The organism is Sphaerisporangium album, from assembly GCF_003323745.1.
Lineage (GTDB): Bacteria > Actinomycetota > Actinomycetes > Streptosporangiales > Streptosporangiaceae > Sphaerisporangium > Sphaerisporangium album.
Window position 1 is genome coordinate 222,709 of sequence record NZ_QOIL01000003.1, and the last position, 115,343, is coordinate 338,051.

At 71.3% G+C, this 115,343-nt stretch carries 104 protein-coding genes, 1 tRNA gene, 1 pseudogene and 1 riboswitch (2 of these 107 only partly in view); of the genes and pseudogenes, 42 read left to right on the forward strand and 64 right to left on the reverse strand.

Features of this window, described 5'->3' with window-relative positions; all coding sequences use genetic code 11:
- Positions 1-222: the 3' portion of a DUF4910 domain-containing protein gene (locus tag DQ384_RS40290; protein WP_147268671.1), read on the forward strand. It extends 2,037 nt beyond the left edge of the window; only the last 222 of its 2,259 coding nucleotides appear in the window; its start codon lies off the left edge, out of view; the stop codon is at positions 220-222.
- On the forward strand, positions 203-1,459 hold the full coding sequence (locus DQ384_RS06225) for an MFS transporter (RefSeq protein ID WP_181871059.1): 1,257 nt from the start codon (positions 203-205) through the stop codon (positions 1,457-1,459). Before DQ384_RS40290 ends, DQ384_RS06225 begins: the two co-directional genes overlap by 20 nt.
- Before the next feature lie 30 nt (positions 1,460-1,489).
- On the opposite strand, the gene DQ384_RS43570 is transcribed toward DQ384_RS06225, so the two are convergent.
- Positions 1,490-2,620: an alkaline phosphatase family protein gene (locus DQ384_RS43570; protein WP_114027728.1), complete on the reverse strand. Its 1,131-nt coding sequence runs from the start codon at positions 2,618-2,620 to the stop codon at positions 1,490-1,492.
- Between the two features lie 209 nt (positions 2,621-2,829).
- Positions 2,830-2,973 (reverse strand): hypothetical protein, encoded by a 144-nt coding sequence (locus DQ384_RS41050; protein ID WP_181871060.1) that lies wholly within the window; start codon positions 2,971-2,973, stop codon positions 2,830-2,832.
- Positions 2,974-3,433: 460 nt separating this feature from the next.
- Here DQ384_RS41050 and DQ384_RS41055 point away from each other — a divergent pair, with 460 nt between their 5' ends.
- From DQ384_RS41055 to DQ384_RS06250, 5 genes are all read left to right on the forward strand, one after another.
- Entirely contained in the window at positions 3,434-3,604 is a 171-nt protein-coding gene (locus DQ384_RS41055; protein ID WP_181871061.1) for a hypothetical protein, read from the forward strand.
- 218 nt (positions 3,605-3,822) lie between these two features.
- Positions 3,823-5,148, forward strand: coding sequence for an MFS transporter (locus tag DQ384_RS06235; protein ID WP_220182802.1), 1,326 nt, complete (start codon positions 3,823-3,825; stop codon positions 5,146-5,148).
- A 276-nt stretch (positions 5,149-5,424) separates the two neighbouring features.
- The gene (locus tag DQ384_RS06240) at positions 5,425-6,186 is read left to right on the forward strand and encodes a HalD/BesD family halogenase (RefSeq protein WP_114027730.1); all 762 of its coding nucleotides are present in this window, start codon (positions 5,425-5,427) and stop codon (positions 6,184-6,186) included.
- Positions 6,183-7,412 (forward strand): argininosuccinate synthase, encoded by a 1,230-nt coding sequence (locus tag DQ384_RS06245; RefSeq protein WP_114027731.1) that lies wholly within the window; start codon positions 6,183-6,185, stop codon positions 7,410-7,412. The genes DQ384_RS06240 and DQ384_RS06245 overlap by 4 nt, the downstream gene beginning before the upstream one ends.
- Positions 7,409-8,329 carry a methionyl-tRNA formyltransferase gene (locus DQ384_RS06250; protein ID WP_114027732.1) on the forward strand — a complete coding sequence of 307 codons (921 nt, stop codon included), beginning with the start codon at positions 7,409-7,411 and terminating at the stop codon, positions 8,327-8,329. The genes DQ384_RS06245 and DQ384_RS06250 overlap by 4 nt, the downstream gene beginning before the upstream one ends.
- A gap of 79 nt (positions 8,330-8,408) precedes the next feature.
- Here the strand turns inward: DQ384_RS06250 and DQ384_RS06255 are convergent, their stop codons facing one another.
- Positions 8,409-8,792, reverse strand: a complete 384-nt coding sequence (locus DQ384_RS06255) for a RidA family protein (protein ID WP_114028017.1) — start codon at positions 8,790-8,792, stop codon at positions 8,409-8,411.
- A gap of 258 nt (positions 8,793-9,050) precedes the next feature.
- Complete coding sequence (locus DQ384_RS06260; RefSeq protein WP_114027733.1) at positions 9,051-9,476, reverse strand: MarR family winged helix-turn-helix transcriptional regulator; 426 nt, start codon at positions 9,474-9,476, stop codon at positions 9,051-9,053.
- 91 nt (positions 9,477-9,567) lie between these two features.
- On the opposite strand from DQ384_RS06260, the gene DQ384_RS06265 reads away from it, so the two are divergent.
- Positions 9,568-10,299, forward strand: a complete 732-nt coding sequence (locus DQ384_RS06265) for an SDR family NAD(P)-dependent oxidoreductase (protein ID WP_114027734.1) — start codon at positions 9,568-9,570, stop codon at positions 10,297-10,299.
- A 39-nt stretch (positions 10,300-10,338) separates the two neighbouring features.
- On the opposite strand, the pseudogene DQ384_RS44085 reads toward DQ384_RS06265, so the two are convergent.
- From DQ384_RS44085 to DQ384_RS06320, 11 genes and pseudogenes are all read right to left on the reverse strand, one after another.
- A pseudogene (locus DQ384_RS44085) lies at positions 10,339-10,515 on the reverse strand (transposase); the annotation flags it as partial.
- 68 nt (positions 10,516-10,583) lie between these two features.
- Positions 10,584-11,528 (reverse strand): acyltransferase domain-containing protein, encoded by a 945-nt coding sequence (locus DQ384_RS06275; protein WP_114027735.1) that lies wholly within the window; start codon positions 11,526-11,528, stop codon positions 10,584-10,586.
- 175 nt (positions 11,529-11,703) lie between these two features.
- Positions 11,704-11,991, reverse strand: coding sequence for a hypothetical protein (locus DQ384_RS06280; protein ID WP_114027736.1), 288 nt, complete (start codon positions 11,989-11,991; stop codon positions 11,704-11,706).
- On the reverse strand, positions 11,988-12,383 hold the full coding sequence (locus DQ384_RS06285; RefSeq protein ID WP_114027737.1) for a hypothetical protein: 396 nt from the start codon (positions 12,381-12,383) through the stop codon (positions 11,988-11,990). Before DQ384_RS06285 ends, DQ384_RS06280 begins: the two co-directional genes overlap by 4 nt.
- Positions 12,380-12,673: a hypothetical protein gene (locus DQ384_RS06290; RefSeq protein ID WP_114027738.1), complete on the reverse strand. Its 294-nt coding sequence runs from the start codon at positions 12,671-12,673 to the stop codon at positions 12,380-12,382. Before DQ384_RS06290 ends, DQ384_RS06285 begins: the two co-directional genes overlap by 4 nt.
- Entirely contained in the window at positions 12,670-12,936 is a 267-nt protein-coding gene (locus DQ384_RS41060) for a hypothetical protein (protein ID WP_181871062.1), read from the reverse strand. The genes DQ384_RS06290 and DQ384_RS41060 overlap by 4 nt, the downstream gene beginning before the upstream one ends.
- 247 nt (positions 12,937-13,183) lie before the next feature.
- Positions 13,184-14,401, reverse strand: a complete 1,218-nt coding sequence (locus tag DQ384_RS06300; RefSeq protein WP_114027739.1) for a helix-turn-helix domain-containing protein — start codon at positions 14,399-14,401, stop codon at positions 13,184-13,186.
- Between the two features lie 180 nt (positions 14,402-14,581).
- Positions 14,582-15,823, reverse strand: a complete 1,242-nt coding sequence (locus DQ384_RS06305; protein WP_114027740.1) for a cytochrome P450 — start codon at positions 15,821-15,823, stop codon at positions 14,582-14,584.
- Positions 15,824-16,960, reverse strand: a complete 1,137-nt coding sequence (locus DQ384_RS06310; protein ID WP_147268672.1) for an acyl-CoA dehydrogenase family protein — start codon at positions 16,958-16,960, stop codon at positions 15,824-15,826.
- Positions 16,944-18,128, reverse strand: coding sequence for an acyl-CoA dehydrogenase family protein (locus DQ384_RS06315; RefSeq protein WP_114027742.1), 1,185 nt, complete (start codon positions 18,126-18,128; stop codon positions 16,944-16,946). The genes DQ384_RS06310 and DQ384_RS06315 overlap by 17 nt, the downstream gene beginning before the upstream one ends.
- The gene (locus DQ384_RS06320; RefSeq protein ID WP_181871063.1) at positions 18,125-21,460 is read right to left on the reverse strand and encodes a non-ribosomal peptide synthetase; all 3,336 of its coding nucleotides are present in this window, start codon (positions 21,458-21,460) and stop codon (positions 18,125-18,127) included. The genes DQ384_RS06315 and DQ384_RS06320 overlap by 4 nt, the downstream gene beginning before the upstream one ends.
- A 301-nt stretch (positions 21,461-21,761) precedes the next feature.
- Between DQ384_RS06320 and DQ384_RS06325 the strand changes: the two genes are divergently transcribed.
- The 13 genes from DQ384_RS06325 to DQ384_RS06385 all read left to right on the forward strand — a co-directional run bounded on the left by DQ384_RS06325 (position 21,762) and on the right by DQ384_RS06385 (position 37,575).
- Positions 21,762-24,158: a non-ribosomal peptide synthetase gene (locus DQ384_RS06325; RefSeq protein WP_114027744.1), complete on the forward strand. Its 2,397-nt coding sequence runs from the start codon at positions 21,762-21,764 to the stop codon at positions 24,156-24,158.
- A gap of 418 nt (positions 24,159-24,576) precedes the next feature.
- Positions 24,577-24,999: a hypothetical protein gene (locus tag DQ384_RS06330; RefSeq protein WP_220182803.1), complete on the forward strand. Its 423-nt coding sequence runs from the start codon at positions 24,577-24,579 to the stop codon at positions 24,997-24,999.
- Positions 24,996-26,012: a BtrH N-terminal domain-containing protein gene (locus tag DQ384_RS06335; RefSeq protein ID WP_114027746.1), complete on the forward strand. Its 1,017-nt coding sequence runs from the start codon at positions 24,996-24,998 to the stop codon at positions 26,010-26,012. The genes DQ384_RS06330 and DQ384_RS06335 overlap by 4 nt, the downstream gene beginning before the upstream one ends.
- Before the next feature lie 28 nt (positions 26,013-26,040).
- On the forward strand, positions 26,041-27,396 hold the full coding sequence (locus DQ384_RS06340) for a DegT/DnrJ/EryC1/StrS family aminotransferase (RefSeq protein WP_220182804.1): 1,356 nt from the start codon (positions 26,041-26,043) through the stop codon (positions 27,394-27,396).
- A 101-nt stretch (positions 27,397-27,497) separates the two neighbouring features.
- Positions 27,498-28,316, forward strand: coding sequence for a transketolase (locus DQ384_RS06345; RefSeq protein ID WP_114027748.1), 819 nt, complete (start codon positions 27,498-27,500; stop codon positions 28,314-28,316).
- Complete coding sequence (locus DQ384_RS06350; RefSeq protein ID WP_220182805.1) at positions 28,313-29,296, forward strand: transketolase family protein; 984 nt, start codon at positions 28,313-28,315, stop codon at positions 29,294-29,296. The genes DQ384_RS06345 and DQ384_RS06350 overlap by 4 nt, the downstream gene beginning before the upstream one ends.
- Positions 29,297-29,315: 19 nt before the next feature.
- The gene (locus DQ384_RS06355; RefSeq protein ID WP_114027749.1) at positions 29,316-29,480 is read left to right on the forward strand and encodes a lysine biosynthesis protein LysW; all 165 of its coding nucleotides are present in this window, start codon (positions 29,316-29,318) and stop codon (positions 29,478-29,480) included.
- Positions 29,477-30,346, forward strand: a complete 870-nt coding sequence (gene lysX, locus DQ384_RS06360) for a lysine biosynthesis protein LysX (protein WP_114027750.1) — start codon at positions 29,477-29,479, stop codon at positions 30,344-30,346. Before DQ384_RS06355 ends, lysX begins: the two co-directional genes overlap by 4 nt.
- Positions 30,334-31,377 (forward strand): N-acetyl-gamma-glutamyl-phosphate reductase, encoded by a 1,044-nt coding sequence (argC, locus tag DQ384_RS06365; protein ID WP_114027751.1) that lies wholly within the window; start codon positions 30,334-30,336, stop codon positions 31,375-31,377. Before lysX ends, argC begins: the two co-directional genes overlap by 13 nt.
- Positions 31,378-31,389: 12 nt before the next feature.
- On the forward strand, positions 31,390-32,244 hold the full coding sequence (locus DQ384_RS06370; protein ID WP_114027752.1) for a [LysW]-aminoadipate kinase: 855 nt from the start codon (positions 31,390-31,392) through the stop codon (positions 32,242-32,244).
- Positions 32,241-33,389: a M20/M25/M40 family metallo-hydrolase gene (locus tag DQ384_RS06375; protein WP_114027753.1), complete on the forward strand. Its 1,149-nt coding sequence runs from the start codon at positions 32,241-32,243 to the stop codon at positions 33,387-33,389. Before DQ384_RS06370 ends, DQ384_RS06375 begins: the two co-directional genes overlap by 4 nt.
- Complete coding sequence (locus DQ384_RS06380) at positions 33,386-36,685, forward strand: non-ribosomal peptide synthetase (protein ID WP_114027754.1); 3,300 nt, start codon at positions 33,386-33,388, stop codon at positions 36,683-36,685. Before DQ384_RS06375 ends, DQ384_RS06380 begins: the two co-directional genes overlap by 4 nt.
- Positions 36,682-37,575: a thioesterase domain-containing protein gene (locus DQ384_RS06385; protein WP_114027755.1), complete on the forward strand. Its 894-nt coding sequence runs from the start codon at positions 36,682-36,684 to the stop codon at positions 37,573-37,575. The genes DQ384_RS06380 and DQ384_RS06385 overlap by 4 nt, the downstream gene beginning before the upstream one ends.
- Positions 37,576-37,664: 89 nt before the next feature.
- On the opposite strand, the gene DQ384_RS06390 is transcribed toward DQ384_RS06385, so the two are convergent.
- Both DQ384_RS06390 and DQ384_RS06395 read right to left on the reverse strand, forming a co-directional pair.
- The gene (locus tag DQ384_RS06390) at positions 37,665-38,363 is read right to left on the reverse strand and encodes a response regulator (protein ID WP_114027756.1); all 699 of its coding nucleotides are present in this window, start codon (positions 38,361-38,363) and stop codon (positions 37,665-37,667) included.
- 410 nt (positions 38,364-38,773) lie between these two features.
- The gene (locus tag DQ384_RS06395; protein WP_114027757.1) at positions 38,774-39,133 is read right to left on the reverse strand and encodes a VOC family protein; all 360 of its coding nucleotides are present in this window, start codon (positions 39,131-39,133) and stop codon (positions 38,774-38,776) included.
- A gap of 1,981 nt (positions 39,134-41,114) precedes the next feature.
- Here DQ384_RS06395 and DQ384_RS06400 point away from each other — a divergent pair.
- Both DQ384_RS06400 and DQ384_RS06405 read left to right on the forward strand, forming a co-directional pair.
- Positions 41,115-41,864, forward strand: a complete 750-nt coding sequence (locus tag DQ384_RS06400) for a sulfotransferase-like domain-containing protein (protein ID WP_114027758.1) — start codon at positions 41,115-41,117, stop codon at positions 41,862-41,864.
- Positions 41,865-43,432: 1,568 nt separating this feature from the next.
- Complete coding sequence (locus DQ384_RS06405; RefSeq protein ID WP_181871064.1) at positions 43,433-47,716, forward strand: carbohydrate binding domain-containing protein; 4,284 nt, start codon at positions 43,433-43,435, stop codon at positions 47,714-47,716.
- Positions 47,717-47,796: 80 nt separating this feature from the next.
- Here the strand turns inward: DQ384_RS06405 and DQ384_RS06410 are convergent, their stop codons facing one another.
- Entirely contained in the window at positions 47,797-47,985 is a 189-nt protein-coding gene (locus tag DQ384_RS06410; protein WP_147268673.1) for a hypothetical protein, read from the reverse strand.
- A gap of 148 nt (positions 47,986-48,133) precedes the next feature.
- Here DQ384_RS06410 and DQ384_RS06415 point away from each other — a divergent pair, with 148 nt between their 5' ends.
- A complete protein-coding gene (locus DQ384_RS06415; RefSeq protein ID WP_114027761.1) occupies positions 48,134-49,162 on the forward strand; it encodes a LacI family DNA-binding transcriptional regulator in 1,029 nt (342 codons plus the stop codon).
- A 228-nt stretch (positions 49,163-49,390) separates the two neighbouring features.
- Positions 49,391-50,653, forward strand: coding sequence for an exonuclease domain-containing protein (locus DQ384_RS06420; protein ID WP_147268674.1), 1,263 nt, complete (start codon positions 49,391-49,393; stop codon positions 50,651-50,653).
- A gap of 94 nt (positions 50,654-50,747) precedes the next feature.
- Here the strand turns inward: DQ384_RS06420 and DQ384_RS06425 are convergent.
- The 4 genes from DQ384_RS06425 to DQ384_RS06440 all read right to left on the reverse strand — a co-directional run bounded on the left by DQ384_RS06425 (position 50,748) and on the right by DQ384_RS06440 (position 53,374).
- Positions 50,748-50,824, reverse strand: a tRNA-Lys gene (locus DQ384_RS06425).
- A 48-nt stretch (positions 50,825-50,872) separates the two neighbouring features.
- Positions 50,873-51,472: a hypothetical protein gene (locus DQ384_RS06430; protein WP_245966274.1), complete on the reverse strand. Its 600-nt coding sequence runs from the start codon at positions 51,470-51,472 to the stop codon at positions 50,873-50,875.
- A gap of 337 nt (positions 51,473-51,809) precedes the next feature.
- Positions 51,810-51,949: riboswitch (cyclic di-AMP (ydaO/yuaA leader) on the reverse strand.
- Positions 51,950-52,669: 720 nt separating this feature from the next.
- The gene (locus DQ384_RS06435) at positions 52,670-53,068 is read right to left on the reverse strand and encodes an OsmC family protein (protein WP_114027763.1); all 399 of its coding nucleotides are present in this window, start codon (positions 53,066-53,068) and stop codon (positions 52,670-52,672) included.
- Between the two features lie 30 nt (positions 53,069-53,098).
- Positions 53,099-53,374 carry a hypothetical protein gene (locus tag DQ384_RS06440; protein ID WP_114027764.1) on the reverse strand — a complete coding sequence of 92 codons (276 nt, stop codon included), beginning with the start codon at positions 53,372-53,374 and terminating at the stop codon, positions 53,099-53,101.
- A 204-nt stretch (positions 53,375-53,578) separates the two neighbouring features.
- Between DQ384_RS06440 and DQ384_RS06445 the strand changes: the two genes are divergently transcribed.
- Positions 53,579-53,956, forward strand: a complete 378-nt coding sequence (locus tag DQ384_RS06445; protein ID WP_114027765.1) for a phage holin family protein — start codon at positions 53,579-53,581, stop codon at positions 53,954-53,956.
- Between the two features lie 38 nt (positions 53,957-53,994).
- Here DQ384_RS06445 and DQ384_RS06450 read toward each other — a convergent pair whose 3' ends face one another.
- A complete protein-coding gene (locus DQ384_RS06450; protein WP_114027766.1) occupies positions 53,995-55,005 on the reverse strand; it encodes a LacI family DNA-binding transcriptional regulator in 1,011 nt (336 codons plus the stop codon).
- Positions 55,006-55,183: 178 nt separating this feature from the next.
- On the opposite strand from DQ384_RS06450, the gene DQ384_RS06455 reads away from it, so the two are divergent.
- Positions 55,184-56,083, forward strand: coding sequence for an amidohydrolase family protein (locus DQ384_RS06455; RefSeq protein WP_114027767.1), 900 nt, complete (start codon positions 55,184-55,186; stop codon positions 56,081-56,083).
- Positions 56,080-56,589 carry a cysteine dioxygenase gene (locus DQ384_RS06460; RefSeq protein WP_114027768.1) on the forward strand — a complete coding sequence of 170 codons (510 nt, stop codon included), beginning with the start codon at positions 56,080-56,082 and terminating at the stop codon, positions 56,587-56,589. Before DQ384_RS06455 ends, DQ384_RS06460 begins: the two co-directional genes overlap by 4 nt.
- A gap of 27 nt (positions 56,590-56,616) precedes the next feature.
- On the opposite strand, the gene DQ384_RS06465 is transcribed toward DQ384_RS06460, so the two are convergent.
- Both DQ384_RS06465 and DQ384_RS06470 read right to left on the reverse strand, forming a co-directional pair.
- On the reverse strand, positions 56,617-57,687 hold the full coding sequence (locus DQ384_RS06465; protein ID WP_245966275.1) for a glycerophosphodiester phosphodiesterase family protein: 1,071 nt from the start codon (positions 57,685-57,687) through the stop codon (positions 56,617-56,619).
- A gap of 63 nt (positions 57,688-57,750) precedes the next feature.
- A complete protein-coding gene (locus DQ384_RS06470) occupies positions 57,751-59,079 on the reverse strand; it encodes a CynX/NimT family MFS transporter (RefSeq protein WP_245966276.1) in 1,329 nt (442 codons plus the stop codon).
- A 224-nt stretch (positions 59,080-59,303) separates the two neighbouring features.
- Here DQ384_RS06470 and DQ384_RS06475 point away from each other — a divergent pair, with 224 nt between their 5' ends.
- Positions 59,304-60,338, forward strand: a complete 1,035-nt coding sequence (locus DQ384_RS06475) for a LacI family DNA-binding transcriptional regulator (RefSeq protein WP_425451419.1) — start codon at positions 59,304-59,306, stop codon at positions 60,336-60,338.
- An 81-nt stretch (positions 60,339-60,419) separates the two neighbouring features.
- On the opposite strand, the gene DQ384_RS06480 is transcribed toward DQ384_RS06475, so the two are convergent.
- A complete protein-coding gene (locus tag DQ384_RS06480; RefSeq protein WP_114027769.1) occupies positions 60,420-60,785 on the reverse strand; it encodes a hypothetical protein in 366 nt (121 codons plus the stop codon).
- Positions 60,786-60,858: 73 nt separating this feature from the next.
- Entirely contained in the window at positions 60,859-62,127 is a 1,269-nt protein-coding gene (locus tag DQ384_RS06485) for an MFS transporter (RefSeq protein ID WP_114027770.1), read from the reverse strand.
- A 115-nt stretch (positions 62,128-62,242) separates the two neighbouring features.
- Here DQ384_RS06485 and DQ384_RS06490 point away from each other — a divergent pair, with 115 nt between their 5' ends.
- Entirely contained in the window at positions 62,243-63,289 is a 1,047-nt protein-coding gene (locus DQ384_RS06490) for an ArsR/SmtB family transcription factor (protein ID WP_245966277.1), read from the forward strand.
- Here DQ384_RS06490 and DQ384_RS06495 read toward each other — a convergent pair.
- The 3 genes from DQ384_RS06495 to DQ384_RS06505 all read right to left on the reverse strand — a co-directional run bounded on the left by DQ384_RS06495 (position 63,252) and on the right by DQ384_RS06505 (position 66,379).
- The gene (locus DQ384_RS06495) at positions 63,252-64,136 is read right to left on the reverse strand and encodes a carbohydrate ABC transporter permease (protein WP_245966278.1); all 885 of its coding nucleotides are present in this window, start codon (positions 64,134-64,136) and stop codon (positions 63,252-63,254) included. The two genes, DQ384_RS06490 and DQ384_RS06495, sit on opposite strands and share 38 nt — an antisense overlap.
- Positions 64,133-65,020 carry a carbohydrate ABC transporter permease gene (locus DQ384_RS06500; protein ID WP_114027772.1) on the reverse strand — a complete coding sequence of 296 codons (888 nt, stop codon included), beginning with the start codon at positions 65,018-65,020 and terminating at the stop codon, positions 64,133-64,135. The genes DQ384_RS06495 and DQ384_RS06500 overlap by 4 nt, the downstream gene beginning before the upstream one ends.
- 66 nt (positions 65,021-65,086) lie before the next feature.
- Positions 65,087-66,379, reverse strand: coding sequence for an ABC transporter substrate-binding protein (locus DQ384_RS06505; RefSeq protein ID WP_114027773.1), 1,293 nt, complete (start codon positions 66,377-66,379; stop codon positions 65,087-65,089).
- 329 nt (positions 66,380-66,708) lie between these two features.
- On the opposite strand from DQ384_RS06505, the gene DQ384_RS06510 reads away from it, so the two are divergent.
- From DQ384_RS06510 to DQ384_RS06515, 3 genes are all read left to right on the forward strand, one after another.
- On the forward strand, positions 66,709-67,329 hold the full coding sequence (locus DQ384_RS06510; RefSeq protein ID WP_114027774.1) for a pentapeptide repeat-containing protein: 621 nt from the start codon (positions 66,709-66,711) through the stop codon (positions 67,327-67,329).
- 838 nt (positions 67,330-68,167) lie between these two features.
- Positions 68,168-68,311: a hypothetical protein gene (locus DQ384_RS41065; RefSeq protein WP_181871065.1), complete on the forward strand. Its 144-nt coding sequence runs from the start codon at positions 68,168-68,170 to the stop codon at positions 68,309-68,311.
- Between the two features lie 130 nt (positions 68,312-68,441).
- The gene (locus DQ384_RS06515; protein ID WP_245966279.1) at positions 68,442-70,493 is read left to right on the forward strand and encodes an ABC transporter ATP-binding protein; all 2,052 of its coding nucleotides are present in this window, start codon (positions 68,442-68,444) and stop codon (positions 70,491-70,493) included.
- 48 nt (positions 70,494-70,541) lie between these two features.
- Here the strand turns inward: DQ384_RS06515 and DQ384_RS06520 are convergent, their stop codons facing one another.
- The 6 genes from DQ384_RS06520 to DQ384_RS06545 form a co-directional block, all read right to left on the reverse strand.
- Entirely contained in the window at positions 70,542-70,985 is a 444-nt protein-coding gene (locus tag DQ384_RS06520) for a MerR family transcriptional regulator (RefSeq protein WP_114027775.1), read from the reverse strand.
- Positions 70,982-71,104: a hypothetical protein gene (locus DQ384_RS43575; RefSeq protein ID WP_281274014.1), complete on the reverse strand. Its 123-nt coding sequence runs from the start codon at positions 71,102-71,104 to the stop codon at positions 70,982-70,984. Before DQ384_RS43575 ends, DQ384_RS06520 begins: the two co-directional genes overlap by 4 nt.
- A 256-nt stretch (positions 71,105-71,360) precedes the next feature.
- A complete protein-coding gene (locus tag DQ384_RS06530; RefSeq protein ID WP_114027776.1) occupies positions 71,361-72,395 on the reverse strand; it encodes an alpha/beta hydrolase in 1,035 nt (344 codons plus the stop codon).
- A 412-nt stretch (positions 72,396-72,807) separates the two neighbouring features.
- Positions 72,808-73,461 (reverse strand): response regulator, encoded by a 654-nt coding sequence (locus DQ384_RS06535; RefSeq protein ID WP_181871066.1) that lies wholly within the window; start codon positions 73,459-73,461, stop codon positions 72,808-72,810.
- A 58-nt stretch (positions 73,462-73,519) separates the two neighbouring features.
- A complete protein-coding gene (locus DQ384_RS06540) occupies positions 73,520-75,748 on the reverse strand; it encodes an ATP-binding protein (RefSeq protein WP_114027778.1) in 2,229 nt (742 codons plus the stop codon).
- 158 nt (positions 75,749-75,906) lie between these two features.
- On the reverse strand, positions 75,907-76,563 hold the full coding sequence (locus DQ384_RS06545) for a TetR/AcrR family transcriptional regulator (RefSeq protein ID WP_114027779.1): 657 nt from the start codon (positions 76,561-76,563) through the stop codon (positions 75,907-75,909).
- Between the two features lie 71 nt (positions 76,564-76,634).
- Here DQ384_RS06545 and DQ384_RS06550 point away from each other — a divergent pair, with 71 nt between their 5' ends.
- Positions 76,635-77,951 (forward strand): GH1 family beta-glucosidase, encoded by a 1,317-nt coding sequence (locus DQ384_RS06550; protein ID WP_114027780.1) that lies wholly within the window; start codon positions 76,635-76,637, stop codon positions 77,949-77,951.
- A gap of 19 nt (positions 77,952-77,970) precedes the next feature.
- Here the strand turns inward: DQ384_RS06550 and DQ384_RS06555 are convergent, their stop codons facing one another.
- Positions 77,971-78,870, reverse strand: coding sequence for a coiled-coil domain-containing protein (locus DQ384_RS06555; protein ID WP_114027781.1), 900 nt, complete (start codon positions 78,868-78,870; stop codon positions 77,971-77,973).
- A gap of 384 nt (positions 78,871-79,254) precedes the next feature.
- Between DQ384_RS06555 and DQ384_RS06560 the strand changes: the two genes are divergently transcribed.
- Positions 79,255-80,691 carry an aldehyde dehydrogenase gene (locus DQ384_RS06560; RefSeq protein WP_114027782.1) on the forward strand — a complete coding sequence of 479 codons (1,437 nt, stop codon included), beginning with the start codon at positions 79,255-79,257 and terminating at the stop codon, positions 80,689-80,691.
- A gap of 148 nt (positions 80,692-80,839) precedes the next feature.
- On the opposite strand, the gene DQ384_RS06565 is transcribed toward DQ384_RS06560, so the two are convergent.
- From DQ384_RS06565 to DQ384_RS41070, 3 genes are read right to left on the reverse strand one after another with little or no spacing between them, the layout of a single operon-like run.
- Positions 80,840-81,967 carry an acetate/propionate family kinase gene (locus tag DQ384_RS06565; protein WP_114027783.1) on the reverse strand — a complete coding sequence of 376 codons (1,128 nt, stop codon included), beginning with the start codon at positions 81,965-81,967 and terminating at the stop codon, positions 80,840-80,842.
- Positions 81,964-82,737, reverse strand: a complete 774-nt coding sequence (locus DQ384_RS06570) for an alpha/beta hydrolase (protein ID WP_114027784.1) — start codon at positions 82,735-82,737, stop codon at positions 81,964-81,966. Before DQ384_RS06570 ends, DQ384_RS06565 begins: the two co-directional genes overlap by 4 nt.
- Complete coding sequence (locus tag DQ384_RS41070) at positions 82,704-83,165, reverse strand: hypothetical protein (RefSeq protein WP_181871067.1); 462 nt, start codon at positions 83,163-83,165, stop codon at positions 82,704-82,706. The genes DQ384_RS06570 and DQ384_RS41070 overlap by 34 nt, the downstream gene beginning before the upstream one ends.
- A gap of 62 nt (positions 83,166-83,227) precedes the next feature.
- Between DQ384_RS41070 and typA the strand changes: the two genes are divergently transcribed.
- Positions 83,228-85,081, forward strand: a complete 1,854-nt coding sequence (gene typA / locus DQ384_RS06580; RefSeq protein WP_114027786.1) for a translational GTPase TypA — start codon at positions 83,228-83,230, stop codon at positions 85,079-85,081.
- Between the two features lie 76 nt (positions 85,082-85,157).
- Here typA and DQ384_RS43935 read toward each other — a convergent pair whose 3' ends face one another.
- The 4 genes from DQ384_RS43935 to DQ384_RS06600 all read right to left on the reverse strand — a co-directional run bounded on the left by DQ384_RS43935 (position 85,158) and on the right by DQ384_RS06600 (position 88,612).
- Positions 85,158-86,405 carry a glycoside hydrolase family 16 protein gene (locus DQ384_RS43935; protein WP_114027787.1) on the reverse strand — a complete coding sequence of 416 codons (1,248 nt, stop codon included), beginning with the start codon at positions 86,403-86,405 and terminating at the stop codon, positions 85,158-85,160.
- Between the two features lie 143 nt (positions 86,406-86,548).
- On the reverse strand, positions 86,549-87,436 hold the full coding sequence (locus DQ384_RS06590; RefSeq protein WP_245966280.1) for a polysaccharide deacetylase family protein: 888 nt from the start codon (positions 87,434-87,436) through the stop codon (positions 86,549-86,551).
- A 30-nt stretch (positions 87,437-87,466) separates the two neighbouring features.
- The gene (locus DQ384_RS06595) at positions 87,467-87,772 is read right to left on the reverse strand and encodes a hypothetical protein (protein WP_114027788.1); all 306 of its coding nucleotides are present in this window, start codon (positions 87,770-87,772) and stop codon (positions 87,467-87,469) included.
- A 255-nt stretch (positions 87,773-88,027) separates the two neighbouring features.
- Complete coding sequence (locus DQ384_RS06600) at positions 88,028-88,612, reverse strand: helix-turn-helix domain-containing protein (RefSeq protein WP_114027789.1); 585 nt, start codon at positions 88,610-88,612, stop codon at positions 88,028-88,030.
- 84 nt (positions 88,613-88,696) lie between these two features.
- Here DQ384_RS06600 and DQ384_RS06605 point away from each other — a divergent pair, with 84 nt between their 5' ends.
- Positions 88,697-89,539, forward strand: a complete 843-nt coding sequence (locus DQ384_RS06605) for a DMT family transporter (RefSeq protein ID WP_114027790.1) — start codon at positions 88,697-88,699, stop codon at positions 89,537-89,539.
- Positions 89,540-89,613: 74 nt separating this feature from the next.
- Here the strand turns inward: DQ384_RS06605 and DQ384_RS06610 are convergent, their stop codons facing one another.
- Positions 89,614-90,207 carry a sigma-70 family RNA polymerase sigma factor gene (locus DQ384_RS06610; protein WP_114027791.1) on the reverse strand — a complete coding sequence of 198 codons (594 nt, stop codon included), beginning with the start codon at positions 90,205-90,207 and terminating at the stop codon, positions 89,614-89,616.
- 286 nt (positions 90,208-90,493) lie between these two features.
- On the opposite strand from DQ384_RS06610, the gene DQ384_RS06615 reads away from it, so the two are divergent.
- Complete coding sequence (locus DQ384_RS06615; protein WP_114027792.1) at positions 90,494-91,567, forward strand: PLP-dependent cysteine synthase family protein; 1,074 nt, start codon at positions 90,494-90,496, stop codon at positions 91,565-91,567.
- A 187-nt stretch (positions 91,568-91,754) separates the two neighbouring features.
- On the opposite strand, the gene ftsY is transcribed toward DQ384_RS06615, so the two are convergent.
- The 13 genes from ftsY to DQ384_RS06680 all read right to left on the reverse strand — a co-directional run bounded on the left by ftsY (position 91,755) and on the right by DQ384_RS06680 (position 106,676).
- A complete protein-coding gene (ftsY, locus tag DQ384_RS06620; protein ID WP_114027793.1) occupies positions 91,755-92,942 on the reverse strand; it encodes a signal recognition particle-docking protein FtsY in 1,188 nt (395 codons plus the stop codon).
- Between the two features lie 111 nt (positions 92,943-93,053).
- A complete protein-coding gene (gene smc, locus DQ384_RS06625; RefSeq protein WP_114027794.1) occupies positions 93,054-96,734 on the reverse strand; it encodes a chromosome segregation protein SMC in 3,681 nt (1,226 codons plus the stop codon).
- A 292-nt stretch (positions 96,735-97,026) separates the two neighbouring features.
- Positions 97,027-97,221: a hypothetical protein gene (locus tag DQ384_RS06630; RefSeq protein WP_114027795.1), complete on the reverse strand. Its 195-nt coding sequence runs from the start codon at positions 97,219-97,221 to the stop codon at positions 97,027-97,029.
- Between the two features lie 189 nt (positions 97,222-97,410).
- Entirely contained in the window at positions 97,411-97,701 is a 291-nt protein-coding gene (locus tag DQ384_RS06635; RefSeq protein WP_114027796.1) for an acylphosphatase, read from the reverse strand.
- Complete coding sequence (gene mutM / locus DQ384_RS06640) at positions 97,698-98,573, reverse strand: bifunctional DNA-formamidopyrimidine glycosylase/DNA-(apurinic or apyrimidinic site) lyase (RefSeq protein WP_114027797.1); 876 nt, start codon at positions 98,571-98,573, stop codon at positions 97,698-97,700. The genes DQ384_RS06635 and mutM overlap by 4 nt, the downstream gene beginning before the upstream one ends.
- A 3-nt stretch (positions 98,574-98,576) precedes the next feature.
- A complete protein-coding gene (gene rnc, locus DQ384_RS06645; protein ID WP_114028026.1) occupies positions 98,577-99,290 on the reverse strand; it encodes a ribonuclease III in 714 nt (237 codons plus the stop codon).
- 268 nt (positions 99,291-99,558) lie between these two features.
- A complete protein-coding gene (rpmF, locus tag DQ384_RS06650; protein WP_114027798.1) occupies positions 99,559-99,738 on the reverse strand; it encodes a 50S ribosomal protein L32 in 180 nt (59 codons plus the stop codon).
- 1 nt (position 99,739) lies between these two features.
- Complete coding sequence (locus DQ384_RS06655) at positions 99,740-100,321, reverse strand: YceD family protein (RefSeq protein WP_114027799.1); 582 nt, start codon at positions 100,319-100,321, stop codon at positions 99,740-99,742.
- A gap of 47 nt (positions 100,322-100,368) precedes the next feature.
- A complete protein-coding gene (gene coaD / locus DQ384_RS06660; protein WP_114027800.1) occupies positions 100,369-100,845 on the reverse strand; it encodes a pantetheine-phosphate adenylyltransferase in 477 nt (158 codons plus the stop codon).
- Between the two features lie 15 nt (positions 100,846-100,860).
- Positions 100,861-101,430 carry a 16S rRNA (guanine(966)-N(2))-methyltransferase RsmD gene (rsmD, locus tag DQ384_RS06665; protein WP_114027801.1) on the reverse strand — a complete coding sequence of 190 codons (570 nt, stop codon included), beginning with the start codon at positions 101,428-101,430 and terminating at the stop codon, positions 100,861-100,863.
- A gap of 403 nt (positions 101,431-101,833) precedes the next feature.
- On the reverse strand, positions 101,834-102,526 hold the full coding sequence (locus DQ384_RS06670) for a hemerythrin domain-containing protein (protein WP_220182806.1): 693 nt from the start codon (positions 102,524-102,526) through the stop codon (positions 101,834-101,836).
- Between the two features lie 289 nt (positions 102,527-102,815).
- Positions 102,816-105,008, reverse strand: coding sequence for an ATP-dependent DNA helicase RecG (recG, locus tag DQ384_RS06675; RefSeq protein WP_114027802.1), 2,193 nt, complete (start codon positions 105,006-105,008; stop codon positions 102,816-102,818).
- 78 nt (positions 105,009-105,086) lie between these two features.
- A complete protein-coding gene (locus tag DQ384_RS06680) occupies positions 105,087-106,676 on the reverse strand; it encodes a DAK2 domain-containing protein (RefSeq protein WP_114027803.1) in 1,590 nt (529 codons plus the stop codon).
- Positions 106,677-106,952: 276 nt separating this feature from the next.
- On the opposite strand from DQ384_RS06680, the gene rpmB reads away from it, so the two are divergent.
- Positions 106,953-107,138, forward strand: coding sequence for a 50S ribosomal protein L28 (gene rpmB, locus DQ384_RS06685; RefSeq protein ID WP_114028028.1), 186 nt, complete (start codon positions 106,953-106,955; stop codon positions 107,136-107,138).
- Positions 107,139-107,246: 108 nt separating this feature from the next.
- Positions 107,247-107,900 (forward strand): hypothetical protein, encoded by a 654-nt coding sequence (locus tag DQ384_RS06690; RefSeq protein WP_147268675.1) that lies wholly within the window; start codon positions 107,247-107,249, stop codon positions 107,898-107,900.
- A 28-nt stretch (positions 107,901-107,928) separates the two neighbouring features.
- On the opposite strand, the gene thiD is transcribed toward DQ384_RS06690, so the two are convergent.
- The 3 genes from thiD to DQ384_RS06705 all read right to left on the reverse strand — a co-directional run bounded on the left by thiD (position 107,929) and on the right by DQ384_RS06705 (position 111,270).
- On the reverse strand, positions 107,929-108,699 hold the full coding sequence (gene thiD, locus DQ384_RS06695) for a bifunctional hydroxymethylpyrimidine kinase/phosphomethylpyrimidine kinase (protein WP_181871068.1): 771 nt from the start codon (positions 108,697-108,699) through the stop codon (positions 107,929-107,931).
- Positions 108,700-108,756: 57 nt separating this feature from the next.
- On the reverse strand, positions 108,757-110,163 hold the full coding sequence (locus DQ384_RS06700) for a hypothetical protein (protein WP_114027806.1): 1,407 nt from the start codon (positions 110,161-110,163) through the stop codon (positions 108,757-108,759).
- A 132-nt stretch (positions 110,164-110,295) separates the two neighbouring features.
- A complete protein-coding gene (locus DQ384_RS06705; protein ID WP_114027807.1) occupies positions 110,296-111,270 on the reverse strand; it encodes a thiamine-phosphate kinase in 975 nt (324 codons plus the stop codon).
- A gap of 83 nt (positions 111,271-111,353) precedes the next feature.
- Here DQ384_RS06705 and DQ384_RS06710 point away from each other — a divergent pair, with 83 nt between their 5' ends.
- Both DQ384_RS06710 and DQ384_RS06715 read left to right on the forward strand, forming a co-directional pair.
- Positions 111,354-111,587 (forward strand): Lrp/AsnC ligand binding domain-containing protein, encoded by a 234-nt coding sequence (locus DQ384_RS06710; protein WP_114028029.1) that lies wholly within the window; start codon positions 111,354-111,356, stop codon positions 111,585-111,587.
- Between the two features lie 16 nt (positions 111,588-111,603).
- Entirely contained in the window at positions 111,604-112,062 is a 459-nt protein-coding gene (locus DQ384_RS06715) for a DUF3515 family protein (protein ID WP_114027808.1), read from the forward strand.
- Between the two features lie 3 nt (positions 112,063-112,065).
- Here the strand turns inward: DQ384_RS06715 and DQ384_RS06720 are convergent, their stop codons facing one another.
- The 3 genes in view from DQ384_RS06720 to DQ384_RS06730 are tightly spaced (at most 40 nt apart) and all read right to left on the reverse strand, a layout consistent with a single transcriptional unit that may run on beyond the window.
- Positions 112,066-113,181 carry a D-alanine--D-alanine ligase family protein gene (locus DQ384_RS06720; RefSeq protein WP_114027809.1) on the reverse strand — a complete coding sequence of 372 codons (1,116 nt, stop codon included), beginning with the start codon at positions 113,179-113,181 and terminating at the stop codon, positions 112,066-112,068.
- 40 nt (positions 113,182-113,221) lie between these two features.
- The gene (locus DQ384_RS06725; RefSeq protein WP_114027810.1) at positions 113,222-114,457 is read right to left on the reverse strand and encodes a trans-sulfuration enzyme family protein; all 1,236 of its coding nucleotides are present in this window, start codon (positions 114,455-114,457) and stop codon (positions 113,222-113,224) included.
- A 14-nt stretch (positions 114,458-114,471) separates the two neighbouring features.
- Positions 114,472-115,343, reverse strand: the 3' portion of a protein-coding gene (locus DQ384_RS06730; protein WP_114027811.1) for an NAD(P)H-dependent glycerol-3-phosphate dehydrogenase. It continues 136 nt past the right edge of the window; only the last 872 of its 1,008 coding nucleotides appear in the window; its start codon lies beyond the right edge, outside the window; it ends in the stop codon at positions 114,472-114,474.

The following is a 115,343-nucleotide window of genomic DNA, read 5'->3' on the forward strand; positions in this document are numbered from 1 at the left end:
GACCGCGAGGCCGTGGCCCGGTACGCCGGGCTCGCCACGGGCCTTCCCGTCGAGGACGGGTTCGCCGGACGTTTCCTCGACATTCTCGTGGAATCGGGGTGGGCCGCCGAAACGGCCACCGCCGGCGAAGAGAAAGCGGGGGCGGCCGGGCGGGGTGTGGGCGGGGTAACGGCGGGATCGGCCGCCGGGGATGGAGGCACCGGTGCGCCGGCTGATGCGTGACCCCAGGTTCGTCCTGCTCTTCGCCGGCCAGGCGATCAACATGTTCGGCGACCGCGCGCTGCTCGTCGTGCTGGCCATCTGGGTCAAGGAGCTGACCGGGTCGGACGCGCTGGCCGGCGTCACGTTCGTGCTGCTGTCGCTGCCGTCGCTGCTCGCGCCGCTCACCGGCCTGCTGGTCGACCGGTTCCCCCGGCGCCTCACGCTGATCGTCAACGACCTGGCCGCGACCGTCCTCGTGCTGTGCCTGCTGCTCGTGCGGGACGCGGGCGACCTGTGGATCGTGTTCGCCGTCACGCTCGGCTACGGCATCTCGAACCAGATCTTCAACGCCGCGCGCGGCGGCCTCGTCCACTCCATGGTGCCGAAGGAGCTGCTCGGCGACGCGAACGGCCTGTTCGGCTCGGTCGGGCAGGGCCTGCGCATCATCGGCCCGCTGCTCGGCACCGCCATCTTCGTGGCGGTCGGGCTCGGCGGGGTCGCGATACTCGACGCGGCCACGTTCGTCGTGTCGGCGATCATCCTCCTGATGCTCAGGACCACCCCCGACCTGGTGCGCGCCCGCGAGAAGGCGCCGGGGCGGCTGACGGGCGACCTCACGGCGGGCGTCCGGCACATCCTGCGCGACCGCGAGCTGCGAGGTGCGGTCCTCGCGGTCGGCCTGGCGCTCGGCGCGGGCGGGCTGCTCAACACGGCGATGTTCGCCGCCGTGGACGAGGGCCTGCACCGGTCGACGGCGTTCATCGGCGTCGTCGCCAGCTTCCAGGGCGCGGGCTCGATCGCGGGCGGCGTGGCCACCGGAACCCTGATCAGGCGGTACGGCGAGGCGCGCGCCGCCGCCATCGGGTTCGCGTTCGGCGCGGTCGGCATGGCCCTGGTCATCCCGACCAGCGTCGTCGGCATGTGCGTGGGCGCGGTGCTGGTCGGCGTCTCGATCCCGGTCTTCCTGGTCGCGACCACCACGCTCGTCCAGCGGCGCACGGAGGGCGAGCTCCAGGGGCGGGCGCTGACGGCGATGGAGGCGCTGATCGACATCCCCTTCATCGCGTCCCTGGGGCTCGGGTCGCTGATCATCCAGTTCGTACCGTTCCGCTTCATCTACGCCTTCAGCGCGGCGGCGTTCATGAGCGTGGCGGTGTACGTGCTGATCGTCCGCCGTCGCGGACCGGACGCGGACGCCGAGGTGCCGGCCGCCACGACGCCGTCGCAACCCGCGGCGTCAGAGCCCACCGCCTCCTGAAGCTGCGAGGGCCGGCGCTGAACGCGCGGGTCAACGCCAGGTCGCCAGCGGGACGAGCATCTCGTCCGGGGTGAGCGCGCCGTGCTCGAAGGCCATGCCGGGCACGGGGAGCGGGAAACGGGGTGAGGTGGCGATGGCGACGACCTCGCCGAGCCGCTCCCCCACGGCGGCGGGCAGACCGGTGAGCCCGGCACCCGGTAGGCCGGTGGACCCTGGACCTGGCGGGCCGGCGAGCCCGAGGCCGGGCAGGTCGGCCGCCGGGACCACCAGGGCGTGGCCGTCCATGGCCTCGCCGAGCCGTTCCAGCGCCTCGGCCGCGCGGCCCTCGCGCGGATACAGCCAGCGGGTCCGTCCCGCTCCCCCGGCCGGGAGCCGGCACAGCTCGGGGGTGTCGACGCGGGCCCAGGCGAGCTCCAGCCCGGCGTCGGGCTCGCAGGGCACCTGGCCGTGGTCGGAGTGGGCGAGGACGGTCCACCCGCGCCGGGCCCAGGACAGCGCGTGCCGTTCCAGCGCCTCGACCGCGCGGGCCGCGCGGTCGTCGTAGCCGTGCCGGTGGACGTGGTCGTCCAGGTTGACGTACGTCCAGAGCAGGAGGGGACGGTCTTCGCGGTGGGCGGCCAGGACGTCCTCGACGTCGCGGGCCACGGCCGCGACCATGCGCTCGGGGTCGGCGGCCTCGGCGGCCAGCGTCCGGGGGTCGGGTCTCGGGCCGCGTGAGGCGCCGGCGAGCAGCGCGGACGCCCAGGGGCTGCCGATCGCGCCGATCTCCCTCGCCCTGGCCACGGGCCGCGCGCGGGGGGCGGCGGCCTGGAAGACGGTGGGCATCGCCGCGAGAACGCCGGGCGAGACGGAACTCCCGGCGGCGACGGGGGTGCGGGGGCCGTCGCCCGTGCCGTGGTCATGCGGGGCGCGGGGACCATCGGGCCCGTCGTGGGGGTCGGCGAGGAGGGTGCCGAAGATGACGTCGGCGAGGGCGTCGTCGTCGGGCGAGCGGTAGGCGGCGCCGACGACGAGGTGCTCGGTGAGAGGGGCTCCGGTGACGGCGGTCATCCAGGCCGTCGCGGAGGTGCTCGGGAACGTGGAGGTCAGGCATTCGAGGGCGGCGTCGCGCCAGCCCGCGCGGGCGGCACGCCACGACAGGCCGTCGACCGCGAGTACCACGATTCCCCGGGCGGCATGGTCGAGCTCGGCCAGAATCCGCCCGGGTATCGCACACAACGATTGCCTCGGATGCGGAGTGATGCCACCCGCAGCCGCAATCGCGCATTCATTGATCAGTGCGATATCGTCCAGCAAAGGAGTCGATCTCCGCACGGTGGATTAACTGGCGCAAGATCGACGCCAGCCGCTCGGCCGAACCCGACGCTTGGTCACATATTCGGGACGCAGTCGGTGCAGGTCGTGCGGAACTTGATCGCCAGCTCCGCCTGGCGTGCGGCCAGCATGTTCTGCACCAATTCCGGCGTGAGCAGAACCGGGGTTTCGGTCGTCTTCTGCACGAGCTCGGGCGTCATCCCTACCTCCTACGGGAAATTGACGGCTGCCCAAAATGTCGGGCGAATGTAGCGTAAAATACGCCTAGATAGCTGTCAACAGGGAAATGTACGGTAAACGACCCCATAAAGCCCTGACGGCTTGACGTGGGACATCTCAGCAGGACAAGCCCCACAGGCGCCCATCCCGCCCCCATGATGCCCCGCCGACGGACCCCGTGAATAGCCGTTCACCTCTGGGACATGGCGCAGCGGGAACTCACGGTTACCAGATGTGATCCGTTATTCGCCGGCCCGCCGCGGCCCCTCCGCCGCCCGCCCGTCCGCGGATCGACCACATCCCCCCGTACATACGGTCCGAAATCCGGGCGGCCGGTCCCCGGGGTTCCGTCCGACGATACGGGACGCCCCGGTCCCCGGCCAGAAGGTCAGGGCTGCCCCGGGGCCGGAGCGGACGGCGGCCGGACTCCCGCGCGGGCGCGTGCCCGGCTCCGGCTCCGCGGCCACCGGCGAACCGCCCCGCGTCCGGCCCGTCCGCGCACGGCGCGAGGTGCCGGACCACCTGTTCGACCGCGCGTACGAGGAGCTGGGCGACCCGGAGTTCCGCGACCTCTCGCCGGCCGTGTTCACCGCCTGGGGACGGCGCCCCTGACCGGCCCGCGGAGCCGTACGGAACCTCCGCTCCCTTTGGGCGCCCGCGGTCGCGTGGCGCCGGGCCCGGCGTGAATGTCCACGTCCGTGTAACCGGTGTAAGCGTAGGGATTATCGTGCCGGAAAAATGTGAAACACAGCGGTAATTGACGCCCGTCGTCGCCCTGTGATCACAATAACGCACGATTAGCCACGCCCTATCGACCCACGGAGGATCCGTTGTCCACGGAGAGTCAGTCAGACTCCGACGCGCCGGAACTCGCCGCACCACGAGACCGGGGACTCTGGTCCAACCACGACTTCACTAAGTTCTGGGTCGGCGAGACCATTTCTCTGATGGGCGTGCAAGTCACCGCGCTCGCTTTGCCGCTGACCGCCGTACTGGCGCTGAACGCGGGCCCCGAGGAGACCGGCGGCCTGCGCTTCGCCCAGTTCGTGCCGTTCCTGTTCCTGTCGCTGCTGTTCGGCGTCTGGGCCGACCGGCGCAGGAAACGGCCGCTGATGATCGGCGCGAACGTCGTCAGGTGTGTGCTGATCGGCCTCGTGCCGCTGCTCGCCTGGATGGACGTTCTCAACATGTGGTCGCTGTACGCGCTGGCGATCGGCATCGGCGTCTGTACCGTCCTGTTCGACGTGTCGTGGATGTCCTACGTGCCCACGCTGGTCGACAAGGAGCACCTGGTCTCGGCGAACGGCAAGGTCAACTCCAGCTTCTCGGTAGCCGATCTGGCGGGCCCTGGTATCGCCGGTCTGATCGTGCAGATATTCACGGCGCCGTGGGCCCTGCTCATCGACTCGTTCTCCTACCTCGTCTCGGTGATCACCCTGTCGTCGATCCGGCGGCCCGAACCCGAGCCGAAGCCCGGCGCCGAACGCCATCTGGGCAGGGAGATCCGGGAGGGCATCGTCTTCGTGACGAGCAACCCGTTCCTGCGGGTCATCGCCACGATCGGGTCCGCGTACAACTTCTGCTACATGTTCATCGACGCCCTGTTCGTGCTGTACTGCATTAGGACGCTTGGATTCGACCCCTTCACGCTCGGCCTGACGCTGAGCCTGAGCTCGGTCGGTGGCCTGCTCGGCTCGCTCGCGGCCGGCACCTTCATCAAGCGCTTCCCCTATGGCCGCGTCTACATGGTCGCCGTGGTGATCGGATACTGCGGCCCGCTGCTGGTCCCGCTGGTCACCGGGCCGACCTGGCTCGCCGCGATCGTGATCGGCGGCGGGTTCGTGTTCACCCGGTTCGGCCTGTCGGTGGCCAACGTCGTGGCGCTCAGCCTGAGGCAGGCCGTGACCCCGCAGCACCTGATGGCGCGCATGACGGCCGGAATGCGCACCCTGCTGTCGGGTCTCGGCACCCTCGGCGCCCTGGCCGGCGGGTTCGTCGGCGCGAGCATCGGCCTTCGCGAGGCGATCTGGGTGGGGGCCATCGCCTCCGCCGCCGCCACGCTGCCGCTCTTCTTCTCCATCATCCCGCGACTGCGCAAGCTCCCGGAGAACCCCGAAGAGGCCATGGAGTTCGCCGCCGCCCAGCGCACGGCCTGACCCGAAGCGGCGGCCGGCACGAGGCCCGCGCCCGGGACGACCCCTCCCGGGCGCCACGGGTCCCTCCCACCGTGCGCCGGCCCCGCCCCGGGCTCCCTGTTTCACGACGGCTCTCGTAAGAGATTTCGATAGACCGTTCAACAACTATGCGTATTGCCATCCTGTACGGAGCGCGGCTTATGCTGCACTCCGGATCCGGCCGCCCGCCATCGGGAATCCAGTCCCTTGTCCATAAACCCATGATTCAAGCCACAGCGATACTCCAAGGAGGCGGCCATGTCGGATGTCGACGCGCTGCTACTCGATCTGGAAACGCACCTCGCCACGAGTGTGAGCGAGGATTCCATCGCGCGGGCGCGGCGTAATTTCTCCTACCTCGGCCACGCCAAGATTCCCTTTCTCGTCCCCGACTCCGTGAAGAAGGCCGTCGCCGCCGAGGTCAACGAGCTCCTCGACGTCGGCAGCGTGCGCCGCGACGTCAGCTTCAAGGAGACCGACTTCAGCCCCCGCCGGATGCGCAACGTCCGGCGCAAGGAGATCGCCGAGTTCGGCACGATCATCCCCGAGGTCTACAAGTCGGCCAAGCTGCTGCAGGGCCTGGCACAGATCGCCGGCGAGCCGGTGCACCCCTGCCCGTACGAGCCCGAGCAGTACGTGATCACCTGCCTGGAGAAGGACGGCGACACGCACGGCTGGCACTGGGACGACTACAGCTTCGCCGTCGTCTGGGTGATCGAGACCCCGCCGATCGCCGACGGCGGCTTCGTGCAGTGCGTGCCCGGCACGACCTGGAACAAGTCCGACCCCCAGATCAACCGGACGCTGGTGAAGCACCCGATCTACTCGGTCGAGCTGTTCGCCGGCGACCTGTACCTGATGCGGACGGACACGACGCTGCACCGCGTGTACCCCGTGGCGAACGGCACGCGCAAGATCATCAACATGGGCTACGCGTCCACGCAGAACCTGACGATGGAACTCTCCCACGAGACCATGGACGGTCTCTGGGCCGAACCGGAAACCGTGGAGGTCTCGTGACCAGCAACGCCGGGAAATCGCCGGAGCACATCGTCCTCGCCTTCTCCGGCGGGCTGGACACCTCCGTGGTACTGGTCTGGCTCCAGGAGCGCTACCAGTGCCCCATCACCGCGTTCGTCGCCGACCTCGGCCAGGGCGAGGAGCTGGAGACCGCCCGCCGCAAGGCGCTCGCCCTCGGCGCGGTCGACGTGAAGATCGTCGACCTGCAGGAGGAGTTCGCGCAGGACTACGCGTTCCCGATGTACCGGGCCGACGCGATGTACGAGGGCCAGTACCTGATGGGCTCCTCCATCGGCCGCCCGCTCATCGCCGCCGCCCAGCTCCGGGTGGCCGAGGAGGTCGGCGCCGACGCCGTGGCCCACGGGGCGACCGGCAAGGGCAACGACCAGGTCCGGTTCGAGTACACCTACGGCGCGCTCCGCCCCGACATGAAGGTCATCGCCCCCTGGCGTGACTGGGAGTTCTCCTCGCGCAACGACCTGCTGGCGTACGCGAGCAAGAACGACATCGAGGTCGACCTGTCCAGCGGCGAGCGGCCGTACTCGATCGACACCAACCTGCTGCACACGTCCTACGAGGGCGTGGCCCTGGAAGACCCGGCGCTGCCGGTGCCGACGGGCCTGCTCACCCGGGTCAAGGACCTGCTGGACGCCGAGCCCGAGCCCGAGGTCGTGCGCGTGTCCTTCGAGAAGGGCAACCCGGTCGCGGTCAACGGCGAGGCCCTCTCCCCCGCCGGGGTGCTGCGCGAGCTCGGCGCGATCGGCGCCCGGCACGGCGTCGGCCGCCTCGACATCGTCGAGAACCGGATCTTCGGGATGAAGACCCGAAATGTGTACGAAGCGCCTTCGGGTACGATCCTGTGGCATGCCCACCGCGCCGTACAGTCGCTGGCCCTCGACCCCGAGGTGCTGCACCTCAAGGACGAGCTGATGCCGCGCTACGCCAGCCTGGTCTACCGGGGCCTGTGGTTCGCGCCGGAGCGTCTGATGCTCCAGCACGCCATCGACTGGAGCCAGGATGTCGTCACCGGCGAGGCCAGCCTGCTGCTCTACCGGGGCAACGTCCAGGTGGTGGGCCGCACGTCCCCGCACAGCCGCTACGACATCGCGTTCGCCACCTTCGAGGCCGACGACGTGTTCGAGCAGCGCGACGCGGCCGGGTACATGAAGGTCAACACCGTCCGCTTCCGGGCCGGGCGGCGCGCCGCCGGCGGAGCCGCCCAGTGAGAGTCCTGTTCATGGGGTACGGGGAGCTGGGCGCCAACATGCTCGGCGGCCTCGTCAGACGCCACGACGTGGTGACGGCGCTCACCCACGTGGCCGAGTTCGGCGGGCTCGGCGAGCCCGACGTCGAGCAGCTCGCCGGCAAGCTGGGCATCCCCCTCGTCTACTCCTCCACGGCGGCCGAGCCGGAGCTGTGGCGGAAGGTCGAGGAGCTCGCGCCGGACGTGATCGTCTCCACGAACTGGCGGACCCGCGCCCCGATCGAGCTGCTGCGCATCCCGCGGCTCGGCGCGATCAACGTGCACGACGCCCTGCTGCCGGAGTACGGCGGGTTCGGGTCGGTCAACTGGTCGATCAGGGACGGCCGGTCCGAGATCGGCCTGACCGTGCACTTCATGGACGCGGAGCTGGACACCGGCCCCGTGGTGGCCAGGGCGCTGGTGCCCATCGGCCCGCACGACACCGCGGGCATGGTTCTCCAGAAGCTGATGAGCGAGTACGTGCCCGTGACGCTGCGCGCGCTGGACCTGGTCGCGGCCGGGCACACCGGCGAGCCGCAGCCGGCGACGGGGGGGACCTTTTACCACAAGATCGGGCTTGAGGACACTCGGATCGACTGGCGCGATTCCACCACCGAGGTCTACAACCTGGTCCGCGGGCAGAGCGACCCGTTCATCAACGCCTGGACGACCCACAACGGCGCCCGGCTGTTCATCAAGGTGGCCCGCCCGCCCGAGCGCGGCTACTGCGGCACGCCCGGCCGGATCGTCAGGGCCGCCGAGGACGGGGTCGCGGTCGCCTGCGGGCGGCGCGGGGACCCCGACGCGCGCGGGCTGATCCTGCTGCAGGTGAAGACGGAGGACGGCCCGCCCGTCCGCGCCGTCGACTACTTCAGGAAGGTACGCGGCTACCTGGAATAGCCCGGTGGATCCGCGAGAGGCGGCCGCCCCGCAACGGGGCCGGCCGCCTCTGCCGTTCCCGCCGTTTCACGCCGTGGGGTCACTCGGCGGCGACCGCCTCGACCTCCAGCAACCAGATCGGGTCGTAGATGCCGGTGATGATGATGGTCATGGCGAACTGGTGACCGGCGAAGTTCTCGTTGCGCACCCGGGACAGCGCCGCGCGGTACTGGCGGTCGCTGAGGTAGATCGTCAGCTTGACCAGGTTGGTCACGTCCATGTCCGCGGCCTTGAGCAGGGACCGGATGTGGCCGAACACCAGCCGGGCCTGGTCTTCGAAATCGGGCGGGACGTGGCCGTCGGCGGTCTCGGGAATCTGGCCGCTGATGTAGAGAAGCCGTGAGAAACCGGTCAGTTCCTTGGCGTTCGCGTAGTAAGGGCCGGTGCCAGGGACCTCAGGGGAGGTGATCGTCCGCATCTCCATGGTCATGAGTGTGACACAAACCCCGTGCCCCCGAAGCGCGCCTCGGACCCGCTCCGGCAAACCTTCCGGCAACACGAAACGGCGAGCAGGCGATCTTGTGGCTGAGCCTGTCGGCTCCTGTCCGGTGGCGTCCGGAGTCCGGTGTGAATCGGGGGCGTAGTTCCGGCTTCATGGTGAGGCTACGCGGTGCGGTGGCGGTTCGGTGTGATCGGCTTCGTGGGGCTGGTGGCGTGTTGGGGTCGGAGGTGGCCGCCGAGATCAGGGGCGTAGTGCTGTTGCGGCGGATTGGAGCAGGTGGACGAGGCTGTCGCGTTGGGTGCTGGGCCAGGAACTGAAGCGGGTGGTCAGGGTGGTGTTGATGGCCTGCTGGAATTGGCCGGTGACCGCCTCGCCCTGGGGGGTGAGATGGACGCGGGTCATCCGGCGGTCGTTGGGGTCGGGTTGGCGGGTGAGCAGGCCGCGTCGCTGAAGCCGGTCGACCAGGCCGGTGATGTTGGTCTTGTCGCAGTGCAGCAGGGTCGCGAGCTCGCCGAAGGACGGCTGCAGATGTTGGGCGAAGCACAGCAGTTGCGCTTGCTGGGGGGTTAGTCCCAGCCCGCGGCTCGTCGTGCTGAACAGGCCGTCGATCTCCATGAAGACGCCGATCAGCGTCTCGACGAGTTCGTCATCGGGTGCGGCGGCCATAGCAGGCAGTCTACTACCTGGACAGTTGACACCCTCTACTAAAATAGTCGACGCTATGGACTATCCATAGGATCGACCAATTGGAGGGGTCATGCGTATCGAGGATCGGGTCGCGGTCGTCACCGGCGGATCGCGCGGCATCGGACGGGCGATCAGCGACAGGCTCGCCGCGGCGGGGATGCGCGTCGTCATCGGCTCCCGCGACCAGGAGACGGCCGCGCAGGCGGTGGACCAGATCAAGGACGCGGGCGGGCTGGCCACCGCGGTCCGCACTGACATCACCCGCCCCGAGGCGGTCAAGGAGTTGTTCGATACGGCCGAGAGCCAGTACGGCCGGGTGGATGTGTGGGTGAACAACGCGGCCACTGCGACCGCTGGGCCGCTGGCCCGCGCCACCGATGACGACTTCGACCAGTACCTGCACGCCAACGTGCGGTCCACGTTCGTGGCGCTGCGCGAGGCCGCGCAGCGCATCAGCGACCACGGCCGGATCATCTTGATCTCTTCCGCGCTGACCGTGTCGCCGCTGCCCGGCATGGCACTGCTGGCCGCGAGCAAGGCCGCCGGTGACCAGCTCGCCCGCACGCTGGCCTGGGAGGTGGGCGCCAGATCCGTGACGGTCAACAGCGTCCTGCCCGGCCTGACCCGTACCGACGTCATCGGCACCGTGCCCCCGCACGTCATTGACGACGCCAAGGCCCGCACACCGCTGGGCCGCCTGGGCGAACCAGCCGACATCGCCGACGTCGTCGCGTTCCTGGCCTCCGACGCCGCCCGCTGGATCACCGGCCAGACCATCAACGCCGCCGGAGGCATGATCTAACGAGTTGGCGCCGGGCCAGGGCCGGATGATGCAGCCGGTCTCACCCGGGAACCGGCCGATGACCTTGGCGCGGCGGCGGGTCTCGCCGAAGGTGCGCTCGATGAAGTCGGAGTGGCGGATCCGCTGGTGGTGCTCGGCGGGGAAGCGTAGGTAGGCGGTCAGTCCTTCGCGGTCGGTGTCCAGGATCTTCATCGCGGCCGGGCGGTGCCTCGGAATCGATGAGACGAATCGATGAAGTCACGTCTCATCGATCATGAGGCAGATCTGCGGACGTCTCGGCCCGGCTAAATCGGGAAGCTGCCGCGGCGCCAGTACCAGTGGCGGCCGGCCTTCAGGTGGTCGACGACCGCGCGCTGGAGCACGGTGCGGCGCGGCAGCTGGTCGAGCGGCGTGGTCAGGGTGCGGAACACGAACCGCAGCACCTCGACGTCGGCGTCCAGCCCTTCCGGCTCCTCGTAGGGCTCCAGCTCGAACCTCCGCTGGAACCGGACGATGTTGGAGTCCCCGGGCAGGTACTCCAGCAGCTGCGGGTCGAGCAGCCACGAGCCGCAGGAGAACGCCGTGTATCGCTCGTCGGGAAAGTGGCGCGGGAAGAACGCGCGGGCCTCGTCCAGCGACGCCGCGACCGCCTCCGGGGTCATCGGCCCCGACTCGGGGATGTGCAGGTCGATGGCGGTGCCGCCGCGCTGGTGCTGCAGCCGGCCCAGCTCGTAGACGCCGCCGCGCGCGTGCAGCGTCAGCCAGCTCTGCATGACCGGCCAGCCCTGGCGGTGCATCCGCCGGTCGATGGCGAGGTTGCGGCCCAGGTCCGCGAGGGTCACCCACGACACGGCATCGGGGATGCCGTGGTCGCGGTGGTACCCCATGACGACATCGACCAGGGCCAGGTGCGCGTACACGTAGAGATGCCGCCAGGCGGGGCCCCGTTCGCGCGGCAGCTCCGGACCGGGCGACAGCCAGTCGTGGCCCCCGAGATCGGCGCGGACCAGGGCGATCGAGCGGTCGAGCAGCCAGCGCAGCTCCGGAGTCCACAGGGGAGAGTCGGGGTCAGGCCAGCCCGCCATGATCTCGGCGGCGTCGTCCGGCCGCACCGCGAGCCGGTCGAGGATCGCGGGCGCGTCGGCCTTGGCGGGCAGCGGAGCGGACGGCCGGTCGCCGGCGAGCCGGTGCACGCGGTGGACGTCCTCGACGGGTACCCCGAGCCGGGCGGCGGTGTCGTCCAGATCCACGCGGACGATCCTACTTACCTTGTGTCCTGTTTTGTTGATCTCCTGCTCTCCTCGGCGCGAGAGGACTGCGAGGGCACCAACTGCCTCAAGTCGGTGATCTCCAGGTGCCAGGTAAGCCGCGGCGGTCCGGGGTTCTCGCGCTCCGGCTCGGCCATGACCTCGACCGGTGGCCGTGTCATCGGGCCTGCCCGAGGAGGATGCGCTCCCACAGCGTCGCGATGTCAGAGTGACTCATCCGGTGCGTCTGCGCGACGGCGCCCTTCCCGGCGCGTTCGATGTAGCCTCGGCCGCCGGCCGTGACGAGGGAGTACACCACCGGCTTGCACTGGCAGGTCCAGCGCAGCACCCGCCGCCGGTCCTCGCCGCTGGTGGCCGCTTGCCAGGCGATGCGCTCGGCGTCGGCGTTCGGATCCGGGACGTGCGGGCCGTGCCCGGCGGTGCCCTCGGTCGCGGTGAGCGTCACGGCCGACCTCCCTGCTCACCCTCGCCCAGGACCACGACGGCGCAGTCCTCGCACGCCATGGGGTCGAACCGGCTCCAGATCACGGGCACCCCGGAGATCTCCGCCACCCGCGCCTGGACCGCGCACGCCGCGGCGACCACGGCGTTGGGCGTGGCCACCTCCCACAGCACGGCGTGCCGGATCAAGCACGGGGTGAGGAACGCGACCGCGTACAGCGGACCGCCGGCAGCCGACGCGGGCGCGGGTGCCTCCTCCTCCCGCCAGTCGACGAGCGTCAGACGCGGGAAGTAGCCGCCCACCGAGATCCGCGCGTCCGGCCCGAACCCGTAGACGTCGCGCTGTTCGGCGCCGCGCTCGGCGGGTTCGCGGGAGTGCCTCCCGGGGCTGGTCATGCGACCCACGCCCGGTCTCGGCCGATCGACGCCATCGCGCCGAGCTCGGCCTCGCGCATCTGCTCGCGCAGGTCCTCGACGGTGGCCGCCTCGACCCGCAGATGGGCGGGGGCCCGCCAGAGGGGGATGGCGACGAACTTACGCAGGCCGATGCCGTAGAAGACGCACCATCCGGGCTCGACCTGGTCGAGCCGCGCGGCGGTCGCGCGTTCCGCCTGGTCCCAACTCCGTGGGGTCACATGGAGCGCAGGCCGGGCGCCGACCCGGTGCCGTCCCTCCGGCCGGCTCACGCCGCCACTCCTCGCCGCGACGGGCCGCGCGACCCGATCGGCGGCGGGATGTCCGGCGCGCGGCCGATGCCGACGGACAGGGCGGACGCGGCCGGCCACGGCTGCCGTCCGGGGTGCGCTATGGCGAACGGGCGAACCCTCACCGGCCGGAACGGCCCCGCCAGGAACGGCCCGTACAGGCCGAGCCGCTTGCGCGCCTCCAGGCGGGCGCGCATCTGCGCGGTGGTGGGGTGCTCCCACTGGTGGTGGCGTCGTTGCGGCAAGCTCGCCGCGTCGTGAGCGTAGGGGGCGTGGCCGCACCAGCGACAGCCGAGCGGTGACGGCGGGGCGTCCGCACTCCAGCGGATACGTACGGCGCGAATGCCTCTAATCTTGGGCATTGGGTCAGGGCCTCGTTTCCTGATCAAGGCCCCGGGGTCCCCGGTGTTCCAGCACCGGGCCGGGGCCGTCTTCACGTTGGGCAACGTAAGACCCGAAGACGGCCCCGGTGTTTCCGTATGGAAACCTTCGTTAGATCAGGTTCATCCGCCAGGCCAACCCGCGGAGTTCACGACTGATCGTGTTGTCGTACATGTCCGCGACCAGTTCACGGACCATAGGGTTCTTGTGGACGCTGGCGACCGAGAGCTTTTCGGCTTGGCGCAACTGCTGTGCGGCGGCGTCGTTCCTGCCGAGCATGGCCAACGCGCGGCCCTGCTCGATCGCCAGGGCGGCCTTCCGGCTACGCCTCAGGAGCGCCTTCGCATCCACGCCCCTAGCGACCTCTAGCGCTTTCTCCGGCTCTCCGGCCTCTACCGCGAGCATGGCTTTCCACACACCGACGTTCGCAGGCCCGAAGCTCTGCCACCCCTCACCCGTTGCCCCATCGGGTTGTTCTCCGAGTCGTTCGGCGACCCGGCCGGCTTCGGCGATCCGGTCGGCTGCCCCGGAGGTGTCGTCCTGGAGGTGCCGGGCGAGCGCAGCGTACAACTGGAGCATCCCGTATACCTCGTGGCCGGTACGGTCGTCGCCTAGGTGACCTTCAAGCCTGTCCGCAACACGTTCGGCATCACGCAGTGCTCGCGAGAGCGAGGCGGCCGGGCGAGCACCCGCCTGCGCGAACGCCGCTGCGCCGATCATCACCGGATCATTGAGCGACCGTGCGGCCCTTTCGGCGCGGTCGGCGGCGATCCATGCCAAGTCAACCTGTCCGAGGTGCCGGAGTACGTTCGTCGCCGAGGTGCAGAGATCGACCAGCAGACGTAGCGCGATGGCCCGTTCTCGCTCATCCCCCGTGGCCGCGTGCACATGGAGTTCAGCGAGCACAGGCGGCAGGGCGGTAGCGAGCCGGGCATCGTCGGCACCCCGCCGATACTCGCGGATATCACCGTTGACGATCTCTACGAGCGCGCCGAGCGGCCGCGCTCCGATATCCAGCGGGCTGTCGAGAGAGGCATCAAGGAAGACCTCCCTGAGGCGCACGACGTCGCCGTACGCCCGCTCACGTGGACGGATGGCGGGTACAGGCTCCCCAAGCAGGTCAGAGGCCGAGACCTCTAGGGCCTCGGCGAGGTCGCGGATGTCGCTGCGCCGCTCAAGCCTGGCGTGACCGTTCTCGATTTTGCTGAGCCATCCCTTGGACCGGCCAGAGAGCCCGGCAAGGGTCTCCAGCGACATGCCGCGGTAGCGACGGGCGGCGCGTACGTTCTCGCCGATCCGCCGCATGCCGTCGTCAACGGCGTGCGCCATGGTCCAGCCTTCCTGCAAGCTCCGATACCAACTGCCACGGTACGTGGCCCGCCGTACGTCCGTGCAGGGAACGCAGACGCCCAGCCGATCCACCCACGGACGGGTGGGTCCTAGGCAAACCTTCCGGCGACACGAAACGGCGGGTACGGGGCCGGTCCGCCCGTACCCGCCGTTCCGCGTTCAGCCGCCGTTCGGGTGGAGGGTCACCGGCAGGTGGGTGATGCCGTTGAGGAAGTTGGAGCCCAGGTGGCGGGGCTCGCCGGTGAGCTCGAAGGACTCGACCTGCTCGACGAGTTCCTCCAGGAGGAGCTGGACGCCGGTCTGCGCGGGCGAGTTGCCGATGCACCGGTGGGAGCCGAAGCCGAAGGCGACGTGCTGGTTCGGGGTGCGCACCGGGTCGAAGGTGTAGGGGTCGGCGAAGATCTCCTCGTCCCGGTTGGCCGAGCCGATCCAGGCCGCGACCAGCCCGCCCTCGGGGATGACGTGGCCGCCGAGCTCGACCTCCTGGGTCGTCCGGCGCAGCAGGTGGTTGACCGGGCTCGACCAGCGCAGGGTCTCCTCCAGCGTGAGCGGCAGTGTCGAGCGGTCGGCCTCGCGGACGCGCCGCCACAGGTCGGGGTTCTCGGCCATGGTCAGCACCAGGTGCGAGGACGCCTGCGGGATCGTCGGGTTGGCGCCCATGATGAAGGCGTAGCAGTTGACGAGGACCTCCTCGTCGGTGGCGGGACGCCCGTCGACCTCCATGCCGAGCAGCAGCGAGATCAGGTCGTCGGTGCCGGGGCTCTCCCTGCGGTCCTGGATCAGCTCGATGAACATCGAGAACAGGAACACATGGGCGGCCCGCAGCGTCGCGGCCTCGTCGCCGATCGAGAACGCCGGGTCCTCGGGCGCCATGCTGGCCACCGTCCAGTGCGCGGCCTCGGTCCACTGGTCCTGCGGGATGCCCATGAGCTCCCCGGCGACCAGCATCGGCAGCATGGTGACGAGCTTGGCCATGTCCGCCTGCCCGTCGGCGATGGCGCCGGCGACGAGCTTGGCCACCCGCTCGCGGATCTTCGGCTCGTGTCGCCGCATCACGCGCATGGACAGCGCGCTGATGGTGGCCCCACGCACCTGCCCGTGCCGGGGCGGGTCCATCAGGTGGATGGCCTGGCCCGCGGCGGTGTCCCGCTGGAGGACGCTGAGCATGGTGCTGTGCTCGGAGCTGAACCGCCGGGTGTCGCGCAGGATGTCCACGACGTCGCGGTACCGGGTGACCGACCAGAAGGGCGTCCCGTCCGGCGCCTCCTGGCGCCACACCGGGGCCGTCTCGCGCAGGGTCCGCCAGGCGGCGTGCGGGTCGCCCGAGCGGTAGAGCTCGGTGCCGTACAGATCGATCTCGTCCAGGGATACGGATTTCGCGCCCGCGTCGGTCAAGCGCATCTAGCTCTGCCTTTCCACTGCTACATCTGAGTCAACCGCGGCTGAGTGGACGGCGGCCAGCCGGTGCCGGCCCGCCTCCTGCCAGAGCGCCCCGGGCGGCCCGAGGCGGGTCGCCGCGGACCTGATCACCTCGAAGAAGCGGTGCACGGGCGCGCCCAGGGTGAGCCCCCGCGCGCCGTGCGCCTGTACCGAGATCCTTATCGTGCGCAGCGCCACCTCGGCGGTCCAGGCCAGCGCCTCGGCCGCCTCCCGGGCGAAGGGCTCCCCCGCGTCGGCCTGCCAGGCTGCCCGGTACACCAGCAGCCGCGCGGCCTCAAGGTCGATCTTGGCCTTGGCGAGCGGGAAGGCGACGGCCTGGTTGTCCAGCACGAACCGGTCGAACTGCCGCCGGTTGGCCGTATGGGTGACGGCGAGCGCGTGCGCGCCGAGGCCGAGCCCGAGCAGGTACCCGGCCTGGCGCACGCGGTGCCGGGCCAGCAGCCCGGCCGGGTCCGACAGCGGGCTGCCCGTGCCGAGACCGCCGACGACCTGGCCGGACGTGACCGTCACCCGGTCGAGGGGCAGGGAGGCCGGGCTCTCCACCGGGCCGCTCCAGGGGAACGCGCGCCCGGCCGGGGGCCGCCACACCGAGGCGGGCAGGACGGCGAGCAGGACCTCGCCGTCGGCCTCCTCGGTGCGGAAGGCGGCGCAGCACGCCTGGTCGGGCTGGACGTCCTCGACCGTGAGGACGCCGGACGGCCGCCAGGCGTCCTCCTCCAGGCGCGCCCGTCCCGCGGTCGGGCGGCAGACCAGGTCCAGCCCGGCCGCGACCACGACCTGCTTGCCGGCCACCACCGCGGCCGCGATGTCGGCCCCGGGTGCGTCGTCGCCCGCCTCGGCCAGCGCGTCCACCACCAGCATGCCGCCGGTGTAGACGTCGGGCAGCGCGCGGCGGCCGAGCTCCAGGCTGATGGTGACGCCGCAGGACAGGCCGAGGTCGAAGCCGCCGAGGTCGATGGCGGCGGCGAAGGCGAACCCGTCCATGTCGGCCAGCGCGGCCTGCGCCGAGGTGCCGTCGGGGCCGGGCTCGGCGACGCTCAGGCCCTCGCGTATGGTTCCGGCGATCCGCTCCAGGACCGGGTCAGATCTCAGATCCACCGCCGGCACCCCCGATCACGTCAGGCCGGTCGAAGGCCGAGCTCGCGACCAGCTCCAGCATCATTTCCGAGGTCCCGGCCGACAGGGTCAGCCCCGGGCCCTCGCGGTACCCGGCCTCCAGCACGGCGGCCTTCTCGGGGCTCAGCGCGCGGAGCCCGTACCCGTGGCCGTGCACGAGGGCGGCCCAGGTCGCGACCTGCTGCGCGGTCTCGCTGGTGTGGTACTTGCTGATGGCCGCCGACGTCGGGTCGAGCGGGCCGCGGCCGAGCTGGCTGATCGTGCTCCAGGCGAGCAGGCGCCCGGCGTCTACGGCGGCGCCGTACCGGCCGACCTCCTCCAGCAGCGCGTCGTCGGTCGTCTCGGGGATCAGGCCGGTGAGCGTGGCGTCGTACCAGCGGGCGGCCTTGAGCGAGTAGTCCAGGCCGGTCCGCTCGATGGCCAGGCAGCGGGTGAGCAGGGACCAGCCCTCGCCCTCCGCGCCCAGCAGCGCGTCCTCGCCCACCCACACGCGGTCCAGCTCGACGCGGTCGTACTGCTCGTCGGCCAGGCTGGCGATGTGGCCGCGGGTGACGCCCTCGGCGTGCAGGTCGACCAGGAACAGGCTGATGCCCTCGTACTTGGTGGTGCCGGTCCCGGTGCGGACGGCGCACAGGCCGAGGTCGCTCATGCCGCTCTTCAGTCCGAACACCTTGGTGCCCGACAGCCGGTACCCGTCGCCGTCGCGCACGGCGGTGGCGCGCAGCGAGGCCAGGTCGGACCCGACCTCCGGCTCGGTGTAGAGGACGGTGGCGAACAGCTCGCCGCTCGCCAGCTTGGGCAGGTAGCGGGCCTTCTGCTCCTCCGAACCGGCCTCCAGCAGGAACAGGCCGACGATCTGGACGCTGAGCACCTGGAGCATGTCGGGCATGCCGCCGCGCACCAGCTCCTCGATCACCGCCGCGGCCTCCAGGTGGCTGACGCCGCGCCCGCCGTACTGCTCGGGCCAGCTCGCCGCGAACAGGCGGTGCGCGGCGAGCGCGCGGTACAGCGGACGGACGTCCGGCTCGCGCTCCCCCGAGGCCATCGCGCGGCCGAGGTCGTCCAGGGCGGAGCGCACCGGGGGCGTGCCGAGGACCTCGCGGACCTCGGCACGCAGCGCGCGCTCGGCGTCGCTCTCTCCGAAGTTCATGCGGAGCCGTCGCCCTCCTGGTCGCCGAGGAGCCTGGCGACCTCTTCCTCGGGCATCTGCTCCAGCAGTGCCAGCAGCTCCTCGTCCGACAGCGACTCCTGCTTCTGCGCGTCCACCACGCCGGCGAGGTGGGCGACGGTGGGCGAGCGGAAGAACTCGGCCAGGCCGAGGTCCACGCCGAACCGGTCGCGGATGCGGGACACGAGCTGCGTGGCCTGAAGGCTGTTGCCGCCGATCTCGAAGAAGTTGTCGTGGATGCCGACCTTGGTGAGCCGCAGCAGCGGGGCGAAGATCTCCTCCGCCAGCACCCGCTCGGTCTCGGTGGTGGGCTCGGCCGAGACGCCGCCGGTCCTGGCGCTCTCGTCGGGGGCGGGCAGCCTGCGCGCGTCCACCTTGCCGGCCACTGTCAGCGGGAGCTGCTCCAGCAGCACGACGTACGCGGGCACCATGTGCCGGGGCAGGTGCTCGGACACGTACCCGCGCAGCAGCGTCACCTCGGGGCTGGTCCCGGCGGCCGGGCTGACGTAGGCCACCAGGTGCTTCTCGCCGACCTCGTCGGTCCATGCCTGCACCGACACCTGGCCGACGTCGGGGTGGGAGGCCAGCACGGTCTCGATCTCGCCGAGCTCGATGCGCTGGCCGCGGATCTTCACCTGGGCGTCGATGCGGCCGAGGCACATCAGGTTGCCGTTGCGCAGCCGCTTGACCAGGTCGCCGGTGTGGTACAGCCGGCCGCCGGGCGCGGTGCCGAACGGGTCGTGCACGATCTTCGCCTGGGTGAGGAACGGGTCGTTGAGGTACCCCGGCGTCAGGCCGACGCCGCCGATGACCAGCTCACCCGCGACGCCGTAAGGCAGCAGCTCCATGTGCTGGTCGACGACGTGCGCGACGTGGTTGGCGTACGGCAGGCCGATCGGCGGGCCGGACTCGAAGTGGCCGATGCACTCGTAGTACACCATCGCGACCGTGCACTCGGTGGGGCCGTAGCCGTTGAACAGGCGGCGCCGCCGGTTCCACCGGTTGACCAGCTCGCCGTTGAACATCTCGCCGCCGACCATCGCCAGCCGCGCCGAGGTGAAGCGCTCGGGGGTGAGCAGGGCCATCACCGGCGGCGGCAGGTCGATGATCGTGGTGCGCGTCTCCTCGATGAGCTTCTGCAGCGCCTCCATGTCCAGGCGCTCCTCGTCGCGGACGAGGTTGATGCGCGCGCCGCGGCACAGCGCGGTGAAGATCTCGAACACCGACACGTCGAAGGTGAGCGACGCGAACGCCACGATCCGGTCGCTCGGCACGATCTCGAACATCTCCGAGATCGCGTCGACGAACTCGACCACCGAGTGGTGCTCGATCAGCACGCCCTTGGGCCTGCCGGTCGTCCCGGAGGTGAACAGGACGTACGCGACGTCCTTCAGGCCGGGCCCGTAGTCGAGGTTCGCGTCGTCGTACCCGGCGAGGATGTCGGCGAGCTCGTCCAGGACCAGCACCTTCGGCCCGCCGTCGGGCAGGTTGCCGGCGACGGAGCTGTGCGAGAGCACCACGGCGGGCGCGGCGTCCGCCAGCATGCCGGCCACGCGCTGCGGCGGGTGCGAGCTGTCGATCGGGACGTAGGCGGCGCCGGCCTTCAGGGTCGCGAACATCGACACGATGAGGTCGTGGTCGCGGGGCATCGCCAGGGCGACCCGGCCGCCGCGCTCCACGCCGTTTTCGGCGAGCAGCCGCGCCAGGCGGTTGGCCCGGCCGTTCAGCTCGCCGTAGGTCATCGCCGTCCCGCCGGCCACGACGGCGACCGCGTCCGGGTCCCGCTCCACCTGGAGCTCGAACTCCTGCGACAGGGTGGTGGTGGCGTTCGGGCGGGTGGGGCCGTTCCACTTCGTGAGCAGTTCCTCGCGCTCGCTCGGCGTGATCACCGGCACGCGGGAGATCGGCGTGTTCAGGAACGGGACGAGCGCGCGCAGGACCTGCTTGTAGTGCCCGGCCAGCGCGTTCATGGTGTCGGCGTCGAACAGGTTGGTGTTGTACTCCAGCGTGAAGACCAGCCCGTCGGTGGTCTCCATGAGGCCCCAGGTCATGTCGAACCGGGAGGTGTCCAGGTCCGGGGACTCGGGGACGACGGTGAGGCCGGGCAGCCGAGGCGGCTCGGCCAGGTTCGACAGGCCGAAGCCGATCTGGAACAGCGGCGTGCGGGCCGGGTCGCGGGGCGGGCGCACGACGTCGACCACCCGGTCGAAGGGCAGCTCGCCGTGGGCCATCGCGCCCTGGACGACGTCGTGGACGCGGCCGATGAGCTGGCGGACGGTGGGGTCGCCGGACAGGTCGTTGCGCAGCACCAGGATGTTGATGAAGTAGCCGATCATCCGCTCGACCTCGGTGCGGCTGCGGTTGGCCGCGGCCGAGCCGACGGTGAGGTCCTCCTGGCCGGTGTGGCGGTGCAGCACGATGAGGAACGCCGCCAGGTACACCGCGAAGGGGCTCGCGCCGGTCTCCCGGGCCAGGCCGTGCAGGTCCTCCATGACGTCGGCGGTCGTCTGGTGGTGCAGCGTGGCGCCGTCGAAGGTCGCCTCGGCGGGACGCGGGCGGTCGGTGGGGAACTCGACCACGGGCGCGCCGGTCAGCCGGTCGCGCCAGTACTCGTTCAGCTCGTCCAGCACCTTGCCCTGGAGCCACTCGCGCTGCCAGGTGGCGTAGTCGGCGTACTGGAGGGCGGGCGGCTCGGGCGCCTCGATGCCCTCGACGCCGGTCCTGATGCCGTAGAAGGCGGCGAGCTCCTGGCAGAACACGCCCATCGACCAGCCGTCCCAGATCACGTGGTGGACGACCAGCACCAGCAGGTGGTCACCCTCGTCGATCCGGTACAGCATGACCCGCCACAGCGGCGCGGCGGTCAGGTCGAACGGCTCGCGTCCGGCGTCGGTCGCGAGCTTCCTCGCGGCGGCCAGCCGCTCGTCGGGGGTGGAGCCGGCGGGCTCGATGACCGGCATTTCCACCGGGACCGTGTCGTGGATCCGCTGGAGTCCCTCGCCACCCTGGTCGTGGAGGCTCGTGCGCATCGACTCGTGCCGGGCGACCACGTCGGCGAAGGCCGCGCGGAACGCCTCGACGTCGAGGTCGCCGCCGATACGGAACGCGCCCGGGACGTTGTACGTGGACTGGCCGGGGGCGAACTGGTCCAGGAACCAGAGCGATTCCTGGGAAAAGGACAGCGGCGCGGTGTCCCCGCTCTGCCTCGGCTGCATGACGGCGGCGCTGCGCTGCTTCTCCGACTTCAAGCGATTCAGCAGTTCCGTCCGATGGTCGCCGGGTTGCCGCGCAAAATCGTCCTGTAGCTCGCTCATGCTCATCCCATTTCCGCACCGACTTTTCCAGGGCTCCGCGATCCACAGTAGGGATCGGCGCGCAGAACCGGCATCCGTGAGCGCGTGAAGTTCGGCGAAACGGTGCGCTTAACCGAACAACGGGATGGGCCAAGAAACTTGCAACGTCATCACGTGAGAGGCGAAACCAGGCTGCCTTCATACCAATGGATCACGTATTCCAAGGCTCATGGGCCATGGCGTACGGTGACGGTTCCGAAAGCAGTACGAGGGCGCGCGCAGGCGCTCGGCAGAGATTCCCGTGCGGGGGAAGGTCACAGCCATGCCAGATACCGATCACTTCGAGCTATGGACGGACGAGCCCCGGCGGGCGGGCCGGCCGACTCCGGACGGCACGGTCGAGCTGGTCTTGTCCGAGGCGGACGCGGACGCCGTCCGCGCGCTCGCCTCGCGGGGCGGCGCGAGCCTGGGGGCGGTGGCGCTGGCCGGGTTCGCGGCCGTGCTGCACCGGTACACCGGCCGGGCGGAGATCCCCGTCCAGGCGGGCGCGGAGCCCGGCGCCGAGACCGTCCAGGCCGACCTGTCGGGCGACCCGGGCTTCGCGGCGCTGCTCGGGCGGCTCAAGCTCGACCAGCGTCAGGCCGCGTTCACTGCGGACGGGCTGTCGGTGAGCCTCGACGGCTTCGGCGCCCCGGACGGCGGTACTGGTGGCGGTACCGATGGCACGGACGGCACGGCCGGTTCAGGGCCGCGCGTCGTGGCCGGCTACGACCGCGGCCTGTACCACGAGGACACCGCGCGGCGCCTGGCCGGCCACGTGGCGACGCTGCTGGCCGGCGCCGCCGCCGACCCTGCGCTCCCCGTCTCACGCCTGCCGCTGCTCACCGCCGCCGAGCGCGAGACCATCGACGGCTGGAACGCGACCGAGGTGGACTACCCCACGGCGCACACCGTGCCCGAGCTCATCACCCTCCAGGCGCGCGCCACCCCGGACGCGGTGGCGATCCGGTTCGAGGGAACGTCGGTCACCTACCGTGAGCTGGAGGAACGCGCCAACCGGCTCGCCCGCCACCTGCGCGCGCTCGGCGTCGGCCCCGACGCCGTGGTGGCGGTGCACCTGGAGCGGTCGGTCGAGCTCGTGGTCGCCCTGGTCGCGACGCTGAAGGCGGGCGGCGCGTACCTGCCGCTCGACCCGCAGTACCCGCCGGCCCGGCTGATGTTCATGGCCGAGGACGCGCGGGCGCGCGTGCTGCTCACCAGGCGGTCGCTGGCCGGCCGGGTGAACGTCCCCGACCTGCGCCAGGTCTGCCTGGACGACCCGGCCGAGGGGCTGGACGACCTGCCCGCCGAGCCCCCCGCCGAGGCACCGGCCCTGGCCGACCTCGCGTACGTGATCTACACCTCGGGCTCCACCGGGATGCCCAAGGGCGTGATGAACACCCACGCGGGCCTGCTCAACCGGCTGCTGTGGATGCAGGAGACCTACCGGCTCGGCCCCGGCGACGCGGTGATGCAGAAGACGCCGTGCGGGTTCGACGTCTCGGTGTGGGAGTTCTTCTGGCCGTTCCTCACCGGCGCCCGGCTGGTCGTGATCAAGCCGGACGGGCACAAGGACATGGAGTACCTGGGCGAGGTCGCCGAGGCGGAGCGGGTGACGTTCCTGCACTTCGTGCCGCCGATGCTCGCGCTGTTCCTGGAGTTCGCCGACCTGTCGAAATGCGGCTCGATCCGCCAGGTGGTGTGCAGCGGCGAGGCCCTGCCGGCGGACCTGGTGCGCAGGTTCTTCGCCTCGGGCCTCTCGGCCGGGCTGGACAACCTGTACGGCCCGACCGAGGCGGCCATCGACGTCACCCGGTGGGCCTGCGGCCCGGAGGACCCGATCATCCCGATCGGCGCGCCGATCGCCAACACCACCGTCCACGTCCTGGACGCGCACGGCAACCGGATGCCCGTCGGCATGGCCGGTGAGCTGCACCTGGGCGGCGTCCAGCTCGCCCGCGGCTACCTCAACCGGCCCGACCTGACGGCCGAGAAGTTCGTCACCGACCCCGAGGACCCGGACGGGCGGCTGTACGCCACCGGCGACCTGGCCCGCTGGCGCGCCGACGGCGTCGTCGAGTTCCTAGGCCGCATCGACCACCAGGTCAAGCTGAACGGGTCCAGGATCGAGCTGGGCGAGATCGAGGCCGCCCTGCTGGCCAACCCGGCCGTGGCCCAGGCCGTGGTGGTGCTCGGCGAGGACAACCGGGGCGAGCCCGCGCTGGTGGCCTACCTGGTGTACCGGGGCCACCCCGAGCCGGGCGGCCGGGTGCGCGCGCGCCTGGCCGAGCGGCTGCCGGAGTACATGCTCCCGACGATGTACGTGGCGCTGACCGAGATCCCGCTGTCCCCGAACGGGAAGGTCGACCGGGGCGCCCTGCCCAAGCCGGCCGTGCGGGACCTCGGCACCTCGGAGGCCGAGTTCGTCGCGCCCCGGGACGACGTCGAGCGCCTGCTCGCCGACCTGTTCGGCAAGGTGCTCGGGCGCGGGCCGATCAGCATCAAGGACAGCTTCTTCGACCTCGGTGGCCACTCCCTGCTCGCGGCGAGGCTCACCGCGCGGCTGCGCAGGAACTTCGGCATCGACGTGCCCATGCGCATGCTCTACGCCGGGCCGACCGTGGAGAGCCTCGCGGTGGCGCTGGTGGAGGCGGCGCTGGTCGCCGAGAGGGACGCGTGAGAGGGCGCGGCGGGGCCGCGTTGTCATCACGGCGTTGAATCGCGCCGCGAAATCTCATCGCGGCGTGCCATCGGTGGCGCACGGCATCAACGGGTGGCGTCGGCGGGAGTCCCCCTCCTGTGGATGTGTACCCGAGTGCCCGACTTGTAGATTCGCGGCAAGTGGAGAGCATTCTCCCCGGCGGGGTTGAATCGTTGACGGAGGTCACGTGGACATGGTTTCTGGGGCGAAAACCGGTGTCCCGCCGTTATCCGTCGTCACCATGACGACCCTGCGGCCCGTCGACCTGACGGGGCACTGGAACAATCGCGGGATTTCGGCGGCCGCAGGGACCGGATCGGGTGGTTTCAACGTGTGGCGTAATTCGTTTCCGGCCGAATACCTGCCGCCGCCGGGCGCGCAGGTGGAGGTGGAAGGGGTGCCATTTCGTTTCGGCGGGCCGGATCCCGCGGGCGACAACATTCGCTGCGCGGGCCAGTACGTCGAGCTCCCCGAGGGCCGGTACGACTGGATCCATCTGCTGACCGCCGCCGAGCGGCGGACCGAGGACACCGTGGCGCTGCACTTCGCCGGAGGCGAGGTGGACTTCGAGCCGCTGCGGGTGTCGGACTTCTGGGCTCGGGCGCACGCGGCGTTCGGCGAGGCCAAGGCGTTCGAGACCCCGGTCATGCACTACCCGCACCACGTGCAGCCACGGGTGGAGGCCCTGATGTGGAGCCAGCGGGTCCCGGTGACCCGGCGCGCGCCCCTGCGCGGCCTGCGGCTGCCGCGCAACGTCGCGATCCACCTGTTCGCGATGACCCTGCAGACGGCCGGCGAGCCCGTGGCGGAGCGGTCATGAGCACGCCGCCGGCCACGCCCGCGCTGTGGTACCGCGACCTGATCAGTTGCCTGCAGTCGACGCTCGCCGCCGCGCTGCTGCGCGAGGGCCGCGATCCCGTGGACGCGCTCGGCGCGCACTGGGAGTTCCTGTTCAAGCCGGGCGACGTCACGTCCGAGGAGTTCTACTACCCCTGCCGGTACCCGGGCGACCTCGGCCGCAGCCTGGCCCCGCACCACGGCCTGTCCACCACCTGGCACCGCCCGGCCGACCCCGGCGACCCCCTGGAGGACGTGCGGCGCGCGCTCAAGGACGGGCACTTTCCGATCATCGCGGTCGACAACTTCCACCTGCCCTTCCGTCCCGCCTACCAGGACGTGCACGCCGCGCACCTGATCGTCGTGTACGGCCTGGACGAGGCGGCCGGGCAGGCGTACGTCAGCGACGCGATGCCCCCGGCGCACGCGGGGCCGATTCCGGTCGCGGCCCTGCTTGCGGCGTGGACCTCGTCCAACCCCAAGGACGTGCAGGACGCGTTCTTCAGCGACTCCGCCATCGGCGGCCGCTACCTGACCGTCACCGTGGGGGACGCCCCGGAGACCACCCCTGCGTTCGTGCGCGAGGTGCTCACGGCCAACGTCGCCGGGTTCGAGGCGGACCGGGACACCGCGGGCTGGGGCGGCCTGGCCGGCGTGCGGGACTTCACCATGAGCCTGGCCGGCCGGGCCCGCGCCGGCGACGCCCGCGCGCTGGAGGAGGCGTACCCGTTCGGCTGGGGCATGCAGGCCCAGGCCGCGCTGCACGCCGAGTTCCTGCGCGCCTGCGGGACGCGCTGGGAGGTGCCCGCGCTGCGGGAGGCGGCCCGGCTGGCGGAGCACGTCGCGCACGCCTGGACCGGGGTGCGGATCACCGCCGCGCACGGCAGGAGCGACCCCGCCGCGGCGGCGCCCGACCTGGCCCGGCACGGGGGACGCCTCGTCGCCGCGTACGAGGCCGCCGTCGCGGGACTGCGCGAGGCGGCCGGGTTCCTGTGACGGCCTTCCCAGCCCTGGAGGGGACACCTTGACCAGCCCAGAGACCATGCCCGGCGCCGCGGCGTCCGGGCGAGACCGCGGCGCGGCCGGCGACAGGGATCGGCGGCTGGCCGCGTTCGGCGGCAGGCCCGCCGTGCCGAGAGAGCTGCGCAACCCGCCCTGGCCGGTGATCACCGACGACGACCGGGCCGCCGTGCTCGGCGTGCTCGACGGGGCGGCCCTGGTGTCGGACACCGACGGCGAGACGGCGGTGTCGGTCCTGGAGCGGCGCTGGGCCGAGCGGACGGGGGCCGCGCACTGCGTGGGCACGTCCAACGGCACCACCGCGCTCCAGCTCGCGCTCGCGGCGCTCGGCGTCGGCCCGGGTGACGAGGTGATCGTCCCGGCGCTGAGCTTCATCGCCAGCGGGCTGGCCCCGCTGCACCAGATGGCCATCCCGGTGTTCGCCGACATCGACCCGGTCACGTTCAACATGGACCCCGCGGCGGTGGAGGCCCTGGTCACCCCGCGGACCGCGGCGATCCTGCCGGTGCACCTGCACGGCCACCCCGCGGACATGGACGCGCTGAACGCGATCGCCCGCCGCCACGGCCTGGCGGTGGTCGAGGACGCCGCCCAGGCGCACGGCGCCTTCTACAACGGCCGCCCGGTCGGCTCGCTCGGCGACGCCGCCGCGTTCAGCCTCCAGGTGACCAAGAACCTTCCGACCTGCGGCGAGGGCGGCCTCGTCACGATAAATGACGACAAGGTGGCGGAGACGGCCCGGATGACCCGCCAGTTCGGCGAGGTCATCGAACCCGGCCGCGACCGCGACTACATCTCCTACCTGCTCGGCTGGAACCACAAGCTGAGCGCCGTGCAGGCGGCGTTCACGCTCTCCCAGCTGGAACGCTTCGACGCCTACGACGCGGCGCGGCGCGGCAACGTCACCGCCTTCCTCGCCCGGCTGGCCGAGCTGCCCGGCCTCGTCGTGCCCTCCCGCGTGGGGGACGTCACGCACGCGTGGCACATCCTGCGCTTCCGCTTCGACCCGGTCGCGGCGGGTCTGCCGGACGTGCGCCCCGAGGCGTTCCGCGTGGCGCTGCACCGCCTGCTGCGCGCCGAGGGCGTCCCGGTGTCGCGCTACCAGTTGCTCGCGCTGCCCGAGCAGAAGGTCTTCACCGACCGGATCGGGTACGGCTCCGGCTACCCGTGGGCCGCGGGCGACCCGCAGGCCGACGCCGAGCATCCGGTCGCCACGCAGGTCATCGCCGACTCGCTCACATTGCAGAAGCGCCACCTCAACCCTGACGCCGGCCTCGCGCTGCGGCACTACGCCGACGGCTTCGAGAAGGTGTGGGCGAACCTGGACATGGTCGCCGCGATCGCGAAGTCGGCCCGGTGACCGCCGTCGTGGGCGCCGACACGGGCCCGGAAACGAGCGCGGAAACGGGCGCGGAAACGGGCGCGGAAACGGGCGCCGTAGTAGGCACGGCAGGCACGGAAATGACCGCCGACGGCCTCAGGGAGACCGCCCTGCGGATCCGCCGCCACATCGTGGACATGTGCGCGGGCCCCGAGGGCGGGCACCTCGGCGGCTCGCTGTCCAGCGCCGACATCCTCACCGTCCTGTACTTCTCGGTCCTGCGCTGCGACCCCGCCGCGCCGGACGACCCCGGCCGGGACGTGTTCCTGCTCAGCAAGGGGCACGGCGCGATCGGCCTGTACGCGACCCTCGCCGAGCGCGGCTACCTCCCCGTGGCCGAGCTGGCGACGTACGCCCGTCCCGGCGGCCGCCTGATGGGCCACCCCGTGCGCGCCGTCCCCGGCGTGGAGATGCCGACCGGCTCGCTCGGGCACGGCCTCGCGCTCGGCCTGGGCTTCGCGCTGTCGGCCCGGCTCGCCGGACGGGCGAACCGGGCGTTCGTACTTCTCGGCGACGGCGAGCTCCAGGAGGGGTCCTGCTGGGAGTCCGCCATCGCCGCGGCCGCTCAGGGCGCCGACAACCTGGTGGCGATCGTCGACAGGAACGGCCTCCAGCTCACGGGCGCGACCGAGCAGATCTCCCCGCTGGAGCCGATGGCCGCGCGCTGGCGGGCGTTCAACTGGGCGGTCCGCGAGGTGGACGGCCATGACCACGAGGCGCTGCGCGAGGCGCTGGCCTCGGCGCCGTGGGAGCCGGGACGTCCGAGCGTCGTCGTCGCGAGCACCGTCAAGGGCCAGGGCCTGGCGATGGTCGCGGGGAAGGCGCACAGCCACTACGCCACCCTGTCCGAGCGGATGCACGCCCGTGCGGTCCGCGCGCTGCGGGCGGGTGACCGGTGAGCGCCGTGGCCACCCGGACGGTGTACCGGGACGCGCTGGTCGAGCGGATGGGCGCCGACCCGACGGCGGTGTGCCTGGACACCGACACCGGCCTGTTCTCCGGCGTCGACTTCGGCGACGCCGCCGCGCGCTACCTCAACCTCGGCATCGCCGAGCACACGCTGATGGGCGTGGCGGCGGGGATGGCGGCCTCCGGCTGGCGGCCGTACGTCAACACGATGGCCGCGTTCGCGGGCGCCCGCGCGCTGGAGGCCGTCAAGATCGACATCGCCTACAACGCGCTCCCGGTCCGCATCATGGCCACCCACAGCGGCGTCTCGGCCGGGCACCTCGGCCCGACCCACCACGCGCTGGAGGACCTCGCCGTGATGCGGGTCCTGCCGAACATGACCGTGGTCGTGCCGGCCGACGGCGCCTCCACCACCGCGCTGCTCGGCCAGGTCGCCGACCTTCCCGGACCGGCGTACGTGCGGCTCGGCCGCAAGCCGACCCCGTCGCTGCCCGAGGACACCCCGCCGCCCGTGCTCGGCCGGATCCAGCGGCTGCGCGACGGCGGCGAGGTCGTCCTGGTGTGCGCGGGCCCGCTGCCCGTGCTGGCCGCGCTGGAGGCCGCCGGGACGCTCGCCGCCGAGGACGGGCTGGACGTGGGCGTCCTGCACGCGCACACGCTCAAGCCGTTCGACACCGGGACGCTGACCGCCGCGACGGCCGGCGCGCGGCTGGTGGTCACGGTCGAGGAGCACTGGCCGTCCGGCGGCCTCGGATCGGCCGTGGCCGAGGAGCTCGCCGAGCACGCGCCGCGCCCGCTGCTGCGCATCGCCATGCCCGACCGGTTCGTCGACACCGTCGGCGGCCAGGAGCGGCTGATGGCCGACAACGGCATCACGGCCGAAGGTGTCGCGGCACGGGTGCGCGCCAGGCTCGCCGGGCTCGCTGACACGGCCGCCGCGCCCGGCACACAGACCCGCCCGATTCCATGACGAAGAAGAGGAGAACCCCATGATCGCCTGCCCGGAGTGCGAGGCCAAGGTCGACCTGCCCGACGCGCCTCGCCTCAACGAGATCCTGGAATGCGGTGACTGCCACGCGGAGCTGGAGATCCTCTCTCTGGAGCCGACGCTGGTAGGACTCGCGCCCGAAGTGGAAGAGGACTGGGGAGAGTGACCTCACCCGGCACCCTCGCCGTGGTCGCCTCCCGGATCCGCGCCGACGAGAAACGCATCTTCGACGCGCTGGACCGCAGGGGCGTCTCCTATGTCCACGTGGACAGCCGGACGATGTGGAGCTCGGCGGACATCGCGCCGCTGCCGTGGGATCGGGCACTGAACCGGGAGATCGGGCATGTCCGCGCGGCGTACGCGGCGCACAGCCTGGAGGCGGTGGGCACCCTCGTGGTGAACAGTGCCCGCGCCACCGAGGTGTGCGGCGACAAGTGGCGCACCTCGATGGCGCTGCGGTCCGCGGGGCTCCCCGCCCCCCGGACCGCGCTGGCCCTGACCCCCACGGCGGCGCTGACGGCGATCGAGGAGATCGGCTACCCGGCGGTGCTCAAGCCGTTGGTGGGCTCGTGGGGGCGGCTGGTGACCTTCGTGCCCGATCGGCAGGTCGCCGAGACGGTGCTGGAGTACATCGCCGCCCTGCCCTCCCCGCAGTCGCACGTGGTCTACGTCCAGGAGTTCGTCGACAAGCCGGGACGCGACATCCGCGCCCTGGTGATCGGCGGCGAGGTGCTGGGCGCGGTCTACCGGCGCAGCGAGGAGTGGCGGACGAACGTGGCGCGCGGCGCGGTCACCGAGCGGTGCGAGGTCACCGACGACATGGCCAAGCTCGTGTACGGCGCGGCGCGGGCGACCGAGGCGGACATCGCCGGGGTCGACCTGGTGGAGGACGAGGACGGCAGGCTGCTGATCCTGGAGGTCAACGACACCGTCGAGTTCTCCGGTTTCCAGCACGCGATGGGAGATCGGGTGGACGTGGCGGGAAGGATCGTGGATCACGTGCTGACCGGGGTGCCCACATGGCGCGAGTGACCATCGTCGGCGGCTCGGGGTACATCGGCGGCGAACTGCTGAGGCTGCTGCTCGGCCACCCCGAGGTCGAGGTCGCCGCCGTCACCTCGGCCCGGCTCGCCGGACGCCGGGTGGACGGCGCGCACCCGAACCTGCGCGGCCTCACCGACCTGACCTTCGCCGACCCCGACAAACTGGACGAGTGCGACGCGCTGTTCCTGGCGACGCCGCACAAGGAGACCATGGGCCGGATGGCCGGCTTCCTGAAGCTCGCGCCGCGCGTCTTCGACCTGTCGGCCGACTTCCGGCTCCGGGACCCGGCCCTCTACCGGCGCTACTACGGCCTGCCGCACGAGGCCGCCGACCTGCTGCCCGAGTTCGCGTACGGCCTGCCCGAGCTGCACCGGGACCGGCTGCGCACGGCCGACCGGATCGCCGTCCCCGGCTGCATGGCCACCGCGGCGATCCTGGCCCTGCACCCGCTGGCCGCCGCCGGGCTGGTGGAGCCGGAGGTGACGATCGACGCGCGCACCGGCTCCAGCGGGTCGGGCGCGTCGGCGGGGTCGGAGAACCTGCACGCCGAGCGCAGCGGCGCGATGCGCGTGTTCGCCCCGACCCGCCACCGGCACGAGGCGGAGATCGGCCAGGAGACCGGCCTGTCGGCCCGGATGAGCGCCACCGGCGTGGAGGCGGTGCGCGGCGTTCAGGTCGTGTGCAGGGCGCGGCTGGCGCCGGGCGCGGACGAGCGGGCGGTCCGCTCGGCCTTCCGCGCGGCCTACGCCGAGGAGCCGTTCGTCCGCGTGGTGGCGCAGAAGCGCGGCCTGTACCGGCTGCCCGAGCCGAAGATCCTCAGCGGGTCCAACTTCTGCGACGTGGGGTTCGCCGTGGACGACGACGAACCGGCCGGGGGCGCAGGACGGGCCGTGGTGCTGGTCGCCGCGCTGGACAACCTGGTCAAGGGCGGCGCGGGCAACGCGGTGCAGTGCATGAACATCCGGTACGGCTGGCCGGAGCGCGCGGGCCTCACGTTCGCCGGGCTCCACCCCAACTGACGGAAGGCGAGCATGACCGACATCACGGTGGTCAAGTGCGGGGGCAACGCCTCGGTCGAGGTGGACGAGGTGTGCGCCGACGTGGCCACGCTGCGCGGGCGCGGCGCCGAGGTGATCCTGGTGCACGGCGGCTCGGCCGACATCGAGCGGCTGGCCGCCCGGCTGGGCGTGCCCAGCCGGCAGGTGGTCGCCCCCGACGGCGTCCCCGCCCGCTACACCGACCCCGCCATGCTGGAGGTCGTCACGCTGGCCCTGGCCGGCATGTCCAAGCCGCGGCTGCTTGCCTCGCTCGCCGCCCGCGAGGTGCCCGCCGTCGGGCTGACCGGCCTGGACGCCGGCCTGCTGCGCGCCCGCAGGAAGGCCGCGCACCGCGCCGTCGTGGACGGCGTCCGCGTGATGGTCAGGGACAACCAGGTCGGGACGATCACCGCCGTGAACGCCGGCCTGCTGCGCACGCTGCTCGACGCGGGCCTGGTGCCGGTGATCTCCCCGCCGGCGCTCGCCGAGGACGGCCGCCCGGTGAACGTCAACGCCGACCGGGTCGCGGCCGCGGTGGCCGCGGCGGTGGGCGCCGCGCGGCTGGTCATGCTGACCGGCGCGCCGGGAGTCCTCGCCGACGTCGCCGACCCGGACTCCGTGCTGCCCGTGGTCGAGCTCTCCCCGAACGAACCACCCGCCCACCGCGCCGGCGGGATGGGACTCAAACTGATCGCCGCCCGCGAGGCCCTCACGGCGGGGGTGCCCGAGACGCTGATCGCCGACGGACGCCGGCCCCGGCCGGTGACGGCCGCGCTGGACGGCGCCGCGACCACGGTCGTCCTCGCGGGGCGGGACCGCATCGACACCCTGGAGACGAGCCCCTCATGAATCATTGGCCCAGCGCGGAGACGGGCCCGGTCAGCGAGACCTTCGCGATCGGGCTGCTCCGCCGCATGCTGGAGATCGACTCCCCGTCGCACCACGAGGCGCTGCTCGCCCGCACCCTGGTCACCATCATGCGGGAGCTGGGTTTCAGCGCGTACGTCGACGAGACGGGCAACGCCGTCGGCGAGATCGTCCGGGGCGACGGGCCGACCGTGATGCTGCTCGGCCACATGGACACCGTCCCCGGCACGCTGCCCGTACGCTCCATCAGCGGCAGCCTGTACGGCCGGGGCGCGGTCGACGCCAAGGGACCGCTGGCCGCGATGATCTGCGCCGCCGCGGGCACGCCCGAGTTCCGCGGCCGGGTCGTGGTCATCGGCGTCGTGGAGGAGGAGACGCCCTGCTCGCGGGGCGCGATGGCGATCCGGCAGAACCACACCCCCCCGGACGCGCTGATCATCGGCGAGCCGAGCGGCTGGTCGAGCGTCGTCATCGGCTACAAGGGCAAGCTCGACCTGCGCTACCAGGTGACGGTGCCGCCCACCCATCCGAGCAACCCGGTGCCCAAGGCGTCGGAGCTGGCGGTCCGCTGCTGGGACTCGCTGGTGGACCTGCTGCCGCCGCAGCCCGGCCACGCCGTGTTCGACCAGCCCACCCCGACCCTGGTGTCGATCAACGGCGGCCTGGCCGTCGCCGAGATGGAGCTGAGCGTGCGCACCTCGCCGGGCTTCGACTCGGCCGCCCTGGTCCGCGACCTGCGCGACCGTCTGGACGGCGCGGGCGAGCTGACCGTGGTGAACTCGGTGGCCGCCTGCCGCACCCACCGGCGCGACCCCGTGGTGCGCGCGCTGTTCGCCGGCATCGCCAAGCAGCAGGGACGCGCCACGGCCAAGCTGAAGACCGCAACCTCGGACATGAACACCCTCGCCGAGGTGTGGGACGTGCCGATGGCCACCTACGGGCCCGGCGACAGCTCCCTCGACCACAGCGAGGACGAGCACATCGTGCTGGCCGACTACCTGCGGGGAATCGCGGTTCTCTCCAGCGCCCTCAACGACCTGTCCGACCTGCCATACCACGAAGCGCGGAGATCGACCCTGGCCGGACCGACCAGCAATGCTCCCGTGCAGACACGGAGGAACCGATGACCGAGATGCTCAAACGCCTGGCCAGGCTGCCCGAGGACAAGCGCGCCCGTTTACTCGCCCAGTTACGCGCGGGGGCCGAGCCCGCCTCGAACCTCGGGCCGGTGGCCCGGCAGGGCACGGGCCCGGTGCCGCTGTCCTTCAACCAGGAACCCCTGTGGACGCACCACCGGCTCTCCCCCGACGAGCCGACGTACAGCATGCCGTTCTGCTACCGGCTGCGCGGCGAGCTTGACGTCGAGGCGCTGCGCGGCGCGCTCACCGGGCTGGTCGCCCGGCACGAGTCGCTGCGGACCAGCGTGACCGAGCGCGACAACACCCCGGTTCAGGTGATCGCGCCCGAGATGCCGGTCGAGATGCTGATCGTCGAGGCGTCGAGCGAGCAGGAGGTGGAGGCGCTGCTCAAGATCGAGGCGCGCATCCCCTTCGCGATCGAGACGCCGCCGTTGTGGCGCATCCGCTTGTACCGGCTGGCCTCCGACGACCACTACCTGCTGTTCAACGTGCACCACATGGTCTTCGACGGCTGGTCGACGACGGCGCTGGTCCGGGATCTGGCCGAGCTGTACCGCGCGGGAAAGAACGGCGTCGAGCCGGACCTGGCCGAGCTGCCGGTGCAGTACGCCGACTACTCGATCTGGCAGCGTGAGTGGCTGGCGGGCAAGCGGCTGGAGGAGCTGAACACCTGGTGGCGCGAGCGACTCGCCGACGCCCCCACCCTGGAGTTCCCGACCGACCGGCCGCGCCCGACCCAGGTGACGTTCAACGGCGCCGGGATGCAGACGAACCTGCCGCCCGAGCTGGACCGCGCAGTGGACGGGCTCGCCCGCAAGATCGGCGTCACGCCGTTCAACATCTTCACCGCCGGGTTCGCCGTGATGATGCAGCGCTACAGCGGCCAAGACGACGTCGTGATCGGCTCGCCGAACGCCAACCGGCGCTTCAGCTCGCTGGAGACGGTTACCGGCTTCTTCATCAACCAGCTCGTCCTGCGGTTCGACCTGTCGGGCGACCCGACCTTCCGCGAGGTCATCGACCGGACGCGGACCGTCGTCCAGGACACCTTCAGCCATGGCGACATCCCGTTCGGCAAGCTCATCGAGGCCGTCCGGCCGCCGCGCGACCCGTCCCGGCAGCCGCTGTTCCAGATCGCCTTCGCGGTGACCGACTTCGCGCCGCCCATCCAACTGGAGGGCATCAAGGTCGGCCTCGTCGGGACGCACACCGGGACCTCCCGGTTCGACATGGCCTGGGGCCTGACGCGGAACGGTGAGCAGACCACCATCGAGTGCGAGTACAACACCGACCTGTTCGACGCCGAGACCATCGAGCGGTTCGCCGCCAACTACGGGCAGTTCCTGCTCAACGCCTGCGCCACGCCGCAGACCCCGCTGTCGTGGATCGAGGCGCTGGACGAGCGCGAGTACAACCGCGTCCTGTCCTTCGGCGACGGCCCCAAGCGGGAGGTGCGCCACACCACGATCACCGCCGAGTTCGAGGCGCGCGTCGCCGACCGCGGCCAGGAGACGGCACTCGTCGTGGACGAGACGCCGATCAGCTACGCCGAGCTGAACCGCCGGGCCAACCGGCTGGCGCACCACCTCATCGACCTCGGCGCCAAGCCCGGCCAGGTCGTGGCGCTCGCGCTGCCGCGCTCGGCGGACCTGGTGGTGTCGGTGCTGGCCGTCCTGAAGTCCGGCGCGGCCTACCTGCCGCTGGACCCGACCAACCCGAGCGCCCGCATCGCGCAGATCCTCGGCGACGCCGACGCGCTCGCCGTCCTGACCGACTCCTCGCTCAGGGAGCGCGTGGCCGAGGCGGGACGCCAGCTCGTCGTCCTGGACGAGATGGGCGACAAGCTGGACGCAGCGCCGGACACCGACCCGCAGTCCACGGCCGGCCCCGACGACGTCGCGTACATCATCTACACCTCGGGCAGCACCGGGCAGCCCAAGGGCGTGCTGATCGAGCAGCGCAGCGTCGTCAACTTCATCGGCACCGTCCAGGAGCTCTTCGAGCTGACCCCGGACGACCGGGTGCTGGGCTTCGCCTCGCTCAACTTCGACGTCTCGGTGTTCGAGATCTTCTCGGCACTGCTCACCGGCGCCCGGCTGTACCTGGCGGTGGACGAGGAGCGGCTGTCCATCGAGCGGCTCCAGGGCCTGATGGAGCGGTCGGGCATCACGGTCATCGACCTGCCGCCGGCGGTGATGAACCTGCTGGAGCCGGAGAGGTTCGACGCCCTGCGCATCGTGTTCGTCGGCGGCGAGGCGTTCTCCGCCGAGCTGGTGAACCGGTGGAACCCCGGCCGCCGGCTGTTCAACGGCTACGGCCCCACCGAGTGCACGGTCACTATGATCGTCGAGGAGTGCCCGGGCACCTGGGAGTCCACCCCGCCGATCGGCCTGCCGATGACCAACCACGTGGCGCACGTCCTGGACCAGCACCTCAACCCGGTGCCGTGCGGCGTGCCGGGCGAGCTGGTCATCGGCGGCGAGGGCCTGGCCAGGGGCTACCTGAACCGGCCCGAGCTGACCGAGGAAAAGTTCGTCGCCGACCCGTTCGGCACCGCGCCCGGCGGGCGGCTGTACCGCACGGGCGACCTGGTCAAGCGGCTGTCCGACGGGCGCATCGTCTTCATCGGGCGCATCGACCAGCAGGTGAAGATCCGCGGCCTGCGCATCGAGCTGGGCGAGGTGGAGGCGGGCATCGCCGCCTTCCCCGGGGTCGCCCAGGTGGCGGTCGAGCCGTGGACGGACGCCGCCGGTGAGCGTCACCTCGTCGGGTACGTCTCCTCCGGCAAGGACCTGCTGGACATGAACGCGCTGCGCGAGCACCTGGCCGGACGGCTGCCCGCGTACATGATCCCCTCGTACTTCGTCGACCTGCCCGAGCTGCCCCTGAACAGCAGTGGCAAGGTGAACCGGCGCGCGCTGCCGGACCCCGAGCCGCTGTCGGGCAGCGGCCCGGTGGCCCAGCCGAGGACCGAGACCGAGCGCGTCCTGGTGCAGGAGATCATGGGCCCGCTGCTGCGCAACGAGCGCATCGGCGTCGGCGACGACTTCTTCCAGCTCGGCGGCAACAGCCTCCAGGCCGCCCAGCTCATCTCGTCGATCAACCGCCGCTTCAAGGTGCGGATCTCGCTGGCCGACTTCTTCCTGTCCCCGACCCCGTCGCACATCGCCGGCATCGTCGACTCCCAGCGCATGGACGACATGAGCGAGGACGAGCTGCTCGCGATGCTGGAGTCGATGTCGGAGGACGAGGTCAACGCCCGGCTCGAAGGGGAGAACCGATGAGCACCCCGTTCAGCGAGGACAAGCTGGCCAAGCTGTCCCCCGAGCGCCGCAAGCTGTACGAGCAGATGCTCGCGCGGCGGGCGCAGACGGCGGCCGTGCGCGACAGCCAGGCCGTGGTGATGCGCCCCGGCACCGAGCCGCGCAACCTGGTGCTGATGAACCCGAGCGGCGGCGCGCTGTTCTGCTACGTGCCGCTGACCCGGGCGCTGCGCGAGGGGTTCCCCGTGCTCGGCTGCCTCAGCAGGCCCGGCGACCGGGCCAAGCCGATCGAGCGGCGGCTGATCGAGGTCGGCACCCGCATCCTCGACGAGCTGGGCGCGGAGCTGGACCTGTCGACCTGCGTGTTCGCCGGGTGGTCGTTCGGCGCCTGCCTGGCCTTCGAAGTGGCCCGGCAGCACGCCGAGCGCACCGGGGCCCGGCAGCCGGTCATGCTGTTCGACGCCGAGTACGCCACCGACCTCGGCGTCGCCGTGCCCGACGAGGAGGAACTGCGCCGGCAGTTCGTCTACGACGTGTCCCGGCTCCAGGGCGTGCCGACGAGCGAGCTGGGCTGGCTGCTCAAGCCGCTGGACAGCCTCACCCCGATCCCGGACATGCTGGCCAGGTCGGGCGTGTCGCTGGACCTGTCGGAGGAGGAGACGCGGGACCGGTACCACATCTTCGCCGGGGCCGCGGAGGCGCTGTACCGCTACCACCCGCCGGCGCCGTACGACGGACCGGTGTACGCCCTGATCGCCGGGGCGCACATGGCCAGCACCGAGGCGTGGCGGCGGCAGTCCACCGGCGAGTTCCATCACCTGGCCCTGTCGGGCGACCACTACAGCGTGTTCGACGAGCGGAACCTGCCGCGCGTGGCGCACGCGGTCGAGGAGGCGATGGCCCGGGTCTGACCGGGCCCCGCACGGGCGTGCGGCCCCTCACCCGGCGGGGTGAGGGGCCGCACGTACGGCTGTGAAGCGTTTCAGTTGTCAGCCCGGTCTCAGTTGTTGGCCAGGTCGAACTCCGCCTGCATCATGCCGGCCCGGTAGGCGAACGACACGAGCTGGGCGCGGTCGCGCAACTGGAGCTTGTTGCGCAACCGGTAGATGTGCGTGCGGACCGTGGCCACGGAGATGGACAGGGTCACTCCGATGTCCTCGGTGGACATCCCGCGCGCGGTCAGCAGCAGCACCTCGCGTTCGCGCTCGGTGAGCGCGGCGGCGTACGGCTGCAGCATGTCGTCCGGCTCGGTCTTGTGCTGGCGGAACCAGTCCAGCAGGCGCTGCGTCATCCGCGGGGTGAGCATCGCCTGGCCGCTGGCGACGGTCCTGATCGCGGCGACGAGGTCGTCGCGGCTGGTCTCGCGGGTGAGCAGGCCGCTGGCGCCGGCGTGCAGCACATTGGTGAGCGTGTCGTGGGTGAGCGTGTCGTCGTGCTCGTTGGTGGCGAACACCACGACTCGGGGGACGGGGTCGAGGTCCTCCCGCAGCAGGCGGCGGATCAGCTCGATGCCGAGCATGCCCTGCAGGGTGAGGCCTGTGACCACAACGTGTGGGCGGTACGAGCGAACCAGCATGATCGCGCGTTGCCCGCTGTCCGTGGTGTCGACCACGGTGATGTCGGACTCAGCGTCCAACAAGGTACGCAGACCGTCCCTGACCAGGGTGGTCTCGTCGCAGATCAGGACCCGATAGTGCACGGTTATGACACCTGCCCTGAACTGGTCTCTCTGACGGCGACCCCTGAACCGGTCTCCCTTACGGCGACCTCGGTCGGTCTCTCTCGCTTCCCGGGTACTCGCAGCAAAGCGAACCTCACTAATTCCTTTTCGCGCAAGTTCCTTTTCGAGAGCCGTTCACCTGCCGGCGACCATCCCGTGCGTGGTGCCCCCCCACATAATGCGCGGAATACCTAGTCATTTGAATATTTCAAACGACGTCGCACGACCTCGCCCAAGTCCGAACAAACCCCCTGTAAAAGGGATCTCCATGCCCGCCCTAACGAGAAGCTTGCATCTGCGACCGAACTCTGTCAAGCCTGTTTCTTTAGTTTGTCTCGACACGGGTCGTCTATTGCGCTGTGTAAGTGACCCTAAACGCTATGTAATCGTCATCGTCCCGCGGCGTTGCGGAGAACACAGAATTCGTTCCCCTCGGGGTCGGCCAGCACCACCCAACCCTGCCCGTTGGGCTTCCGGCGGTCGGACACCAAACGCGCGCCGATTCCGATCAGACGCTCCACCTCGACGTCGCGGGGGACATCCGGCCGCAAGCAGAGATGCACCCGATTCTTGACGGTCTTCGGCTCGGGAACCCGGGCGAAGTAGAGGACCGTGTCATTCGGCAGCGTCACCGTCGCATAGAAGGAATCGTAATCATCGACGGGCTGTCCCGTGACCTCGCTCCAGAACCGCGCCAACTTGACCGGAACCGCGCAGTCGAAGGCCACATTTTGCAAAAGGGATGGCACCCGGCGATTATCCCGGCGTCGGACGCCGCATGTCAATCTTGGCGACAGGACCGAATTGGCGAGTTTCGGTCGGCTCTAAGCCGGGATCGACCCCACCTACTTAACGTGAATAGGGGATGTCCGAAAACCGGCGTCCGCGACGCTGGCGGTCCGCGAGGACGGCACGAGAACGTCCCCGGCCGCGATCCTGACGACGTTCTCCGAGGTCGCGATCACAATCGCGCCCCGCGCCGCGAGGTCGTCGTGTTCACGACCGTCCACAGGAAGACGTTCCAGGTGACCGCCCCTTTTGGGCCATCGCCGCGTGGCCGGGCCGCATTCGTTCACCGACGGCGCGCGGGTACGGAATCGATCAAGCGACCTTGGCGACATGTGCCAATATGTTCGATCATGGCGCTGATATCCCATATGGCGCTCATCGGGGCTTCCGTCGCCCGGACTCGGCCGCACGCGACCAGGCCCCCGACGTGATTTACGGCGTCCGCCTTGATCGGCGAGCCGCGCGACGGCCGTTCGGCGCGTGGGCTTCTGAACAGGCATTCCGCCGGGCGGCCTCCGCCCGGTCACGGCTTCGCCGACGATCCCCGATGCCCGCCGGCCGGCGGTATCGGTCCGCGGACATGGACTTCTTCCCCAGGAGAACATCTCGCCACCCCAGCGCTCCGCCCCCGGCCCCCTATGCGCCACCCCATCCCACCGCCTCCCCGCAGGTCGTGCCACGGAGAAGTGCACACGACCAGCCGGCACCGGGCATCGCCATTCTCGTTCGGCACGAATCGGACACGGGCGCCTTCTCGGCGATAAATTCCCATGCGCCTTGCCGATGTTACGGACCGGCAGGACGGTGCACCGGCGATCCTCTTTGATTCGGTTCGCCGGTACTCGCCGCGCTCGAATACGGAAGGCCCGAACCCGGCCCGGGAGGGGACAATCGACGTGCCGGCACCGGTATCCCGGCACGCGGAGACGAATGGAACGCACGGCGCCCCACGACCGCCCGGGAAAGCCTCCTGACACCTGAGCGACCCCTTTACCGTGCGCTCGGAAAAATGCTTCACGGACGGAACCCGGCGACCGGAGGCGGGGTTATCCGTGATCGCTTCGGCGCGCTTCACCGATGCCCTCACGAGAAATTTCAATGGGAACGCGGACGCTTGACCACAGCCCTCGCAGAACGGAATTCACGATATCGGCGGGCGCGCCCGCCGACGCCATCATCGATCTCCGCCGACACGCCACCCCGGCCGTCCCCGGGACACCCTCACGCGAAAATCCAGAGCGTTTCACAGGACACGGCCGCGCGCCGGCGCCGACGATGTGCGGCGGATTCCGCGCATGAACGGCCGAATACGCGAGAGTGTTCCCGGCGAAAAGAGGGCGACGTGGACCACGCGATCCGCCGCGCCATCCCGCCGCGTCGGAACCGGTCCGCGGGAGCTGTTCTCCGAAGACGCCGCGTGTGTTCACCCGCACGACGACGGCCGTCCGCGAGAACGTCCGAAGATGCCCGGCCCCCTCGTTCGCGCGGATTGCCGGAGTCATTGCCATGTGGACGCGCGACGGCCCGGGTAATCGTCGCAGGGAGGCCCGGGTAACCGTCACGGGTAGACGGCTCTCGCACTCTCCACCACAATGCCCGGAGAGAAACCTCCGCCCGTACGGCGCGCCGATCGGCATACCCCACCGTGATCGCCGGCGACCGCGTCACATCAGGGCGGCCCACCCCATTCCACAGGCGCTGCCAAACGCACCGAAATCGCCGGAGCCGGACCCGGCCGGCCCTCTTCGCCGCCGCGCCGATCGACGCGAATGAACGAGTCCTCCCTGGTCAGAGCACATGCGCCGGGCCGCGCACCACCCTCGGCCGGGCGCGCGGGAAAACCCGACGGCCGCACTCGAACTTTGGGCGCCCCGCGCGCGGAAAGCGCCCGGCCGTCATATCCTTTTCGGCACGACCACGAAACAGGCGGAGGCCAACGTAATGAACAGCGGAACCCCAGATGCGCCACGGATCTTAGCATTGTGGAGCGCGCCGCGTTCCCGGTCGACCGCATTCCTGAGAATGATGGCCGCCCGCGGCGACTACACCGTGGTGCACGAGCCGTTCTCGCATGTCGTCGATTTCGGTGAGGCGCAGGTGGGCCCCTTCACGGTCCATACCGAAGCGGAGTTGATCGCTACCCTGCGTGAGCTGGCCACCCGCGAGCCGGTCTTTTTCAAGGACACCACGGACTTCCACTACCGCGGGCTGCTCTCCGACGAGCGTTTCCTCACGGAGGCGACCCACACGTTCATCATCCGTCACCCCGAACAGGCCATCGCCTCCCACTTCGCGCTCAACGCCGATCTCGGCCGGGACGAGATCGGCTTCGCGTGGCTCGCCGAGATCTACGACGCGGTCGCGGCCAGGTCGCAGACGCCTCCGGTGGTCATCGACTCCGAGGACCTGATCGAGAACCCGGTCGGCACGGTGAGGGAGTACTGCGCCCGCGTCTCCATCCCGTTCATGCCCGAAGCGCTGAGCTGGCAGCCCGGGGTACGCGACGACTGGCGTAAGACCCAGCGCTGGCACGAGTCGACCAGCCGCACCGACGGCTTCGTCCGCACCGCGGGCGCGAACACCGACCTCGTCCGCACCAACCCCGAACTCTCCGCCTACCTCGACTACCACCTGCCCCACTACGAACGCCTCCACGCCGCACGCATGCACGTGACGACCGAAGACGCATGACCAACGGAAGCGCGTGACGAGCGCCTGGTGCGCTGTACACCTATGAGCACCGGGCCCCTCCCCTCCCGCCCGCTACGCCCCTGCTCGACCGGCGCCGGGTCGGCGGGAAGTGGTACGGCCGATCCGGCGCCGGCGTGCGGTGGGTCGCCCGGTGGACGTCCGTGGACGGCTCACCGGCCGATTCCGGAGCCGGGACGGCGGCCCTGTGGCGCCGAGAGCGCGGGCCACAGGGCCGGCCGAATGTCCGGTGACTTCACAGGGAATTCGTTTCACGCTCCGACGCGGCACCACGTACCTGGGAGAACACAAAACCGAATTGTGTTCAGTTTCCTCCTCGGGGACATTGGAGGCGTCCGTCAGCCCCTACACATCCCCTCATTCGCCTTTCTTCCGATCGCGCGCCATCGCGTCCCCACCGTGCGCACGAGCGCCAACGCGGTAGGCCCAAGCTCCTCCCATGACTGGTCCACTGACCAGTGGTCGGATCCGGTTGTGAGCCTGGCCTGCACAAACACCGCCGCCCCGGCGCCGAGCGATATCACCGCCGCGGGACGTTCCGTCGCGAAGTGAGGACCCGGCGATTCCGGGACCTTGAAATGAGGACCGGACCGGCCCTATTCTCCCGCCCCCGCCGACACGCCCCCGCGCCGCGTCCCCGAGCCATTGAATTGACACCGCCGCAGGCGGCCGGGAAGCCCCGGATGCCTCCGTCTCGTCACCGTGCCGATTTTCACGCTGTGATGTCCCAATACGCACGCCCCGTCGCGCCCCCGGCACTTCAGCCCCGCGCCAACCCCACCTTCCAGCCACCTCTTCCACACCCCGTCACATTCCGTGACGCTTTGCCAATTTCACTTTCCCCGGCCGATCCCGTCGGCCGATCACCCCGCCCGCCCCATCCGGTCTCCATTCGAGTACCTTCGGCCGACCCCAAACCCCCCGGCCGAACTCCCGGCCAGAACCCGCTGACCGGAGGACGCACACAGCGGACTACTGAAAGACGTTTCAGCGATTTCGCAGACCTTGCACAGAACCGAAGATCAGTAGCCGCACCATCACCCCACGCAACCGAGCCTCTACGCAAATCGGACATAAGGGTCAGAGATCGTCCCCCCGTGCCCCGATTCGCTGCCGGTCATCCAGAAAGTTTCTGCAAGCTATTGCAGAGCGGTCGCCCACGTGAGTAACTTCCGGGCAACACCTAGGAAATCTGAACACGGAGGCCCCTATGGTGTGCGCACTCCGTCCTGCGAGAGGTCCCCCCGCCGGTACCGCCCGCCAGATCACCGGGCTCCGGCTTCCTCAGGCCGCCGTCGGGACGACAGCCGTCCAGGCCATCCCACGACATCACGGCTTCGCGCGGGTCCGCGCGACCACCCCGAAGCCGGCACGCGCCGCCCGCGCCCCGGCGCGGGTCCGCGGACACGGCGGGCCGGGTGTTCCCCCACCCGGCCCGGCACACGGGATCCCCCCTCACGCTCTGGAGAACCCCGCTCATGAGAGTCTACAAATCAATCGTCGCGGTCGCGTTGGGCGGCTTGGCGAGCACCGTGATCACGGTGTCGGCCATGTCCGGCACGCCTGCGAGCGCCGCCCCTCCCACCCCCGGCGTCATCGCCAACCTCTGGAACTGGAACTGGAAGTCCGTCGCCACCGAGTGCACCACCGTCCTCGGCCCCGCCGGGTACGCCGCGGTGCAGGTGGCGCCCCCGCAGGACTCGATGACCCAGGGCGGCTCGGTCTGGTGGGACGTCTACCAGCCGGCCCGCTACGAGCTGACCAGCAAGTTCGGCAACGAAGCCGCGTTCAGGAGCATGGTGGACGCCTGCCACGCGGCCGGCGTCAAGGTGCAGGTCGACGCGGTCATCAACCACATGACCGGCATGGGCAGCACCAGCTACGGCGGGTATGCCTTCGGCAAGTACAACTACCCGGGGCTCTACACCGCCTCCGACTTCCACACCCCCACCTGCGCGATCGGCAACTACGGCGACGCGTCGAACGTGCAGAACTGCGAGCTGGTGGGGTTGTCCGACCTGAACACCGGCTCCGACGCCGTCCGCACCAAGATCGCGGGTTATCTCGACAAGCTCACCGGCCTGGGCGTGGACGGCTTCCGCATCGACGCGGCCAAGCACATCAGCCCTGCCGACCTGGCCGCGATCAAGGCCAAGCTGACCGGCCCGGCGTACTTCCACCAGGAGGTCATCGCGGGTGGCTCGGGCGAGGCCGTGCAGCCCAGCCAGTACACCGGCATCGGCGACGTCGACGAGTTCGTTTACGGGCGCCGGCTGCGCGAGCACTTCCTCAGCGGGCAGATCAAGAACCTGAACGGCTTCGGCGAGAGCTCGGGGCTGTCCGTGCCGAGCGACAAGGCCGTGGTCTTCGTCGCCAACCACGACACCGAGCGGGGCGGCAGCACGCTCAGCTACAAGGACGGCGGCACCTACCGGCTGGCCAACGTGTTCATGCTGGCCTGGCCGTTCGGCACGCCGAGCGTGTACTCCGGCTTCACCTTCGGCAACCCCGAGGCGGGACCGCCGTCCTCGGGCGGCGGCCTCGTCACCGACACCGACTGCTCGAACGGCCAGTGGAACTGCTTGGACCGCGAGATGTCCGGCATGGTGGGCTTCCACAACGCCGTGCGCGGCACCGCGGTCGCCAACTGGACCGACGACGGCAACAACCTCATCGCGTTCAGCCGCGGCGCCAAGGGCTGGGTCGCGATCAACAACGGCACCACCGCCGTCAGCCGCTCCTTCACCACCGGGCTGCCGGCCGGGACGTACCAGAACCTGGCGGGAAGCGGCTCGGTGTCCGTGAACGCGAGCGGGGTCGCCACGGTGAGCGTCGCCGCGAAGAGCGCGGTCGCCATCCGTGCCGGAGCCTCGTCCACGCCGTCCCCCTCCCCCACGACGCCACCGCCGACGGGCACCGCCACGGTGTACTACAAGACGACCTGGACGACCGCCAACATCCACTACGGCATAAACGGCACCTGGACGACCGTCCCCGGCGTCCCCATGGACGCCCCCTGCGCCGGCTGGAAGAAGAAGACCGTCGACCTCGGCGGCGCGGCCACCTTCCAGGTCACCTTCAACAACGGGTCGGGCACCTGGGACAACAACAACGGGCGCGACTACACCCTCGGGACCGGCGTCTCGACCGTCCAGAACGGCGTCGTGACCGGCAACGCCGCCGACCCGTGCGGCACCGGGTCCCCCTCCCCGTCGCCGTCCGTCTCCCCGACCCCGACCGCGGGCAACACGGCCACCGTGTTCTACTACAAGAAGACCAGGGGCTGGGCCTCCGCCAACATCCACTACCAGCCCACCGGCGGTTCGTGGACGACGGTCCCCGGCGTCCCGATGAACGAGACGACCTGCGCCGACTGGGCCAAGAAGACGATCGCCCTCGGGTCCGCCGGCGGGCTGAAGGCCGCCTTCAACAACGGGTCGGGCACCTGGGACAACAACAACGGCGCCGACTACGCCATCGGGCTCGGCACCACCACGGTCAAGGACGGGGTCGTGCGCGCCAACGCGCCGGAGCCGTGCGTGCCCGAGCCGCCGGACACCACGCCGCCGACCGTGCCCACCGGTCTCACGACCACCGCGAGCGGTACCACCGTCCGCGTCGCCTGGAACGCCTCGACCGACAACGTCGGCGTCACCGGGTACGAGATCAGCAGGGTCACGGGCACCGGCGCACCGCTCGTCCGGGCCGCGGGCGCGACCACGTACAACGACTCCGGCCTGGACGCGCAGACGACCTACGCGTACCAGGTGCGGGCACTGGACGCGGCCGGCAACCGGTCCGCGTACACCACCGCGGTCTCGGTCAGGACGGGCGACGCGCCGCCCCCGCCGACCCAGGGGACCCCGCTGGGCGGCGACCCGCGCGACGACACCATCTACTTCGTCATGACCGCGCGGTTCTACGACGGGGACACCTCGAACAACCGTGGTGGAAGCCAGAACATCCGCTCCGGCAACGCGGCGAACAACGACCCGATGTTCCGCGGCGACTTCAAGGGCCTCATCGACAAGCTCGACTACATCAAGGGGCTCGGGTTCTCGGCGATCTGGATCACGCCGGTCATCCTCAACCGGTCCGACTACGACTTCCACGGCTACCACGGCTGGGACTTCTACCGGGTGGACACCCGCCTGGAGACCCCCGGCGCCGGCTACCAGGACCTCATCAACAAGGCGCACGCCAAGGGCATCAAGATCTTCCAGGACGTGGTCTACAACCACAGCTCGCGCTGGGGCGCCAAGGGCCTGTACGTCCCGCCCGTGTACGGCGTGCGCGACGAGCAGTGGAAGTGGCTGTACAGCAGGAAGGACCCGTCCGCCGCGTACGACCCGATGGTGGAGCACCAGGGGAACGACCCGGACATGACGCCCGCCCAGAACGAGATGGCCAAGGGCCGGCCGTACAACGGCGACCTGTGGTCGACCGAGGAGCCGACGGGCAACACCTGCCGGAGCTGGGGCACGCCCACGCAGTACTTCAGCCCCGAGGGCTACCGCATCTACAACTGCCAGTGGCCGAGCCCGACCTCGGGCATGTTCCCCTCGGCCCTGTACCACCAGTGCTGGATCGGCAACTGGGAAGGCGAGGACTCGCGCAGCTGCTGGCTGCACGAGGACCTGGCCGACTTCAACACCGAGAACGCGCAGGTCCAGAAGTACCTGATCGACGCCTACAACCGGTACATCGACATGGGCGTGGACGGGTTCCGCGTCGACACCGCCGTGCACGTCCCGAGGGTCACGTGGAACCGGCGGTTCCTGCCCGCGATCTACGACCACATCACGCAGAAGTTCGGCGCGGGCAAGGCCAAGGACTTCTACATCTTCGGCGAGGTCGCGGCGTTCGTGAACGACAAGTGGAACCGCGGCTCGGTCAACCACTCGGCGCAGTTCTACACCTGGAAGGAGCGCAAGGACTACAGCGCCGACGACGTGGCGGCGGCGCTGGAGCAGTACGACTATGAAGAGCAGCTCGGTCCGGGCAACCAGCCGACCAGCACCAACGCGTTCCTGAACGGCAACGCCTACCACGCGCCCGACCACGCGAAGTTCTCCGGCATGAACATCATCGACATGCGCATGCACATGAACTTCTCGGACGCGCAGAACGCCTTCAACAACGGCAAGGACTCCGACGACAGCACCAACGACGCCACCTACAACGCCGTCTACGTCGACTCGCACGACTACGGCCCCAACAAGTCGGGCTTCCGGTACACCGGCGGCACCGACGCCTGGGCCGAGAACATGAGCCTGATGTGGACGTTCCGCGGCATCCCCACGCTGTACTACGGGTCGGAGATCGAGTTCCAGAAGGGCAAGCCGGTCGACTGCGGGCCGACGTGCCCGCTGGCCACCACCGGACGCGCGTACTACGGCGACAAGATCGAGGGCAGCGTCACGGCGAGCGACTTCGGGGTCGTCTCCAGCGCCTCCGGCCCCGTCGCCACCACGCTGAGCCAGCCGCTGGTCAAGCACGTGCAGCGGCTCAACCAGATCCGCCGGGCGATCCCGGCGCTGCGCAAGGGGCAGTACGCCACGCAGGGAGTCACCGGGCAGATGGCGTACAAGCGCCGCTTCACCGAAGGCTCGGTGGACAGCTTCGTCCTGGTGACCATCTCGGGGAACGCCACGTTCACCGGCATCCCGAACGGCAGGTACGTGGACGCCGTCACCGGTGACAGCAGGACGGTCACCGACGGCACGTTGTCGATCAGCCTGACCGGCAAGGGCAACATGCGCGCCTACGTGCTGGACCTGCCCGGCAACCCGGCCCCGGGCAGGATCGGCGCCGACGGGCCGTACCTGAAATAGCCGTACCCGAAGTAGACGGCCGGGCCGGAGTCGGGGTGGGAAGCGACCGCTTCCCACCCCGACTCACATGCCCGGCCCGGTCAGCGCGAGCGGCTGACCGTGCCCCGTAGGCGGGCGCCCGAGGCGACCACGATGTCGATGCCGGCGTCCGCGACCGGTGCGCCCGTTCCGGCCCGCAGAGCCTGCAAGCGGTTCCACGTCACGCCTCGGCCTCCGGCGTCGGCCCGCGCCGCACCGGACGCCTCGTCCCAGGCGCTCCACGCCGGCACGGAACCCTCCTCATGCCTCGTCATCCCTCGTCATCGTCGCGATTTCCTGGAAGGACGGGGTGCTCCCCTTCGCTACTCTGGAGGCCAGGCTTGCCCGTCGTCACGGCGCGGCGGCCCACAGGCGGGCAAGAAAGGTGAATGAGCCGTCATGACAATGCGCCTCGCCGACATCGCCGCCCATGCCGGCGTGAGTGAGGCGACCGTGAGCCGGGTGCTCAACAACAAGCCGGGGGTGGCGCCGGCCACGCGGCAGGCGGTGCTCACGGCCCTCGACGTGCTGGGCTACGAACGCCCCGACCGGCTGCGCCAGCAGCGCACCGGCCTGATCGGCCTGATCCTCCCCGAGCTGAACAACCCCGTCTTCCCGGCGTTCGCGCAGGTCATCGAGAGCGCGCTCGTCCTTTCCGGCTACACCGCGGTGCTCTGCACCCAGTCCCCCGGCGGCATCGCCGAGGACGACTACACCGAGCTGCTCCTGGAGCGCGGGGTCTCAGGCATCATCTTCGTCAGCGGCCTGCACGCCGACTCGCAGTCCGACCGCTCCCGCTACGCGCGGCTGATCGAGCTCGGCCTGCCGATGGTCCTCGTCAACGGCTTCCGCGCCGACATCGAGGCGCACTACATCTCCAACGACGACGACGCCGCGCTCGACATGGCCGTCCGGCACCTGGCCTCGCTCGGACACCGGCGCATCGGCCTGGCCATCGGCCAGCAGCGCTTCGTCCCCACGATCCGCAAGACGAACGGCTTCCGCCGCGCCATGGCCGAGTGCGGAGACGGCTCCGACCCCGCCGAGCTCGTCGTCAACACCCTCTACACCTTGGAGGGCGGGCAGTCAGCCGCGCAGCAGCTCCTCGACCGCGGCTGCACCGCTATCTGCTGCGGCAGCGACATCATGGCGATCGGTGCCATCCGCGGCGCCCGCCAGCGCGGCCTGCGCGTGCCCGAGGACGTCTCGGTCGTCGGCTTCGACGACTCCCCGATGACCGCCTACCTCGACCCCCCGCTCACCACCATCCGCCAGCCCGTCCGCGAGATGGGCCTGGCCGCGGTGGCGAGCCTCCTGGACGAGATCAGCGGCATCCCCGCCCCCCGCACCGAACTCCTCTACCGCCCCGAACTGGTAGTCCGCCGTTCCACCGCCCCCGCCCCCACCCGCCTCCCCACCACCGCCTGACACCAGACGCGAGACCGCACGGGCGTAGCCCTGCCGGCGGGTGGATGCCGACGGGCTACGAGGAAGGTGCGGCGGTGCCGTCCGCACGGCCACCCGCGTGACCTGACCGGCGGTGACGCGGGGCCATCCGCATCTCGACGCCATCCGTTATGCCGGTTCCGTTGCAAGTCGGTCACGCTGCGTGCGTTCGGCTCGGCCGCTCGCGGCAGGGGTGAGATCGTCGGGGCGGTGGAGCTATGGAGGGGCGTGCGGATGGACGGTGCGGCCGGGTACGCGGTGATCGACGTGGAGACGACAGGGCTGCGGCCTTCGTGGCATGACCGGGTGGTGGAGGTAGGGATCGTCCATCTCGACGTCGCGGGACGGGTCACGGGCGAGTGGAGCACGCTGGTGAACCCGGAACGCGACCTCGGGCCACAGCGCGTCCACGGCATCGACGCCGCCGACGTCCGTCACGCTCCGACGTTCAAGGACATCGCCGGGGCCCTGGTCCGCTTACTCCGGGGCCGCGTGCCCGTCGCCCACAACTTACGGTTCGACCTCGGCTTCCTCACGCACGAGTTCGCCCGCCTCGGCGTGGAGGTGCCACTGCGCCACGACCTCGGCGTGTGCACGATGGAACAGGCCGCCCGGTTCCTGCCGCAGGCCCCGCGCAACCTCGCCGGCTGCTGCGCCATGGCGGACATCCCACTCGACGGGCACCACGACGCCCTCGTCGACGCCCGCGCCGCGGCGTCCCTGCTGCGCCACTACCTCGCCCTGAGCCACCCGGACGTCCCCTGGAGCGCGGAACTCGACGCCGGGACCCGGGCGTCCTGGCCGCGGCTTTCCGGCGAGGACGCCCAGGGGGTCCGGCGCGGCGTCTCGGCCCAACGTGACGGCCACTTCCTCGCCCGCATCCTCGACCGCCTCCCCCGCGCCCCGCGGCCCGTCCACGCGGACGCCTACCTGGCCTTGCTCGACCAGGCGCTGCTGGACCATCACATCTCCGCGACCGAGGCCGACGCCCTCGTGGACGTGGCCGGCCGCCTGGGGCTGGCGCGCGCGGACGTGGAGAAGCTGCACCGTGACTACCTGGCCGCCGTGGCTCAGGCGGCGCGGGCCGACGGGGTCGTCACCGACGCCGAGCGCCGCGAGATCGAGCTCGTGTCCATGCTTCTCGGCCTTCCGCCCGCGGCCGCCGCCGAGGCCCTGGCCGCCGCCGACCGGCACCGGCCGGACCGGATCCCGCGCTACCGGCTCGAACCGGGCGACCTCATCGCCTTCACCGGCGAGATGGACGGAGGACGCGAAGCCTGGGAGCGCCTGGCGAGCGCGGCGTCGTACGTCCCCCACCCGAACGTCACCAAGAAGGTCCGCCTCCTGGTCGCCGCCGACCCCAACACGCTTTCGGGGAAGGCGCGCAAGGCTCGCGGCTACGGCATTCCCATCGTGACCCCGGAGGCCTTCGCGCGCATGGTCGGGGTGAGCCCGCGTCCGGCGGGGCCTTGACCGCGGCGGAGCGTCCCTCATATGACTCAGGTGATCAAATGACTGTGGGCACTCTCTTCGTCGAAGAGAATGCCCAGGTCATCGGCGTTAGCCGTGGTGCGCCGCCAGGGACTCGAACCCCGGACCCGCTGATTAAGAGTCAGCTGCTCTAACCAACTGAGCTAGCGGCGCGTTGGCTAGGGCGACTTTAGCAGTACCCGCGCGGGCGCGCACATCGAGTCAGTTGCCGGCCAGGACGACCGGGGTGCGCGGCGGGGTGGCCGGGTTGCGGTCGAAGACGGCCCAGGCGCCGCTGGAGAAGGGGACGGGGTGGTTCTTCTTGCCCTTGCCCGAGCCCCACTTGGTGACCACGTAGTCGACCTTGATGTGACCGGCGTCGAAGCCCTGCACCGTGAGGGTGGAGTCGTTGAAGCTGCCTCCGGTCAGTTCCGCGAAGGTCTTGCCGTCGATGTCCAGCATCACGCCGCTGTTGGAGGGGATTCCGGGGCCGCGGTCGCCGATGAAGAAGGGCGCCTTCTTGCCCTTGTACAGCACGTATCCCTCGGTGCCGAGCGGCCAGCTCGGGCTCGCGAACAGGCCCTTCTGCATCGGCTTGCCGATCGCGGGCAGGCCCGTGTCGCCCATGCGGCCGGAGGCGTCGTCCCAGAAGTACGAGGCTTTGGTGGATCCGGTGAGGAGGACGGGCGCGGACTGGGCGGCCGGTTCGGCCACGACGCCGTCGGAGGGGACGGGGATGGGGACGCTCTCCGCGTTGGCCGCGACGGTGGTCGTGCCGAAGGCCGTGAGGGCGGCGAGGCAGGCGCCGACGATACAGGACATCGGTCGCCAGGTGGGGGGTACAGCGAAAGAAGTCATGGGGAGATCGGATCTTTCATCAGAAGACAAGGACCGCACTTCAGGGCCGATGACGGCACCGGTACGGGAGTGGAAAGCGCTGTCTGATCGCTGGATCGGCGAGACCACGTCAATCGCCGGGACCCGCGCGTTTCCGTACTTGTGCAGAAAGTTGTGGCGTCTGCCACCACGTCACAGAGGGCGAACTACGCGCCCGGTGAGACGGCTGCTCCGAGCCGACTTGTCCGCCGCTTCTGACGGCGAGATCCGGGACTTAGGGTAGCCCGGGGGATGGGCTCCGCGGAGTGGGGTGCTCCACTCGGTCTCCTCTCCAATCACGTCTACCGGGTTAGCTGACGGGTTCGGGCTTGGAGTCGATCCCTACCGCTCGCGCGGATTCACCCCGAAGGACATGGGTCCCCGGTTCCCCTCGGCCGTTGCGGGCCTCGGAGATTCAACGTCTGGGCGGCGGCCTTCGGGCTGAAGACCAGGTCACCGCCCGTCTTGGGTTAAGACCTTACCCACCAAGTCAGGACAAAGCCAACAATAGCCCCCGAAAGCACCAGAAGATCTACCTTTCCCACCCAAACCTCATGTTTCAGACACCCATGACAGCGCCGCTCGACCGAAGGGCCTGGTCAGCCGGGGCACGCCGCGCGTGTGACGCATGAGGCGCCGCGAAACTCAGGAGGCACATGAGGCGCGCGAAAGCGCGGAAAGCGGCGTCCGAGCGGCCGAGCGGGGTCTGCGGCGGACGTCGCGAGGATGGTGAAGCCGAGGCTTCAGGTAAAGGACCTCGGTAAAGACAAGCCAGGGGTGAGGGCGCGCCGGGGGCGGAGCTCCGGCTGAAGGTGACGTCGCGAGGGGGCCACGAGGCGACGAGGCGCGGGGGACATAGGTCGGGGCCGGGCAGTCCCCCGCCTGCCCGGCCCCGATCTCACACGGTCCAGCGCCGATGCCTTCCCCCAAACGCATCGGGCGGTCCCGCTGAACGGACGCGGTCCCCCACCGCGTCCTTCTGAGAAAAGCTCTTGTCCGCACCCTCTCGGGTGCCAGGTCGCATCCCTCTTGACCTGCCTTAACACTACATACCGGGGCCTGAGCTGCTCGTCATCGCAGGGTATAGATTCGGTCTAAGTCCCGGGGTTGACCGGGTACGGACGGACCCGCAGGCGCAGGCGGCTATTCGGGCAGTTCGACCTTGACCTCGACGCCCTGCTGCAGGGTGCGGCTCACCGTGCAGTGGCGCTCGTGGACCCGCTGGGCGACGGAGCGGAAGACCTCGTCCGCCTCGGGGTCCCCTTCGGGAAGTTCGACGTCGTAGGTGACCGTCACGGTGCCGAGCATGTTCGACTCCACCTTCGCGGCCTCGACGCTCATCGCCAGCCGGACGAGCCGGTGCCCGCGCTGGGCCGTGAGCGGCTCGACCGTCACGATGTTGCAGCCGCCCACCGCGGCGAGCAGCAGTTCGACCGGGGTGAAGGCCCCGTTGTCGTCGCCGCCTCCGATGGCGACCCTGGCCCCGCGGCCGTTGGTCGCCACGAAGCCGTCCTCTGTACGCTCCACATTCACCGTTGCCATGGATGGAGCCTAGAGCCGTCGCCAGCGGGGTCAGGCGTCCGGGTGCTTGGAGAGGTAGGCGATGTAGACGGGCTTCAGCGCCTCGCCGAGCTCTCCCTCACCCGAGGCCATGGCGTCGCTCAGCAGCGCGGACACGCGGCTGAGGTCGTTGGCCGACTCGGCGGAGTGGCCGCTGGCGGCCTCGGCCGCGGGGATGACCTTCAGCAGGTCCCATAGGAAGCCGAAGTCACCGTGCGCGACCGCGTAGCGCACCGCCCTGTCGTGAAGCTCCTTGGGCGGCAGCGACTCCAACTCGTCCCGGTCCATTGAGTATCACCCCCTTTCACCCCTTTCCCCGCGATCAGGGGGATATGCAGATCGCCATGAGGAGAAACGATCACCCGCCGATGTTCTCCCCGCGTCACAGGACGGTCAAGGGGCCGGCGCCGGGCACGGAAAGCGCGACGGAGCTGGGGCGCCCGGTCCTCCGGCCCTACCGCTCCCCCGGTGCACCATGGGAGCATCACCTATGTGAAGATCATCCTCAAGATCCTTGTGGTCGCGGGCGCGCTCTGGGCCGCCACCCGCCTGATCGACGGGATCACCGTCGCCCAGACCACCACCACCAAGACGGTGGGCACGCTGATCGCGGTCGCCCTCATATTCGGCCTCGTCAACGCCGTGCTGAAGCCGATCATCAAGACCATCGGCTGCGCGTTCTACATCCTCACGCTGGGCCTGTTCGCCCTGGTGGTGAACGCCCTGCTCCTGCTGCTCACGAGCTGGATCGCCGACAAGCTCGACCTGCCGTTCCACGTGGACGGCTTCTGGGCCGCCTTCCTCGGCGCGATCGTGGTCGGCGTGGTGAGCTGGATCCTCGACATGCTGCTCGGCCTGAACGACGACTGAACGACGGCGCACGCCGGACAAGGACGACGAAGGCCCCCTCAGCGGCGGCTGAGCACCGAGCCGCGTTCGCACAGCTCGGGGGCCTGGATGATCCGGCGCCTGCGCACCTGCCCGTCCGCCGCCGCGGCCACCAGCCGGACGGCGGCGCGGACGATGCCGTCGATGTCCCAGTTCACGGTGGTGAGCCCAGGGGTGAGCAGACCGGACATCGGGTGGTCGTCGTACCCCATGATCGAGACGTCCTCCGGCACGCGCAGACCGGCCTCCGCGGCGGCCGCGTAGACGCCGTAGGCGATGAAGTCGGAGAAGCAGAAGGCCGCGGCCGGGCGGGAGGCCCCGGAGAGCAGCGCGCGGGCCGTGTCGGTGATGGCCGGCAGCCCGTGCGGGGCGTTGACGACCTCGATGTCCAGGCCGAGGCGGTCGGCCTCGGCGGTCACGTGGAGGTCGGCCGGCCGGTCGGGCGTGCTGGGCCTGGTCGGGGTGAGGACGGCGATGCGGTGGTGGCCGCGGTCGCGCAGGTACTCCAGGGCCAGCGTGACGCCCCTGCGGTTGTCGAAGACCACCTCGCCGGCCGTCCTGGCGTCGGCGAGCGCGTCGCCGATCGCGACGACCGGGACCGTCTCGGCGAGTTCCCCCCACATCTGCGCGGCCGGGTCGACCGGCTGGACGATCATGCCGTCGACGCGCTGGTCGCGGAGCTGGCGGGCGAGGGTGCGCTCGCGGGCGGGATCGCCGGCGGCGTCGAGGATCAGCGCGTAGCGGTCCTTCTCGCGCAGGGCCCTGCCGATGCCGACGGCGAGCGACTGCTGCCACAGGTCTTCAAGCGAGCCGCACAGCAGGCCGATCATGCCGGTACGCCCGCTGGCGAGGGCACGGGCGATCGGGTCGGCCTCGTAGCCGAGCTCGGCGGCGGCCTGGCGCACCCGCTCGATCGTCTCCTCGGAGACCTGCATGCCGCGCAGCGCGTACGAGACGGCGGCGGGTGACAGGCCGGTAGCCTGTGCCACCTCTCGGATCGTCGCGCGTTTGCGCGGCTGGGATCGCGACATCACTTCAGCTTATGTGGAAACCCCGGCGCGCGAGGGCATCCGAGCCCCCGGAGGTGTTGACGCGGCGTTGGTGAAGCGGTTCACTGAAACGTATCAGTGAACCGTTTCACGGACCCGCAGAGGCAATGCCGACAATATCGATAGGGATTGTCGGATATAGTGCACGTGAGGAGGTGACATGGGCATCGACGTGCACCAGCACATCTGGACCGCGGGCTTCGTGGACGCGCTGCGCCGGCGCGCGAGGCCGCCGTTCCTGGACGGCTGGACGCTGTACCTCGACGGCGAGGCGCCATACGAGGTGAACCCCCGCGACCACGACCTGGACCACCGGCTCGCCTTCAACCGTGAGCACGGCCTGGAGCTCGCGCTCGTGTCGCTGTCCAGCCCGCTCGGCATCGAGCACCTGCCGCCGGACGACGCCTGGCCCCTCATCGACGCCTATCACGAGGGCGCGCTGGAGCTGCCCTCGTCGTTCCGCGCGTGGGCCTCCGCGTGCGTCACCGAGATCGACCCGGCCCTGACCGCCAAGGCCCTGGACTCCGGCTTCGCGGGGCTACAGCTGCCGGCGACCGCCCTGCGCGACGCCGCCGGGTTCGCCCGCGTGGCGCCGCTGCTGGACCTGCTGGAAGAGCGCGACCTGCCGCTGTTCGTCCATCCGGGCCCCGCCGCGGCCGCCGACGCCCCCGGCTGGTGGCCCGCGGTCGTCCCGTACGTCCAGCAGATGCACGCCGCGTGGTACGCCTTCCGGGCGTTCGGCCGGCCGAGGCACCCCCGCCTGCGCGTCTGCTTCGCCCTGCTGGCCGGCCTCGCCCCCCTGCACGTGGAGCGCTTCATCGCCCGCGGCGGCTCGTCCCGGGGCACCGTCGACCCGGACGCGTTCCTGGAGACCTCGTCCTACGGCCACCAGGCCATCGACGCGATCACCCGCGTGGTCGGCATCGAGGTCGTCGTGCTCGGCTCGGACGCCCCCTACGCCTCCCCTCCGCGAACCCTGCTCGGCGAGGCCGCCGACCACACGATTGCGGTCACCAACCCCGCGCGCCTGCTCGACACGAAAGGAGCCGTGCCCAGATGAGCTGGGAATCCCTGCCAGAGCGATTCCTCGACAAGCGCGAACTTCGCGCCCTCGTCGAAGACCTCGCGGACCGTCCGGACCTGTGGTCGCACCACATCGCGTTCGGCGAGACCGGGGAGGCGCGTCACTACGCCTCCCTCCACCGCGACTCCTTCGTGGACATCTGGGTCATCTGTTGGCGCCCCGAGGACGACACGGGCTGGCACGACCACGACGTGTCGTCCGGCGCGGTGCGGGTGATCGCCGGCACGCTGCTGGAGTCCAACCCGCGCATCGGCGGCGAGCACGTCGAGACGCTGGTCTCTGAGGGCGAGTCGCTGGCGTTCGGGCCCGAGCACATCCACCGCATCAACGGGCACGCCGAGCACAGCGTGTCGATCCACGCCTACTCTCCCCCGCTGTGGCGGCTCGGGCAGTACTCGATCAGCGAGGACGGCGTGATGCGCCGCGCCTCGGTCAGCTACGCCGACGAGCTGCGCCAGGTGGAGGCCGAGGCGCTCGTCTGAGCCCTCGGGGACTGGCGCTGGACGCGGTCACGTGAGCGCGTCGCGGGCCCGGCTCGCGGCGCCGGGGTCGTCGGTGAACACGCCGTCGACCCCCAGGCCGTACAGGCGCGTGAGCCAGCCGCCGACGTCGCCGTGCGCGGCCGCGTACCCCGGCGCCTTGGGGTCGCCGGCGCGGAAGCCCGCGGGCAGGTAGCCGTTCTCCGGCCGGACGGTCCAGACGTGGACGTCCAGGCCCGCGCGGTGCGCGTCGGTGACCAGGGACGTCGGCGCGCCGCGCCCGTCGTCCTCTGGGACGACCAGGCGCACGTGCACGCCGATGCCGTCGGCGTAGCCGGCGATCTGGCGCAGGCCCTCGGGGGTGGCCAGGTCGCGGTAGGTGCGCCGGTCCCCCGCGACGACCAGGTCGCGGGGAGCGCCGGTGGCCTCCATGAGCTGGATCAGCCGCAGACGCGTCCTGGCGCGCAGCGCCCGCAGGTTGGCGGTCTCGAACGACTGGACGAACACCGGGTCGGTCCGCTCGGTCCAGCCGTACTTCGCCAGGGTGACGAGCATCGGCTGCTCCAGCGGGAGGCCGATGGACGCGAAGTACCCCGGGTGTTTGGTCTCGGGGTAGACGCCGACCCCGGCGCGCCGCGCGAGCGCGACGATCTCGTCGAACGTCGCGATCGTGGACGTGCCGTCGTACGCGGCGCTGCCGGGACGCAGCGCGGGCAGGCGCTCGACGGCGCGCAGCGTGCGCAGCTCGTCCAGCGTGAAGTCCTCGGTGAACCACCCCGTGAGGCTTCGCCCGTCGATCGTCTTGGTCGTTCTGCGCGCGGCGAACTCCGGGTGCGCGGCGACGTCGGTCGTCTGGGAGATCTCGTTCTCGTGCCGGGCGACCAGTACGTGGTCCTTGGTGGACACCAGGTCGGGCTCGATGTAGTCGGCGCCGTCCCGGATCGCGGTCTCGTAGGAGGCCATGGTGTGCTCGGGCCGGTAGGCGCACGCGCCGCGGTGCCCGATGACGAGGGGATGGGGGGCGGGCCCGGCACCGCCGGGCGCCGCGACGCCGGGCGCGAGGGAGACCATGCCGGCCACGATCCACGCAAGAGTGATCACGCTGCGATGTTAAGCCAGGTCAAGCCCTCGCTCTCGTCAACGACACGTAAAGAGCGGCCGCCGTCACCGTCCGGGCGCGGCCGTCTGAGGACGCCCGGCGAGGACGCCCGCCACGAGCTGCGCCCCGCAGACGGCGAGGCCCGTGACCAGCGGCAGCGTCCAGCCGCCTGAGGACTGGTGGAGCAGCCCGATCAGGAACGGGCCGAGGGCGGCCAGCAGGTACCCCGACGACTGCGCGACCGCCGACAGCGCCGTCACCGAGGCCGGGTCGGGGGCCCGCATCGCGATGATCAGCAGCGCGAGCGCGATCGAGGCGCCCTGGCCGAGGCCGAGCACGATCATCCACAGCCATGGGAGCGTGGCGGGGGCGAGCAGCACGCCGAGGTAGCCGGCGACGGTCGCCAGCGCCGCCACGACGGTGTGCGGCACCTGCGAGCGCGCCCGTCCCGCCCGCACGGGGACGGTGAGCGTGGCCGCGACCTGGGCGAGGTTGGTCAGCGCCAGCAGGTAGCCGGCCTGGTCGGCGGGGAGCCCGGCGTCGCGGAAGATCGTGGGCAGCCAGGCGAGCATGACGTAGAAGGTCAGCGACTGAAGGCCCATGAAGCTCATGACGTACCAGGTCACTCGCCTGCGCAGCAGGCCGGCGTACGGCCTGTGCGCGCCGCCCGCCCGGGACGCGGCGCGCCGCCTGAGCGCCTGCGGCGCCCACAGCAGGGCCGCCGCCAGCGCGAACACGGCCATGGACCCGGCCGCCACGCGCCAGCCGTACCGCTGCTCGATCGGCACCATGACCGCCGAGGCGGACGCCGCGCCGGTCACCATGCCCGAGACGTAGATGCCGGTGAACAGCCCGACCCGGTCGGGGAAGTGCTGTTTCACCACGCCGGGCATGACGACGTTCATGATGGCGATGGCGGTCCCGGCGACCGCCGAGCCGGCGTAGAGGGTGGCGACCCCGCCGAGCGGGCGCACCGCCACCCCGGCGGCCAGGACGAGCAGGCCGATGAGCAGCGTGCGGTCCAGGCCGGTCCGGGTCGCCAGCGCGGGGGCCACGGGGGCCAGCAGACCAAGGCAGACGACCATCGCCGTGGTGATCCCCCCGCCCGCCGCCGCGGTCAGCCCCAGGTCGGCCATGATCTCTGCGAGCAGGGGGGACACCCCGGCCAGCGCGGGCCGCATGTTGAGCGAGGCGAGGACGAACCCCGCGACCAGCAGCACCCACGCGCCGCCGGCCCGCGCGCGGGCGGGAGTGGCGGCGGGGCCGGGCAAGGAGGCAGGCTCGGCGGCGGGGCCGGGCGGCGGGGCGGCGTCCTGTTCGTGGCCTTGGTCGGGGTCGGTACGGGGTCCTGGGCCCGGCTCCGGGTCGGGGCCGGCGACGTGGGGGATCGTCATGGCGGCCTGAGCCTATACCGGAGATCAGACTGGATATCGGGCGATATCCCCCTGAATGGTGACCAACCGGGTTTCGGGGAAGGCCCCCACGTTCGCCCGGCTCCCCCGAACCGCGACCCGGTCCGCGCGAGGCTGAGCCGCTTCTCGGCCGTCGACGCCTGAGCCCGCGCGGGCGCGGCTGACAACGTTGTCAGGTCTCACCGGTATGCGCGATGATTCACACCGTGGCAGAGACCGGACGCGGGCGTCCCACCATGAACGACGTCGCCGCGGCGGCCGGCGTCGCACTCAAGACCGTCTCGCGTGTGGTGAACGAGGAGCGGGGCGTGAACGAGGCCACGGCCGAGCGCGTCCGGCAGGCCATCGCGCTCCTCGGCTACCGCCGCAACGACGGCGCCCGCGTCCTGCGCCGGGGCCGCACGGCGAGCATCGGGCTCGTCATCGAGGACGTCGCCGACCCGTTCTACTCGCTGCTGAGCCGGGCCGTCGAGGACGTCGCGCTCGGCAACGGCTCCCTGGTCTTCACCGGGTCCTCCGGCGAGGACTCCCTGCGCGAGCGCGAGCTGGTCCTCGCCTTCTGCGCGCGCCGCGTGGACGGGCTGATCATCGTGCCCGCCGGCGACGACCACGGGTACCTCGTCCCCGAGCTGGCCGCCGGCATCCGCGCCGTCTTCGCCGACCGTCCCGCCGGGCCGGGGCTGGACGTGGACACCGTGCTGTGCGACAACACGGGCGGGGCCAGGGCCGGCACCGCCCACCTCGCCGCCCACGGCCACCGGCGCATCGCCTTCCTCGGCGACAACCCGGCGATCTTCACCGCCGAGGAGCGGCTGCGCGGCTACCGCGAGGCGCTCGCGTCGGCTGGGCTCGCCTACGACGCGGCGCTGGTCGCCATGGGCACCCCCCAGCAGGAGCGCCTGCACGCCGACCTCGCCCGCCTGCTCGCGCTCCCCGACCCGCCGACGGCCCTGTTCACCGGCAACGGCCGCACCACCGTCACCGCGCTGCGCGCCCTCGAGGCCCTGGACGCCCGTCCGACGGCGGCCGGGGGCATCGCGATCGTCGGCTTCGACGACTTCGAGCTCGCCGACATGCTGAGCCCGGCCGTCACCGTCGTCGCCCAGGACCCGGCGAACCTCGGGCGCACCGCCGCCGAGCTGCTCTTCCGCCGCCTGTCCGGCGAGACGGGCCCCGCCGAACGCCTCCGCCTGCCGACCCGCCTCATCGCCCGCGGCTCCGGCGAGCTGCCGCCGCCCTGACAGGCGCCTGCCGGCGCGCCGGCGTCCCGTCCCACCCCGCTCGGTGAGCCGTTCCAGTGCCGTCGAGCCTCCGCAGGGGGGTCATTTCCACACGAGGTCCTCGCCGTCCAGCCAGTGGTCGCCGTAGTCGTAGAAGTACTTGGCGGCGGCCCAGTCGCCGGGCGCCCAGCCGCCGCCGACCCGGTAGAGCCGACCGGTGTGGTACGTGCGCCAGTGCGGCAGGCATGCGCTGGCGTAGGTGCCCGCGCCGCGGAAGGACACCTCCCGCGTGCCTCCGGGGCCGGGCGAGGTCGCCTTCTCGTACCTGGTCACCGTCCCCTTGGTCGCCGCGTGACAGCTCGCCGCCCTCGCGCCGGCGGGCGTGGGGTGGACGGTGAACGGGGGTGCCATGGCGACACCGGCGGCGCCGGCGCCGGCGAGGATGGCCAGACGGGTGCGTAGGCGCATGGGAGGATCTTCCTTCTGGGTGGAATGCCTTTCGCTCCGAGGATGGCCCACCCCGCTACGTCACTCAAAGTAGTCAACTGGTTACGCTATGCTCTCCAGGCTCGGACGCGGGGACCCTCGGCCCCGGACGCAGGTGGCGGGCCAGGGCGAGCGCGGCCAGAACACCGCCCGCGCCGGTCAGCGCGATGGCCAGGTGGACGGGCACCAGCTCGGCGAGGACGCCGCCCAGGGCCGCGCCGAGCCCCTGCGTCGTCATCAGGCCCGAGGCGAGCAGCCCGAACGCCTGCCCGCGCACGTCCTCGGGGACCGCCTCGACGAACCTACGCTGGAGGCCGAGGTTGTAGGCGAGGCACGTCCCGGTCAGCACGGCGAGCGCCAGGCACCACCCCAGCCCAGGCGCGGCGGCGAAGCCGAGCATCGGCACGCCGAGCGCCACGGCGAGCGGGAAGGACAGGCGTTCCCGCAGTCCCGGCGCGACGAACCGCCCGACCACGAAGTCCCCGACCGCCATCCCCGCCGCGAACGCCGCGAGCACGAGACCGGCCTCCGAGGGCGCGCCGCGCTCGCTGAGGTACGGCACCACGAGGGCCTCGGCGCCGGAGACGAACAGCACCGGGATCCACGTCGCGAGCAGTAGCCCGCGCACACCCCCGTCGGCGATCAGGCGGCGGTTGACGCGCAGCGTGAGCCCGACCGGGTTCCCGCGGGCGGCGGGGTCCCGTCCGGCCGGGGCGGCCGTCCGGGCCGGACGGTCGGGAAGGCCGAGGCGCAGCACCACCGCGCCCGCCGCCGACAGCACGGCGGTGATCACCAGGGCTCCGGAGGGCCCGGCGAGGGTGAGGACGGCGCCGCCCGCGGCGAGGCCGCCGATCTGGGCGCCGGCCGCCGTCACGGTGAGGACGGAGCGGCCGAGCACGAAGGCGTCGCCGGGAAGCAGCTCGGGAAGCGTCGCGGTGCGGGCGGCGCCGAAGACGGGGCTCAGCGCGCCGGTGGCGACGACGAGCAGCAGCATCGCCCACACCGGCAGCCCGGCGAAGGCCAGCGCCAGGCAGACGGCGGCGCGCACCAGCTCACCGATGATCATGAGCCGCCGGGGACGAACGCGGTCGGCCAGGGAGAGCAGGAAGAGCCCTCCGACGACGTACGGCAGGAAGCCGCTCATGTACGCGAGCGCGGACAGCCCCGCCGAACCGGTGCGCCCGTACACGAGCACCGAGAAGGCGAGCATCTTGACGGTGTCGCCCGCCACCAGCAGCGTGAAGCTGCCGAAGAGCACGCGGAACTCCCGCACGGCGAACACCTCGCCGAACGTGGCCCGCCGCCCGGACTCCTCGACCACCACTTCCCCTCCCCTGCCGTCGCGCGGCCGTCTTCGGTGACGATGCTGGGGGACGGCGGGAACACCTGGCTAAGCTTTCGGAAATAAGCGAAAGGTCCGATCGGCCCGGGGGTTCGGCGTGGGCAGGGTGCTCAACATCGAGGTAAGCCCGCAGAACGTCATGACCAGCAGGTTCGCCATCTCTCCACTGATCGAGACCCTGCACGCGCTCTGGCTGCTGTCCGGGCGGCGCGAGGCGGGCGTGCACCGGCGGTGGGTCGAGGACGGGCGGCGGCCGTACGAGCGACTGGTACGCGAGCGACCGGCGCTCGCGGCCCTGGTGGCACTGTTCCGCAGATGGGACTACAACGCGGACTTCATCGCGCCGCCGCCGTCCGGGGTGAACGTCGCGTTCGACGACGAGATCGCCGTGATCCGCGCGACACCCCCGGAGCAGGCCCACCGGGAGATCGCCAGGAACCTGCGCGGCGCGCCGCCCCCACCACCGGACCTGCGGGCGATCATGGACCGCCCAGACGTCGTGACGCTGTTCGCGGACGCGCTGGAGGCGGTCTGGCGCGAGATCGTCGCGCCCGGCTGGCCCCGGGTCCAGGCGATCCTCGAACGCGACGTCGTCCAGCGCGCCGGGCGCCTGGCGACGTACGGCTGGGCGGCCGCCCTGGAGGACCTCAGCCCGGGGGTCGCCTGGCGCGCGGACGGCGGCGCCGGGCATATCCAGGTACGCAGGGACAATCCAGGCGAGGACGAGCGCTACCGGCTCGACGGCCGGGGGCTGCTCTTCGTCCCGAGCGTCTTCAGCGCCGGGGTCAGCACCTACCTGGAGGACCCGTGGCCGTTCGCCCTGGTGTACCCCGCGCGCGGGATCGCCGTCGAGCCGCAGCCGTCGAAGGGGCTGGCGCGGCTCATCGGCCGGAGCCGCGCCGAGATCCTGCTGCGGACCCCGGCGACCACGACGCAGCTCGCGGCCCTGCTCGGGCTGAGCGTCGGCGGCGCGGGCGGCCACGTGGCCGCGCTGCGCGAGGCCGGGCTGATCACGGGTACCCGGGTGGGCCGCTCGGTGCTGTACCACCGCACCGCGCTCGGGGACGCGCTGGCGGACGGCGGCTGGGCGCCGCCGTCCGGGAGCGTCAGCCCTTCAGCGCGCCCGCCATCAGGCCGCGCATGAAGAAGCGGCCGAGCAGCACGTAGACGAGCATCGTCGGGACCGAGGCGAGGATCGCGGCCGCCATCTGCTGGCTGTACGGGACGGTCTGGGCGCCCGCGATGTTGTTGAGCATGACGGTCGTCGGCCACGAGGTCGGCCCGGTCAGGAACACCGCGAACAGGAAGTCGTTCCACATCGAGGTGAACTGCCAGATGATGACGACCGCGAAGGCCGGCCCGGAGACCGGGATCACGATCGACCAGAAGGTGCGCAGCATGCCCGCGCCGTCGACGCGGGCGGCCTCCATCAGCTCGTCCGGGATCGTCACGTAGTAGTTGCGGAAGATCAGCGTGCAGATGGGGATGCCGTAGACGACGTGCGCGAGGACGAGCCCGGGGATGCCGCCGTAGATGTTCAGGTTCACCATGAGCTGGACGAGCGGGATCATCACCCCCTGGTACGGGATGAACATGCCGAACAGGAACAGCGTGAACACCACATCGGCGCCGGGGAACCGCCACTTGGACAGGACGAACCCGTTCATCGCGCCGAGCGCCGCCGAGATCAGCGACCCGGGGATCGTCAGCAGGAAGCTGTTGGCGATGCCCGGCTTGAGCTTGTCCCAGGCCACCTGCCACGCCTCGGTCGTCCAGACCCTGGGCAGGCTCCACGCCTGACTCGGGTCGGCCTCGGTGAGGGGCTTGAAGCTGGTGACCAGCAGCACGTAGATCGGGATCAGGAAGACCAGGACGAAGCCGATCAGCAGCACGAGCCGCACGTAGACCGGCCAGCGCGGCCTGCGCACGACCGGCGGCGCCGTCTGCTGTGCCTGGGGCGGGGCCGCGACGACCATTGGCCCACTCGTCATGAGCGCTTCTCCCTGCGGGCGTTCCAGATCAGGTACGGGACGACGAAGACGGCGACGCTGAGCACGATGTACGCGGCGATGGTCGCGCCCTTGGCCGGGTCGTGGGCGTCGAAGACGGCGACCCACATGAACACGGCGGGCACGTCCGTGATGATCTGCTTGCCGGACACCGAGACGATCAGGTCGAAGACCTTGAGCGAGATGTGCCCAAGGATGATCAGCGCGGAGAGCGTGACCGGGCGCAGGAAGGGGAAGACGACGTACCGGTAGACCTGCCATTCCTTGCAGCCGTCGACCCGCGCGGCCTCGCGCAGTTCCTCCGGGACGCCCCGGAACCCGGCCAGGAACAGTGCCATGACATATCCGGACATCTGCCAGATGGCGGGGATGGCCATGGCGGCCATGCCCCAGTCCTGGCCCCGGAACCACTCGTTCTCCAGGAACCCCAGCCCGAGGGCGCCGAGCAGCCGGTTCAACCCGACCGCCTGTTCGCCCTGGCCGCTGTTCATGAGCCACCGCCACACCACGCCCGTGGCGACGAACGAGATCGCCATCGGGAAGAGGTAGATCGTGCGGAAGCCGCCCTCCCCCTTGATCCCCTTCTCCATCAGGAAGGCGAGCAGCCAGCCGAGCGCCAGCGCGCCGCCCACGAACACCACCGTGAAGACGACCGCGTGCCTGACCGAGATGCCCCAGCGTTCCTGGTCCCACAGGGAGACGAAGTTCGTGAGCCCGACGAACTTCCCGGCCGAGATCTCGTCGTGCTGATCCGTCATCGCCAGCCGGAAGTTCCAGCCCAGCATGCCGTACACGAAGACCGCGATCGCGATGATCGACGGCGTGACCAGGAGCAGCCCCGGCAGCCATCTTTTGACGCGCGACACAGATAACCCCCAAGGGGCTCGCGCCCGCGGCGCGGAGGCGGCGCGGGCGCGAGCCGGACGATCAGCTCACTGGTTGTTGGTCTGCGCGGCTTCCACCAGCGCCTGCTGCAGCTTGGCCGCGTCCTTGCTCTGCAGGAACAGGCCCACCGCCTCGGTGATGGCCGTCTTCCACGCGTCGTTGGCGACGACGCCGTGCTGGATCGACCCGGCGAGCTTGTCGCTCGCCCACTGCCCGAGGTCCCACTCCAGGTAGTCGGTGTAGAGGGACTTGTCGGCGTCCTTGCGGGCCGGGATGGAGCCCTTCTTGGGGTTGAAGGCGTCCTGGCCCTCCTTGCTCGCCGCCACCTTGAGCCAGGCCATGGCGCCGTCCCGGTTCGGGGCGCCCTTCGGCAGGGTGAAGCTGTCCGACAGCCACATGAACGTGCCGTCGGTGCCCGGGGAGGCCGCCCAGTCGAAGTCCTCCTTCGACTTCTTGCCGAGGCCGCCGTCCGGAGGATTGTGGAAGTAGCCGTAGGCCCAGTCCCCCATGATGTTGAACGCGGCGGCGCCGTCGGCGACCTGCTTGGAGGCGGGCTGCCAGTCGTCCTGCGGCGGGCCGGCGTACGACAGGATCGTCTTGAAGCTCTCCAGCGCCTTGGTCACGGCCGGGCCCGACCAGTCGGCGCCCTTGGCCCACAGGGCGTTGTAGGCGTCGGTGCCGAGCGAGCCGAGCAGCACGCTCTCCATCAGGTGGACGGCCGTCCACTCCGAGCCGATCGACAGCGGGATCTTCCCGGTCTTCTTCACCGCCTCCAGGGCCGTGACGAACTCCTCGATCGTCTTCGGCGGCCCGGCGACGCCGGCCTCCTTGAGCACCTGGGGGTTGAACCACAGGACGTTGGAGCGGTGGATGTTCACCGGCACCGAGTAGACGTTGCCCTCGTAGGTGAGCTGGTCGACGAGCTGCTGCGGGAACACGTCCTTCAGCTTCAGCTCGTCGTACAGGGAGTTCAGCGGCTCCAGCTTGCCGGCCTTGATGTAGCCCTGGAGCTCGGCGCCGGCGTGGCCCTGGAAGGTGTCCGGCGGCTGGTTGGCCTGGAGCTTGCTGGAGAGCAGCGCGCGCGCCTTGTCACCCGAGCCGCCCGCGACGGCGGCGTCGAAGAACGTCAGGCCCGGGTTCTGCTTCTCGAAGATCTCCCGCATGGCCTTGAGCCCGTCGGCCTCGCCGGGGCCCGTCCACCAGGAGAAGACCTCGACCTGTTTCTTGGCCGCCGCCTGCCCGTCGCCGGTGCCCTTCTGGTCGCCGCCACCGCCACAGGCGGAAAGGGAGAGCACGCCTGCCACGGTGACCGCGACGGCCGACATCCACCGTCGTCGCATTATGTCCGGTCCCTTCGGGGGGTAGAGGGGACGCTGTCCAGGCGTTATTCCCCACATGGGACGCCCGGTGACAACGTTGTCAGTTTTACGCAATCAACCCACTTGGCGGGCGAGGACGTCAAGGCCGCGCGCATAACGTTGCCATATAGCCACACACCCCCACAACCTCGCACAGCGCAAACAGCCACATAGCCACACACTCACACACCCGGCGAAGCCGCCCTACGCCGGGCGGCGCGGGAGCGACCGCACGTGGGCGACGCGGGCAGGGGCATGGAAGTATCTGGGCATGACCGCCGACACCTCCACCCCCGGTCCCTGGCGCGAGCGTGGCCGACCGTAAGCGCGGGCGCCCGGCCCCCGAGACGCACACGTCCGTCATCGCCGACGACTGGGACAGCCTTGACCTCACGGGGCACGACCACGCCAACGTGGCCTTCATCGACGTCGACCTCACCGAGGCGACCGGCGAGGGCGCGGTGTTCAGCGAGTGCGTGTTCCGGGGCACGCGGTTCAACGCCGCGCGGATCTCCGACAGCGCCTTCCTCAACTGCCACTTCGTGCGGTGCTCGTTCTTCGACGCGACCTTCACGGGGTGCAAGCTGGTCGGCAGCGTGTTCGACGGCTGCACCTTCGACCTGCTGAAGGTCCGGGGCGGCGACTGGTCGTTCACCGACCTGTCTCGGGCCAACCTGAACGGCGCCACGATCTCCGAGGTGCGCATGCGCGAGGCCGACCTCGCGGGCGTGCGGCTCGTGGACGCCTCGCTGCGCGACGTGGACCTGTCGGGGGCGTCGTTGCCGAGGGCCGACCTGACGCGGTGCGATCTGCGCGGCAGCGACCTGTCGTCCCTGGAGCCGCTGACCGTGGAGCTCAGGGGCGCCGTCGTCGACCTCCGCCAGGCGATGATGATCGCCACCGCCCTGGGCCTGGACGTCCGCCCCGACTGACGCCGCCCCTCGCCGGAGGGCGCGAGCCCGGGGCGGGGCGTGCGGGCCGGCGGCCCGGGCTCGCGGACCGCGTGGCCCTGGGCTCCGGTCTCCACCCCTCCGAGGCGACCTCACCCGTACCGCGGGCCACGCGGCGTCTCACTCGTGCGATCTTTCGCCCCTGCGGGGCGCGCACCGTGACGGGCGCGCGTCTTCACGGGGAACGGGGAGTGGGGTGGACGAGGACGGCGGGCGCGCCATTACGCAGTGTTCCATCAAATAGCGGAGAGCGCTCGGCTCATGCGGGGATTCGACTGCAATCCATCCCATACCACCCAACATGACGATATAGCCGTGTTTTTGTTGATGTCTCAAGCGAAGGCGAAGACGATGGCGAGGACCGCCTCAACGTCCCGGCCCTGACTCCCGAGAGCGGCGCCAGGATGACACGACGCGCCCACCCTTCTTGTGAAGAAATCGCTACAAGTCTCTTCAATTCCCTCCTTCCGGAATTATCGCCTGATTGGCTACTCTGCTCTGATCAAGGGACGTGGAGGCTCACGCCGCCGCCGCCACGGAGGCACCGGCAGAACGTCGCCGCGTGAAAGGAACCCCCGCGGGCAGGGGCGGGGTCCGGTGAGGAGAGATCGGCAGTGTCGCGAGAAACCGGCGCGCTCCGCTCTGCGCCGCCAGGCGTAGCCGAATGCCCGAAATGTACAATCGATCCCAACCCGTCTACACGAAGAGTGATCAACGCAGGCCAAGGCTGCGCGACGCCGTCACGGAAGGTAAGATTCCACGAGCACCGGCCACCCAGGCGCGTCCGGGCCGGTGAGCCATCTCACATCGGGAGACTCCGTTGGAAACCGTCGACCTCGAAGACCTGGGCCTCGAACTCCTCCTGATCACCGCGCTGCACGAGGAGGCCGAGCGCCTCACCGCCCGGCTCCCCGGGCCCTCGGACGACGCGATCGAACGGGGCCGCACATTCCGGCGAACGTGACCACGCCGCGGTGTCATTGGCTAGCGTCCGGAGATTAGCGGCGCTACCAAAGTAATTGCGGCGTTCAACTTTATGCCCTGGTTTACCGCGGCGGCTTTAAACTGTCGGTGGCGCCGGTCACACTGCGGGTATGGCCGATCTCCCCCAGGAAACCTCCGCTCCGGGCGTCTCCGATCCCGCGCGGTCCCCCGCGTCCCCGCGTCCTGACGGCCAGGACGGCTCCCCGCCGGCGGACGCGCCTCCGAACGGCGCCCATCCCCGATCCCCCGCCGCCGAACCGCTCGAAGACGAGGCGATCGACCTCGGCGAGGTCACCTTCAGCGACTGGAACGCCCACATCGAGACCATGACGGGCATCGGCTTCCTCACGATGGCCCGCAGGCTACCCGCCCTCATCGGCCAGGCCGTGCGCATGGCGTGGAAGGCCAGCCCCCGCGACACCCTGGCGACGATCTCCCTGAGCACGCTCGGCGGCGTGTTCACCGCCTTCGGGCTGCTGGCGACCACCGGCGTGCTCCAGGCCCTCTTCTCCTCCGGGGCGACCCCCGACCGCATCCGCGCCGCCCTGCCCAGCCTGCTGCTGGTGGGCGTCGCCGGGGCGCTGCGCACCACCCTCCAGGCCGGGGCCGGGTGGGCGCAGGCCCGCCTGGAGCCTCAGGTCAGCCGCATCGCCGAGACCCAGCTCTACGACCTGACCAGCCGCGTCGACCTCATCGCCTACGACGACGTCGCGTTCCACGACTCCCTCGTGCGCGCCCGCACCCGCGGCGTGAGCATGGTCGACACCGTGGTCAACTCGGCGATCGACGTGCTCACCGGCGTGATCGGCATCGTCGCCGCCGCCGGTGTGCTCGGCATCCTCCACCCCGTGCTGCTGCCCCTGCTCCTGCTGGCCGTGATCCCCGACGCCTGGGCCGCCGTCCGCTCCGCCCGCGAGCGGTACACCACGATGTACGCCCTGGTGCCGGCCCGGCGGCGCAAATGGATCCTCAGCGACCTCATGGCCGACAGGGACACCGCCGCCGAGATCCGCTCGTTCACGATGCGCCGCTTCCTCATGCGCCTGTACGACGCGGTGACCGACGCCGAGCAGGCGGTCGTCCTGCGGCTGGCGCGGCGGCAGACGGTCGCCCGCCTGGTCGGCGAGGCGCTCGGCGGCGTCGGCACGGCCGTCGTCTACGTCGCCCTCGGGCTGCTGCTCGCCGTCGGCGCCGTCCCCCTCGCGGTGGCGGGCACGGCCGTCCTCGCCATCCGCTCCGGGCAGACCTATCTGTCCACCTTCATGTACGCCACCAACCGGCTGTACGAGGAGGGCCTCTACTTCACCGACTTCCTGGAGTTCTGCGCCGACGCCCGCGCCCGCCTGACGTCCGAGCGGCCCCGCCAGGCCCCCGCGGCGTTCGAGCGCATCACCGTCGACGACGTGACCTTCCACTACCCCGGCGGCGAGCGCCCCGCTCTCGATCACGTGTCGATCCACATCGATCGAGGCGAGGTCGTCGCGCTCGTCGGCGAGAACGGCTCGGGCAAGACGACGCTGTCCAAGATCCTCGCGGGGCTGTACGACCCCGGCGAGGGGCGGGTCCGGTGGGACGACGTCGACCTCGCCGGCGTCGACCCCGAGGACCTGCGGCGCCACATCGCCGTCATCGCCCAGGACCACACCCGCTGGCCGCTGACCGCCAAGGACAACATCACCATGGGCCTGGAAAAGGGAGCCGAGGCCCTGCACGCCTCCGCCCAGGTCGCCGGGGCCGACCAGGTCATCGCCGAGCTGCCGCACGGCTACCGCACGCTGCTCGACCGCCGGTTCAAGGACGGCCACGAGCCCTCCGGCGGCCAGTGGCAGCGCATCGCCGTGGCACGCGGCTTCTACCGCGACGCGCCGCTGCTGATCTGCGACGAGCCGACGGCCGCGCTGGACGCCCGCGCCGAGCACTCCCTGTTCGAGCGCATCCGCGGGCACGCCGACGGCCGCACCGTCCTGCTCATCACCCACCGCCTCGCCAGCGTGCGGTACGCCGACCGCATCTACGTCCTGGACCACGGCAAGGTCATCGAGCGCGGCACGCACGACGAGCTGATGGCCCTCGGCGGCCAGTACGCCGACCTCTACACGATCCAGGCCAGCGCCTACAGCTCCACAGGCGACCACAGAGAGGAGGCCCCCACGCAGGCCTGAACAGGAACGAACACGTCAGAACAGGCTCGAACGGGGCCTCGGACGGGATCAGCGGGAGGAGGCGTCGGCCCCGACCGTCTCCACCGTCCCGGCCGGCTCGGCCGCCTGGCACGAGGCCGGGTTCGCCGCGAGCGCCAGCACGTCCCGGTAGTACCGGATCTTCCGCTGGATCGCGTCCTGCTGCTCCTTGAGCTCGGCGATCTGCTGCTCGACCTCGCGGTCGTGGCTCTCCAGCAGGGCGATGCGCTCCTCGATGGTGCCGTCGCCGCCGCGCACGAGCTGGGCGAAGCGGATCATCTCCGCGATCGACATGCCCGTGCCGCGCAGGCAGCGCACCATGCCGAGCCAGCTCAGGTGCGAGTCGTTGAACCGCCTCTGGCCGGCGGCGTTCCGCTCGATCGGCTCCAGCAGGCCGATGCGCTCGTAGTACCGCAGAGTGTCCAGGCTGAACCCGGTCTCCTCCGCGACCTGTCCCGGTGTGTAGACGCTCACAGGTCGAGCATGGCACCTGGAGTGGGCTCCAGGTCAAGGTGGTTGACCTGGAGCCCACCTGGCGGGTCGAGCGGGCGCGCGGCCTCGCGCTGGCCCGCGGCCTGACCCCGTACACGCACGTGCGGCTGCGGCACTCCTACCTGCGTCCCCGGCCGGGCGTGCGGCTGCCGGAGTCCGGTCACGTGCAGGTGAGCGAGGAGGCGCTGGACTACGTCGCCGTCGAGGGACTGCGGCTGTGGGCCTACACGACGCTGCTCGCCGGCGCCTACACCCGCGCCGACCGCCCCGTCCCCCCGGCGCGTCAGAGGTCAAGCTGGACGACGAGCAGCGCGCACGCCTGGACGACCCCGCGCTCGCCTGATGGGAGCTACCGGGTCAGCGGGGCGGGGTGGCCGAGGTGTACGCGGGCAGGGGCAGCGGGCGGTCGAGGAGGAAGTGCTCCAGCAGCGCGGTGTACGTGGCGGGCTGGTCGCCGGCGATGGCGTGGCCGGCGCCCTTGACGTAGACCAAGGTCGATTCGGGAAGGGTGCGCCGGTAGTCGTAGGTCGTCTCCCATCTCAGGAAGTCGCATTCGCCGCGCATGATCAGTGCCGGTACGCGCAGCCGCCGCAACGTCGGACGGGGATCCGGCACCCGCTGGAAGTCCGCGCTCGTGACCTGGTTGACGTAGAAGCCTTGCCGGTTCTCGTGCGGCGTCCTCGGCGGCGTGCCGGGGCACGAGGTGGTGTCCTTCCCCACCAGCGCCAGTTCGTGGAACCGCGCGTCGGCCTCGTCGTCGCCGACCAGGGCGTGGGCGGCGCGGGGGTTGACGCCGAGGAGGAGGAACGCCGCGAGCATCCGGGGGGCACCGGACAGCTCGTCGTACCGCTCCCGCTGCGCGGGCGTGAGCCGGCCCCAGGGTTCGCCCGCGCCGCCAGGCAGCGCGCCGGGCCACAGGGCTCCCGGTGCGGAGAATACGACCTTGGCCACGTGCTCCGGATGGGCGGCGAGATACTGCGCCGCCAGGGACCCGCCCCATGACTGGCCGACGATGACCATCTTGTCGGCGCCGATGGCGCGGCGGATCGCCTCCAGATCGGCCACGTGCCTGGCGACCGTGTAGCCGGTGACGTCGGACAGCCGGGTGGACCGTCCTGCGCCGAGCTGGTCGTACGCGTACACCTCGAAGCCCTCTGCCGCCAGGGTCCTGCCGGCCGCGGGTATCCCCTCCCCGGGGGTTCCCGGACCGCCGTGAAGGAACACCACGGGCGTCGGCCTGGCGGTGCCGGCGGCGGGGGCATGGACGTAGGCGATCCTGGACCCGGTCGGCAGATCCCAGTACCGGACGCCGGGCGCGGTGGAGGCGGCGCCCGGGATCGGGCCGGGCCGGAACACGGTGAGGACCGACACCGCGGCGACCGCGACCACCATGCCTCCCGCCAAGGATCGCGGCCCTGCGGCCGCCGCGCGTCCCGAACAGGTGAAACGCCGGCCAGGCGAGGAGGAACGCCGTACCGGCCACCGCAGCCAGCCCGGCGGCACAGAGTAGCGGGACTGCGGTCACGAGGGCGGCGGCACCGAGGAATCCGGCGATACCGGCGAGCGGAGCCGCCATGAGGCAGAGGAGAAGGAGAACGCCACCGATCGCGCGACGGGGGAATGGAGATGCCATGTCCGTCACGCTAGGAGCGCGGAAACGCCCCTTCCCGGCACCCCGGAACGAGATTTCCCAGCCCGCAACCCCGCTTGACGGTGGAGGACCACCACGCCGACCGGCGGGCGGTGGGCGAGGCCGGATGCCTCGGTTGAGATCGGTCACCGGCCGCATGCCGGGCCGGTCGTGTCAGCGGACGCCGGGACGGACGAGGCCGGTCTCGTAGGCGGCGATCGTCGCCTGGACCCGATCGCGTACGCCGAGCTTCCCGAGAACCGCCGCGACGTGATCCTTCACGGTCGCGGGACTGATGCCGAGCACGGCGGCGACCTCCACGTTCGTCAGGCCGCGCGCCACCTGCCGGAGCACCTCCGTCTCGCGGGGGGTGAGCGCGGCCAGCCGGTCGGTATCGGCGGGGCCCGGCCCGGCGGCGTAGTGGTCGATCAGGCGGCGGGTCACGGCGGGATCCAGCAGCGCGTCGCCCCGCGCGACGAGCCGGACCGCGTCGATCACCCGCTCGGGGTCGGTGTCCTTCAGCAGGAACCCGGCCGCACCGGCACGCAGGGCCGCGAACACGTACTCGTCGAGATCGAAGGTCGTGAGGACCACGACGCGGGTCGAGGGGATCTCGGCGGTGATCCTCCTGGTCGCGACCAGCCCGGTGACGCCCGGCATGCGGATGTCCATGAGGACGACATCGGGGCGAACGGAGGCGGCGAGCGCCACGGCGGCCTCGCCGTCCGCCGCCTGCCCCACGACCGTCAGGTCGGGCTCCGCGTCCACGATGGCCGCGATCCCCGCGCGCACCACGGCCTGGTCGTCGGCGATCAGCACGCGGATCACGAGACGGGCGCCCTTGCCTGTACCGCGGTCACGGAAGGGAGGCCACCGGCATCTACCGTCACGAGAGGGAGACCTCCGGCAGCCAGACTCGTACGGCGCCGTCGCCGGCGGTCGTGAGCGTACCGTCGCAGGTGTCCACCAGAGCGCGCAGCCGCCGCTCCGCGAACGGGCCGGGGGACGCGGGGCCTGACAGGGTGACGCCATCGCCGGGGAAGGTCACCGTGACGGTCTCTCCGCTCGCCAGCAGTTCCCTCGCGACCTGGTGGGCGGCGACCTCCACGGCAGGCGGCAGCGGCCTGCGCGTGCCCGTGTACCGGGCCACGGTGCCTCGCCTGGCGGCCAGGGCCGCGATGCCGTCCACGGTGGGAGGCGGGTCGTCGCCGTCGTCCGGGCTCCGCAGCTCCGTGAGCAGCTTCCGTAGCGCGGCCAGCCCCGCCCGTGCCTCGGCCAGCACGGAGTCCAGGCGGCCCGCGCGGGCTTCCTCCACGACGTTCTGCGTGTGCCGCCGCGCCGTGTGCCGCAGCCCGTCGCCGATCCGCTCGCGCTCGGCCGACGCCGCTGAGGCGGCCTCACGTTCGAGCAGGTCCCGGTCCCGCGTGATGGCCGTGCCGCGCCGCCGCCGGCGCACGGCGACGTACAGGCCAAGCGACCACGCGGCGAGGCAAGGGATCGCCAATGCGGTCGTGAGGACCACCCAGGCCGCCAGGCGGTTGCCCTGGATGCCGTCACCGGCGGCGAGCGCCAGCCCGCCGACGCCCGCGACGGCGAGCGGCGCGGGCCAGCCCCGAGAGCCCGTGCGGTAGACGCCGACCGCGTAGATCAGTGCCAGCTCCACCCACCAGCACCACAGGAAGGTGTCGCTGACACGAGGCCCCGGCCAGCCCGCCAGGTCGAGGCCGGTCCATGCCAGGAGGGTCGCGAGCGTGACGGTCAGAGCGCGGTGGGGCGCGTCCCTCCGCCACCACAGCGGCAGAGCGCGCAGCGCGAACAGTGAGGCCAGCAGCAGCCCCGGCAGCGGCGAGGCGAAGGCGTCGGGGTCGTCGCCCGGTAGCAGCCCCGCGCCGAGGGAGAGTGCGATGGCGAGGGCGACCAGCGCCGCGTCGAGCGCCGCCGCTCCCCGCCAGCGCTCCCGGCGCGCGGGCGATCCCGGGAGGCGGGGGGAGGCGTCGTACGGAAGGTGGGCTCGCACTTCCCAGCCGTGCTTGGCCGGACCCGCCGTGAACGACCCGCCGAGGCCGGACACCGCCGTGCGCACTCCGGCCAGCCCGCTCCCCGTGCCGAGGCCGGGTGCCGCGGCCGGACCGCCCCGGTCGGTCACCGTGACGACAAGCGCTCCCCGTGCACCCTCGACCCGGACCCGTGACGCGCCCGAGGTGTAGCGCATCGCGTTCGTCAGCGCCTCGCGCACCACCTTGCAGGCGACGGCGGCGACCTGCGGAGGAGCGGTGACGGCCGTGCGCACGTAGTCCAGCTCCGTGTGCCCGGCGGCCAGCGCGTCGATGTCCTCCAAGGTCGCGAGGTGCTCCGGGGGCGTGTTCCCGGCCGCCTCGACGAGGCGGTCCAGCTCGGTCATCGCCTGGCGTCCGGCTTCGGCGGCGTGACGGGTCGCCTCGGCGGCGAGCCGTGAATCGGCGAGGCGGGTCGCGGCGGCGGCGGACACGACGATGCCGGTGAGCCGGTGCGCCGCCACGTCGTGCAGCTCGGCGACGAGTCGTTCGCGTTCGGCGTCGGCCGCGAAACGCGGAACCGAGCGGGCGCTCGCACGGTAGGCGGCGGCGGCCGCCCGGCCCGCCCGCCTGCGCCGTCTCGACCTGCCCGCCACCCAGAGCGCCGCGGCGGCGCCCGCCGCTTGCAGCGTGATCCCCGTGACGGTCCGCGGGCCCGCGCCGGCGGCCATGGCGATCACCGCGGCCACGAGCGAGGTCGCGACGGCTCCCGCGGCGGCGACCCCGGCCGTACGGTGAACGGCCAGGGAGTACAGGGCGACCGTCACGGCGAGCGGCCATATGACGGCGGTGCCGCCGGCGCCGGCGCCCAGTAGGGCCGCCGCGAGGGCGCCGCCGAAGGCCCACTTCGGTGCGACGCGGCGCACGGCGAGCGCTCCGGAGGCGAGACCGGTGCTCAGTACCAGGAGCGTGAGCCTCGCGGCGCCGTTGCCGACCGCGGAGAGTCCCGGGTCGAGCGCTCGGGCGACGGCCGCTGACACGTCCGGCGACGCCGATACGAGTACCTGCGCGACGACGAGGACGGCGGGCAGCAGCAGGTCCCGTGATCTCCACTTCGGCACGGAAACGTACCAATCCGCGAGGGCACCGGAGGACGGCACGCCACGCCACCCAGGCCGTCCGTCTCTCACAGTGGCCCAGCGTAGGGGCTCCCGGCCGGCGTGGACGAACCCGCCGTTCGCCTCGGACGACGACCCGCCACATGGTCGGCGTGGTGCCGTCACCGGTCCGGCAGGTGGTCGGCGAGGTAGCCGCGCACCAGCCGCTTGCACTCGGCGATCAGTTCGGGATCGCCGCCGGGGTGGGCGCGGAACGCGAGCTTGAGTACGGCGTCGGCGGCCTCGACGGCGACGACGAGCGCGCGGTCCAGGCCCGGCCCGGAGGGCGCCCCGAGCAGCTCGATGGTGAGCGAGCGCAGCCGGTCGGCGACGATGACGTTGTTCTCCAGGGCGGCGTCCAGCAGGCGCTCGGTGCCCTTGAGCGGAGGCCCGGCCGGGGTCGGCAGGATCTCGCCGAAGTCCATGATGGCGAAGCCGGGCGTGCTGCGCTTCATCGCCACGAACTCGTCGACGGCGAGGTCCACCGCGCCGGTCCAGTCGGAGATGCCGGCCGCGCCGAGCCGCTCGGTGAGCCGGTCGAGGAAGGCGTCGAGGTTGCGCAGGGCCAGCGCCCGTACGAGCCCCTGCTTGTCGGGGAAGAACTGGTAGAACGTGCCGATCGGCACACCCGCCCTGCGGGCCACTTCCTTGGTGGTCAGCCCGTCGTATCCCACCTCGTCGAGGAGGCGTGCGCACTCGTCGAGCATGCGCTCGACCCGCTCGACGCTGCGGCGCTGAGCGGGGCGGCGGCGGAGCGTCCCGGCGGAGACGTTCGTCATTCCCCCATCATCCCTCCGTTGACGTGCGACCGGCTTAACATGAGGTCCACTCATTTTCGCCGGAGGTCATCATGTTCCTTTGGGGCACCGCGACCGCTTCGTACCAGATCGAGGGGGCCGTGGCGGAGGACGGCCGAGGCCGGTCGGTCTGGGACACCTTCGCCCACGAGCCGGGCAAGGTGAAGGACGGTCACACCGGTGACGTGGCGTGCGACCACTACCACCGCTGGTCAGAGGATGTCACGCTCATGGCCGCCCTGGGGGTGAACTCTTACCGTTTCTCCATTTCGTGGCCGAGAATCCTCCCCTCGGGGCATGGCGCGGTCAACGAGGCCGGCCTCGGCTTCTACGACCGGCTGGTCGACGGCCTGTGCGCCGCCGGCATCGTCCCGGCGGCCACGCTGTTCCACTGGGACCTGCCCCAGGCGCTGGAGGACGAGGGCGGCTGGCTGAACCGCGACACCGCGAGCCGCATGGCGGAGTACGCCGGCATCGTGGCCGCCCGCCTCGCCGACCGCGTGCCGATCTGGATCACGCTCAACGAGCCGTTCATCCACATGGTCTTCGGCTACGCCCTCGGCACCCACGCCCCGGGCAGGACCATGTTCCTCGACGCCCTGCCCGCCGCCCACCACCAGCTTCTCGGCCACGGCCTCGCCGCCCAGGCGCTGCGGGCGCACGGGGCCGGGCAGGTGCTGGTCACCAACAACTGCACGCCCGTCTGGGCCGCCTCCGGCGCGGAGGAGGACCTGCGGGCCGCCGAGGCGTACGACGTGCTGCACAACAGGCTGTTCAACGACCCCGTGCTGCTCGGCCGCTACCCCGACCTGTCGGCCTTCGGCCTGGACGCCATGCCGGCCCTGCGGGACGGCGACCTCGCGGCCATCGCCCAGCCCCTGGACGGGCTCGGGATCAACTACTACAACCCCACCCGCGTGCGCGCCCCCGGTGACCCCGGCATCCTGCCGTTCGAGGACGCCGGGGTCACCGGCCATCCCACCACCGCCTTCGGCTGGCCGGTGGTGCCGGACGGCCTGCGCGAGCTGCTGACCGGCCTCAAGGCCCGGTACGGCGAGGCGCTGCCCCCGGTGTACGTGACCGAGAACGGCTGCTCGCAGGCGGACGAGCCCGGCCCGGACGGGGTGGTGGACGACCAGGGGCGCATCGCCTTCCTCGACGGGCACATCGCGGCCGTGGCCGCCGCGATGGCCGAGGGCGTGGACGTGCGCGGCTACTTCGTCTGGTCGCTGCTGGACAACTTCGAGTGGGCGGAGGGCTACAACCAGCGCTTCGGCCTCGTCCACGTCGACTACGCGACCCAGAGGCGCACCCCGAAGGCGTCCTACCACTGGCTGCGGGAGAGGATCGCCGCGCGCGCGACCCCGTGACCGCCGGAGGACCGAACCGCTAGAAGACCGACACGTGCACGTGGTCGTAGTGGTTCGCGGTGACGCCGCCGCGGTCGGACATCTGGCGCCAGCCCGCGCCGGTGCGGATGTCGTAGTAGCGCTGCCGCCAGATGATGTACATGATGCCGATCTGGCGGCCGTTCTGGATGCACCACTGGGCGAGGGCGTCGCCCCGGGCCTGCGAGGCGGCGTCGGGCATGCGGCCGCCCGTGCTCATCATGAAGTCGCAGGCGCGCCCCTTGCCGTGCTCCCCGGGGTCGCCCGGGCGCATGCACCCGACGCCGAACGGCATCGGGAAGCGCTGCATGATGACGTTCCTGATGCTGATCATGCGCGGGGTGAGGCCGCTGCCGGCGTCGGGGGTCTGGAAGCCGAACTTCTTCAGCAGCTCCTCGACCTGCCGCTTCTTGGACTGCAGGTCCTTGATCTCGTCCTTCAGGTCGGCGATCTTCTTGTCGGCCTGCTTCTTGGCGGCCTTCTGCTCGTCGATCAGCCGGCCGATGCTGGTGATCCGCTGGTTCTTCTCGTCGGCGAGGTAGGTGACGGTCGCGACCTGGCTGAGGATGGTGTCCGGGTCGCCGCTGAAGGTGAGCACCCTGGGCCCGTCGATGCTGCCGGACATGTACGACTGGGCGTAGAACTGGGCGACCCGCCGCTCGGCGGTGGCCAGGTCGGAGCGGAGCTTCCTGACGCGGTCACCCGCCTTGGCGGCGGCGCGGCGCGTGTCCTCCAGGCTCTGGATCTCGCCCCGGTACGCCTTCTGCAGGTCCGCGGCCTGCTTGGTGAGCTTGTCGAGCTGCGCCTGGGGACTCGGCTTGGCCTCGGCGGACGGCATGGCGAGCGCCGAGAACAGCCCGAACAGGGCGGCGGCCAGCCCCGCCACACGGCCTGAACGCATCAGCCCTCCCACTTCCGGACACCCCGAGACTCTAGAAGCCGATCTTCGGAGCCGCCACACGATCGGAAGAAGCTACACACCATTGGCGAACTATCTACCACTTTAGGAAGTTGCAAGAGATCGGTTTCCGAAGAATTAGGCCCGACCAGATTCCGGACATCTCGTGATTCGCCGGTAGATCATCGGGCACAGCGGCGGAGGGGTGGGACGGGCGACCGATCCTATCGGCGGCGGCTCGCCGGAGGAGCCGAGTCTTGCCAACCCGGCCAGAACATGATTCGGTCTCAAGCGTCCGGACGGTCGCGTGGAGCCCGTCCCTCCACGACCGGACCGGATGGCCGAGCACCCGCCCGATCCGACCGTCCGACCGTAGGAGGCAGGCCCATGCTCCAGCACGACCGTCTTTTCATCGGGGGCGACTGGGTTGCTCCCGCGGGCACCGCGACGATCGACGTCGTCTCCCCCCACACCGAGGAGGTCGTCGGGCGCGTGCCCGACGGCACCCCCGCCGACATGGACCGCGCGGTCGCCGCCGCCCGCCAGGCCTTCGACGACGGCCCCTGGCCACGGATGACCATGGCCGACCGCGCCGAGGTGGTCGGAAGGCTGGCCGCCCTGTACGCCGCCCGCCAGGCCGAGCTGGCGGAGCTGATCACCCTGGAGATGGGCTCCCCCATCACGTTCTCGCAGATGGCCCAGGCCCCGCAGCCGCTCGGCATGCTCCAGTACTTCAGCGAGCTGGGGAAGACGTTCGCGGTCGAGGACGAGCGCCCCGGCGTCTTCGGCCCGGTGGTCGTGCGGCGCGAGCCGGTCGGCGTGGTCGCCGCCATCGTGCCGTGGAACGTCCCGCAGTTCGTGATCATGACCAAGCTCGCGCCCGCGCTGATCGCCGGCTGCACGGTCGTCGTCAAGCCCGCGCCCGAGACGCCGCTGGACTCCTACCTGCTCGCCGAGATGATCAAGGAGGCGGGCGTCCCCGACGGCGTGGTGAACATCGTCGCCGCGGGCCGCGAGGCGGGCGAGCACCTCGTCGCGCACCCCGGCGTCGACAAGGTGGCCTTCACCGGCTCGACGGCCGCCGGTCGCCGCATCGGGGCCATCTGCGGCGAGCGGCTCAAGCGGTGCAGCCTGGAGCTCGGAGGCAAGTCGGCGGCGATCATCCTGGACGACTGCGACCTCTCCGCCGCCATGGGCTTCCTGTCCATCGCGTCCCTGATGAACAACGGGCAGGCGTGCGTGGCGCAGACGCGCATCCTCGCCTCCTCCTCTCGGTACGACGAGGTCGTCCAGGCGGTCTCCGACATGGTCGCCGGCCAGCGCGTGGGAGACCCGGCCGACCCGTCCACCGGCATCGGCCCGCTGGTCGCCCGGCGGCAGCAGGAGCGCGTGGAGGGCTACATCAGGGCCGGCATCGACGAGGGCGCCAAGCCGGTCGTCGGCGGCCTCGACCGTCCGCGCGACCGTGGCTGGTACGTCGCCCCGACCGTCTTCGCCGGCGTCTCCAACGACATGCGCATCGCCCGGGAGGAGATCTTCGGCCCCGTGCTGTCGGTGATCCCTTACACCGACGAGGAGGACGCGGTCCGCATCGCCAACGACAGCGACTACGGGCTGTCCGGCTCGGTCTGGACGGCCGACACCGAGCACGGCATGGACATCGCCCGCCGCGTCCGCACCGGCACCTACGGCGTGAACATGATGAACACCATGGACCCGTCCACCCCGTTCGGCGGCTACAAGGCCAGCGGCATCGGCCGCGAACTCGGCCCCGAGGGCCTCGCCGCCTACCTGGAGTACAAGTCCATCGCCCGGCTGGGCTAGCGCGAGAACCCCCCACACGGCCGTCGGCGGCGCCTGCCGGCGCGGCCGACGGCCCGTGGAGTGAGGACGTGCGACATCGCCCCCGTCAGGAGAGGGGCCGCGGGCTCTCCTGGTGGATGTCGTACCTCCTTTTGGAGGTAGACGACATTTATTGGGGTTTGGTTCGCGCCACTACGGCGGAGGTTTCCAGGGCGATCTCCAGTTCCTCGTCGGTCGGCACTACGGCGACCGAGACGGCGGAGTCGTCGGTGGAGATGATCCGGGTGCCCCTGGCGGATACGTTGCGCAGTGGGTCCAGCCGGATGCCGAGCGGCTGCAGCCCGGCGAGCACGGTGCTCCTGACCAGCGAGGAGTTCTCGCCGACCCCGCCGGTGAAGGCGATCACGTCGACCCGTCCGAGCACGGCGCAGTAGGCGCCGATGTACTTGCGCAGCCGGTGGCAGTACACGTTGTAGGCCAGCACGGCGTCCTGATCGCCCGCCTCGACCCGCGCGATGACCGCGCGCATGTCGTTGTCGCCGCACAGCCCGAGCAGCCCGCTGCGCCGGAAAAGCATGGCCTCGACCTGGTCCGGGCTCATCCCTGCGCGGATCAGCACGAAGATCACAGCCGGGTCGATGTCGCCGGAGCGGGTGCCCATGACCAGCCCCTCCAGCGGCGTCATGCCCATGGAGGTGTCGACGCACCGCCCGGCGGCGACCGCCGAGGCGCTGGCGCCGTTGCCGAGGTGCAGGACGATCACGTTCGCGGTGTCCGGCTGGCCGACCAGCCGGGCGGCCACGCGGGACACGTAGGCCGTCGAGGTGCCGTGGAAGCCGTACCGGCGCACGTCGTAGAGCTCGGCGACCTCGCGGTCGATGGCGTAGGTGCGGGCGGCGGGCGGGATCGTGCTGTGGAAGGCGGTGTCGAAGACGGCGACCTGCGGGACGTCCGGCCGCCACCGCCGCGCCCACTCGATTCCGGCCAGGTTCGCGGGGTTGTGGAGGGGCGCGAGCGGGACGGCCTCCTCGATCTGCTTGATCACGTCGTCGGTGATCAGCGCGGGCCCGCTGAACCGCGGGCCGCCGTGCACCACGCGGTGGCCGATCGCGGTGATGGCGGCGGACTCCGTGGCGACGGCCTGCGCCACCCGGCTCAGCGCGGCCTCGTGGTCGGGGACGTCCGAGCCGGGCTCGCCGATGCGCTCGATCTTGGCGCCCTTCGCGCGTGTCGGCCCCTCCACGTCGATGAGCTGGTACTTCACCGACGACGAGCCCGAGTTCAGCACGAGGATCATCGGTCCACCTCGCGGGCGGGGCTCAGGCGGGAGATCCACCGGCCGATGCGCCGGACCAGGTCGGGGGTGGCGGCCGACTCGGCGTGGCCGTACCCCGGCTCGATCCACAGCTCCTTGGGCTCGCGGGCGGCCTCGAAGAGCTGGTGGGCGTGCTCCAGGGGGAAGAAGTGGTCGGCGTCGCCGTGGACGATGAGCAGCGGGGCCGGCGAGACGCGCGCGACGGCCTCGTGCGGGGCGAGCGGCACCGGGTCCCACGAGGTGGAGCGGATGCGCGTGCGCTTGGCCAGGCGCGCGGCCAGCCGTCCCGGCGCCTTCTCGATGGCCCAGTGGACCTGCCGCATCGGCCGCGTGCCCCGGTAGTACCAGCGGGCCGGGCCGCTCACCGCGACGACGGCGTCCGTCCCGCCGTGCAGGGCCGCGTGGCGTACGGCGACGGCGGCGCCCATCGAGAAGCCCACGGTGGCGACCCGCGCGTAGCCGACGGAACGAGCGTGGACGACGGCGGCGTCCATGTCCAGCACCTCGGCGTCGCCGACCGTGGAGAGCCCGCCGGATCTGCCGTGCCCGCGGAAGTCGAACGCCACCACGCCTCCGAAGCCGCTCAGCACATGCGCGATGCGCCGGGTCGTGGGCTCGCGCCAGGAGCCGGTGAAGCCGTGGGCGAGGACGATGCCGAGACCCGCGTCGCCGCGCGAGGGGGTGTGCGCCGCGTCGATCCGCACACCGTCCTTCGTCATCAGCGTCGCGGAGAAGGTTGCGGCGAGTGGCATGGGATGAGCTTATGCGCGACCATCTCCGCGCAGGAGACCCGGTCGGCGGGGGGCGGCATGGCCGTCCGCGTCTCCGCCTTCGCCGAGATCGGCATGACCAGCCCCGCCGCGAAGGCGGTCACGACCAGTGCCCATACGGCGAGACGGCATCGTCCGCCCATGTGCCGCCTGCACGCGAACAGGCCGAATGATTCGGCGACCTGTTCGGCGGCGGCGAATCGCGTCTGTCCTTCGTCCAGCATGCCGACTGTCTTCCCGGGGCCGGGGGTGTTAGTCGCGCGTGCTCTTTCCTTGACCATGAACGCGCGGGCGGATGGTGTCCGAATCCGGACATTCGGCCTGGTCATCGGGGGAGGCACCGATTTGTGAAATCTGTGCGAATTGTCCGGCCCTGCGCGGCCCCGGCGCATGGTGGTGACGACGATCAACTAAAATGGTACGGGCCGCAGAGTCCGCGGCCGGCCTCCACGAACCAGAGCGAGACTCCATCATGCCTTTGAACAGCCGCGACGACCTGCGGAACCTCGCGATCATCGCGCACGTCGACCACGGCAAGACCACGCTGGTGGACGCCATGCTCTGGCAGTCCGGGGCCTTCCGCGCCAACCAGGACGTGGACGAGCGGGTCATGGACTCCAACGACCTGGAGCGCGAGAAGGGCATCACCATTCTCGCCAAGAACACCGCGGTCAAGCACGGAGCCTTCACCCTCAACATCATCGACACCCCCGGCCACGCCGACTTCGGCGGCGAGGTCGAGCGCGGGCTGTCGATGGTCGACGGCGTGGTCCTGCTGGTCGACGCCTCCGAGGGCCCGCTGCCCCAGACGCGCTTCGTCCTGCGCAAGGCCCTGACGGCCAAGATGCCGGTCATCCTGTGCATCAACAAGGTGGACCGTCCCGACGCCCGCATCTCCGAGGTCGTCGACGAGGTCTACGAGCTGTTCATGGACCTGGACGCCACCGAGGAGCAGATCGACTTCCCGATCGTCTACGCCTCCGCGAAGGCCGGCCGGGCGAGCCTGAACCGCCCGCAGGACGGCGGGATGCCCGACTCCGAGGACCTGGAGCCGTTGTTCGAGACGATCGCCTCGACGATCCCGGCGCCGCTGTACGACCCCTCGGCGCCGCTCCAGGCCCACGTCACGAACCTGGACGCCTCCAGCTACCTCGGGCGCATCGCCCTGTGCCGCGTCCACCAGGGCACGATCAAGAAGGGCCAGCAGGTCGCCTGGTGCCGCACCGACGGCAGCATCCAGCGCGTCAAGATCAGCGAGCTGCTGATGACCGAGGCCCTGGAGCGCAAGCCCGCCGACGAGGCCGGTCCCGGCGACATCATCGCCATCGCGGGCATCCCCGACATCATGATCGGCGAGACGCTGGCCGACCCGGACGACCCCCGCCCGCTGCCGCTCATCACGGTCGACGAGCCGGCGATCTCGATGACCATCGGCACCAACACCAGCCCGCTGGTGGGCAAGGCCAAGGGCTCGAAGGTCACCGCCCGCATGGTCAAGGACCGGCTCGACAAGGAGCTGGTCGGCAACGTGTCGCTGCGCGTGCTCCCCACCGACCGTCCCGACTCCTGGGAGGTCCAGGGCCGCGGCGAGCTCGCGCTGGCCGTCCTGGTCGAGCAGATGCGCCGCGAGGGGTACGAGCTGACCGTCGGCAAGCCGCAGGTCGTCACGCGCGAGATCGACGGCAAGGTGCACGAGCCTGTCGAGCGGCTGACGGTCGACGCGCCCGAAGAGTATCTCGGCGCGATCACCCAGCTCCTCGCCGTCCGCAAGGGCCGCATGGAGCACATGACCAACCACGGCACCGGCTGGATCCGCATGGAGTTCGTGGTCCCGGCCCGCGGCCTGATCGGCTTCCGCACCGAGTTCCTGACCGAGACGCGCGGCACCGGCCTGGTGCACCACGTGTTCGAGGCCTACGAGCCGTGGTTCGGCGAGCTGCGCACCCGCAACAGCGGCTCGCTGGTGGCCGACCGGGCAGGCGTGGTCACGGCCTTCGCGATGCTCAACCTCCAGGAGCGCGGCACGCTGTTCGTCTCGCCGACCACCGAGGTGTACGAGGGCATGATCGTCGGCGAGAACAGCCGCGCCGACGACATGGACGTCAACATCACCAAGGAGAAGAAGCTCACGAACATGCGGTCCTCCACGAGCGAGGAGACCGAGAAGGTCATCCCGCCGCGCTCGCTCTCGCTGGAGCAGGCGCTGGAGTTCTGCCGTGAGGACGAGTGCGTCGAGATCACCCCGCAGACCGTCCGCCTGCGCAAGGTCGTGCTGGACGCGGCGAGCCGCGCCCGCACCGCCGCGCGGGCCAAGCGCGGCGGCTGATCCCGCTCTCCCCGCGAAGCAGAAGGGCCCCTCCCGGCAGGGAAGGGGCCCTTCTGCTCGCTTCAGGACACGCCGGTCAGCTACGCGTCCACTTCTGGTTGGCGGCGCCGCTGCAGTCCCAGATCTGCAGCCGGGTGCCGTTGGCGGAGCTGCCGCCGGTGGCGTCGAGGCACTTGTTGGCCTGCGGGTTGACGATCTGCCCGGTGCCGGTGTTGTAGGTCCACTTCTGGGCGCCGGTGCCGTTGCAGTCGTACAGCTGCACCTTCGCGCCGTTGGCCGTGGAGGCGGCGGTGACGTCGAGGCACTTGCCGAGGGCGCGCACCGAGCCGTCGCTGTTCCAGGCCCAGCTCTGCGCGGTGGTGCCGTTGCAGTCCCAGAGCTGGACGGCCGTGCCGTTGGCGGGGTTGGCGCCGGCCACGTCGACGCACTTGCCGCCGATCCCGGTGATCTGGCCGCTGGGGCCGGGGCCGCCGGTGGGCGAGGCGTAGACGCGGACGTAGTCGACGGTCAGGGTCTGCGGGAAGGTGGTGGAGCCGTCGGGGTAGCCGGGCCAGTACCCGCCGACCGCCAGGTTCATGATCATGAAGAACGGGTGGTCGAAGACCCAGCGGTTGCCGCCGAGGTCGGCCGGCGTCCGGCGCTGGTACTCGTTGCCGTCGACGTACCAGATGATCAGGTTGGGCGACCAGTCGACGGCGAAGGTGTGGAACGCGTCGGCGAACGCGCCGCTGATCGAGTACGGGGCGCCGATGCCTCCGCCTCCGGAGTAGCCGGGGCCGTGGATCGTGCCGTGGACGGTGCTGGGCTCGCGGCCGATGTTCTCCATGATGTCGATCTCGCCGCTGTTGGGCCAGCCGACCGACCCGATGTCGTTGCCGAGCATCCAGAAGGCGGGCCAGATGCCCTGGCCGCGCGGCAGCTTCATGCGCGCCTCGAAGCGTCCGTAGGCCCGGGTGAAGGTGGCCGAGGTGAGGAGGCGGGCGGAGGTGTACTGGCAGGTGCCGTAGTGGCACTGGTAGTTGGAAGGGTTCTCCCGGCGGGCGGTGATCACCAGGTTGCCGGCGCCGTCCATGGCGGCGTTGCGGGTGCTGTTGGTGTAGTACTGCTGCTCGTTGTTGCCCCAGCCGCTGCCGCCGATGTCGAAGCGCCACTTCGACTGGTCGACGGCACTGCCGGAAGCTCCGTTGAACTCGTCGGACCAGACGAGCGGGCCGGGGGCGGGGGCGGCGCTGGCCGTGCCGCTCATGGGGACGAGCAGCGCCAGCACCGCGACTAGAGCGGCACCGATGGAGAGCAACGTTCTGGAACTGGGGGGGCGGACCATACGGGTCACCTCATCGGATCCGTGGATGTAGCTTTACGGAAACCTTCCGGCAACATTAATGTCCCTGTCAAGAGAGCGCTCTCATCAAATTACACGGACCTCGCCGACGGCACGGGATGTCCGTGTATCGGTGGAGCATGCCCTCAGGAGCGCTTGTGCTCCTGGTCGGCGGCCTCGCCCGCGTACCGCTTTCCGGCGGCGAGCTCACGGTCGCCGTACAGCTCGGAGACGGTCACGAAGGTGTAGCCCTTGTCCGAGAGCTCGCGCAGCAGGCGGGGGACGGCCTCGACGGTGGTCCTGTGGATGTCGTGCATCAGCACGATCGAGCCGGGCTTGGCCTCCGAGGCTCGGCGGGCGATGAGAGCGCTGTCCTTGTCGCGCCAGTCCAGGGTGTCGACGTCCCACAGGATCTGCGCGAGGCCGGTGCTCCGGGTGACGTCCTCGACCTTGCCGTCCGTGGCGCCGTAGGGCGGGCGCATCAGCCGCATCGTGACGCCCGTGACGGCCTTCACCGACTCCTGGGTGCGTTCGAGCTGGCCCGAGAGCGCCTCGCGCGACAGGGACGGCAGCGAGGGGTGGTCCCAGGAATGATTGCCGAGCTCGTGGCCCTCGGAGACCATGCGCCGCAGGTAGGACCGCGTCACGGGGGTGACCATCTGCCCGACCACGAAGAACGTCGCCTTCGCGTGGTACTCGGCGAGCGTGTCGAGCACCTTGCCGGTGTAGTCGAAGGGCCCGTCGTCGAAGGTCAGCGCCACGCACTTGACCCGCTCGCAGCGGATCGACCTGCGGTGCGGCGCCACGACCGGTCGGGCGCCCGGCCAGCCGGGCTGCTGCGCGATCACCCGCAGCGCCACGAGCGCGGGGTCGACGGCCGCGCGGACCGGCGCGGACGTACGGACACGGACGACCTCATGTCTCTGGCTCCTCCGGATCGGTGCGGACACCTCTCCGCATCCCGACAGGACCAGCGCCATCGAGAGCGAGAGCGGAAACGACAGCCACAGCACTCCAGCCCGACATCCAGCCACCGCACGCTCCCCCCGAAACAGCGGCGGGGGTCACGGATACCTTTCGGCCGTTTCCCCCCGCAGAGTCTTTGCCAGCTCCTCCCACCAGGGAGGAATCTCGGCGTGCAACTCCGCGTAACGACGTGCCACCCGAATGGCACATCCGACCGGATCTGTACCCAGGTGGCGACGTTTCACCACACCCTCCTGCCAACGGTAAAAGCCATCACGAAACGTGACGACCAGCCCGATCCACACAGAAAGGATGGCGTCGTCGCACACCACGTACGCGTCGGTGACTCCCAGCCCCTCGAGCTCAACGCGCAGCTTCGCCATGGCCGCGCGGCAGTCGGTCACCCGTCCACCCCCCGGGCGACCGCCGGCCGGACAGGGGCGCGGCCGCGGATCCGGCCGGGTGGATGACTCTTCAGCGCAGACACAACGATGATGTACCCGTATGCGACGCTCCTTTGCACCACCGTGAGCGAGACGTGATGTGTCCGTGAAATAAAGACTCCGAACACCGCCCCCGCCCCGGCGCGGCCACGAACACAGACTCTCAGGCGCCCCGAACCGCCGCGCCGGAGGCGCGGCCATAAACACAGCCATGTACTAGCTCTGGTCGGGGGTCTGGCGGGGTTCGGTGACGACCATGATGAACCGCAGCCGGCCGTCGGTCTCGTTGGCGTAGCGGTGGGGCCGGTCGGCGCTGAACAGCACCGCCTCGTTGAGCCCGACGACGTGACGGCTGCCGTACACCGACAGGGTCAGGTCGCCCTCCAGGACCGTCAGCATCTCCCGCGTGCCGGCCGGGTGGGCGTCGCCGTCGTGGTACTCCCCCGGCGCGAGCGTCCAGTCCCACATCTCCAGGATCGCCGGGGCGTCGGAGCCCACGAGCAGCCGCGCGGAACCGCCCTGGTCGCTGCGCCAGAGCGTGACGACGTCGGAGGCGTGCACCACGCGGACGACCGGCGTGTCCGACACCTCGACCAGGCGGGCGACCGTGACGCCGAGGGCGTCGGCGATGCGGGTGAGCGTCGTCACGCTGGGGTTGGTGCGGCACTGCTCGATCTGGACGAGCATGCCCCGGCTCACCCCCGACCGGGCGGCGAGCGCGTCGAGGGTCATGCCCCGGTGGGCGCGCTGGGCGCGGACGTTGCTGGCGATCGCCGCCGTGATTGTCTCCGGATCCGGCATGAGTGCAGTCTAGTGACAGTTGTGTGCAATGGATTAGTCCCAATATATTGCACTAACAGTGCAATCCGATGGAGGTGACCCGCAATGGCGGCCGTGTTGCTGGCGACCACCTGCGCCGTCGTGTACGGCATGGCCGACTTCTTCGGCGGTCTCGCCACCCGGCGCTCGCGCGTCCTCGCCGTCGTCCTGCTCACCCAGGTCACCGGGCTGCTGTTCGTGATCCCGCTGCTGCCGATCCTTCCTGGCGCGCCGAGCCCCGGCGCGCTGGCCTGGGGCATGGGGGCGGGGCTGTGCGGCGGGCTCGCCGTCATCTTCTTCTATCGTGCTCTGGCCGGCGGCGTCATGTCGGTGGTGGCGCCGACGACCGCGACCATGTCCGTGGCGCTGCCCGTCCTGGTCGGCCTGATCCTGGGCGAACGCCCGGAGCCGCTCGCGCTCGCCGGGGTGGCGCTCGCGCTCGGCGCCGTGATCCTGGTCGGACGCGACTCCGCCCCCGCGGGCGGCCGGACCACACTCGCGCCCGTCGTCCAGGCGCTCGCGTCCGGCCTCGGCTTCGGCGCGTTCTTCATCCTGCTCAAGCAGGCCCCCGAGGGCGCGGGCCTGTGGCCGCTGTTCGGCGCCCGCTTCGCCTCGATCCTCCTGGTCGCCGCGCTGGCCGTGGTCAGCGGGCGCACGCTGCGGCCCGGTCCGGGGGCGATCCCGACGATCGTCGCCGCCGGCGTCATGGACATGGGGGCCAACGTGCTCTACGTCCTGGCTGCGCAGCGCGGCCTGCTCGTCGTGGTGGCGGTGCTCGTGTCGCTGTACCCGGCCAGCACGCTCCTGCTCGCCCGCTGGGTCCTCAAGGAGCGCCTCAACGCCGTCCAGGCGTCCGGCATCGGCCTGGCCCTCGGCGCCATCGCCCTGATCGCCGTCACCACCACCTGACCGCGCCCGACCTGCCCCGGACATGACGAAGGCCGGCACGGCGGGTGCCCGTGCCGGCCTTCGCCCGACGCGCGTCAGGCCGCCTGGAACTCCGGGGTGAGGCGCACGCCCTCGTCGTGGGCGTAGCCTTCGAGCATCGTCCTGAGCTGGCGGCGGCCACGGTGCAGCCGGGACATGACCGTGCCGATCGGCGTGCCCATGCGCTCGGCGATCTCCTTGTACGCGAAGCCCTCGACGTCCGCGAGGTACACCGCGACCCGGAAGTCCTCCGGGAGGGACCGCAGGGCGTTCATGACCACGCTGTCTGGGAGCTGCTCCAAGGCCTCGGTCTCGGCGGAGCGCAACCCGGTCGACGTGTGGGACTCGGCGGCGGCGAGCTGCCAGTCCTCGATGTCCTCGGCGGCCGACAGCTTCGGCGACCGCTGCTGCTTGCGGTAGTCGTTGATGAAGTTGTTCGTCAGAATGCGGTGCAGCCACGCCTTGAGGTTCGTCCCCGGACGGAACTGGTGGTAGGACGTGTAGGCCTTGGCCACCGTCTCCTGCACGAGGTCCTCGGCGTCCGCCGTGTTGCGCGTGAGGCGCATCGCGGACGCGAAAAGCTGGTTGGTGACGGGCATGACGTCACGCTCGAACCACGCTCGACGCTGCTGTTCGGTCATCGAGATCATCTAATCCCCCTCAAACCTGCCTGACCCCCGTTACCCGTCCGGCATGAACCCATGCAGGTTCGGTAACCGCTTTACTCCATCTGACGGCTGATCACATGCTCATGGTTCACCCATAAGAGTGACGTTAAGGGTTGTAGCTGGTCAGGAGGGTCATGAAGCGATTGGCCGGCGGTGGCGACATCACACCGGAGGCCGGACAAGTCTCATTATAGTAACAGACATCACCCAAAACGGTGCAAAGTGTGGTAGGGCTCACACGGAACCGGTCAGCCGGTACCGTGGCGACATGAAGCACGTGGACCGGCACGATCCGACGACGCGGGAATGGGTGGCCGAGGCGATCCGCACGGTCGAGGCGGACGCCAACCGCAGTTGTGACACCCACCTGCACGTCTTCCCGCTACCCCCGCGCTGGGGCGTCGACCTCTACCTGAAGGACGAGTCCGTCCACCCCACCGGTTCACTGAAACATCGCCTGGCCAGGTCCTTGTTCCTGTACGGCCTCGCCAACGGGCACATCGGCCCCTCCACCACCGTCGTGGAGGCGTCCAGCGGCTCGACCGCCGTCAGCGAGGCGTACTTCTGCCGCATGCTCGGCCTGCCGTTCGTCGCGGTCATGCCCGCGTCCACCTCGCCGGAGAAGATCGCGCTCATCGAGTTCTACGGCGGCAAGTGCCGGCTCGTGGACGACCCGAAGGCGATCTACGAGGAGTCCCGCCGCCTGGCCGAGGAGACCGGCGGCCACTTCATGGACCAGTTCACCTACGCCGAGCGCGCCACGGACTGGCGGGGCAACAACAACATCGCGGAGAGCATCTACCAGCAGATGTCCCTGGAGCGCCATCCGGAGCCCGCCTGGATCGTCGTCGGCGCCGGCACCGGCGGCACGTCGGCCACCATCGGCCGCTACATCCGCTACCGGCGCCACGCCACCCGCCTGGCCGTCGTGGACCCGGACGGGTCGGCGTTCTACCCGGCCTGGGTCGGCGGCGAGGACGGCGTGACGGCGCGCGGATCGCGGATCGAGGGCATCGGCCGCCCGCGTGTCGAGCCGTCGTTCCTGCCGACGGTCATCGACCGCATGATCCAGGTGCCGGACGCCGCCTCGATCGCCGCCATGCGCTGGGTGCGGGAGGTCACCGGGCTGGACGCCGGCGGGTCCACCGGCACCAACGTCGCGGCGGCCGTGGACCTCATCAAGGAGATGCGCGCGAACGGTCAGCGTGGAAGCGTGGTGACCCTGATCTGCGACGGCGGCGAACGCTACCGGGGCACGTACGGAAACGACGGCTGGCTCGCCGAGCACGGGATCGACGTCGACCCCCCGCTCGGCGAGCTCCGCGCCTTCCTCAGCTCCTGACCGTGCCCATGGCGCGGCCTCCGGCCACGCGGTGAGGGCGCCCTGGAGCCGGCGTTCTTCCGTCGTCACTCGGAAGGGGCTCGTTCCTCACCCCTTCCTCCCTCCTCCTCCAGAACACCGGCGCACCCTCACACGCCCATGGCACGGCCTCCGGCCACGCGGTGAGGACGCCCCGGAGCCGGCGCTCTCAGGGGCGGGCGTCGCCGTTCCCCAGGATCGCGTCCACGAAGACCTCGGCGTCGAAGGGCGCCAGGTCGTCGGGGCCCTCGCCGAGGCCCACCAGCTTGACCGGGACGCCGAGCTCGCGCTGGACCGAGACGACGATGCCGCCCTTGGCCGTGCCGTCCAGCTTGGTCAGCACGATGCCGGTGACGTTCACCACCTCGGCGAACACCTGGGCCTGCCGCAGGCCGTTCTGACCGGTCGTGGCGTCCAGCACGAGCAGCACCTCGTCCACCGTGGCCTTCTTCTCGATGACGCGCTTGACCTTGCCGAGCTCGTCCATGAGGCCGGTCTTGGTGTGGAGGCGGCCGGCGGTGTCGACGATGACGGTGTCGACCTTGTCGTCGATGCCCTTGCTGACCGCGTCGAAGGCCACCGACGCCGGGTCGGCGCCCTCGTCCTTGCGGACGACCTCAGCGCCGACCCGCTCGCCCCAGGTCTGGAGCTGGTCGGCCGCGGCGGCGCGGAACGTGTCGGCCGCGCCGAGGACGACCTTGCGGCCGTCACCGATGAGCGCGCGGGCGAGCTTGCCGGTGGTGGTGGTCTTGCCGGTGCCGTTGACGCCGACCACGAGCACGACGGCGGGACGCTCGCCGTGCGGCGCGGTGTGCAGCGTGCGGTCCATGTCGGCGCCGATGAGCGTGAGCAGCTGCTCGCGCAGCAGGCCGCGCACCTCGCCGTGGTCGCGGGAGCCGAGCACCTTGACCTTGGTGCGGAGCTCCTCGACCATCGCGCGGGTGGGCCCGACGCCGACGTCGGCGGTGATCAGCGTGTCCTCGACCTCGTCCCAGACGTCGTCGTCGAGGCGGTCGCGGGACAGCAGCTCGAGCAGGCCCTTGCCGAGGGAGGTCTGCGAACGGGCCAGCCGGGCGCGCAGGCGCACCATGCGGCCCGCCGACGGGGGCGGGATCTCGATCTCGGGGACCACCACGGGCTCCACCGGCCTGGCCGGGGGCGGGATGGTGGTCGTGACGGTGTCGTCCTCGATCACGCCGGTGGGCGGGGCCTGTTCGCGCTCCGGGAGCGTCGGCGCCTGCGGCGGCTTGACCGGCGGCGCGTGCCGTTCCCTGGGCCGGAACAGCAGGAACATGCCACCCGTCGCGAGCAGCGCGACGAGGATGACGATCAGAATGATGCCAAGATACCCATCCACAGAAGTCAGTTTTCCAGACGGGCGGAGGTGGTGACGCCCGGGCTCGCCCACCGTGCGGCCGTTATACCGATATTTCCTGACTTCTAGGCCGAAGTTGGAAGGTCAGCGGGTTCAGGCGCTTTCCCGCTCACGAAGCCGCTGGCTGACCACCTGCGTGACCCCGTCCCCGCGCATGCTGACCCCGTACAGCGCGTCCGCGATCTCCATCGTCCGCTTCTGGTGCGTGATCACGATGAGCTGGGAGCTCTGCCGGAGCTCCTCGAACAACGTGAGCAGCCGCTGGGTGTTGGTGTCGTCCAGCGCCGCCTCGACCTCGTCCATGACGTAGAACGGCGACGGGCGGGCCTTGAAGATGGAGATCAGGAACGCCACGGCCGTCAGCGACCGCTCACCGCCCGACAGCAGGGACAGGCGCTTGACCTTCTTGCCCGGCGGCCGGGCCTCCACGTCGACCCCCGTGGTCAGCATGTCGGAGGGGTCCGTCAGCAGCAGGCGCCCCTCGCCGCCGGGGAACACGCGCGTGAAGATCGTCTCGAACTCGCGGGCGACGTCCTCGTACGCGGCCGTGAACACCTGCTCGACCCGCTCGTCGACCTCCTTGACCACGAGCATGAGATCGCGCCGGGTCTTGCGCAGGTCTTCGAGCTGGGAGTTCAGGAAGGTGTGCCGCTCCTCCAGCGCCGCGAACTCCTCCAGCGCCAGCGGGTTGACCTTGCCGAGCTGCGTCATCTGCTTCTCGGCCGTCCGTGCCCGCTTCTCCTGCTCCTCGCGGACGTACGGCACCGGCTCGCCGTCGCCCACCGGCACCGGCTGGTCGGGGCCGTACTCGGAGGTCAGGGCGTCCACCTCCACGCCGTACTCCTCCATGGCCCGGGTCTCCATCTGCTCCAGGCGCAGCCGCTGCTCGGTGCGCGCGACCTCGGTGCCGTGCACGCGGTTGACCAGCTTGTCCAGGTCGCCGGAAAGCTCCCGCACCCGCACCCGGACGGCCTTCAGCTCGGCGTCGATCTCGCCCCGGGCCCGCTCGGCGTCGTCGCGCTCCTCGGCGGCGGCCGCCAGGGAAGCCTCCAGCACCCCGAGGGCGCGCCCGGCGCCGTGGACCACGGTCGCGGCCACCTGGGCCTGCGCGCGGCGGCGCTCGCGCAGCGCGGCGGCCCCGGCACGCTCCTCCCGCTCGCGCCTGGCCGCCCGCATGAGCTGGTCGGCGCGGCCCGCGATGCCCTTGACCCGCTCCTCAGCGGTCCGGACCGCCAGGCGGGCCTCCATCTCGGCCTGCCGGGCGACCGAACAGGCCGAGGCCAGCTCGTCGCGCGTCTCGGTGGTCGGCTCGGCCGCGAGCTCGTCGGCGTACTCGGCCTCGGCGAGGCGCTCCTCCAGCTCCACCACGCCCGCCAGGTCGCGGTCGCGGGCCTCCTCGGCGGCGGCGACGTTCTTGGCCAGCCGCTCGCATTCCTGGCTCGCGGCGTTCGCGGCGGCGTCGAGCTGGGCCAGCCTCCGGGCCACGGCGGCGAGCCTCTGGTCGGCCTCGCGCTGCCTGGCGCGCACCCTGTCCAGGACGCCCTGCGCCGCCTTCACCCCGGCCTGGGCGGCGTCGACGCCCGTCTGGGCCTGCGCCGCGCGCGCCTGGGCGGCCTCCACGGCCTGCTGGGCGGCGCGCTCGGCCTCGGCGGCGTCCTCCAGCGCGGTGGCCGTGTGCTCGGCCGTGGCGCCGGCCTCGGCCAGGGCCGCCACCGCCTCGTCCAGCGCGGTGCGCATCTGCATGACGGACGTGCCCCCGCCCGACCCGCCGTAGGCGTAGTGGGCGCCCACGAGGTCGCCGGCCCAGGTGACCGCCCGCAGGTCGGGCCGCTCCTGGACGAGCCGCGTCGCGGCGGGCAGGTCGTCCACCACGACGACCCCCGCCAGCAGGCCGTCCGCGGCCGGGCGCAGCGTGTCCGGCACGGTGACCAGGTCGGCGGCCCACTCGGCGCCGTCGGCCGGGGCGGGCCGCGTGACCGGCGCGTCCGAGGCGACGACCAGGCCCGCACGGCCCGCGCCCTTGGCCCGCAGCAGCTCAAGCGCCTCCACCACCGTCGCCTGCGACTCGACGGCCACCGCCTCCGCGGCGGCGCCCAGCACGGCCGCCACGGCCGTCTCGGCCCCGGACCGCACGGTCATCACGGCGGCGAGCGGCCCGAGCACGCCGGGCAGGCCGGCCGCCAGCAGCGCCGCGCCGCCGTCCGCCCCCTGCGAGAGGCCCATCTCCAGGGCGTCGCGCCGGGCGTCCAGGGCGGCCAGGCCGCGCTGCGCCTCCTGGTCGGCCGCGCGGGCCGCGCCCACCGCCGACCTCGCCTCGGCCAGCGCCTTCCTCGGGACCTCCACCGCCGCCCTGGCCTCCTGGACCGCGGCCCTGGCCTCCTCGACCACCGCCTCGGCCTCGGCGACGCCCTCCTGCGCCCGCGCCAGTTCCTCGGCCAGGCCGGGCTCGGCGGCGGGGTCGGCCTCGCGCTCGGCCTCGTGGTCCTCACGGGCGCGCTCGCTGCGCTGCCGCGCCTCCGACAGGGCCTTGCCGAGGCGCCCGATCTCCTCCTCGGCGGCCCTCGCGCGTCCACGCACCGCGGCGACCTCGCCCCTCAGCCGGGCCAGGCTCTCGCGCCGGTCGGCCGCCGCGCGCGCCGCCGCGGCCAGGCGCCGCTCCTCGCCCGCCAGCGCCTCCTCGGCCTCCGTACGCCGCCAGACGGCCTGTTCGAGGATCGCCTCGGCTTCCTCCAGCTCCGCCTTGAGCATCTCTTCGCGCTCGCGGACCTCGGCGGCCTCGCGCTCGTAGTCCTCCGGGTCGCGCCCGCGCCGCTCGATCGACGCCGCCTCGATCGCGTGCCGCTGCCGCTCGCTCGCCAGGGTCTCGACGCTGTGGAGGCGCTCCTTCAGGGCGGCGAGGCGGTAGTAGGTCTCCTGGGCGGCGGCCAGGCGGGGCTGGGCCGTGCTCTCGGCGGCCTCCAGCTCGGCCTCGCGCGTCTGGCCGGTCTCCAGCTCGGCCTCGACCTCGGCGCGGCGGACGCGCACGGCGGCCTCGTCGGCGGCCTCCTGGTCGAGGCGGGTGCGCAGCCGCACGACGTCGTCGGCGAGCAGGCGCAGGCGGGCGTCGCGCAGGTCCGCCTGGATCACCGCGGCCTTGCGCGCGATCTCGGCCTGGCGGCCCAGCGGCTTGAGCTGGCGGCGCAGCTCGTTCACCAGGTCCTGGACGCGGGTCAGGTTGGCCTGCATGGCGTCGAGCTTGCGCAGCGCCTTCTCTTTGCGCTTGCGGTGCTTCAGGACGCCCGCGGCCTCCTCGATGAACGCCCTGCGCTCCTCGGGGCCCGCGTGCAGCACGGTGTCGAGCTGACCCTGGCCCACGATGACGTGCATCTCGCGGCCGATGCCGGAGTCCGACAGCAGTTCCTGGATGTCGAGGAGCCGGCAGGTGTCACCGTTGATCGCGTACTCGCTCTGGCCCGACCGGAACATCAGCCGGCTGATCGTGACCTCGGTGTAGTCGATCGGGAGCGCGCCGTCGGTGTTGTCGATCGTCAGCGTGACCTCGGCGCGGCCGAGCGGCGGCCTGGAGGACGTGCCGGCGAAGATGACGTCCTCCATCTTGCCGCCGCGCAGCGACTTGGCGCTGTGCTCGCCCATGACCCAGGCGAGCGCGTCCACGACGTTGGACTTCCCCGAGCCGTTGGGCCCGACCACACAGGTGATGCCGGGCTCGAAGCGCAGAGCGGTCGCCGAGGCGAAGGACTTGAAGCCGCGCAGCGTGAGGTTCTTCAGATACACCCGCCGCCGACCTCCCCGCCCAGCCTATGCCCAGATCACCCCGTGACCCGGACGATCCATGCGGGCACACTACTCGCTCGGCAAGGTCCTGGTGGCCCAGACATCCCGGTTGAACAAGGACCAGGCCAGGTACACCACGCCGCACGCACGCGGAACGGAGAGGGCGCCATAGGCACGACGGGCCTCACGCGCGCGGCCGGAGCCCGCGCCTCAGGCACAGGAAAATGATCTATGACAACACAAAGGGACGCCTTTGGGGGGCGTCCCTAACGGTGTGTTGCCGTACCGAACCTCAGGTGAGGGCCGGCTCGCGATCCTGCAGACGGGTGAACTCCTCGTCCCGCGACTGTGCCGCGAGAGCGTCGTTCTGCGCCTGGAGCCTTGTGAGCTCAGCCTCCAGATCCCGGATCCGCTGCTGGAGACGGCGCATTTCCGAGACCATCCGAGGGTCGAGACCGCCGACGTGGCCGAGTAGAGCCTTCGCCATGGTTAAGGGTCCTCCACGCTGAGTGACCAAACTGGGTCGCGCACTTGTAACCGCGGGAGGGGTGCGCGTGTTTCCTCTCAAGAGTCGCACCGGCGATGGAGGCGGTCAAGTTGAACGCTCCCCATGAATGCACCAATGGGCACTCCCGACATGTAAATATACCGCATTTAGGGGGTTTAAGGGAAGCGGCTACCGCTCCACAAATCCACCAAAACCACCTCGAACCGGCGTCCAGCGCTCCACCACTGCATCTACCCGCCCCGGCGTCGCACCACCCCTGAGCAGGGCGAGGAGCTTCTCACACGCCTCGCGAGGACCCTCCGCGACGACCTCGACCCGGCCGTCGGCCAGGTTGGACGCCGATCCCACCAGGCCGAGCTCCAGGGCCCGCGCCCGGGTCCACCAACGGAATCCGACCCCTTGGACGTGACCACGAACCCACGCATTGAGACGTACGTCACCCGTGTCCGAAATGCTCATTGAAGTGTCCTGGGTTGACATCGCGGGCAACTGTACGAAGACCTGTTCATGAACGCTTCGCGCAGGACGGGCGCGCCGCAGCGTCCGCAGGGCTCGCCCTCGCGGCCGTACACGTTGAGCGAGCGGTCGAAGTAGCCGCTCTCGCCGTTCACGTTGACGTACAGGCTGTCGAACGAGGTGCCGCCCTGGACGAGGGCCTCCCCCATCACCTCGCGCACCGCCGCGAGCAGCTCGGCGGCCTTACGGGCGCTCAGCGCCCGGGTGGGCGTCCGGCCGTGCAGCCGCGCCCGCCACAGCGCCTCGTCGGCGTAGATGTTCCCGACCCCGCTGATCAGCGACTGGTCGAGCAGGGCGCGCTTGATCTCGGTCTGCCGGACGGCCAGCTTCCGCGCGAACGCGTCGTCGTCGAAGGCGTCCTCCAGCGGGTCGGCCGCGATGTGGACGATCGGCTCGGGCACCGAGCGCGCCAGGGGCACCAGCGGCGCCACCAGCAGGTGCCCGAACGTGCGCTGGTCGACGAACCGCAGCTCGGGACCGCCGTCGTCGAAGCTCAGCCGCACCCGCAGGTGCTTCTCCACCGGAGACGCCGGGTCCACGACCAGGAGCTGGCCGCTCATGCCCAGGTGGGCGAGCAGGGAGTCGACGGCCTCGCCGGGCCTTCCGGCCTCGCCCAGGGGCATCCAGAGGTACTTGCCGCGGCGCTCGGCCGACAGCAGGGTGCGGCCCGCGAGCCTGCCGGCGAACTCGGCGGCCCCCGGCACGTGCCTGCGGATCGCGCGGGCGTGCAGCACCTCGGCCCCCACGATCGTGCGGCCCGCGACCCAGCGTGACAGGCCGCGCCGTACGACCTCGACCTCGGGCAGCTCGGGCATGATCTAGCTTGCCGCCTTCTCCAGCTTCTCGCGGGCCTCGCTGCGCGCGCGGATCGCCGTCCACGCGGCCTCGGCGGCCTGCTGCTCGGCTTCCTTCTTGCTGCGCCCCGCGCCCGAGCCGTACTCCTGGCCGCCCACCCGGACGACCGCGGTGAACGACTTGGCGTGGTCGGGGCCGCTCTCGTCGACGTGGTACTCGGGGACGCCGAGCATCTCGGAGGCCGTCAGCTCCTGCAGCGAGGTCTTCCAGTCCAGGCCCGCGCCGAGCGACGCCGAGCGCACGATGAGCGGGTCGAACAGCAGGTGGACCACGCGGAACGCCTCGTCGAGGCCCTTGTCGACGTAGACGGCGCCGATCAGCGCCTCCAGGGTGTCGGCGAGGATCGAGGACTTGTCACGGCCCCCCGTGCCCTCCTCGCCCCGGCCGAGGCGCATGAAGCGGCCGAGGTCCAGGGTGCGGGCGACGTCGGCGAGCGCGCGCATGTTGACCACCGCGGCCCGAAGCTTGGCGAGCTGCCCCTCGGGCAGGTCGGGGTGCCCCCGGAACAGCGTGTCGGTGACCACCAGGCCCAGCACGGAGTCGCCCAGGAACTCCAGGCGCTCGTTGGTGGGCAGGCCACCGTTCTCGTAGGCGTACGAGCGGTGCGTCAGCGCCCGCTCCAGAAGGTCATCATCCAGCCGGACGGCGAGGACGTTGAACAGCTCGTCCCTCGCGATCTCAACGGCGACCGGCTTTCCACCTGCGGCCACGTCTCCTCCTCGGACGGGTTTCTCCGGCCGTCACGCAGCACGTCACGACCATGGTCGCGATGGCGGATAACGCGGGAAGTGCCCGAAAACGTGGTGGACGCCGGGAGATTGCGGCAACCCCGGCGCCCACCACGGCCGCGGGCGAACCGCCACCGCACGCCTTCCACGGCGGACGGTCATGCCGGCCGGATGACGTCGCATCCGGCCGCATCACCGGCCACCGCGGGGGGCGTGATCAGGCCGACGGCTCGATGACCTGACGGCGGTTGTAGGTGCCGCAGGTCGGGCAGGCGACGTGCTGCAGCTTCGGCGACCGGCACTGATTGCAGCTCACGAGCGCGGGCGCGGCGGTCTTCCACTGCGCGCGGCGGGCGCGGGTGTTGCTGCGCGACATCTTCCGCTTGGGGACGGCCACGTCAACCCTCCTGGTCTTTCTTGTCGTTTTCGTTCTGACTATGCAAACTCCGCAGCGCCGCCCAACGGGCGTCGACCTTCTCGTGCCCGTGGTCAGGACCGGCCTCGGCCAGCTTGACCCCGCACTCCACGCACAACCCGGGGCAGTCTTCACCGCACACCGGGCTCAGCGGCAGCGCGAGCACCACCGCATCGCGGAACGTCGGTTCCAGGTCGAGAAGCTCGCCATCGAGGAGCAGATCGTCCTCGGCGGCGTCCTCCGCGGAGTAGAAGAAGAGCTCCTGGAACCCGACCTCGATATCCGAGTTCAGTGGATCCAGGCAACGCGAGCATTCCCCGCTGAGCGGAGCCGTCGCCGTGCCCGTGACGAGCACGCCTTCCATCACCGCCTCGAGCCGCATGCGCAGCTCGATCTCGGCGCCCTCAGGGACGCCGATCATGCCGACGGTGAGATTCGCCGGTGCCGGGAGCGCACGAGAGATCTGGCGCATAGATCCCGGTCGTCGCCCCAGATCGTGGGTGGAGATCACCCATGGGGCTCGGGGGTCGAGGCTATGCAGCGTCTTCCTGCTCTCTTGAGGCATGGCGAATCCCGCCGTCGTACAAGGCCGATTAGAAAGGATACCAGGACTCAGCCGCGCAGCCGCTCGACGAGCATCTGGCGGACGAGTTCGGGCACGAGCCCGGAGACGTCCCCGCCGTAGCGGGCGATCTCCTTCAGCCTGCTCGACGACAGGAACGAGTATTCGGGATTGGTCGACATGAACAGCGTCTCGACACCCGACATCCGGTAGTTGAGCTGGGCCATCTGCAACTCGTAGTCGAAGTCGCTGACGGCGCGCAGACCCTTCACGATGGTCGGGATGCCCTGCTGCTTGCAGAAGTCGACCAGCAGCCCGTAGAACTTCTCCACGCGCACGTTGCCGTACTCGCGGGTGACCGCCTCCAGCGTCTGGATGCGCTCGTCGACGGTGAACAGGCTCTTCTTCTCGACGTTGATCAGCACCGCGACGACGACCTCGTCGTAGAGCCGGGACGTCCGGCCGATGATGTCGAGATGGCCGTTGGTTACGGGATCGAAGGACCCCGGGCAGACGACACGACGCAAGGCTTACCCCCAGTTTCACTGGTTCCCGGCGGCGCGACCGTACCAAACGGACGCTTCACCATATCGACGGACCCTCTCCTCTTCGAAGCCCGAGGGCCAGATCAGATCCTTCCCGCGTGACTCGCGCTCCACCGCGACCAGGGCGTCCTCGGCGAGCCAGCCGTTGTCGCGCAGCCGCTCCAGGACCTCCTGGACGGCCTCGTCGGTGACCGCGTACGGCGGGTCGGCGAACACGAAGTCGTACGGCTCCGGGCACGGGGCGGCCACCACCCGCTCGACCCGGTCGCCCGTCACCACCGCCCCGGCCAGGCCGAGCGTCGCGATGTTGGCCCGGATCGTCCGGATCGCCTTGGCGTCGTTCTCCACCAGCAACGCGTGCGCGGCGCCGCGCGACAGCGCCTCCAGGCCGACCGCGCCCGACCCGGCGTACAGGTCGAGCACGCGCGCGCCGTCCAGCGGCCCCAGCAGGGAGCCGACGGTCGAGAACAGGCCCTCCCGGGCGCGGTCGCTGGTCGGCCGCGTGCCACGCCCCGGGGGGACGGAGATGCGCCGCCCACCGGCGGTCCCTGCGATGACTCGGGTCACCTGCCCATTCTCGCCGCCCCGCGCGGGCGGCGGGTCCTCAGGTCAAGAGTGGCCAAGTGTCGGCGACGAATGCGCAAGGGTCGTTCCCCCGGGCCGTCCGAGACCACATGATGAGTTCTGCGGCCTTCATGGTGACCCAGGGGAAGGCCGACCGGCGTGATCGTGAGCCCTTCCGCGCGCCGGTGCCCTCGGCACCTGACCCGAGGGTGGGCCCAGCCGGGGACGGCATTCGGGGGGAGGCCGTCCCAAGGCTGGGCCCTGGGTCATTTTCATTGCCCAGGGCCACGCCCTGTCCGGGGCCCGAGCACGCCCGGCCGGCCCTCGACCCGATTCCTGGCACCCCGGCGCCAAGAGCCACGACCGCGAAGCCGATCGCGAGCCGAACCTGTGGCCGATGAGTCGATCAAGCCGGCGGAGGTACGGGTTCCCGCCTGAGAAACGCGGGCGTCGAAGCGTCCCAGGAGGGGACTCTGAGAGCGTTCAGGGCGTCCACGATGCGTCTTTCCTCGTAGACGAAGTGCGACTCCAGGATGGCCGCCAGGCCGTCCAGCTCCCCCAGCACCCGCCGCGCCTCGGCCGCCGGATCCGCACCGCCTCCGGCCCCCAGCCCGTCGAGCAGCTCCTGCAGCCTTCGCAGGATGTCCTCGACCATGCGATGGTCCTGCTTCAGCAGCTCCAACGTCGGACGCAGCTCAGGGAACCGCTCGGCGAGCACGACGAACGCCCCGCCGTCCTCACCGGTGTGATGCCGCGTAACCGCCGAGCAGAACGCCGAACAGTGCGCCCGCAACTCCCGCGCACCGGGCGAACTCCCCCCTCGCGCGGCGAAGCCATTCGGATTCCGGCCGTACCCGTCCGGGCCCGCTGAACTTCCACCATGGCCGTCCGAACCCGCCGGAGTCCGGCCAGCCCCGTCGAGAAACGCCCCGACCTCGGCCCGCACCCTGGCCAGTTCCTCGCGTAGCCAGCCATGTACCTCGATCAACTGCCGCCCGAACGCGGTGACCCGGGCATCCGAATGATCACCAAGCGCGGCGGAAGAACCATCCGGTCCGATAGATGTACTCATGGTCATCCCATGATCCGGCGCCTCCATGCCCACGACGGTCTCTTGGCCGGGTGCACCGCGACGCTGACCGAATCCCACCACCGCGCCCCGCCCCCCGCAACCCACGAACATGTTGAAGTAGCCACGGGCGTAGTCGCTTCTGTACGGAGGAGCTCGTCGTCCTCATCGTTTTCCTCTGGTGGCTTGCAAGGACCGAGTCCTTTGAGCAGCGCCGTGAAGATCTTCTCGCCGGTGGTGTCGCCGCCGTGGATCAGCGCCGACAGGACGGCCGGCTCCGGGTTGGCCCGCGCCTGTTCCAGATGAGGCGAGGAGGGGGTCAGGTTTTTTCGAGGTAGTCGGAGCGGGTGTCCGACAGGAGGCGGTCGAGTTCGGTTTTGAGGGGTTCGTGGGCTTCGAGGGTGGGGTCGGCGGCCAGGAGGGCGGTGGCTTCCTCGCGGGCGGATCTGATGATCTCTTCGTCGCGCAGGAGCTGGAGCATCTTGAGGGACGATCGGCGGCCGGACTGGGCGGCGCCCAGCACGTCGCCCTCGCGGCGCTGTTCCAGGTCGACGCGGGAGAGCTCGAAGCCGTCCAGGGTGGCGGCCACCGCGTCGAGCCGGCCGCGGGCAGGGGTGTCCGGGGGGAAGTCGGTGACGAGCAGGCACAGGCCGGGCAGCCCGCCCCGGCCCACGCGGCCGCGGAGCTGGTGGAGCTGGGAGACGCCGAACCGGTCGGCGTCCATGATCACCATCACCGAGGAGTTCGGGACGTCGACGCCGACCTCGATCACGGTGGTGGCCACCAGCACGTCGATCTCGCCCCGCGTGAACGCGCGCATGATCGCGTCCTTCTCCTCGGGGGCCAGCCGCCCGTGCAGGGCCTCGACGCGGAGCCCGGACAGCGGGCCGCCCGCGAGCATCGGAGCGACCTCCATGACCGCGAGGGGCGGCCGGCGCTCGTCGCCCCCGCGCGCGTCGCCGCCGAAGTCGCCGTCGAGGTCGCCCTCGTCGCCTTCCAGGTCGCCGATGCGGGGGCACACGATGTACGCCTGCCGCCCGAGGCCGACCTCCTCGCGGATGCGGGCCCACGTGCGGTCGAGGTAGTGGGGCTTGTCGGCGGCGGGCACGACGTGGGTGGTGATCGGCGCGCGCCCCGAGGGGAGCTGGCTCAGGGTCGAGACCTCCAAGTCGCCGAACACCGTCATGGCCACCGTGCGCGGGATCGGCGTGGCCGTCATGACCAGCACGTGGGGACGCCCGCCCCCGGCCTTCTCGCGCAGCGCGTCACGCTGCTCGACGCCGAAGCGGTGCTGCTCGTCGACGACGACCAGGCCCAGGTCGGCGAACTGGACGTGCTCCTGGAGCAGGGCGTGGGTGCCGACGATGACGCCGGCCGCCCCGGAGGCGGCGTCGAGCAGCGCCGCGCGCCGCCCGGCCGCGCCCATCGAGCCGGTGAGCAGGGTGACGGCCGTGCCGCCGAAGACGCCACCGGTGCCGAGGTCGCCCAGCATGCGGATGATCGACCGGTGGTGCTGCTGGGCGAGCACCTCGGTGGGGGCGAGCAGCACCGCCTGCCCGCCGGCGTCCACGACCTGGAGCATCGCGCGCAGGGCCACGACGGTCTTGCCCGCGCCCACCTCCCCCTGGAGCAGGCGGTGCATGGGATGGTCGCGCGCGAGTTCGGCGGCGATCTGGTCGCCGACCTCGACCTGGCCGTCGGTGAGCTTGAACGGGAGCCGCCCGTCGAAGTCGGCGAGCAGCCCGTCGTCGCGGCGGGGCCTCGGAGTGGCGGGCCACGCGGCCGCCGCCTGCCGCCGCCGGGCCAGAACGGCCTGCAGGGTGAACGCCTCGTCGAACTTCAGCCGCTTGCGTGCCCGCGACACGTCCTGCTGGTCGCGGGGCCGGTGGACGGCTTCGAGCGCCTCGGCGAGGCCGGCCAGGCGATGTCGGACGCGGACCTCGTCGGGCAGCGGGTCGGGCAGGGGGCCGAGCGTATCGAGCACGACGCCGATCGCGCGGCGGATCACCCAGGACGAGATGCCGCCCGCCGCCGGGTAGATGGGGACGGGCGCGGCGGCGAACTCGGCGGCCGAGGCCTCGGTCTCCTCGAAGGGCTCGAACTCGGGGTGGTTGAGCTGCCACTTGCCGGTGTCACCGCGACCGAAGCGCCCGACCTTTCCGGAGAACATCGCGCGCGTGCCCGGCTGGAGCCTGCCCTCGACGACGTGCGAGACCCTGCCGAAGAACGACAGGTAGATCTTGTTGCGCCGGCCGTCGACGACCTCGACCTCCAGCCACGTGCCGGAGCGGTTGCGCATGGGCTTGCGCATCAGCCGGGAGACCTCGCCCACCACGGTGACGTGCTCGTCGACCTCCAGGGCGTCGAGCGTGGTGAGCTCGCCCCGCTCGGCGTACCGCCGGGGGTAGTGGCGCAGCAGATCGCCGACCGTGGTGATGTTGAGCGAGCTTTCGAGGGGCTTGGCCGTCTTGGGGTCAAGCGCCTTGATGAGCGGCTCGTCGAAACGCGTCACGTCAACCAGTTCTACCGCTCCGGGCCGACAAGAAGGGCCGTTCGCCCGCACGTGGCCCGCGCCGCACGAGCCGGCCGGTCACTCGACTCCGATGAGCAGCGGATAGCCGCCCTGACCGCCCTCGTGGACGGCGACCTCCACGTCAGGACGCGCGGTGTCCAGGTGGGCCTGGACGGCCCGGGCGAGCGCGTCACCGCCGTCCACGCCGGTGATCAGGGTGACCAGCTCGCTGCCGGAGGAGAGCATGCCGGAGGTGATCCGCACGGCGACGTCCTCCAGGGCGTCGCCGATCAGGGCGACGTCGCCGTCGATCACGCCGACCACATCCCCGGGGCGGCACACGCCGGCGCTGGTCATGGCGGCGCGGTCGGCGACCCAGACGTGCCCGTGGCGGGTGTGCCCGGCGGCGTCGGTCATCGCCACCAAGTCGTCGTCGAAGCGGCGCAGCGGGTCGTGGACGGCGAGCGCGGCCAGCCCCTGGACGGTGGCCTTGGTGGGCAGGACGCTGACGACGGCCCCGTCCTCGCGGGCGATCTCGGCCGCGGCCCGCGCGACGGCGTTGACCCCGGTGTCGTTGGGCAGCACCACGACCTCGGTCCCGGCCCGCCGGATGGCCTCCAGCACCGGGGCGAGCGGCGGGCTTGACCCGGGTTCGCGGCGCACGACCACGGCCCCGGCCTCCTGGAAGAGCCGGGCGATGCCGTCCCCGGCCGCCACGGCGACCACTCCCCTGCCGTGCCCGGCGCGGTGGGGCCGCGCGGGGGCGTCGAGGTAGGTCACCTTGACGCGGTACGGCCGCCCGGCGCGCAGGCCCGCCTCGACGGCGGCCCCGGCATCGTCCACGTGGACGTGCACGTTCCACAGGCCGTCTCCGCCGACGACCACGAGGGAGTCTCCGAGGGCGTCGAGTTCGGCGCGCAGCTCGGACACGGCGGCGTCTCCGGCCTCCAGCAGGTACATCACCTCGTAGGACGGCCCCTGCACGGCGACCGGCTCCGGCCTGGCTGCGGGGGCGGGCACCTCGTACCGGCCCGCGTACGAATCGGTGATCACCGACGCCAGCGCCTCGACGATCACGGTCAGCCCGGCGGCGCCCGCGTCCACGACGCCGTTGCGGGCGAGGACGTCGAGCTGCGCGGTGGTGCGTCCGAGCGCGGCGCGGGCGGCGGTGGCGGCCTTCCCGGCCACGTCGGCGAGCTGGTCGGACGCCTCTTCGACGGCCCCCGCCACCGCGCTGAGCACGCTGAGGATCGTGCCCTCGACGGGCCTGGCGACGGCGTCGCGCGCGGTCTCGGCGGCCCGCGCGAGACCTTTGCGCAGGTCACGGCCAGTTCCGGCCGCGCCGCCGAGTACATCGGACATGCCGCGCAGCGCCTGGCTGACGATCACTCCGGAGTTGCCCCTGGCGCCGAGCAGGGCTCCGTGGGCGAGGGTGCGCCAGGTGTGCTCGGCGTCGGCGCCCGCGGGCAGGCCGTCCACGGCCTCGGCGGCGGAGAGCATCGTCAGGTGGAGGTTCGTCCCGGTGTCGCCGTCGGGGACGGGGAACACGTTCAGCGCGTCGATCTCGGCCCGCACCCGGCCGAGGGCGTCGGCGCACAGCAGCGCCCAGCGGCGGACGGCCTCGGCGCCGAGGACCTGAAGGGGCTCCTGGACGCGCTCCGAAGGCATTGCGGCTCCCTTTACTCGGCGCACCGGGCGCATGCAGACGGATGCGGACGGATGCGGACCTCCCGTCGTGCTCTCGTCGGGCGGCGCGGGCGGCGCGACCGCCGATGATGCGCTACGGTTGGTGGTACGAGATTATCCCCGTTCGCCGCTTCCCTCGTTTCGCGTGCCGGTGGTGGCATCGGATACCCTCGTGTAGCTAGCCGGTTGTCCCGGCGTGCCCGACCACCGCTTCTACCTCGGTTTCGGGCCTCTCGACTGATCTAAGGAGCGATGACCGTGGCTTCCGTCTGCGACGTTTGCGGCAAGGGGCCGATCTTCGGCAACAACATCTCGCACTCGCACCGCCGCACCCGCCGCCGCTGGAACCCCAACATCCAGCGTGTGCGCGCCATGGTGGGCAGCACGCCGAAGCGGCTGAACGTGTGCACCTCCTGCATCAAGGCCGGCAAGGTCACCCGCTGACCCTGGCTTTCCGCTCGGCCCGTCGTCCTCGCGTGAGGCGGCGGGCCGTCGTCGTTCACCGCCGCGATTCAGGGCGTGGCGCGGGGCGCGATGGGTAGCTAATCCCTCGTGCTGAATCCGCCCATGCGCCTGAGCGTGAACGCCTCCACAGGCCAGAAGGTCACCGTGTCGGTCATCGGGCTGCTCTTCCTCGGTGTGCTCGGCGGCATCGCCGGCGTCGCGGCCCTCGCTCTCAGAAGAACCGAGTCCGGCTTCGCCGCCGACGGGTTCGCGCCGTCGCCGTTCGACCCCGACGTGAGCGGGTTCCCCTCGACGGCGATCAAGGGGCTGTTCGCCGTGGCCGCCGTGCTGATCGTCGGATGCCTGGTGACCATGGTGCTCGGCACGTATCGGCGGCAGGCGGTCCTCGACGGCACCGTGCTGGAGGTACGGGGCCTGCTGGGCACGCGCCGGGCGGACCTCGCGACGTCCCGGGTGTGGATCGACTCCGAGCCGGAGTACGTCAGGAGCCCGCACGGCGAGGGCAACATCCCCACCGGGCGGCGCGTCCCCCACCTCATGGCCGAGGATCCGCTCAGCGGCCGCAAGGTCCGCCTGCGCCTGCACAGCATGGCGCGCACCCTGCTGCCGCCGCACGAGCTGAACGCGCTCGCCGAGGCCGTGGAGTCCGGCTCCCGTGCCGACGCGGAGGCTTCGCAGGCGGCCAGGACCGCGACGATGCTGCGCCGCCTCGCCGACGACCCGATCGCCCGCCTGCTCTAGGAGCCGGCCGTCCGCGGGAGCGGCGGGGTCAGCGCCAGCGCCAGGCGTGGTCGACAGGCCCGATGCCCGCGCCCAGCGGGAACCCGTGCGCGATCGCCCCGGTGACGTACTGCTTGGCCTTGCCCACGGCCCCCGGGACGTCCTCGCCGAGCGCGAGGTGGGAGGCGATGGCCGAGGCCAGTGTGCAGCCGGTGCCGTGGGTGTGCCGGTTGTCGTGCCGCTCGGCGCGGAAACGGAACTCGCGGGTGCCGTCGGTGAGCAGGTCGACCGGCGGGCCGGGCAGGTGGCCGCCCTTGACCAGCACCCACGCGGGCCCGAGCTCCAGCATGGCCTCGGCCGCGGGGCGCAGGCCGTCCTCGTCCTCGACCTTCACCGACGTGAGCTGCTCGACCTCCCACAGGTTGGGGGTGACGACGGTGGCGACGGGCAGCAGGCGGGTCTTCACGACGTCCACCGCCTCGGGGGCGAGCAGCGGGTCGCCGTGTTTGGAGACGCCCACCGGGTCCACCACGACGGGCGCGTTCACCCCGGCCAGCACCTCGGCGACCAGCGTGACGAGCCGCGGGGACGCCAGCATGCCGGTCTTGACGGCCTCGGCGCCGATATCGCCGAGCACGGAGTCGAGCTGGGCGCGCACGGCCTCGGGCGGCAGCTCCCAGTAGCCCTGGACGCCGACGGAGTTCTGGGCGGTCACGGCGGCGATCACGCTCATGCCGTGCACGCCGAGCGCGAGCATCGTCTTCAGATCGGCCTGGATGCCCGCGCCTCCGCCGGAGTCGGACCCTGCGATCGTCAGCACACGGGGAGGAGTCACCCGTCCATCAAACCAGGCGCGCGACGGCCGTACGCCCCGGGACTACCCCCGGATCCCCGCGCCGTCCGGGTCCGCGCTGATCTGGCACCTGCCCTCGGCGAGCCCGCAGGTGCCGGGGACGGTGGCGTCGCCGTCGGCCGTGAACGAGATGACGATGGACTCGTCCACGCCGAGCGGATCGGCCGAGGTCAGCACCAGCGTGTCGCCGTCCTGCTCCCAAATGGCTCCCCGCGCGGCGGTGACGACCCCGCCGACGGGCACCCGCAGCGTCCACCCGTCCAGCGCCGGGCCCGTGTTGACGACCGAGAGCCTGCCCGTGTAGCCGGTGTCGCTGAGGTCGGCGACGCCGAAGTCGACGGCGACGCGGCCGGGCGTGATCGGCCGGCCGTCGTCGGACATCGGGCTCACCTCGGGGGACTGCTGGGGCTGCGTGGGCTGCGCGGTGATGGACGGCTCGGAGGTCCGCAGGGGCTCGGAGTCCTGCGTGGCCCGGGGGTTCTCCGGGGTTCCGTTCTGCTGCTGCTTGGGGGTGGGGTCGGACTCCGGGGTGCTCCGGTCCGCCGTGCTGGGCCTGGGGGTCGGGGTCGCGCGGGTGCGCTGCGGGGTGGGGCGCGTGGAGGGTTCGCGACGCCGCGTGCCCTGGGGCGCCGTCGGGTCCGCCGAGCCGGTCGGGGACTCCGTGTCTGGCGAGGCGGGGTCCGTGACGGACGGGTCGGTCGTGGGGCCATCTCCCAGATCGGTCCCGGCGCCTGCCGAGGGTACGCCCTGGGCCACGGACGCGCAGGCCCGGCCCTCGGGACAGTCCGTGGTGGTCATGTCGAGCCGGGTGGACGACAGCTTCACGCCGATGACGGTGGCGGTGACGGCCATCGCGACGGCGACGGCGGACATGACGGCGATGGAGCGTCCCCGGCGTCCCTTTCGTTGCCCGGTCCCCGTGTGACGGTCCGTCCGCCTGGCGCGCCGCCGGCCGCCGGGCTCGGGGGCGCGCCGCCCTGCCTCGGGACCGGGGACGCGGCCGACCCGCAGGATCTCGCCCGTGTGCGGGTACGCGCCGGTCTCCCCCGCGGACGGCTCCGCCCGCGTCCCCCTGGCCTCGGGGAACGGCCCGACAGCCGTCATCTGACCGGTGTGCGGGAACGGATCCCCGGCCTCAGGGAGGGAGCCCACGGCCGCCATCTGGCCCGTGTGGGGGAAGGGGTCGGCGGGTGGGGGCGGTGGGCCCGTGGCGCTCATGACCGCGGACGGGCGCTCCCACGCGCGCGGCCAGGTGGACGCGGCGGGTTCCTCGGGAGGCACGGCGGCGGGAGCGGGCTCCGCGAAGAGGGCGGGGTCGTTCAGCCATTCCTGGGTGCCGCGCTCGTCGTCCCATGCGGGGTTGCCGTGCTCGTCCCAGCCGTCACCGTCGTCGGCCCCCCGGCCTCGGGGCGTGTGGCGTCCGCGTCCCATGAAGCGCCCTTCTCGAAAAATTACAGCGCCCCACTTCATAACACCTTTAACACGTCTTTGTCACAATTTTCACGAGACTGATGCACTTCATCGACTGTCACACAGGCCGCGGACCACCCGGTCGGCGGCCCCTCACGACCGGAAGTGGTCCCACCCTCCGTACGCCTCCTCATGGCCGCTGACCTGCACACCTTCCCCTTCGGTGATCCGCCCGACCACCTGCCACTCCGCGGGAAGCCGTACCTCGGGAGGGAAGACGGCCGCGAGCGCGTGATCCTCGCCACCCGTGAGCATCCACCGCAGCGGGTCCTCCCCCAGCTCCGCCGCGGCGGCGGCCAGCGGCTCGTCCGGGGACAGGGTGCGGGCGTCGATCTCGACGCGCACGCCGCTCGCCTCCGCGATGTGGCCGACGTCCTGGAGCAGCCCGTCGCTGACGTCCAGCATCGCCGTGGCGCCGAGCGCGGCGGCGGCGGGCCCGCAGGCGTACGGCGGGCTGGGACGGCGGTGCGCGTCCTCCAGCTCGGCGAACCGCGCGGACGTCCCGGCGCGGCCCGCGAGGAACAGCGCGAGCCCCGCCGCCGCGCGCCCGAGCCGGCCCGCCACGGCGAGAACCTGCCCCGGACGCGCGCCCGACCGCGTGACGGGGGCGCGTCCGCCCAGGTCGCCGAGGGCGGTCACGCCGAGCACGATCCGCTCGGAGCGGACGATGTCCCCCCCGGCGACGCTCGCCCCGATGGGCGCGCACTCGTCCCTGAACCCGTCGGTCAGCCCGTCGAGCCAGTCCGTCGGCAGGTCTCCGGGCAGGCCCAGGCCCACGACCAGGGCGGTCGGGGCGGCGCCCATCGCGGCGACGTCGGCGAGGTTCTGCGCCGCCGCCTTCCTGCCGACGTCGTACGGGCTGGACCAATCGCGGCGGAAGTGCCTACCCTCGAGTAGGAGATCCGTCGTCACGACTATCCGTCCATCGGGAGCACGAAGGACCGCGGCGTCGTCGCCAGGACCGAGCAATACCGCCGGAAATTGAGGCAGGCGTCCGATAATACGTGCAATGATCCCGAATTCACCAAGATCTGCGACTGTGATAGCACACCTCCAGGTGTGTTCCATGTACGGTGGCGAGTCGGCACTGATCTAGATACGGCATTGACACGATAGACAGCAGCGAGCTTCGCCCCCGCCGGGAGGACGTGATGGTGCACGCTTACATCCTTATCCAGACAGAAGTTGGCAAGGCCGCCGAGGTCGCGGGGGCGATCAAGGTGATCCAAGGTGTGACCCAGGCGGAGGACGTCACCGGCCCGTACGATGTGATCGTCCGCGCCGAGGCCAACAACGTGGACGAGCTCGGCAAGCTCGTGGTCGCCCAGATTCAGGCCGTCGAGGGAATCACGCGTACTCTTACCTGTCCGATCGTCCACATCTGAGCGACTTCATCCGGGGGTGACCGTGGTACGGGCCGTCGCGGCCCTGGCTCTGCTGTCGGCGGGGCTGCTGGCCGGATGCGGCGGAGCCGTCCGGGTCGACCCTCCGGCTCCCCAGGGGGAGACGGCGGTGGCCTGCGCCGCCATGGTGAAGAGCCTCCCCTCCACTCTCGACGGCGCGGAGCGCGTCCCGTCCGAGCCTGCCTCGCCGTACGTCGCGGTGTGGGGCTCGGGGGAGATCGCGCTCCGCTGCGGCGTTCCCCGGCCCGCCGCGATGGACCCGATGCAGCAGGTTCCCGAGATCAACGGCGTGCCGTGGTTCGCCGACCCGGTCAGGCCGTCGCTGTTCACGGCGATCTCCCCCCGCGGCTACGTCGAGGTGACGATCTCCCGCGCGCACCAGGCCGCGGCGGTGCTGCTCGACCTGGCCTCCCCGGTCAAGACGGCGTTCCCGCCCGCCGGCGCCTCGCCCGCCTGAGCGTCACCGCAGGCCGGCGGGCCGGTCGAGCGCCAGCCGGATCAGCCGGTCGACCAGCTCGGGGTACGACACGCCGGAGGCCGCCCACAGCTGCGGCGCCACCGACATCGCCGTGAACCCGGGCATCGTGTTGATCTCGTTCACGATCAGCCGGCCGTCCGGGGTGTAGAAGAAGTCGACCCGGGACAGCCCCTCGCAGCCGAGCGCCTCGAAGGCCCGTACGGCCATCTGCCGCAGCTCCTCGCTCGCCGCCGCGGGGATGTCGGCGGGCACCGCGAGCGACATGTCCGACCCGATGTACTTGGCCGAGAAATCGAAGAACTCGTGGTTCTCGTTCACCAGGACCTCGCCGGGCAGGCTCGCGGCGGGCGGCTCGTCGCCCGGCGACTCCAGCACGGCGCACTCGATCTCACGTCCCTCGATCGCGGCCTCCACCAGCACCTTCGGGTCGTGCTCGCGGGCGTGCTCGATGGCCCGCTCCAGCTCCACGGCGTCCTCGGCCCGCGAGATGCCCTGGCTGGACCCGGCGCGGGACGGCTTGACGAACACCGGCCACCCGAGGTCCTCCACGTCCTTGAGGACGCGGTCGCGGTCGAGCCGCCAGTCACGGTCGCGCACCACGACGTACGGCCCGACGGGGAGCCCGGCGGCGGCCAGGAGCGTCTTCATGTACGCCTTGTCCATGCCGACCGCGCTGGCCAGCACGCCCGAGCCGACGTAGCGCACGCCGGCCATCTCCAGAAGGCCCTGGATGGTGCCGTCCTCGCCGTACGCGCCGTGCAGCATCGGGAAGACGACGTCGACCTCGCCGAGCGAGCCGGGGATGCGCCCCGCGTCGAGCGTCACGAGCTGCCCGGTGCCCGACGGCAGCGCGAGCGCCGTGCCGCTGTCGTCGACCGAGGGCAGTTCGCCGCCCTCGATCGCGAACCTCTGGTCGTCCGAGGCCAGCACCCACCGGCCGTCCGGGGCGATGCCGATGGGCACGACGTCGTACTTGGACCGGTCTATGGCGTCGAGGACACTGCCGGCGCCCATGAGGGAGACCGCGTGCTCGGAGTTGCGACCGCCGAAGACGACCGCCACGCGCACGCGCGGCCGAGATTCATGCTGGTGGTTCATGATTCCCGAATCTACCTTGCGCCCTTGTCGTCACCGCTTGTCAGGTACGGGTGGCGGCGTTCGAGCGCAGCGCGTCAAGGGCGTCGGTGACGTCCGCGATCAGGTCCTCGGCGTCCTCCAGGCCGATGGAGAAGCGCACGGCGCCCGCGTCCACCCCGGAGGCGGTGAGCCCCGCCTCGTCGAGCCGGCCGCGTGTGGTGGAGGCGACGTGGGCCACCTTGGTCTGCGTGCCGCCGATGGAGGTCGCGATGCGCGCGAGCCGAAGGGTGTCCGCCAGCATGACGCCCGCCTCGTAGCCGCCGTGCGGGGTGACGGTCACCGACGCCCCGAACCGGGTGCCCTCGGGGCCCGCGTCGAAGAGCTGGCGGGCGAGCTGATGGCCGGGGTGGGAGGGCAGACCGGGGTAGTCGACGCGGCGGACGGCCGGGTGCTTGGCCACGGCGGCGGCGAAGACCATCGCGGTCGCGCACATGCGGCGCACGCGCAGCGGCAGCGTCTCCAGGCTGCGGCGCAGCAGGAACGCGTCGTCCGGGGACAGGGTGGACCCGGTGTCGATGCGGACCTCGCGCACCTTGCCGATCAGGTCGGGACGGCCCACCACGGCCCCGCCCGTGCAGTCGTCGTGGCCGCCGAGGTATTTGGTCGCGGAGTGGAGCACCAGGTCGGCGCCGTGCTCCAGGGGGCGGCAGACCACGGGCGTGGCCAGCGTCGAGTCGACCACCAGCAGCGCGCCCGCGTCCCGGGCGATGCGGTAGAGGCCCCGGATGTCGGCGACGGCCATCGTGGGGTTGGTCAGCGTCTCCGCGTAAATGATCTTGGTGGTGGGCTTCACGGCGGCGTGCACGCGGCGCAGGTCGGAGTAGTCGACGAAGTCCGCCGACACGCCGAAGCGCGACAGCACATTGGTCAGCAGCGAGTACGTGCCGCCGTACACCGGCGCGGGCGCGACGACGTGCGACCCGGAGCGTAAGAAGGCCAGCAGGACGGCGTTGACGGCCGCCATGCCCGAGGCGAACGCCTGGCCTGAGACGTCCTCGGGGGCCGCCGCGCCCTCCAGCGAGGCCACGCCCGAGGCGAACGCGGCGACCGTGGGGTTGTCGATCCTGCTGTAGGCGAAGCCGGGCGCCCGCTCGCCCAGCACGTCGGCGTACTCGGCGGAGTTCTCGAAGCTCCAGGACGCGCTGCGCCACACGGGCAGCCCGATCGGAAGCTGGCGGGGGGCGGGCGCGGGGGGTAAGTGGATCGCGCGGGTGTTCTCTCCGAGTCTCCTGCGCATGCGTCGAGAAGGTTTCACACGCCGTACCGTTCCGGCTTGGGAGTCCGCGACAGGAGCAGCATCGCGGCCTCGCGGGGGGTCATTCCGTCGTGGACGACGCCGACCACCACCTCCGTGATGGGCATCTCGACGTCGTGCTTCCTGGCCAGGTCGAGAACCGACTCGCAGGACTTGACCCCCTCCGCCGTCTGCCTGGTGGCGGCGATGGTCTCGGCGAGGGTCATGCCCCTGCCCAGATTCTCACCGAAGGTACGGTTTCTCGACAACGGGGACGTGCAACTCGCGACGAGGTCGCCCATGCCGGCGAGCCCGGCGAAGGTGTGCGGGTCGGCCCCGAGCGCCGCGCCCAGCCGGGAGATCTCGGCGAGGCCGCGCGTCATCAGCGTGGCCCGGACGTTGTCGCCGAGCCCCATGCCCGCCGCCACGCCCACGGCGAGCGCGATCACGTTCTTCACCGCGCCGCCGAGCTCCACCCCGACGACGTCGGCGTTGGTGTAGGCGCGGAACCACGGCAGGTGGCAGGCCTCCTGCAGCCGCGCGGTGACCTTCTCGTCCACGCTGGCCACGACGGTGGCGGCCGGCTCGCGGCGGATCAGCTCGCCGACCAGGTTCGGCCCCGACACGACCGCGACCCGCTCCTCGGGGACGCCCGCGACCTCGCAGATCACCTCGCTCATGCGCTTGGAGGTGCGCAGCTCGATGCCCTTCATCAGGCTCACGAGCACGGCGTGGTCCGGGAGGTGCGGGCGCCAGGCCGCGAGGTTGCCGCGCAGGGTCTGGGAGGGGACGGCGAGGACGACGAAGTCGGCGCCCTCCATCGCCTCGGCGGGGTCGGTGGTGGCGCGCAGCGACGGGGGCAGGGCGACGCCGGGCAGGTACTCGGGGT

What these genes read in the sequence shown, in the direction of transcription:
- DQ384_RS41050 (WP_181871060.1), bottom strand. Translation starts at nt 2,973, where the DNA reads ATGACGCCCGAGCTCGTGCAGAAGACGACCGAAACCCCGGTTCTGCTC.
- DQ384_RS06240 (WP_114027730.1), top strand. Translation starts at nt 5,425, where the DNA reads ATGTCGGATGTCGACGCGCTGCTACTCGATCTGGAAACGCACCTCGCC.
- DQ384_RS06255 (WP_114028017.1), bottom strand. Translation starts at nt 8,792, where the DNA reads ATGGAGATGCGGACGATCACCTCCCCTGAGGTCCCTGGCACCGGCCCT.
- DQ384_RS06260 (WP_114027733.1), bottom strand. Translation starts at nt 9,476, where the DNA reads ATGGCCGCCGCACCCGATGACGAACTCGTCGAGACGCTGATCGGCGTC.
- DQ384_RS06265 (WP_114027734.1), top strand. Translation starts at nt 9,568, where the DNA reads ATGCGTATCGAGGATCGGGTCGCGGTCGTCACCGGCGGATCGCGCGGC.
- DQ384_RS06285 (WP_114027737.1), bottom strand. Translation starts at nt 12,383, where the DNA reads ATGACCAGCCCCGGGAGGCACTCCCGCGAACCCGCCGAGCGCGGCGCC.
- DQ384_RS06300 (WP_114027739.1), bottom strand. Translation starts at nt 14,401, where the DNA reads ATGGCGCACGCCGTTGACGACGGCATGCGGCGGATCGGCGAGAACGTA.
- DQ384_RS06305 (WP_114027740.1), bottom strand. Translation starts at nt 15,823, where the DNA reads ATGCGCTTGACCGACGCGGGCGCGAAATCCGTATCCCTGGACGAGATC.
- DQ384_RS06315 (WP_114027742.1), bottom strand. Translation starts at nt 18,128, where the DNA reads ATGAACTTCGGAGAGAGCGACGCCGAGCGCGCGCTGCGTGCCGAGGTC.
- DQ384_RS06320 (WP_181871063.1), bottom strand. Translation starts at nt 21,460, where the DNA reads ATGAGCGAGCTACAGGACGATTTTGCGCGGCAACCCGGCGACCATCGG.
- DQ384_RS06325 (WP_114027744.1), top strand. Translation starts at nt 21,762, where the DNA reads ATGCCAGATACCGATCACTTCGAGCTATGGACGGACGAGCCCCGGCGG.
- DQ384_RS06335 (WP_114027746.1), top strand. Translation starts at nt 24,996, where the DNA reads ATGAGCACGCCGCCGGCCACGCCCGCGCTGTGGTACCGCGACCTGATC.
- DQ384_RS06345 (WP_114027748.1), top strand. Translation starts at nt 27,498, where the DNA reads ATGACCGCCGACGGCCTCAGGGAGACCGCCCTGCGGATCCGCCGCCAC.
- DQ384_RS06355 (WP_114027749.1), top strand. Translation starts at nt 29,316, where the DNA reads ATGATCGCCTGCCCGGAGTGCGAGGCCAAGGTCGACCTGCCCGACGCG.
- argC (WP_114027751.1), top strand. Translation starts at nt 30,334, where the DNA reads ATGGCGCGAGTGACCATCGTCGGCGGCTCGGGGTACATCGGCGGCGAA.
- DQ384_RS06370 (WP_114027752.1), top strand. Translation starts at nt 31,390, where the DNA reads ATGACCGACATCACGGTGGTCAAGTGCGGGGGCAACGCCTCGGTCGAG.
- DQ384_RS06375 (WP_114027753.1), top strand. Translation starts at nt 32,241, where the DNA reads ATGAATCATTGGCCCAGCGCGGAGACGGGCCCGGTCAGCGAGACCTTC.
- DQ384_RS06380 (WP_114027754.1), top strand. Translation starts at nt 33,386, where the DNA reads ATGACCGAGATGCTCAAACGCCTGGCCAGGCTGCCCGAGGACAAGCGC.
- DQ384_RS06385 (WP_114027755.1), top strand. Translation starts at nt 36,682, where the DNA reads ATGAGCACCCCGTTCAGCGAGGACAAGCTGGCCAAGCTGTCCCCCGAG.
- DQ384_RS06400 (WP_114027758.1), top strand. Translation starts at nt 41,115, where the DNA reads ATGAACAGCGGAACCCCAGATGCGCCACGGATCTTAGCATTGTGGAGC.
- DQ384_RS06405 (WP_181871064.1), top strand. Translation starts at nt 43,433, where the DNA reads ATGTCCGGCACGCCTGCGAGCGCCGCCCCTCCCACCCCCGGCGTCATC.
- DQ384_RS06415 (WP_114027761.1), top strand. Translation starts at nt 48,134, where the DNA reads ATGACAATGCGCCTCGCCGACATCGCCGCCCATGCCGGCGTGAGTGAG.
- DQ384_RS06430 (WP_245966274.1), bottom strand. Translation starts at nt 51,472, where the DNA reads ATGTCCTGTATCGTCGGCGCCTGCCTCGCCGCCCTCACGGCCTTCGGC.
- DQ384_RS06435 (WP_114027763.1), bottom strand. Translation starts at nt 53,068, where the DNA reads ATGGCAACGGTGAATGTGGAGCGTACAGAGGACGGCTTCGTGGCGACC.
- DQ384_RS06440 (WP_114027764.1), bottom strand. Translation starts at nt 53,374, where the DNA reads ATGGACCGGGACGAGTTGGAGTCGCTGCCGCCCAAGGAGCTTCACGAC.
- DQ384_RS06450 (WP_114027766.1), bottom strand. Translation starts at nt 55,005, where the DNA reads ATGTCGCGATCCCAGCCGCGCAAACGCGCGACGATCCGAGAGGTGGCA.
- DQ384_RS06455 (WP_114027767.1), top strand. Translation starts at nt 55,184, where the DNA reads ATGGGCATCGACGTGCACCAGCACATCTGGACCGCGGGCTTCGTGGAC.
- DQ384_RS06460 (WP_114027768.1), top strand. Translation starts at nt 56,080, where the DNA reads ATGAGCTGGGAATCCCTGCCAGAGCGATTCCTCGACAAGCGCGAACTT.
- DQ384_RS06470 (WP_245966276.1), bottom strand. Translation starts at nt 59,079, where the DNA reads ATGACGATCCCCCACGTCGCCGGCCCCGACCCGGAGCCGGGCCCAGGA.
- DQ384_RS06480 (WP_114027769.1), bottom strand. Translation starts at nt 60,785, where the DNA reads ATGCGCCTACGCACCCGTCTGGCCATCCTCGCCGGCGCCGGCGCCGCC.
- DQ384_RS06495 (WP_245966278.1), bottom strand. Translation starts at nt 64,136, where the DNA reads ATGACGAGTGGGCCAATGGTCGTCGCGGCCCCGCCCCAGGCACAGCAG.
- DQ384_RS06505 (WP_114027773.1), bottom strand. Translation starts at nt 66,379, where the DNA reads ATGCGACGACGGTGGATGTCGGCCGTCGCGGTCACCGTGGCAGGCGTG.
- DQ384_RS06515 (WP_245966279.1), top strand. Translation starts at nt 68,442, where the DNA reads ATGGCCGATCTCCCCCAGGAAACCTCCGCTCCGGGCGTCTCCGATCCC.
- DQ384_RS06530 (WP_114027776.1), bottom strand. Translation starts at nt 72,395, where the DNA reads ATGGTGGTCGCGGTCGCCGCGGTGTCGGTCCTCACCGTGTTCCGGCCC.
- DQ384_RS06545 (WP_114027779.1), bottom strand. Translation starts at nt 76,563, where the DNA reads ATGACGAACGTCTCCGCCGGGACGCTCCGCCGCCGCCCCGCTCAGCGC.
- DQ384_RS06550 (WP_114027780.1), top strand. Translation starts at nt 76,635, where the DNA reads ATGTTCCTTTGGGGCACCGCGACCGCTTCGTACCAGATCGAGGGGGCC.
- DQ384_RS06555 (WP_114027781.1), bottom strand. Translation starts at nt 78,870, where the DNA reads ATGCGTTCAGGCCGTGTGGCGGGGCTGGCCGCCGCCCTGTTCGGGCTG.
- DQ384_RS06560 (WP_114027782.1), top strand. Translation starts at nt 79,255, where the DNA reads ATGCTCCAGCACGACCGTCTTTTCATCGGGGGCGACTGGGTTGCTCCC.
- DQ384_RS06565 (WP_114027783.1), bottom strand. Translation starts at nt 81,967, where the DNA reads ATGATCCTCGTGCTGAACTCGGGCTCGTCGTCGGTGAAGTACCAGCTC.
- DQ384_RS06570 (WP_114027784.1), bottom strand. Translation starts at nt 82,737, where the DNA reads ATGCCACTCGCCGCAACCTTCTCCGCGACGCTGATGACGAAGGACGGT.
- typA (WP_114027786.1), top strand. Translation starts at nt 83,228, where the DNA reads ATGCCTTTGAACAGCCGCGACGACCTGCGGAACCTCGCGATCATCGCG.
- DQ384_RS43935 (WP_114027787.1), bottom strand. Translation starts at nt 86,405, where the DNA reads ATGGTCCGCCCCCCCAGTTCCAGAACGTTGCTCTCCATCGGTGCCGCT.
- DQ384_RS06600 (WP_114027789.1), bottom strand. Translation starts at nt 88,612, where the DNA reads ATGCCGGATCCGGAGACAATCACGGCGGCGATCGCCAGCAACGTCCGC.
- DQ384_RS06605 (WP_114027790.1), top strand. Translation starts at nt 88,697, where the DNA reads ATGGCGGCCGTGTTGCTGGCGACCACCTGCGCCGTCGTGTACGGCATG.
- DQ384_RS06610 (WP_114027791.1), bottom strand. Translation starts at nt 90,207, where the DNA reads ATGATCTCGATGACCGAACAGCAGCGTCGAGCGTGGTTCGAGCGTGAC.
- DQ384_RS06615 (WP_114027792.1), top strand. Translation starts at nt 90,494, where the DNA reads ATGAAGCACGTGGACCGGCACGATCCGACGACGCGGGAATGGGTGGCC.
- DQ384_RS06630 (WP_114027795.1), bottom strand. Translation starts at nt 97,221, where the DNA reads ATGGCGAAGGCTCTACTCGGCCACGTCGGCGGTCTCGACCCTCGGATG.
- DQ384_RS06635 (WP_114027796.1), bottom strand. Translation starts at nt 97,701, where the DNA reads ATGAGCATTTCGGACACGGGTGACGTACGTCTCAATGCGTGGGTTCGT.
- mutM (WP_114027797.1), bottom strand. Translation starts at nt 98,573, where the DNA reads ATGCCCGAGCTGCCCGAGGTCGAGGTCGTACGGCGCGGCCTGTCACGC.
- DQ384_RS06655 (WP_114027799.1), bottom strand. Translation starts at nt 100,321, where the DNA reads ATGCCTCAAGAGAGCAGGAAGACGCTGCATAGCCTCGACCCCCGAGCC.
- DQ384_RS06670 (WP_220182806.1), bottom strand. Translation starts at nt 102,526, where the DNA reads ATGGAGGCGCCGGATCATGGGATGACCATGAGTACATCTATCGGACCG.
- DQ384_RS06680 (WP_114027803.1), bottom strand. Translation starts at nt 106,676, where the DNA reads ATGCCTTCGGAGCGCGTCCAGGAGCCCCTTCAGGTCCTCGGCGCCGAG.
- DQ384_RS06700 (WP_114027806.1), bottom strand. Translation starts at nt 110,163, where the DNA reads ATGGGACGCGGACGCCACACGCCCCGAGGCCGGGGGGCCGACGACGGT.
- DQ384_RS06705 (WP_114027807.1), bottom strand. Translation starts at nt 111,270, where the DNA reads ATGGAACACACCTGGAGGTGTGCTATCACAGTCGCAGATCTTGGTGAA.
- DQ384_RS06710 (WP_114028029.1), top strand. Translation starts at nt 111,354, where the DNA reads ATGGTGCACGCTTACATCCTTATCCAGACAGAAGTTGGCAAGGCCGCC.
- DQ384_RS06720 (WP_114027809.1), bottom strand. Translation starts at nt 113,181, where the DNA reads ATGAACCACCAGCATGAATCTCGGCCGCGCGTGCGCGTGGCGGTCGTC.
- DQ384_RS06725 (WP_114027810.1), bottom strand. Translation starts at nt 114,457, where the DNA reads ATGCGCAGGAGACTCGGAGAGAACACCCGCGCGATCCACTTACCCCCC.